Annotated in this window: 106 protein-coding genes, 4 tRNA genes and 1 pseudogene; 23 read left to right on the top strand and 88 right to left on the bottom strand. The window is 60.7% G+C overall.

Annotation, left to right across the window (positions count from 1 at the left end; translation table 11 throughout):
* Window positions 1–474 precede the first annotated feature (474 nt).
* On the top strand, window positions 475–756 hold the full coding sequence (locus DGA31_RS24740; RefSeq protein WP_109514298.1) for a hypothetical protein: 282 nt from the start codon (window positions 475–477) through the stop codon (window positions 754–756).
* 202 nt (window positions 757–958) lie between these two features.
* Here DGA31_RS24740 and DGA31_RS24735 read toward each other — a convergent pair whose 3' ends face one another.
* The 20 genes from DGA31_RS24735 to DGA31_RS24640 form a co-directional block, all read right to left on the bottom strand.
* Window positions 959–1,084, bottom strand: a complete 126-nt coding sequence (locus DGA31_RS24735; protein WP_152035079.1) for a WavE lipopolysaccharide synthesis family protein — start codon at window positions 1,082–1,084, stop codon at window positions 959–961.
* A gap of 94 nt (window positions 1,085–1,178) precedes the next feature.
* A complete protein-coding gene (locus DGA31_RS24730; protein WP_109514296.1) occupies window positions 1,179–1,499 on the bottom strand; it encodes a hypothetical protein in 321 nt (106 codons plus the stop codon).
* Between the two features lie 155 nt (window positions 1,500–1,654).
* Window positions 1,655–2,359, bottom strand: a complete 705-nt coding sequence (locus tag DGA31_RS24725) for an ABC transporter ATP-binding protein (RefSeq protein ID WP_109514295.1) — start codon at window positions 2,357–2,359, stop codon at window positions 1,655–1,657.
* On the bottom strand, window positions 2,356–3,132 hold the full coding sequence (locus tag DGA31_RS24720; RefSeq protein WP_109514294.1) for an ABC transporter permease: 777 nt from the start codon (window positions 3,130–3,132) through the stop codon (window positions 2,356–2,358). Before DGA31_RS24720 ends, DGA31_RS24725 begins: the two co-directional genes overlap by 4 nt.
* Window positions 3,133–3,647: 515 nt before the next feature.
* Window positions 3,648–5,138 carry an aldehyde dehydrogenase gene (locus tag DGA31_RS24715; RefSeq protein ID WP_109514300.1) on the bottom strand — a complete coding sequence of 497 codons (1,491 nt, stop codon included), beginning with the start codon at window positions 5,136–5,138 and terminating at the stop codon, window positions 3,648–3,650.
* A 2-nt stretch (window positions 5,139–5,140) separates the two neighbouring features.
* Entirely contained in the window at window positions 5,141–6,043 is a 903-nt protein-coding gene (locus DGA31_RS24710) for a dihydrodipicolinate synthase family protein (protein ID WP_109514293.1), read from the bottom strand.
* Window positions 6,044–6,113: 70 nt separating this feature from the next.
* Window positions 6,114–7,442 (bottom strand): MFS transporter, encoded by a 1,329-nt coding sequence (locus DGA31_RS24705; RefSeq protein ID WP_056836093.1) that lies wholly within the window; start codon window positions 7,440–7,442, stop codon window positions 6,114–6,116.
* Between the two features lie 104 nt (window positions 7,443–7,546).
* Complete coding sequence (locus tag DGA31_RS24700; RefSeq protein ID WP_109514292.1) at window positions 7,547–8,866, bottom strand: NAD(P)/FAD-dependent oxidoreductase; 1,320 nt, start codon at window positions 8,864–8,866, stop codon at window positions 7,547–7,549.
* 403 nt (window positions 8,867–9,269) lie between these two features.
* On the bottom strand, window positions 9,270–9,944 hold the full coding sequence (gene gspN, locus DGA31_RS24695) for a type II secretion system protein N (RefSeq protein WP_109514291.1): 675 nt from the start codon (window positions 9,942–9,944) through the stop codon (window positions 9,270–9,272).
* The gene (gene gspM / locus DGA31_RS24690) at window positions 9,941–10,378 is read right to left on the bottom strand and encodes a type II secretion system protein GspM (protein ID WP_056836100.1); all 438 of its coding nucleotides are present in this window, start codon (window positions 10,376–10,378) and stop codon (window positions 9,941–9,943) included. Before gspM ends, gspN begins: the two co-directional genes overlap by 4 nt.
* Window positions 10,375–11,496, bottom strand: coding sequence for a type II secretion system protein GspL (locus DGA31_RS30520; RefSeq protein ID WP_109514290.1), 1,122 nt, complete (start codon window positions 11,494–11,496; stop codon window positions 10,375–10,377). The genes gspM and DGA31_RS30520 overlap by 4 nt, the downstream gene beginning before the upstream one ends.
* Window positions 11,497–11,510: 14 nt before the next feature.
* Window positions 11,511–12,098, bottom strand: coding sequence for a PulJ/GspJ family protein (locus DGA31_RS24680; RefSeq protein ID WP_109514289.1), 588 nt, complete (start codon window positions 12,096–12,098; stop codon window positions 11,511–11,513).
* Complete coding sequence (locus DGA31_RS24675; protein WP_109514288.1) at window positions 12,095–12,466, bottom strand: type II secretion system protein; 372 nt, start codon at window positions 12,464–12,466, stop codon at window positions 12,095–12,097. The genes DGA31_RS24680 and DGA31_RS24675 overlap by 4 nt, the downstream gene beginning before the upstream one ends.
* Entirely contained in the window at window positions 12,463–12,900 is a 438-nt protein-coding gene (gene gspH, locus DGA31_RS24670; protein ID WP_109514287.1) for a type II secretion system minor pseudopilin GspH, read from the bottom strand. Before gspH ends, DGA31_RS24675 begins: the two co-directional genes overlap by 4 nt.
* A 1-nt stretch (window position 12,901) precedes the next feature.
* Window positions 12,902–13,333, bottom strand: a complete 432-nt coding sequence (gspG, locus tag DGA31_RS24665) for a type II secretion system major pseudopilin GspG (protein ID WP_056836109.1) — start codon at window positions 13,331–13,333, stop codon at window positions 12,902–12,904.
* A 16-nt stretch (window positions 13,334–13,349) separates the two neighbouring features.
* Window positions 13,350–14,552, bottom strand: coding sequence for a type II secretion system inner membrane protein GspF (gene gspF / locus DGA31_RS24660; protein WP_056836110.1), 1,203 nt, complete (start codon window positions 14,550–14,552; stop codon window positions 13,350–13,352).
* A 3-nt stretch (window positions 14,553–14,555) separates the two neighbouring features.
* Window positions 14,556–16,004 (bottom strand): GspE/PulE family protein, encoded by a 1,449-nt coding sequence (locus DGA31_RS24655; RefSeq protein ID WP_109514286.1) that lies wholly within the window; start codon window positions 16,002–16,004, stop codon window positions 14,556–14,558.
* Between the two features lie 5 nt (window positions 16,005–16,009).
* The gene (gene gspD, locus DGA31_RS24650) at window positions 16,010–17,980 is read right to left on the bottom strand and encodes a type II secretion system secretin GspD (protein WP_109514285.1); all 1,971 of its coding nucleotides are present in this window, start codon (window positions 17,978–17,980) and stop codon (window positions 16,010–16,012) included.
* A 2-nt stretch (window positions 17,981–17,982) separates the two neighbouring features.
* Window positions 17,983–18,402: a hypothetical protein gene (locus DGA31_RS24645; RefSeq protein ID WP_056836313.1), complete on the bottom strand. Its 420-nt coding sequence runs from the start codon at window positions 18,400–18,402 to the stop codon at window positions 17,983–17,985.
* Window positions 18,403–18,407: 5 nt separating this feature from the next.
* Window positions 18,408–20,054: a bifunctional UDP-sugar hydrolase/5'-nucleotidase gene (locus DGA31_RS24640; RefSeq protein ID WP_109514284.1), complete on the bottom strand. Its 1,647-nt coding sequence runs from the start codon at window positions 20,052–20,054 to the stop codon at window positions 18,408–18,410.
* A gap of 433 nt (window positions 20,055–20,487) precedes the next feature.
* Between DGA31_RS24640 and DGA31_RS24635 the strand changes: the two genes are divergently transcribed.
* Window positions 20,488–22,530 carry a PhoX family protein gene (locus DGA31_RS24635; RefSeq protein WP_109514283.1) on the top strand — a complete coding sequence of 681 codons (2,043 nt, stop codon included), beginning with the start codon at window positions 20,488–20,490 and terminating at the stop codon, window positions 22,528–22,530.
* 123 nt (window positions 22,531–22,653) lie between these two features.
* Here the strand turns inward: DGA31_RS24635 and DGA31_RS24630 are convergent, their stop codons facing one another.
* Together DGA31_RS24630 and gspK are read right to left on the bottom strand one after the other, a co-directional pair.
* On the bottom strand, window positions 22,654–23,115 hold the full coding sequence (locus DGA31_RS24630) for an REP-associated tyrosine transposase (protein WP_056836121.1): 462 nt from the start codon (window positions 23,113–23,115) through the stop codon (window positions 22,654–22,656).
* A 144-nt stretch (window positions 23,116–23,259) separates the two neighbouring features.
* Entirely contained in the window at window positions 23,260–24,204 is a 945-nt protein-coding gene (gspK, locus tag DGA31_RS24625) for a type II secretion system minor pseudopilin GspK (protein ID WP_056836123.1), read from the bottom strand.
* A gap of 162 nt (window positions 24,205–24,366) precedes the next feature.
* On the opposite strand from gspK, the pseudogene tatA reads away from it, so the two are divergent.
* The 4 genes and pseudogenes from tatA to metC all read left to right on the top strand — a co-directional run.
* Window positions 24,367–24,502, top strand: a pseudogene (tatA, locus tag DGA31_RS30920) (twin-arginine translocase TatA/TatE family subunit); the annotation flags it as partial.
* Window positions 24,503–24,593: 91 nt separating this feature from the next.
* Window positions 24,594–24,887 carry a Sec-independent protein translocase protein TatB gene (gene tatB, locus DGA31_RS24615; protein WP_056836127.1) on the top strand — a complete coding sequence of 98 codons (294 nt, stop codon included), beginning with the start codon at window positions 24,594–24,596 and terminating at the stop codon, window positions 24,885–24,887.
* Complete coding sequence (gene tatC, locus DGA31_RS24610; protein WP_109514282.1) at window positions 24,884–25,621, top strand: twin-arginine translocase subunit TatC; 738 nt, start codon at window positions 24,884–24,886, stop codon at window positions 25,619–25,621. The genes tatB and tatC overlap by 4 nt, the downstream gene beginning before the upstream one ends.
* A gap of 61 nt (window positions 25,622–25,682) precedes the next feature.
* Entirely contained in the window at window positions 25,683–26,846 is a 1,164-nt protein-coding gene (metC, locus tag DGA31_RS24605) for a cystathionine beta-lyase (protein WP_109514281.1), read from the top strand.
* 27 nt (window positions 26,847–26,873) lie between these two features.
* Here metC and DGA31_RS24600 read toward each other — a convergent pair whose 3' ends face one another.
* A complete protein-coding gene (locus tag DGA31_RS24600; protein WP_109514280.1) occupies window positions 26,874–27,722 on the bottom strand; it encodes a phospholipase C/P1 nuclease family protein in 849 nt (282 codons plus the stop codon).
* Between the two features lie 221 nt (window positions 27,723–27,943).
* On the opposite strand from DGA31_RS24600, the gene DGA31_RS24595 reads away from it, so the two are divergent.
* The 6 genes from DGA31_RS24595 (at window position 27,944) to DGA31_RS24570 (ending at window position 36,711) form a co-directional block, all read left to right on the top strand.
* Complete coding sequence (locus DGA31_RS24595) at window positions 27,944–28,186, top strand: exodeoxyribonuclease VII small subunit (RefSeq protein ID WP_056836180.1); 243 nt, start codon at window positions 27,944–27,946, stop codon at window positions 28,184–28,186.
* Window positions 28,183–29,070, top strand: a complete 888-nt coding sequence (locus DGA31_RS24590) for a polyprenyl synthetase family protein (RefSeq protein ID WP_109514279.1) — start codon at window positions 28,183–28,185, stop codon at window positions 29,068–29,070. Before DGA31_RS24595 ends, DGA31_RS24590 begins: the two co-directional genes overlap by 4 nt.
* 147 nt (window positions 29,071–29,217) lie before the next feature.
* Window positions 29,218–31,119, top strand: a complete 1,902-nt coding sequence (gene dxs, locus DGA31_RS24585; RefSeq protein ID WP_109514278.1) for a 1-deoxy-D-xylulose-5-phosphate synthase — start codon at window positions 29,218–29,220, stop codon at window positions 31,117–31,119.
* A gap of 372 nt (window positions 31,120–31,491) precedes the next feature.
* Window positions 31,492–34,878 carry a T6SS effector BTH_I2691 family protein gene (locus DGA31_RS24580; RefSeq protein ID WP_109514277.1) on the top strand — a complete coding sequence of 1,129 codons (3,387 nt, stop codon included), beginning with the start codon at window positions 31,492–31,494 and terminating at the stop codon, window positions 34,876–34,878.
* 6 nt (window positions 34,879–34,884) lie between these two features.
* Window positions 34,885–35,697: a hypothetical protein gene (locus DGA31_RS24575; RefSeq protein WP_109514276.1), complete on the top strand. Its 813-nt coding sequence runs from the start codon at window positions 34,885–34,887 to the stop codon at window positions 35,695–35,697.
* Window positions 35,698–35,877: 180 nt separating this feature from the next.
* Window positions 35,878–36,711 (top strand): hypothetical protein, encoded by an 834-nt coding sequence (locus DGA31_RS24570; RefSeq protein ID WP_152035078.1) that lies wholly within the window; start codon window positions 35,878–35,880, stop codon window positions 36,709–36,711.
* A gap of 4 nt (window positions 36,712–36,715) precedes the next feature.
* Here DGA31_RS24570 and DGA31_RS24565 read toward each other — a convergent pair whose 3' ends face one another.
* The 9 genes from DGA31_RS24565 to nrdR form a co-directional block, all read right to left on the bottom strand.
* Entirely contained in the window at window positions 36,716–37,144 is a 429-nt protein-coding gene (locus tag DGA31_RS24565; protein WP_109514274.1) for an MFS transporter, read from the bottom strand.
* Window positions 37,141–37,758, bottom strand: a complete 618-nt coding sequence (gene ribA / locus DGA31_RS24560) for a GTP cyclohydrolase II (RefSeq protein WP_109514273.1) — start codon at window positions 37,756–37,758, stop codon at window positions 37,141–37,143. The genes DGA31_RS24565 and ribA overlap by 4 nt, the downstream gene beginning before the upstream one ends.
* Before the next feature lie 191 nt (window positions 37,759–37,949).
* Window positions 37,950–38,912 (bottom strand): thiamine-phosphate kinase, encoded by a 963-nt coding sequence (gene thiL, locus DGA31_RS24555; RefSeq protein WP_109514272.1) that lies wholly within the window; start codon window positions 38,910–38,912, stop codon window positions 37,950–37,952.
* Between the two features lie 69 nt (window positions 38,913–38,981).
* Window positions 38,982–39,479: a transcription antitermination factor NusB gene (gene nusB / locus DGA31_RS24550; protein WP_109514271.1), complete on the bottom strand. Its 498-nt coding sequence runs from the start codon at window positions 39,477–39,479 to the stop codon at window positions 38,982–38,984.
* The gene (gene ribH, locus DGA31_RS24545; RefSeq protein ID WP_056836201.1) at window positions 39,476–39,952 is read right to left on the bottom strand and encodes a 6,7-dimethyl-8-ribityllumazine synthase; all 477 of its coding nucleotides are present in this window, start codon (window positions 39,950–39,952) and stop codon (window positions 39,476–39,478) included. The genes nusB and ribH overlap by 4 nt, the downstream gene beginning before the upstream one ends.
* Window positions 39,953–40,084: 132 nt before the next feature.
* The gene (gene ribBA / locus DGA31_RS24540) at window positions 40,085–41,176 is read right to left on the bottom strand and encodes a bifunctional 3,4-dihydroxy-2-butanone-4-phosphate synthase/GTP cyclohydrolase II (protein WP_056836203.1); all 1,092 of its coding nucleotides are present in this window, start codon (window positions 41,174–41,176) and stop codon (window positions 40,085–40,087) included.
* A 16-nt stretch (window positions 41,177–41,192) separates the two neighbouring features.
* Window positions 41,193–41,855, bottom strand: coding sequence for a riboflavin synthase (locus tag DGA31_RS24535; RefSeq protein WP_056836205.1), 663 nt, complete (start codon window positions 41,853–41,855; stop codon window positions 41,193–41,195).
* A gap of 56 nt (window positions 41,856–41,911) precedes the next feature.
* Complete coding sequence (gene ribD / locus DGA31_RS24530; RefSeq protein ID WP_109514270.1) at window positions 41,912–43,048, bottom strand: bifunctional diaminohydroxyphosphoribosylaminopyrimidine deaminase/5-amino-6-(5-phosphoribosylamino)uracil reductase RibD; 1,137 nt, start codon at window positions 43,046–43,048, stop codon at window positions 41,912–41,914.
* Complete coding sequence (gene nrdR, locus DGA31_RS24525) at window positions 43,045–43,509, bottom strand: transcriptional regulator NrdR (protein ID WP_056836321.1); 465 nt, start codon at window positions 43,507–43,509, stop codon at window positions 43,045–43,047. The genes ribD and nrdR overlap by 4 nt, the downstream gene beginning before the upstream one ends.
* 178 nt (window positions 43,510–43,687) lie before the next feature.
* Between nrdR and DGA31_RS24520 the strand changes: the two genes are divergently transcribed.
* The 3 genes from DGA31_RS24520 (at window position 43,688) to trxA (ending at window position 45,864) form a co-directional block, all read left to right on the top strand.
* Entirely contained in the window at window positions 43,688–44,140 is a 453-nt protein-coding gene (locus DGA31_RS24520; RefSeq protein ID WP_056836209.1) for a YbaY family lipoprotein, read from the top strand.
* A complete protein-coding gene (locus DGA31_RS24515) occupies window positions 44,137–44,793 on the top strand; it encodes a class I SAM-dependent methyltransferase (RefSeq protein ID WP_109514269.1) in 657 nt (218 codons plus the stop codon). The genes DGA31_RS24520 and DGA31_RS24515 overlap by 4 nt, the downstream gene beginning before the upstream one ends.
* A 195-nt stretch (window positions 44,794–44,988) precedes the next feature.
* Window positions 44,989–45,864: a thioredoxin gene (gene trxA, locus DGA31_RS24510; protein WP_056836212.1), complete on the top strand. Its 876-nt coding sequence runs from the start codon at window positions 44,989–44,991 to the stop codon at window positions 45,862–45,864.
* Here the strand turns inward: trxA and DGA31_RS24505 are convergent, their stop codons facing one another.
* Window positions 45,865–46,227, bottom strand: a complete 363-nt coding sequence (locus DGA31_RS24505) for a hypothetical protein (protein ID WP_109514268.1) — start codon at window positions 46,225–46,227, stop codon at window positions 45,865–45,867. It abuts the gene before it with no gap.
* 157 nt (window positions 46,228–46,384) lie between these two features.
* Between DGA31_RS24505 and DGA31_RS24500 the strand changes: the two genes are divergently transcribed.
* From DGA31_RS24500 to DGA31_RS24480, 5 genes are all read left to right on the top strand, one after another.
* Window positions 46,385–46,981: a DUF2796 domain-containing protein gene (locus DGA31_RS24500; RefSeq protein ID WP_056836216.1), complete on the top strand. Its 597-nt coding sequence runs from the start codon at window positions 46,385–46,387 to the stop codon at window positions 46,979–46,981.
* Window positions 46,982–47,054: 73 nt separating this feature from the next.
* Complete coding sequence (locus tag DGA31_RS24495; RefSeq protein WP_056836218.1) at window positions 47,055–47,765, top strand: ABC transporter ATP-binding protein; 711 nt, start codon at window positions 47,055–47,057, stop codon at window positions 47,763–47,765.
* A 1-nt stretch (window position 47,766) separates the two neighbouring features.
* The gene (locus DGA31_RS24490; RefSeq protein WP_056836220.1) at window positions 47,767–49,032 is read left to right on the top strand and encodes an ABC transporter permease; all 1,266 of its coding nucleotides are present in this window, start codon (window positions 47,767–47,769) and stop codon (window positions 49,030–49,032) included.
* Window positions 49,033–49,043: 11 nt separating this feature from the next.
* A complete protein-coding gene (locus DGA31_RS24485; RefSeq protein ID WP_109514267.1) occupies window positions 49,044–49,574 on the top strand; it encodes a DUF3299 domain-containing protein in 531 nt (176 codons plus the stop codon).
* 102 nt (window positions 49,575–49,676) lie between these two features.
* The gene (locus DGA31_RS24480; protein WP_109514266.1) at window positions 49,677–50,363 is read left to right on the top strand and encodes an OmpW/AlkL family protein; all 687 of its coding nucleotides are present in this window, start codon (window positions 49,677–49,679) and stop codon (window positions 50,361–50,363) included.
* Between the two features lie 128 nt (window positions 50,364–50,491).
* Here DGA31_RS24480 and DGA31_RS24475 read toward each other — a convergent pair whose 3' ends face one another.
* The 4 genes from DGA31_RS24475 to DGA31_RS24460 form a co-directional block, all read right to left on the bottom strand.
* Window positions 50,492–50,989 carry a hypothetical protein gene (locus DGA31_RS24475; protein ID WP_109514265.1) on the bottom strand — a complete coding sequence of 166 codons (498 nt, stop codon included), beginning with the start codon at window positions 50,987–50,989 and terminating at the stop codon, window positions 50,492–50,494.
* Between the two features lie 167 nt (window positions 50,990–51,156).
* Entirely contained in the window at window positions 51,157–52,086 is a 930-nt protein-coding gene (locus DGA31_RS24470) for an NAD-dependent epimerase/dehydratase family protein (protein ID WP_056836228.1), read from the bottom strand.
* The gene (locus DGA31_RS24465) at window positions 52,079–52,963 is read right to left on the bottom strand and encodes a sugar nucleotide-binding protein (protein WP_056836230.1); all 885 of its coding nucleotides are present in this window, start codon (window positions 52,961–52,963) and stop codon (window positions 52,079–52,081) included. The genes DGA31_RS24470 and DGA31_RS24465 overlap by 8 nt, the downstream gene beginning before the upstream one ends.
* A gap of 132 nt (window positions 52,964–53,095) precedes the next feature.
* Complete coding sequence (locus tag DGA31_RS24460; protein ID WP_109514264.1) at window positions 53,096–55,372, bottom strand: mechanosensitive ion channel domain-containing protein; 2,277 nt, start codon at window positions 55,370–55,372, stop codon at window positions 53,096–53,098.
* Between the two features lie 376 nt (window positions 55,373–55,748).
* Between DGA31_RS24460 and DGA31_RS24455 the strand changes: the two genes are divergently transcribed.
* Both DGA31_RS24455 and DGA31_RS24450 read left to right on the top strand, forming a co-directional pair.
* Window positions 55,749–56,375, top strand: coding sequence for a hypothetical protein (locus DGA31_RS24455; protein WP_109514263.1), 627 nt, complete (start codon window positions 55,749–55,751; stop codon window positions 56,373–56,375).
* Window positions 56,376–56,405: 30 nt separating this feature from the next.
* Window positions 56,406–56,840, top strand: a complete 435-nt coding sequence (locus DGA31_RS24450) for a DUF4952 domain-containing protein (protein WP_109514262.1) — start codon at window positions 56,406–56,408, stop codon at window positions 56,838–56,840.
* A gap of 100 nt (window positions 56,841–56,940) precedes the next feature.
* Here the strand turns inward: DGA31_RS24450 and DGA31_RS24445 are convergent, their stop codons facing one another.
* Window positions 56,941–57,495, bottom strand: coding sequence for a single-stranded DNA-binding protein (locus DGA31_RS24445; RefSeq protein ID WP_056836237.1), 555 nt, complete (start codon window positions 57,493–57,495; stop codon window positions 56,941–56,943).
* A 9-nt stretch (window positions 57,496–57,504) separates the two neighbouring features.
* Window positions 57,505–58,902, bottom strand: coding sequence for an MFS transporter (locus DGA31_RS24440; RefSeq protein WP_109514261.1), 1,398 nt, complete (start codon window positions 58,900–58,902; stop codon window positions 57,505–57,507).
* A 129-nt stretch (window positions 58,903–59,031) separates the two neighbouring features.
* On the opposite strand from DGA31_RS24440, the gene uvrA reads away from it, so the two are divergent.
* On the top strand, window positions 59,032–61,866 hold the full coding sequence (gene uvrA / locus DGA31_RS24435; protein WP_161959231.1) for an excinuclease ABC subunit UvrA: 2,835 nt from the start codon (window positions 59,032–59,034) through the stop codon (window positions 61,864–61,866).
* 63 nt (window positions 61,867–61,929) lie between these two features.
* Here the strand turns inward: uvrA and bfr are convergent, their stop codons facing one another.
* The 49 genes from bfr to birA all read right to left on the bottom strand — a co-directional run bounded on the left by bfr (window position 61,930) and on the right by birA (window position 97,275).
* Window positions 61,930–62,394, bottom strand: coding sequence for a bacterioferritin (gene bfr, locus DGA31_RS24430; protein WP_056836243.1), 465 nt, complete (start codon window positions 62,392–62,394; stop codon window positions 61,930–61,932).
* 154 nt (window positions 62,395–62,548) lie between these two features.
* Complete coding sequence (locus tag DGA31_RS24425; protein WP_056836245.1) at window positions 62,549–63,997, bottom strand: catalase; 1,449 nt, start codon at window positions 63,995–63,997, stop codon at window positions 62,549–62,551.
* 178 nt (window positions 63,998–64,175) lie between these two features.
* On the bottom strand, window positions 64,176–64,562 hold the full coding sequence (gene rplQ / locus DGA31_RS24420; protein ID WP_056836247.1) for a 50S ribosomal protein L17: 387 nt from the start codon (window positions 64,560–64,562) through the stop codon (window positions 64,176–64,178).
* Between the two features lie 41 nt (window positions 64,563–64,603).
* Complete coding sequence (locus DGA31_RS24415; RefSeq protein WP_056836250.1) at window positions 64,604–65,605, bottom strand: DNA-directed RNA polymerase subunit alpha; 1,002 nt, start codon at window positions 65,603–65,605, stop codon at window positions 64,604–64,606.
* A gap of 22 nt (window positions 65,606–65,627) precedes the next feature.
* Window positions 65,628–66,248 carry a 30S ribosomal protein S4 gene (gene rpsD / locus DGA31_RS24410; RefSeq protein ID WP_056836251.1) on the bottom strand — a complete coding sequence of 207 codons (621 nt, stop codon included), beginning with the start codon at window positions 66,246–66,248 and terminating at the stop codon, window positions 65,628–65,630.
* An 18-nt stretch (window positions 66,249–66,266) separates the two neighbouring features.
* Window positions 66,267–66,656 carry a 30S ribosomal protein S11 gene (rpsK, locus tag DGA31_RS24405; RefSeq protein ID WP_002555466.1) on the bottom strand — a complete coding sequence of 130 codons (390 nt, stop codon included), beginning with the start codon at window positions 66,654–66,656 and terminating at the stop codon, window positions 66,267–66,269.
* 30 nt (window positions 66,657–66,686) lie between these two features.
* A complete protein-coding gene (rpsM, locus tag DGA31_RS24400; protein WP_056836253.1) occupies window positions 66,687–67,043 on the bottom strand; it encodes a 30S ribosomal protein S13 in 357 nt (118 codons plus the stop codon).
* Window positions 67,044–67,173: 130 nt separating this feature from the next.
* Window positions 67,174–67,290, bottom strand: coding sequence for a 50S ribosomal protein L36 (gene rpmJ / locus DGA31_RS24395; RefSeq protein ID WP_002555468.1), 117 nt, complete (start codon window positions 67,288–67,290; stop codon window positions 67,174–67,176).
* Between the two features lie 28 nt (window positions 67,291–67,318).
* Window positions 67,319–68,650, bottom strand: a complete 1,332-nt coding sequence (gene secY, locus DGA31_RS24390) for a preprotein translocase subunit SecY (protein ID WP_056836255.1) — start codon at window positions 68,648–68,650, stop codon at window positions 67,319–67,321.
* A complete protein-coding gene (rplO, locus tag DGA31_RS24385) occupies window positions 68,651–69,085 on the bottom strand; it encodes a 50S ribosomal protein L15 (protein ID WP_056836258.1) in 435 nt (144 codons plus the stop codon).
* A 3-nt stretch (window positions 69,086–69,088) separates the two neighbouring features.
* Complete coding sequence (rpmD, locus tag DGA31_RS24380; protein ID WP_056836260.1) at window positions 69,089–69,265, bottom strand: 50S ribosomal protein L30; 177 nt, start codon at window positions 69,263–69,265, stop codon at window positions 69,089–69,091.
* A 2-nt stretch (window positions 69,266–69,267) separates the two neighbouring features.
* Window positions 69,268–69,768: a 30S ribosomal protein S5 gene (rpsE, locus tag DGA31_RS24375; protein ID WP_056836263.1), complete on the bottom strand. Its 501-nt coding sequence runs from the start codon at window positions 69,766–69,768 to the stop codon at window positions 69,268–69,270.
* A 3-nt stretch (window positions 69,769–69,771) separates the two neighbouring features.
* Complete coding sequence (rplR, locus tag DGA31_RS24370) at window positions 69,772–70,122, bottom strand: 50S ribosomal protein L18 (RefSeq protein WP_056836265.1); 351 nt, start codon at window positions 70,120–70,122, stop codon at window positions 69,772–69,774.
* 10 nt (window positions 70,123–70,132) lie between these two features.
* On the bottom strand, window positions 70,133–70,666 hold the full coding sequence (gene rplF / locus DGA31_RS24365) for a 50S ribosomal protein L6 (RefSeq protein WP_056836267.1): 534 nt from the start codon (window positions 70,664–70,666) through the stop codon (window positions 70,133–70,135).
* Between the two features lie 13 nt (window positions 70,667–70,679).
* Window positions 70,680–71,072, bottom strand: coding sequence for a 30S ribosomal protein S8 (gene rpsH / locus DGA31_RS24360; protein ID WP_056836269.1), 393 nt, complete (start codon window positions 71,070–71,072; stop codon window positions 70,680–70,682).
* A 212-nt stretch (window positions 71,073–71,284) separates the two neighbouring features.
* Complete coding sequence (rpsN, locus tag DGA31_RS24355; RefSeq protein WP_056836271.1) at window positions 71,285–71,590, bottom strand: 30S ribosomal protein S14; 306 nt, start codon at window positions 71,588–71,590, stop codon at window positions 71,285–71,287.
* 14 nt (window positions 71,591–71,604) lie between these two features.
* On the bottom strand, window positions 71,605–72,144 hold the full coding sequence (gene rplE / locus DGA31_RS24350) for a 50S ribosomal protein L5 (RefSeq protein ID WP_056836272.1): 540 nt from the start codon (window positions 72,142–72,144) through the stop codon (window positions 71,605–71,607).
* A gap of 20 nt (window positions 72,145–72,164) precedes the next feature.
* Window positions 72,165–72,479 (bottom strand): 50S ribosomal protein L24, encoded by a 315-nt coding sequence (rplX, locus tag DGA31_RS24345; RefSeq protein WP_056836274.1) that lies wholly within the window; start codon window positions 72,477–72,479, stop codon window positions 72,165–72,167.
* 11 nt (window positions 72,480–72,490) lie between these two features.
* Complete coding sequence (gene rplN / locus DGA31_RS24340; RefSeq protein ID WP_045484118.1) at window positions 72,491–72,859, bottom strand: 50S ribosomal protein L14; 369 nt, start codon at window positions 72,857–72,859, stop codon at window positions 72,491–72,493.
* A gap of 23 nt (window positions 72,860–72,882) precedes the next feature.
* Window positions 72,883–73,149, bottom strand: coding sequence for a 30S ribosomal protein S17 (rpsQ, locus tag DGA31_RS24335; protein WP_056836323.1), 267 nt, complete (start codon window positions 73,147–73,149; stop codon window positions 72,883–72,885).
* A 2-nt stretch (window positions 73,150–73,151) separates the two neighbouring features.
* On the bottom strand, window positions 73,152–73,343 hold the full coding sequence (gene rpmC, locus DGA31_RS24330; protein WP_002555481.1) for a 50S ribosomal protein L29: 192 nt from the start codon (window positions 73,341–73,343) through the stop codon (window positions 73,152–73,154).
* Window positions 73,343–73,756 carry a 50S ribosomal protein L16 gene (gene rplP / locus DGA31_RS24325; protein ID WP_009397508.1) on the bottom strand — a complete coding sequence of 138 codons (414 nt, stop codon included), beginning with the start codon at window positions 73,754–73,756 and terminating at the stop codon, window positions 73,343–73,345. The genes rpmC and rplP overlap by 1 nt, the downstream gene beginning before the upstream one ends.
* A gap of 12 nt (window positions 73,757–73,768) precedes the next feature.
* Window positions 73,769–74,455 (bottom strand): 30S ribosomal protein S3, encoded by a 687-nt coding sequence (rpsC, locus tag DGA31_RS24320; protein ID WP_056836276.1) that lies wholly within the window; start codon window positions 74,453–74,455, stop codon window positions 73,769–73,771.
* A 13-nt stretch (window positions 74,456–74,468) separates the two neighbouring features.
* On the bottom strand, window positions 74,469–74,801 hold the full coding sequence (gene rplV, locus DGA31_RS24315) for a 50S ribosomal protein L22 (protein WP_045484127.1): 333 nt from the start codon (window positions 74,799–74,801) through the stop codon (window positions 74,469–74,471).
* A gap of 13 nt (window positions 74,802–74,814) precedes the next feature.
* Entirely contained in the window at window positions 74,815–75,090 is a 276-nt protein-coding gene (gene rpsS, locus DGA31_RS24310; RefSeq protein ID WP_082481376.1) for a 30S ribosomal protein S19, read from the bottom strand.
* Window positions 75,091–75,106: 16 nt separating this feature from the next.
* Window positions 75,107–75,931 (bottom strand): 50S ribosomal protein L2, encoded by an 825-nt coding sequence (gene rplB / locus DGA31_RS24305; protein ID WP_082481378.1) that lies wholly within the window; start codon window positions 75,929–75,931, stop codon window positions 75,107–75,109.
* A 14-nt stretch (window positions 75,932–75,945) separates the two neighbouring features.
* Window positions 75,946–76,245, bottom strand: a complete 300-nt coding sequence (gene rplW / locus DGA31_RS24300) for a 50S ribosomal protein L23 (RefSeq protein ID WP_056836280.1) — start codon at window positions 76,243–76,245, stop codon at window positions 75,946–75,948.
* Window positions 76,242–76,844, bottom strand: a complete 603-nt coding sequence (gene rplD, locus DGA31_RS24295) for a 50S ribosomal protein L4 (RefSeq protein ID WP_056836282.1) — start codon at window positions 76,842–76,844, stop codon at window positions 76,242–76,244. Before rplD ends, rplW begins: the two co-directional genes overlap by 4 nt.
* 12 nt (window positions 76,845–76,856) lie before the next feature.
* On the bottom strand, window positions 76,857–77,492 hold the full coding sequence (rplC, locus tag DGA31_RS24290; RefSeq protein WP_045484141.1) for a 50S ribosomal protein L3: 636 nt from the start codon (window positions 77,490–77,492) through the stop codon (window positions 76,857–76,859).
* Window positions 77,493–77,573: 81 nt separating this feature from the next.
* Window positions 77,574–77,885, bottom strand: coding sequence for a 30S ribosomal protein S10 (gene rpsJ, locus DGA31_RS24285; protein WP_003186070.1), 312 nt, complete (start codon window positions 77,883–77,885; stop codon window positions 77,574–77,576).
* Between the two features lie 141 nt (window positions 77,886–78,026).
* Window positions 78,027–79,220, bottom strand: coding sequence for an elongation factor Tu (tuf, locus tag DGA31_RS24280; protein WP_109514259.1), 1,194 nt, complete (start codon window positions 79,218–79,220; stop codon window positions 78,027–78,029).
* Window positions 79,221–79,261: 41 nt separating this feature from the next.
* On the bottom strand, window positions 79,262–81,367 hold the full coding sequence (gene fusA, locus DGA31_RS24275; protein ID WP_056836286.1) for an elongation factor G: 2,106 nt from the start codon (window positions 81,365–81,367) through the stop codon (window positions 79,262–79,264).
* Window positions 81,368–81,397: 30 nt separating this feature from the next.
* Window positions 81,398–81,868, bottom strand: coding sequence for a 30S ribosomal protein S7 (rpsG, locus tag DGA31_RS24270; protein WP_010490886.1), 471 nt, complete (start codon window positions 81,866–81,868; stop codon window positions 81,398–81,400).
* 125 nt (window positions 81,869–81,993) lie between these two features.
* A complete protein-coding gene (gene rpsL, locus DGA31_RS24265) occupies window positions 81,994–82,368 on the bottom strand; it encodes a 30S ribosomal protein S12 (protein WP_056836288.1) in 375 nt (124 codons plus the stop codon).
* A gap of 199 nt (window positions 82,369–82,567) precedes the next feature.
* Window positions 82,568–86,767, bottom strand: a complete 4,200-nt coding sequence (rpoC, locus tag DGA31_RS24260; RefSeq protein ID WP_056836290.1) for a DNA-directed RNA polymerase subunit beta' — start codon at window positions 86,765–86,767, stop codon at window positions 82,568–82,570.
* A 63-nt stretch (window positions 86,768–86,830) separates the two neighbouring features.
* The gene (gene rpoB, locus DGA31_RS24255) at window positions 86,831–90,904 is read right to left on the bottom strand and encodes a DNA-directed RNA polymerase subunit beta (RefSeq protein ID WP_056836291.1); all 4,074 of its coding nucleotides are present in this window, start codon (window positions 90,902–90,904) and stop codon (window positions 86,831–86,833) included.
* Between the two features lie 219 nt (window positions 90,905–91,123).
* Window positions 91,124–91,492, bottom strand: a complete 369-nt coding sequence (gene rplL, locus DGA31_RS24250; RefSeq protein ID WP_056836293.1) for a 50S ribosomal protein L7/L12 — start codon at window positions 91,490–91,492, stop codon at window positions 91,124–91,126.
* Window positions 91,493–91,570: 78 nt separating this feature from the next.
* The gene (gene rplJ, locus DGA31_RS24245) at window positions 91,571–92,071 is read right to left on the bottom strand and encodes a 50S ribosomal protein L10 (RefSeq protein WP_056836295.1); all 501 of its coding nucleotides are present in this window, start codon (window positions 92,069–92,071) and stop codon (window positions 91,571–91,573) included.
* A 196-nt stretch (window positions 92,072–92,267) separates the two neighbouring features.
* On the bottom strand, window positions 92,268–92,963 hold the full coding sequence (rplA, locus tag DGA31_RS24240) for a 50S ribosomal protein L1 (RefSeq protein WP_056836297.1): 696 nt from the start codon (window positions 92,961–92,963) through the stop codon (window positions 92,268–92,270).
* Window positions 92,963–93,394 (bottom strand): 50S ribosomal protein L11, encoded by a 432-nt coding sequence (gene rplK, locus DGA31_RS24235; protein WP_056836299.1) that lies wholly within the window; start codon window positions 93,392–93,394, stop codon window positions 92,963–92,965. Before rplK ends, rplA begins: the two co-directional genes overlap by 1 nt.
* A 115-nt stretch (window positions 93,395–93,509) precedes the next feature.
* Window positions 93,510–94,043: a transcription termination/antitermination protein NusG gene (gene nusG / locus DGA31_RS24230; protein WP_056836301.1), complete on the bottom strand. Its 534-nt coding sequence runs from the start codon at window positions 94,041–94,043 to the stop codon at window positions 93,510–93,512.
* A gap of 9 nt (window positions 94,044–94,052) precedes the next feature.
* The gene (gene secE / locus DGA31_RS24225; RefSeq protein ID WP_109514258.1) at window positions 94,053–94,421 is read right to left on the bottom strand and encodes a preprotein translocase subunit SecE; all 369 of its coding nucleotides are present in this window, start codon (window positions 94,419–94,421) and stop codon (window positions 94,053–94,055) included.
* Window positions 94,422–94,464: 43 nt separating this feature from the next.
* A tRNA-Trp gene (locus tag DGA31_RS24220) sits at window positions 94,465–94,540 on the bottom strand.
* 176 nt (window positions 94,541–94,716) lie between these two features.
* Window positions 94,717–94,792: transfer RNA gene (locus DGA31_RS24215), tRNA-Thr, on the bottom strand.
* Window positions 94,793–94,818: 26 nt separating this feature from the next.
* Window positions 94,819–94,892 (bottom strand) — tRNA-Gly (locus DGA31_RS24210).
* A gap of 24 nt (window positions 94,893–94,916) precedes the next feature.
* Window positions 94,917–95,001 (bottom strand) — tRNA-Tyr (locus tag DGA31_RS24205).
* Window positions 95,002–95,143: 142 nt separating this feature from the next.
* On the bottom strand, window positions 95,144–95,569 hold the full coding sequence (locus tag DGA31_RS24200) for a hypothetical protein (RefSeq protein WP_056836306.1): 426 nt from the start codon (window positions 95,567–95,569) through the stop codon (window positions 95,144–95,146).
* Between the two features lie 7 nt (window positions 95,570–95,576).
* The gene (locus DGA31_RS24195; protein WP_109514257.1) at window positions 95,577–96,326 is read right to left on the bottom strand and encodes a pantothenate kinase; all 750 of its coding nucleotides are present in this window, start codon (window positions 96,324–96,326) and stop codon (window positions 95,577–95,579) included.
* Window positions 96,316–97,275, bottom strand: coding sequence for a bifunctional biotin--[acetyl-CoA-carboxylase] ligase/biotin operon repressor BirA (birA, locus tag DGA31_RS24190; RefSeq protein WP_109514299.1), 960 nt, complete (start codon window positions 97,273–97,275; stop codon window positions 96,316–96,318). Before birA ends, DGA31_RS24195 begins: the two co-directional genes overlap by 11 nt.
* Between the last annotated feature and the right edge of the window lie 190 nt (window positions 97,276–97,465).

The raw sequence follows: 97,465 nt of genomic DNA, 5'->3' as shown, positions 1-97,465 counted from the left end.
TAATCAGTTGACTCTCAGTCTGACACCGCAAGCACCCACACGAATTGCTTGATTCAATTGTTAAAGAGCGGTTGGTTGAGCTGTTCGCTTCAACCGAGGCGCGCATTCTACAGCGCCTGCGTAACATGTCAAGTGATTATTTTCGGAAGTTTTCAGATTTTCTCTTTCAACTTCAACCACTTGCGCTTCAGATCTCTCGTCAGCGGGAGGCGAATAATACAGTATTCAAAACCTCCGTCAACCCCCATCCCAAACTTTCTTCAGAAGCAGGCTGTTCTTTATATAGGATGCGCTCACGCAGCCTCTACCGATTACTTGTCACGTTGTAGGAAGCGTCTGATTCCGTAGCGCTTGCTTGTGGCGCCCCTCAAGCATGACTAAGGTTTTTCACCGGCGCAGCGCCTGATAAAACCAGACATCGCCCCCTCTGGCCGACGGTGCAAACGGCCTTGATCCCGACAAAGAGGACACAGCATGATCCTGCCGCCCCAAGACACGCCCCGCCTGAGTAACCTTTTTGATCCAGACGAGATCATGGTCAGCCCAGGCCTGAACTTCAGGGAGGCATTGATAAAGGCCTCCAGGCACCTTAACCGGGCAGCCATCAATGCCTATAAAGTGGCCAATCCTTACTCCACAACCGGACCACGTCCATCGGGTCGCCTGGTGGCGCATCAGTTGGATACGGCTCACGCGCTGATAGAGGCCTCCATCATCAGGCTGACCACACTGAAAAACTCGGCCAACGACGCTTGAGAACCCGCAGACATGCGCCTGTGCCTACGCCCGACAAGACCCTGTCGCAGAGTTTCAGATGGTTCATGATTACCTGAGAAGGATTGCCGAGGTGCACCTTTATGCCTTTCTTGTGCATGGCCCTCAGCAGAATGGCCTGCTCCAGCACCCGGCGCGCAGGTGAATAGACCGTAAAGCTGCCAAAGGAATTGCGACAGGGCCTTTAATTCAACAAGTCGCCAGATTCGATCAACGGCTGCTGCCAGAAATCACGCATGGCTTCACGGGCACCGAACTGCAGCAGGTCAGACAGGTGACCCGGCATGGGCACGCATTCGGGGGCACTCACGCATCAAGGACAGCTCAGGCGAAAGAGTGCGCAGCCTGTCCGGCGCTACATAACCAAGCCGCGGATGAGGCTGCAGAAGAATCGTTTTCATGAGTCAGATAACGTATTTATCATCGAGAACACCCGGCACTTTCACAACCACAATAACGGCATCGGACAGCGCCTTAAAGGCGGTGATGTCACCGGGTTCAAGGACGACGATATCGCCAGCACTCCAGATGTGGCCACGCATGCTGACGCTACCCGAGAGCAGTACCGTTATTTCAGTGGCGACTCTGTGATAGTAAGCGGCCTTTTCATCGCCTGCCTTGTAATGCTTGATCCCGACCTCGCAAGCCGGCGTATTGAATGCAGCAGGCTCAAAATCACCAATGAACCAACCTTTAACCATATCCTTGAGCTGTGCTTGTTTCATCGCATGTTCCCTGTGTCGAATGCTTGAGGCTGATTCTGGGCTTTCAGCGGGTGGTGCCGTGCAGGCTCGATGCGACATGTGCAGATTCGGCCCCTACGCAACACCCGTTCATTGAGAGTGGACGAGATGTTGACCATGCAGGTCGATGAACGCCTTTAAAAAGAGCCTTGATCGATGACCCGCCCCTGCTCGAGGGTCAGGTAGCGCTGGCAGAACTGCCGGCCTTCGTCGCTTGAATGAGTCACCAGGATCAGCGCCATTCCTTCGTCCTGCATGTCACGGATACGCTGGCGACATTTGTTCCTGAAAGCCTCATCACCCACGGCCAGGACTTCATCGGCCAACAGGATCTGTGGCTCGACATGAACGGCAACGGAAAACCCCAGACGCATGTACATGCCCGACGAGTAATGCTTGACCGGCTGATCGATAAAGCTCCCCAACCCGGAAAAGTCGGCGATGTCATTGAAGCGCGCGCGTGTCTGTCGATTGCTCAGGCCAAACAGGCTGGCGTTAAGGTAGATATTTTCTTCACCAGTCAAGTCGGGATGAAAACCCACACCCAGTTCGATCAAGGGTGCGACGCGGCCACAGGTCTTGAGCATGCCGCTGCTGGGCACGAGAATGCCGGACAGCAACTGCAGCAAGGTACTTTTGCCCGACCCGTTATGCCCGACCAGGGCCAGCGACTCACCCTTGCGCAAGGTCAGCGACACGTCGTTCAAGGCCGTGAATGTCTCGACCTGCTCGCGATGCCGAGACTGGAACAGTCCCAGGAACCGTTGTTTCAAACCGCCCCGGTTATGGCGCAGGGTGAAGTGCTTGGTAAGGTTTTGTGCCTCGATGACAATGCTGCTCATAAGTATTCGACCCGACTGTCAACGTTTCTGAATACCAGAAGCCCGATCACCAGCGACACCGCGCCCAGTGCCACGCACAGCAGCAGATCACTGGCGGGCGGGGCGACGCCCTCATGAAGGATGGCCTTGAAGCTGTTGAAATACGGCGCCACCGGATTGAGCGCGACCACCCGTGCAATCTCGGCTGGCAACGAAGAGGTGACCCAGACAATGGGCGTCATCCAGAACATCAACGGCACCAGTACGTCGATCAGGTGCTTGATGTCGCGCATCGTGACCTGCATGACGCTGATGGCCAGGCCGGCCCCCATTAGAAAGGCCATGAACGACACCAGCACCAGCGGATAGAACCACAGGGCCGGGGTCACGACACCGCCCAACAGCGAGAACAGCGCCACGTACACCACCATGACGCCACTCCAGAACACGAGGATGGTCAAGCCCCCCGAAAGCGGCAACAACAGACGCGGAAAGCGCAGCTTGCGGATCAGATTGCCGTTATGGATCAGCCATTCACCACTTTGCGAAAGCAATTGGGCCAGTAACATCCAGTGCACCAGGCCCGTCACCAGGTGCAGGGCAAAACGGTCCTGGGTACTGGGCAGAATATAAGTAAAGACCAGGTAATACGTCAGGGTCACGGCCAGCGGGTTGCCCAGTGACCAGATGAAACCCAGGGTGGCGCCCATGTAGCGGACCTTGATGTCCTTGGCGACAAGATTGATGACCAGGTCACGCCATCGGGCGATACCGGGGAAATTTGATAACAACATGATAAGGCCCAGCCAGTTGGGGGAATGAACGCCTGTAACGCCGGATATCCGCACGCCTGCCGCACTCGGCAAGCAAGACAGGAGGATGTTTATAGGAGCACGATCGAGGCGGACTGCAGGACTTGATGACCGGTTGTGAACAGCGCGTATGATCGATATTTTGTGCAGGAAAAGGCTATCAGCCGTTTCCTCATAACTTGTAGGAAAACACTACAGAGAAACGCAGGCATTCATGTCCCGAACCCAAGGGCCATTTTCCCCTGTCATGCCTTTGCCCTGTCCGGGTCAGGCATACCGCCTGAACAGCCAGCCACCTGACGCTTACGGGAGTGACGATCAAGCGGACGAAAACATGCCCCGGAACAAGGATCACTCCGGAGCATGGGTTGAGACACGGGGAGATGTTCGAATTTCAGAGGGGGCAACCGGTGATTACCGGTGCGAGGACACGGCCACGATCACCGACAGCGTGGTGCCGGTGATCGCTTTCAGGTCAACTGACCGCCGCGATTACATCAATTGGCATTGATCCAGATGGTCTTGATTTCCGTGTATTGATCATGCGCCCAGATGGACTTGTCACGACCGCCAAAACCCGACTCTCCATAGCCACCGAATGGCGTCGAGGCATCGCCTTCACCGAAGCAGTTCACGGTCACGATCCCGGCACGAATCTCGCGAGACAGACGCAGCGCATTGCGCAGGCTGCTGGTATAGGCCGAAGCCGCCAAACCGTAGACGGTGTCGTTGGCCAGGGCGATGGCCTCATCAAGCGTAGTGAAGGTGGTGACGCTCAGCACCGGGCCGAAGATCTCTTCGACGAACAGACGACTGCCCGGCGCCACGTTATCGACGATGGTCGGCTCGATGAACACGCCATCATGGGTCTTGCCACCCTCGACGACATTGAGCTGCTGCTCGACGGCATACTCCAGGTACGAACGAACCTTCTCGAAGTGAGACTTGCTGACCATCGCGCCCAAACGGTTGGCCGGGTCCAGCGGGTCGCCCAGTTGCCAATCGCGTACATGCACCTTGATGCGCGCCAGCAGTGCGTCCTTGACATCGGCGTGCACGATCAGGCGCGAAGACGCCGAGCAGTTCTCACCCATGTTCCAGAACGCACCAGCCACCAGGTACTGGGCCACTTCGTCGATGTCCTCGACGTCGTTCATGACCACGGCCGGGTTCTTGCCGCCCAGTTCCAGCACGATGCGCTTGAGGTTCGACTCGGCCGCGTACTTGAGAAACAGACGCCCCGTGTCGGTGGAGCCGGTGAAACTTACGCCGGCGATATCGGGGTGACGGCCGATCGGCTCACCCACCTCGCGGCCACCGCCGGTAACAATGTTGAACACCCCGGCCGGAACACCGGCCTGATGCGCCAGCTCGGCGACACGCAGGGCGGTCAGGGTGGTTTCCTTGGCCGGCTTGACCACGATCGAGCAACCGGCGGCCAGCGACGGGCCGATTTTCCAGGCCAGCATCAAGAGCGGGAAGTTCCACGGCAGCACCAGGCCGACCACACCGATGGCCTCGCGCACCACCATGCTCACGGCGGCCGAACCGGTCGGGGCCGTGGCGTCGTAGATCTTGTCGATCAACTCGGCGTGCCAGCGCAGGGTGTGGATGGTTTCCGGCACATCGACGTTCTGGCATTCCTGGATCGGCTTGCCGCTGTCCAGGCTTTCCAGCACCGCCAGCTCATGAGCGTTGTCTTCGAGCAACTGGGCGAACGCCAGCAGGATGTGCTTGCGCTGACCGGGCGACAGCTTGCTCCAGCGGCCATCGTCAAAGGCACGCTTGGCTGCAGCCACGGCCAGGTCGACGTCTTCACTGGCACCGGCGGCGATATTGGCCAGCAGTTCGCCGGTGGCCGGGTTGGTGGTCGGGAATGTCTTGCCCGACAACGCATCGCGGAACCCGCCATCGATGAACGACTGGGTCGGGAACGTCAGGCCAGCGGCAATCGCGGCGTACTGTTCTTTACTCAAGAGCTCGGCCATGTTCATGCACCTCCGGTGATTTGCGCGATATTGCGCTTGAGCACGGTAATGACCTCTCTGAAGGTCTGTTTCTCTTCGTCGGTCAGGCCCTGCAGCGGCGCACGCACGCCACCGGTGTACAGGCCGCTCAGCTCGCTGCCGTACTTGATGGTCTGGACAAACTTGCCGGTTTCCAGGAAGTCCATCAGCGGCATCATCTCGGCCATGATGCGGCGGCCCTTGGCGAAGTCTTTCTCGATCACGCAGGCTTCATACAGTGCCACGTGCTCGCGCGGGATGAAGTTGGAGCCGGCACACACCCAGCTCTGCGCGCCCCAGGCGAAAAACTCCAGCGCCTGGTCATCCCAGCCACACGACAGCGCGACGTTCGGGTACGTCACGGCCATGCGGTGCAGGCGGTTCATGTCGCCTGTGCTTTCCTTGATGGCCACGATGTTCTGCACGTCGGCCACGGCATCGAAGAACTCGTCGCCCATGGCCACGCCCATGCGGCCCGGGTAGTTGTAGAGCATGATCGGCAAGCCGGCCGCGCGGTCCACGGCTTTGACGTGAAGGGCGATTTCCTGCTGGGTCGGCAGCGCGTAGGGCGGCGTACCCACCAGCAGCGCGTCAGCCTTGATCGACTTGGCATGCTCGGCAAACGCCACCGCGTCTTCAGTGCGGATGGCGCCGGTGCCGATGATCAGCGGCAGGCGGCCGTTGATCACATCGCGGGCCTGGGCGGCCAGGTCGAAGCGCTCTTGAGCGGTGTGCGCGTAGTACTCGCCGGTCGAGCCGCCGATGATGATGCCGTGCACCTTCTGCTCGATCAGGTATTCAAGGACCTGGGTAAACGCCGGTGCGTCGATCGCGCCGTCTGCCTTGAGGGGGGTGATGGCCGGGGTATAGATGCCTTCGAATTTCACAGGGTGACCTCCAGTGGAGCAGCAGAACAATAAAATGGAAGCCACGCTCAAACGACGTGGCTGTTTTTCGTCACGTCAGGGATGCAGCCTGTTGCAGGTTCAGCGAGCGGGTTTCCGGGGCCAGCGCCACGGCAAACACCAGCCCGACCAGAGTCACGACGGCGGCGGCGTACAGGGTTGTGCCAATGCCGAAGCTGTCCAGCGACATCGGCACCAGCCAGGTGCCGATGGCCGCACCGATGCGCGACAACGAGGTGCCGACACCGACGGCGCACGCGCGAATGTCGGTCGGGAACAGCTCATTGGGGTAAACCAGCTGCAGCACTTGTGCGCCGCCAATGAACAGCGCGTAGGCACCGAACAGGGCCAGCACCAGGATTTCGGATCCATCGTGAAAGGTCGCCAGCCCCAGCAGCGCCAGGCCCGAAAACAGGAAGCTGTTGATCAGCATGCTGCGCCGGCCCATGGTATTGATCAGATTGGTGGCGACCACACAGCCCACCACGAACAGGAATGTGATCGCCACCGAGCCGAACGAAGCCCAGTCACCTTCAAGGTTCAGCGCCGCCAGCACCTTGGGCGCGAAGGCGTACACGGCAAACACCGGGATCACCGAGCAGCTCCAGAACATGGTGACGAACAACATGCGCTTGCCGTAGCCCGAGTGCAGCAGGCTGAGTACCGAAAGCTTTTTCTCCTCGGGCTGTTCGGGCAGGTTCTGCAACGAAAACCCAGGGCCGTAGACCGCCTTGATGACGCGCTCTGCTTCGCCGGCCCGGCCTTTGCCGAGCAACCAGCGCGGCGACTCCGGGGTCCCCAGGCGAATCAGGAACAGGGCCGCGCCAATGACCGCCGCGCTGGCCAGCACCAGGCGCCAGGCATCCTCGCCGCCATGACGCAGAATGAAATCACCCGCCAGGTAGGCGGTGGCCGCCCCGGCAAACCACAAGATGGTCAGGGTTGCCAGGCGTGGGCCACGGTATTTTTTCGGCAGGAACTCCACCAGCAGCGAGGTGGCCACCGGGTATTCAATGCCCACGGCAATGCCGATCATGAACCGCAGCAGGAACAGTACTTCGCCCGACTCGACCCAGAACTGAGCGACCGAACACAGCATGAACAGGAGCGGACCGACAAAGAAAATGCGCTGGCGCCCGAACCGGTCGGTCAGCCAGCCGCCCAGGAAGCCGCCAAAGAAAATCCCGATCAGGGCCGACGCCGCAATCATGCCTTGCCAGAAACTGCTCAGGCCCAGCGCCGCGGTCATTTGCACCATGCACACGCCAATGATGCTCAGCACATAGCCATCGACAAACGAGCCACCGCCGCTGCGCACGGTCAACAGCTTGTGAAAGCCATTGAGCGGTACATCTTCGATCGAGGTAGAGAGCGTTGTCATTATTATCTCCAGTCTTCAGAAAATCGGGCCGAGCACGCCCGCAGGGCCAAACTCATGTTCAATCCCGAAGCCTCTCAAACCTGTAACCAGTGCCTTGCGACCCCTCAGCTTTCCCGGCCGGCCCGGTGCTGTCCCCACATCAGGTTGATGTTCACGCCCATGGACAGGAACGGCTCGGGCGGGTTGCCGTTGGGGCCTGCAGAGCCCAGCAGGAAATCGGTCAATTCATTGCGCTGGCCGGCCAGCCAGTTGGCCAGCAGCGTGCCGGTCACGGTGCCGCGGGTAATGCCCAGCCCGTTGCAGCACAGCGCGCCATAGACATTCGGCGCCAGCTCGCCGAAATGCCCCGCGTGGTTGCGCGACAACGCCAGCGCACCGCCCCAGGTGTATTGAAAATCGACCTGCGGCAACATCGGAAAGCGGGCCGCAAACGATGCGCGATGGCGGCTCACGAAGCGCTCCAGGTACTTGGGGTTGCTGCGCCCGTCCGGATTGAAGCTGAAGCTGTTGCGAATCAGCAGGCGGTTGTCTGGCGTGCGGCGCACCGTGGTGCCGAACGTGTCGGCCGGAATCACGCCCCAGTACGGTTTGCCGCCCAGGCGCTGCTGCTCTTGGTCAGTGAGTGGCCGGGTAAGGCTGGCGTAGGTGAACACCGGCAGCATCTTGCCCTTGAGAAAGCCGAAGCTCATACCGAAGGCATTGTTGGTCAGCACCAGTTTGTCGGCGGTGATGGTGCCGTTGGCATGGCCCAGCACGACCTTGTCGCCATAGTCGACGCGGGTGATCGGCGTGTGCTCGTACAGCGTGACATTGGCCGGCAGCGTGTCGGCCAGGCCCTTGACCAGCGCCGAAGGCTGGACCAGCACCGTGCCCGGCGTGAACAGTGCCTTGCGGTAGAAATGCGTGCCGATGTGCTCGGGAATCTCGGCCGCTTCGATCACCTGATAAGGCTGGCCCAGCTTGTCCAGCCCGCGCCGGTAGGCGTCGAGAATCGCAATGCCGCGATCCTCGATGGCGGCTTGGTACTTGCCGCACGCCTTCATCTGGCAGTCGATGCCGTGACGCTCGACCACTTCGCGCAGCAGCGACTGGCCAGCGAGGTTGAGCTTCATGTTGATGTTGGCGGTGGCCAGGTCGCCGATGTAGTCCTCGGCGCCGATGTCGTGCGGCAGGTCGATGGCAAAGCCTGCGTTGCGCCCGGAGGTGCCGAACCCCACTTCCTGCGCCTCGACCAGCACGATCTCGTCATCAGGGAAATTGAGCGCCAGTTGCCGCGCCGCCGCCAGGCCGGTAAACCCGGCCCCGACCACCACCCAGCGGGCGGCACTCTTGCCGTAATGAGCAGGCTTTGGCTGCCGGGCTCGACTGAGGTGATACCAGCCACAGGAAGCATCGTCGGCGGGCAAATGGGTGATTTTCGTCATTTCAGGAACCTGAGTTTTATTGTTCGACTTGCCTGGCCAATGCACGATCGGACCCTGTCGCGGACACTTGCCTGCCCGAACCCCGAGGGCTGGCAGAGCATTTCCCGAATAACTCCGGATGACTCGACCCCGAGAACAACCAGCTATGTCTACAATCTGTATAACGACTATAAATTTACGTTAGACAATGTGTCTACAGGTTTTTTTAGCGTGTCGTTTTCAGACATGAGGAGGCTGTTTCAGGCATAAGCCCTGCCTTTTGTCAGACGGCAATGCGCAGGGTCAATGTCGGTCAGGCAAGAAGAAGCGGCCGATGCCTGCTGGAGGGGGCTCTTGTGGGCGGGGGCTTGCCGGCGATGGCTATGGGACAGGCGCAGCAGGTGTATGGGTCTTGCTGGCCGATTCAGCGCCTGACGGCGCCAAACACTTTTTCAAAGCGCTCATCGCCGGCCTTGAGCAGTCCGGCCTGCACCAGTAAAGGTGTCAGTGCCGCCTGCGGCGTGACCTGCCCGCTCACCCGAATACCGCCACCGTCGGTCTCGAGCCGGGCCTGCAGATGGTGTTCGCCTTCGCGCTGCACGTCAGCCAGCCCTTGCAGCCCTTGCTGACATTCCACATTCAAGCGCACCTCGCCCACGGCCAGGGTCCAGGGCGTCAGCAGGCCGACGTCATGCCCTTGCACCTGACCCGAGGCACCGACACAACGCGCACCGCGCCCGTCAATTTGTAACCGGCCTTGCCACTGCCCGCCGATCAGATAAGGGCTGTTCACCCCCGCCACTGCGGCGCCCGGTAGCAATTGCGCCTGCCAATGCCAAGGCCAGCCACTGACCGTCAGCGTCCAGTGCTGCTGCGCCAACCCCGTCTCCAGCCGTGCGCGCCACGGGCGCAGTTGCCAGGCCAGCGGCCCCAATGCACCGGCCTGCTGCGCGTGGCCGTTCCACACCGAGCCGCTGACCTGCGCGGGCTGCCAGCCGGGTGGCCAGTCGATCAGCCGCAAGGCCCAGGCCGCCGGCAAGTTGAGCAGCAAGGTCAGACCGAAGACCAGCCCCCCGGCCAGCCATAGCCGACGGCTCAAGGTTGCCCTCCGTGGCGGCTGACATCCAGATTGAACACCAGGCCTGCACCACGGCGCTCCAGGCTCCAGCGCAAGGGCCGGGCGCCCTGCTCTTCAATGCTGCGCATCAGGTGCGCCAGGCTGTCGGCCCGGGCCACTTCACCCTGCAATTGCCAGACATCGCCGCGTGGCTCGACGCCGGTCAGGGTCACACCATGGGCACCGGCCAGTGCCTGCCAGCGGGCGTTGTCGAACTCGCCGGCCGGCTTGAGCACCTGGGCCTGCGCGGCCAGACGCTGCCATTGGCGCAGGTCCTTGCCATAGTCGATCAACGGCCGGCCGATCAGCACCAGGATCAGGGTCAGGACCACCACCCAGCCGCCCAGCAACAGGTAACGACGCGACGCGGGCAAGGCCGCATAGCCATGGGAAAAACGCACGAACAATGCATTCATGGCACCGCCCCCAGGTCAAAACGTACGGTAAGTTGCGCGCCGTTCTCGCTCGGCTCGGCACTGGCCGTTGCGCCGGCGGTCTGCGCCAGATCCTGCCAGTTCGAAGCGGGTGGCGGCGCGACCTGGCTGCCCGCATGACCGCCCAGCACCAGGCGCCAGGTACGCCCATCGAAATGACTGCCCGCGACGCCCCAGTCCTGTTGCGCACCCAACCAGCGGTCCAGGCCCTGCTCCAGCACCACCAGTTGTTCCTGGCGCACGCGCCAGTCAGCCTGTTCAGCCTGCATCCGCGCCAGGCTGCGCGTGGCCTGCTGCACCGTCGACACCGGCCCCGCCAGCGCCTGGACCTGTGCCTTCCAGACCGGCACCTGATTGACGAACTGCACCAGTGCCAACGTGGCCCAGCACAGCCCCAACAGCGCAGCGCACCCCGTCAGCCGGCGCTGCAAGGGCGTGAGCCAGCCGCCAGGCCGTATCCGGGTGCGACGAGGTTCGAGCAGATTCGGCAAACGCTCCAGTGCCGCCCAACGCTGTGGCCACACACCGCTGAAGGCCTCGGCGTCGGTTCGCCAGTCCTCGGGCACATCGCCCAGTGCCGTCGGCCAGACCAGCCACTGCTGCCGGCCCTCGGCATCGCCACGCACCAGGCAGGTTTCTTCACCACAATGCCAGGCCAGCACCTCGCCGGCTTCGGCCGGTGGCATCAGTTGCATCTGCGCCCACACCACCTCGGGCTCGATACCCAGTGCCTGCGCATCGGCCAGCCAGCCCTGGACCCTGGCATGCTCGACCACCAGCAACTGCAAGTGCCCGGCCACGCGCGCCAAGGCAAACACCTGAACCTGCTCGCTGGGCTGTTGCAACTGATCGTCCAGCAACAGGGGCCATTCATGACGCTTGAGGCCCGGCGGTGCGGCCACCAGAAAGTGGCTGCACCGGGCGGCCGGCAGCACCAGTGCCACCCGATCGCGCTGCGCATGACCGGCCGGCGGCGGCCAGTCGCCCGCCTCCTCACCCGGCCAGCGTCGCCACTGCCAGGGCCGATCAGGCGCAAGGCCCGGGCGTACCAGCAGCCAGCCACGGGTGTCGCGCCGGCGCAGGGACCAACGCTCAGACATCGCGTGCCCCCGGCTCATGGTCGGGTGTCGGGCAGATTGAAGGTGCACACATAAGGGGCTCCGTGGTAGTTGAATTCCAGCCGCACCCCGCGGGTCGGCAGGCTGGCGACGGTGGAGGGAAACGCCAGCCAGCGATTGCCCTGATAGAAACCGAACTGCACCTGGCTGACTTCCTCCAGTTGTTCGCGGCGCTGCCAGTTCGGCGCGCCGACCGCATACACATCGGCGGACGTTTGCAGGCTCAGGCGTCGTTCACGGGCATCGAACGTCAAGCGCTGACGCTCCAGCCTGGATGTGCCGCCCGCCTGCGGCCAGGCGCTCAGGGCCACCCAGGCCAATTGCGGTGTCGCGGGTTGCCAGTCGAGCCAGCGCTGCGGCAACGGCAGGCGCTGCTCATACAACTGGCGCAGCACCAGGCTGTCGAACCGCCGCTCCAGCGCCAGGCAGAATTCCAGCACCCGGGGTTGATCGTCCTGCTCGTTCAGCTGTTCGCGTACCTTGACCCAGCCGTTGACCAAGGCCGCCAGCAACACCCCGAGCACCGCCGTCAGGGCCAGTGCCACCAGGAGCTCGATCAGGGTCAGGCCGCGTTGAGGCCTCACTGCGGACGCACCAGAAACACGGTGAAATGCCCCAGCGGCTCACGCTCGTCACGGGCGGCAAACAGCGCCAGCTCGCCACGGCGCAGATCCTTGACCCCACGGGTCATGGCCAGGTCCAGGCGCCAATGGCAAGTGTTCACCCCCTGGCGCAGTTCGCCCCGCACCTGCTTGGCCGCTGGCCAGTACTGCTCGACGCCGAAGCGCGCCTCCAGCTCGCGCGCGCACAAGCTGCCAAGCCGGTGCTGCTGCACCGCCTGGTGCACCGCGATACGCTGACGCAATAACTGGCTGATCATCACCGTCATCATCGCGGCGATGCCCAGCGCGACCATGACTTCCAGCAAGGTGAACCCACGCTGGCGCTTCATGGCCCATCAATCCGCACCAGACGATCATTGACCAACCATTGCCAGCGCTGGCGGCCTTCGGCCCATTGCCATTCCAGGCTTGCCGCACTCGCCACGCCATGGGCGGTAAAGACCACCTGTGGCATCTGGCTGGCCGGCCAACTGGCTGACAGCTGGGTCGGCCAGGATTCGGCGCGCCACGGCTGGGCCACCCAACGCTGCTGCTCGAAACGCACGAACTCCGGCTGCTTGCCGGTCCAGCGCAGCCCCATCGGTTGCCCGCTGTGCCGGGCCAGGGCGGCCTGGTGTTGCGCCTGCGCGGCCAGTTGTTCCAGCGCCTGCACGGCCGGCGCCGGCGCGCCGTTGAGCCAGGCCACGCTCAAGCCACTGAACAGGCCGATGATCAGCATCACCACCAGCAGTTCAAGCAGCGTAAAGCCGCGCGCGCGGTTCACCTCACAGGCTCCAGTTACCGATATCGCTGTCGGTGCCCTCGCCGCCGTCGATGCCATCGGCACCCAGCGAATAGATGTCGATGCGCCCGTGCTCACCCGGCGCGCGGTAGCGATAGGCGTTGCCCCACGGATCGTCCGGCAGCCGGCGAATGTAGCCATCGGCGCGCCAGGCCCGGGCCAGCGGCTCGGCCGTCGGTGCCTTGACCAGCGCGCCCAGGCCCTGCTCGGTGGTCGGGTAGCGCAGGTTGTCCAGGCGGTACATGTCCAGCGCCTGCTCCAGCGTCGACAGGTCGGCCAGCACCTTCTGGCGCATGGCCTTGTCCTGATTGCCGAGCACGCTGGGCGCGACCACCGCGATCAGCAGGCCGATGATGAAAATCACCACCATGATTTCCATCAGGGTAAAACCGCGCTGGTTGCGCAAACGAGGCATAGATCGCTTCTCCATATCAGAAAGACAGACCCTGGTTGAGCTGCATGATCGGCAGCAGCACCGCGAGCACGATGAACAACACCACCGCGCCCATCACCAGAATCATCAGGGGTTCGAACAGGGCCATGAGCGTGTCCACCTGACGGGTGAAGCCACGCTCCTGGTTATCAGCCACCCGCTCGAGCATGTCGGGCAAGGTGCCGCTGGCCTCGCCACTGGCCACCATGTTCAACAGCAACGGCGGAAAGTGCCCGGCACCGCTCAGGGCACGGTGCAGGCTGACGCCGCCCTCGACCTGCTCGCGCACGGTCTGCAGGGCGCGGTGCACCTCGCGGTTGCCGACCGTGGCGGTGGCCACCTGCAGGGCTTCGAGCAAGGGCACGCCGCTGCCGGCCAGGATCGCCAGGCTGCGCGCCAGCCGGGCGCTTTCCAGCACGCTCAGCAAGGCACCGACTTTCGGCCAGCCCAGCAAGGCGCGGTCGCGGCGCAGGCGCCAATGCGCCTTGCGCAGCAGCACGCCGGCGCCCATGCCACCCAGCACCACTAGCGCCAGTAACCAGGGCCCGACCAGCAATAGTCCGTCGCTGAGGCCGATCAACACCCGGGTGACCAGCGGCAGGGTTTGCCCGCTGTGGCTGAACTGCTCGGTCAGTTTTGGCACTACAAAGGTCATCAGGCCGATCACCACGACCAGCGACACCAGCATCAGCACTGCCGGGTAGATCATCGCGGTACGGGCTTTGTGCCGCTGACGCTGCACCTGTTCAAGGTGATCGGCAAGGCGCTCCAGCACCGGCGCCAGCTTGCCGGAACGCTCACCGGCCTCGACCAGCGCGCAATACAGATCATCGAACAGCCCGCCCTGGCGACGCAGACTCTGCGCCAGACTATGGCCCTCACCCAGCGTGCCACGCACTGCCACCAGCAGGTTGCGGATTGCCGGCTGCGCCAGTTGCCGCTCCAGCGTTGCCAGGGCGTCGACCAGAGGAATACCGGCGCTGGCCAGGGTCGCCAGTTGCCGGGTCAGTTCGCACAACTGACTATGGTTAAGGCGCTGGTTGCGCGGTAACCGCGTGGTGGTGTCCTGCACTTGCAGGCTGCGGGCAAACAAGCCCTGCTCGCGCAGCAGTTGCCGGGCATGGCGTTCGTTCTCGGCCTGCAGGCTGGCCTTGCGGCTGCGCCCGGCCTGGTCCAGGGCGTGATAAGCGTAGGTCGGCATCAATCAGCCCCGCACCGCACGCAGCACTTCGGCCAGGCTGGTCTCGCCGCGTCGCAGGCAATCGCAGGCCATGTCCGCCAGGCTCTGGCGTTTGTCCTTGAGGTAGTCATGCATCACCACTTCGCTGGCGCCGTCGTAGAGCAGGCGGATCAGCCCGTCGTCCAGCTCGATGAATTCATACAGGCCGATGCGCCCCTCGTAGCCACTGCCGTGGCAGCGTTCGCAGCCTTGCGGGTGAAAGCTTTCGCTCAGTTCGCCCAACTCCGGCCACAGCGCCCGCTCGGCAGCTTGCAAGGGTTGCGGCACTGCGCATGCACACAGGCGGCGCACCAGCCGCTGGGCCAGCACGCCCTTGAGGCTGGAGGCGATCAGAAACGGTTCAACCCCCATGTCGCGCAAGCGCGTGACGGCGCCCACGGCGCTGTTGGTGTGCAGGGTCGACAGCACCAGGTGCCCGGTCAGGCTGGCTTGCACCGCAATCTGCGCGGTCTCGCGGTCGCGGATCTCGCCGAGCATGATCACATCCGGGTCCTGGCGCAGGATGGCGCGCAGGCCACTGGCAAAGGTCAGGCCGGCCTTGGGATTGATCGCGGTCTGGCCGATGCCGGTGATCGCGTATTCCACCGGGTCTTCGACGGTCAGAATGTTGCACGAGCCATCGTTGAGGCTGTTGAGGCTGGCATACAAGGTAGTAGTCTTGCCCGAGCCGGTCGGCCCGGTGCTGAGCACGATGCCGTTAGGCCGCGCCAGGCAGGCACGCAGGCCGCGCTGCACCGCCTCGGGCATGCCGAGGTTGGCCAGGTTCAACAGGCTGGCTTGCTTGTCGAGCACACGCATCACCACCCGCTCGCCATGAATGCCGGGCAGGGTCGACACCCGGATGTCCACCTCACGGCCACCGGCACGCAAGGTGATCCGGCCGTCCTGGGGCTGGCGCTTCTCGGCAATGTCCAGGCGCGCCATGACCTTGATGCGCGACACCAGCATCGCCGACAGCGCCCGCGGCGGACGCAGCACTTCACGCAAATGACCGTCGACGCGCAGGCGGATCACCAGGCTGGCTTCGAAGGTCTCGACATGAATGTCCGAGGCCTGCACCCGCAGCGCCTCGCCGAACAGGCCGTTGATCAAGCGGATCACCGGGGCGTCGTTGTCGTTTTCCAGCAGGTCTTCGATCCGGGGCAGCTCGCTCATCAGGCTGTCGAGGTCAACCCGCTCGCCGATGCCTTCGATCAGCGCCGCGGTGGCCGACTCGCCGGCCTGGTACAGCGTGCCCAGGCGCTGGTCATAGTCCGCCACGCTCAGGTGCTCGACCGCTGTGGGCCGGCCATGCACGCGCAGCACTTCCTGAATGATGTCGGTGTCGGCCCCGGCGCGCAGCCACAACTGCCAGCCCGGCTCGGCCGGCACTCGTGCGACACCGGCCTGGCGTGCCAGGCGATAGGGCAGCAAGCCACTCACCAGGCCACCGCCCCCAGCCGCTCGCGGCTCGACGGAAACAGCTGCAACAAGGTGTCGCCGGCGGCCTGCTCGGGCAAAGCCAGGTTGGTGCTGGTCTTGAGGTTGCGGTACTTCTCGCTGCTCAACTGGGCCAGGGTCTGGTCGTCACGCACGATGCGCGGACGGATGAACACCATCAGGTTCTGCTTGACCCGCTGCGTGGCGCTGGAGCGAAACAGCCGGCCGACCCCGGGAATGTCACCGAGAAACGGCACGCGCTGATCGCTGTCGGTGCTCTCGTCGCCGATCAACCCGCCCAGCACCACCAGGCCGTTGTCGGCGACCATGACCTTGGTCTTGATCTCGCGCTTGTTGGTGATCACATCGCTGGCCGAGGCGCTGTCAGCAATCGATGAGACTTCCTGGACGATGTCCATGCGCACCGTGTTGTCGATGTTGATCTGCGGCTTGATGCGCAGCTTCACACCGACCTCCTTGCGCTCAATGGTCTGGTACGGGTTGGCGTTGTTCTGGGTCACGGAGCCGGTCACGAACGGCACTTCCTGGCCGACCAGGATCGAGGCCTCGGCGTTGTCCAGGGTCAGCAGGGTCGGGGTCGACAACAGGTTGAAGCCGCTCTGGCCCTTGAGCGCATTGATCAGCGCCAGGAAATTCAGGCCGCCGCCGCTGAGGTTGCCAATCCCGGCCGTGGCGCCCTGCACGCCGGCCAGCAATTCAGCCAGCGCGCCGTTGTCGCCGTTCTGCGCCAGGGCACCGACGGCGGCGACGCTGGCGGCATTGTTGCCGGGAAAGTTGAAGGCACCGCCGCCCAGGCTGTCGTGCTGGAACAGCCACTGCACGCCCAGCTCCTGCACGCGGGTGTCGGACACTTCGGCAATGATCGCCTCGACCACCACCTGGGCGCGGCGAATGTCCAGTTGCTCGACGATGCTGCGGTAGGCCGCCAGCTCGCTGTCGGGTCCGACCATCACCACCGCGTTGGTGCCCTCTTCATACTCCATGCGCACGCCACTGGTGCTGACCATTGGCGGCTTCTCGCCCTCGGGCGCGGTGCTTTCGGGCATGGCGGCCTGTTCCTGGCCCAGGCCACGCAGCACCTTGACCACCTCGGCGGCGTTGGCATGGCGCAGGTACATGACCACGGTGTTGCTGCTGTGCAAGGCATCGCGCGGTTTGTCGAGCTGGCTGAGCAAGGCGCGCACGCGCTGGCGACTGTCGGTGCTGCCACGCACCAGCAGGGCGTTGCTGCGCGGGTCGGCGACCACTTGCGCGCTGTCGGCGCCCTGTTCGCGGGCCAGCAGGCGGGTGACCAGCAGCGCGGTGTCGTTGGCGCTGGCGTTCTTGAGCGGCATGACTTCCAGCGGCTCCTGGCTGACTTGATCAAGTTGCCCGAGCAAGGTGTCGATGCGGTCCAGGTTGCTGCGCCAGTCAGTGATCACCAGCAGGTTGGCCGACGGGTACGGGGTAATGACGCCGACACGCGGATCAATCAACGGCTTGAGGATATTGAGCATCTGCTCGCTGGCCGCATTGCGCACGTTGAACACCCGGGTGGCCATGCCGTCATTGGCCTGGCCGGTCTTGTACTGACGGGTGCTGCGGCCCGATTCCACCGGCACCGGCTCCAGCCGCGCGGCTTCGTCGGGCACGATCTTCACGCTGCCGTTGGGCAGGTCCACGGCGGCAAAGCCCTGGGCGCGCAGTTGCGACAGGAAGATGGCGTAGATCTCGTCGCTGCCGAGCATCTCGATGCTGCGCACCGTCACCTTGCCCTTGACCCGCGGGTCGATGATGAAGGTGGTGTTGGTGATGCGCGAAACGCTGTCGATGAACTCGGACAATTCGGTGTCGACGAAGTTGACCTCGTACACCGGGTCCTCTTCGGCCTGCACGGTGCCCAGGCCCAGACCCAGGGCACAGAGCAAAAGGGCGAGACGCAATGGTGGCTTGCAGCGGTCGTAAATCATGCTTATCCCTGTTGCCGGATGCCGAAAGGTGGACGTTGTGCCGGCCACGGCAGGCGCTCGCGCTGGCCATGGTTATCGAAGATCAGGCCGCGCTCGTCGATGTCCTGCAGGACGATGCCGGGGGCCAGGCGCTGGCCGCGGCTCAGGGTGCGCTGGCGTTGTTCGTAGCGCAGCACCACCACCGTGGCCGCCAGGTCACGCGCCTTGAGGCTGCCGATGTATTCGATGGGCAGACGGGTCAGCGGCAGCTCGCCGGTATTCACCGCCTCGCGGTGCCAGTGCGCGCCGAGCAATTGCGGCGCAGGTGCCAGAAGCGCTGGTGCCACGGCCGTCGGCGCATGGCCATGCCAGAGTTGCACCACGCATTGCGCTGCCAGCCAGCCGCACAAGACGACCAGCAGCAGATGGCTCAGCGCGGTCAGCCGGCTCAACGGGACAGCTCGCGTGGGTGCCAGCCTGGATGGCCTTGCACATAGCGCATCTGCGGCAACGGCAGGCTCGCCAGCTGCCAGCCTTGGGGTTGCTCACGCAGCCACTGTTCCAGGTGCTGCCACAGCGGCTGGCCGGCCTGCGCCTCGAAGCCCAGGCCAAAGGTGCGGCATTGCCCGAGTGGCTCGCCGACACCGCTGATGCGCTTGCCGCTGGCGCTGTAGATCACTTGCCAGTCCTGACCGAACCAGCGTGGCAGATCCTGGCTGTTGTCCAGCAACAGCGGCTCACCGAACAGTTGCTCGGCAGCATTTTCCAGTACGTTGGGCACCTGTCTGGCAGCCACGTCAACCACCGGCGCCGGGTAGCTGCCGGTCAGGCTGAGCAGGTGTTCGCGGGTGATGGTCTGTCCGCGCTCCAGGGGATAGTCGTAGCGCAAGCCCGGCAACAGCACGGCACCGCCTGATGGCCCGGCCAGTGCCTGATGCAGCAGGCGGTCCCAACTGCCGCCGCGCACATCGCGGCGCCACAGGTTTTCCGGGGCCTGCGCCAAGGGCTGGTCGAGCCAGCCGGCATGCGCGGCGCGTTGCTGCTGCGCCAATTGACGAATACGTTGCGCAGGGACCTGATCGCTGACACTCAAGGCACTGTCCAGCGCCGGTTGAAACTGCGCCGCGAACTGCCAGTTGCCGGCCACCTGCTGGCAGCGAATGCGAAATGCACCGCTGGCCCGCACGCCACCGAGCACCACCGGCACGCGCTTGCCCGATGCCTGCAAGGCTTCGATCGGTTGCGGCCAGAAATCCTGGCCCCGGGCGCCGAGCATGATGTCGATCTGGCTGATGCGTTCGGCCAGCCACAGCGCGGGGCCGGTGCCGACATCAGCCAGGGCGATGACCAGATCGGCCTCGCTGCGGGCCTGCTCGAACACCGGTTGCAGGCTGTCCAGCCAGTGTTTGAGGGAAGCTTTCTGGTCACGGGCATACGGGTCGGTCACCCCGACCACGGCGATGCGCACGCCGCTGCGCTTGAACAGGGTCAGCGCTTGCGTGCCCAGGCGCTGGGCCGCTTCGCTGCCAAGCCCGGCGCCCAGCACCGGGTGCTGGTACTGGCGATAAAGACCGGCACAGGCGTGGGGCCAGAGCAGGCGTTCATCGCTGCTGACCCGCACTTCGGTGCCCAGCAGCGCACTGCCCTGCACGCCCGACACGCCCTGGGTCAGGTAGGCCAGGCCGCTGCCGTTCCAGCACTGGCCATTTTCCAGGGTCAGGCTGTTGCCTTCCCCGGCCTCAAGGCGCATGCGCTGCAACAGCGCCCCCAGCACCGGATAGCCCCCGGTCTGTAAGGGGCCGGTCAGGTGGGCGTCAAGCAGGCTGTCGAGGGTGCGATTGCCCGGGTTGGCGGCGCGGGCATTGGGACCGCTGATCCATGGCGCCTGGCCGATGCGCGTGGCCGGGCCCAGACGGGTGGCCGGGACCACAGGCTTGCCGGGCTGGCGGGCATCCAGGGTGTCGGCGACATACAACAGGTCGACCTGCCCGCCACTGCCCGACGGTCCGGCCAACGACGAGCAGGCCGACAGCCACGGTGCCACGGCACCGACCGTCATCCACCCCAATACATCGCGTCGCACCATCGAAACCATTTGTTTACGCACCCTGGGACTGTCTCAGTACAGGGGCGGCATATTGGCGATGGCAAATGACAGTTTGATGGCAGTTTTGCAACTACCTCGCCATCATTTGTGCCATCAGTGGTCACTGAAAGCCCCTGTTCACACCTGCAATAAGGCCAGTGCGCTTGCAAGTGCCCTCTGGACGTCGCACAGGCGCCTGCTCTGGCACGCCTATCGTCTGAATAAAGGGTAAAGCCCTTTTAATCAGCAGGTTGCGGGGCACACGAGCGCGCAGGAAGGGGCCCTGTAAAAAGCACAAAGAAGCCCCCGCCAAGAAACAAATTGAAACAAACACAGATGAACCTGTGTAACAACTTAACCAAACTGCCAATAAATCATCACACTTGGCTCCTAAAGTTCGCGGCTCCTTACTTATTCCTGCTTTCATAAAAGGACCTGATGAATGAGTCGTGACACCGGCGATAACCTGAACCGCAACCTGAGCGTCAATGAGCCGATGGAATCGGTGATCGACACCTTCCTGAGCCGGCGCAGCGTGGTGCGCGGTGGCCTGGGGGCTGCAATCGCCCTGATTGCCGGCACCGGCCTGACCGGCTGCTTCGACAGCGGTGGCGGTTCCGATGACGACGATGTCGCCGAGCCGGTGACCCCGACCCCGGAAGTGCCCAAGCTCAAGCTGGGCTTCAACTCGATTCCAGGTTCACGCACCGATGCCTGCACCGTGGCTGCCGGCTACGTCGCCCACGTCCTGGCCCCGTGGGGCACGCCGTTCAACAGCCGCGCCAATGCCTGGAAAAGCGACGGCACCAACACCTCCGCCGACCAGGCCAACGCCGCCGGCATGCACCACGACGGCATTCATTACTTCCCCATCAATGGCAGCTCGACCGAAGGCATCATTGCCATCAACTACGAGTACATCGATGAGAAAGCCCTGCACCCCAAAGGCCCGACCCTGGTCGCCGGCAAGCGCCCGGCCGAGGAAGTGCGCAAGGAAATCAACGCCCATGGCGCCGGCGTGTTCCGCGTTCGCAAGGTCGGCAGCCGCTGGCAGATCGTCGACAATGACCCGCTCAACCGTCGCCTGACCACCGATTCGGTGATGAACATCGCAGGCCCCCTCAAGGGCACCGCGCACGTCAAGACCAAGTTCTCGCCGGACGGCACCCGTACCCGCGGCACCAACAACAACTGTGGCAACGGCTACACGCCATGGGGCACTTACCTGACGTGCGAAGAAAACTGGCCAGGCATCTTCCTCAACAAGGGCACTGTCCCGGCCGACCAGAAGCGCATCGGCGTGGCCACCTCCAGCACCAACTATGACTGGGAAACCGCGGCCGGCGACAGCAGCGAAGTCAACGACGAATTCAGCCGCTTCAACATCACCCCGCGCGGTGCCAGTGCCACTGACGACTACCGCAACGAAGCCAGCACCTACGGCTACATTGTCGAGATCGACCCGTACAGCGCCACCAGCGTCGCCACCAAGCGCACGGCGCTGGGCCGCTTCCGTCACGAAGGCTGCTGGCCGGGCCTGCTGACCGAGGGCAAGCCGGTGGTGTTCTACATGGGCGACGACTCGCAGAACGAATACCTCTACAAGTTCGTCTCCACCGCCCTGTGGACCGCCGCCGACGCCAACCCGACCGACCGCCTGGCCACTGGCGCCAAGTACATGGACAGCGGCAAGCTGTACGTGGCCCGCTTCAACGCTGACGGCACCGGCACCTGGCTGCTGCTCGAAGCCACCACCGCCACCACCGACGGCAGCACCCTGGGCGCCAAGTTCACCGACCTGCCGGGCATCATCCTCAACACCCGCGGTGCCGCCGACGCCGTGGGCGCCACACCGATGGACCGCCCGGAATGGACGGCCGTGAACCCGGTCAACGGCGACGTGTACCTGACCCTGACCAACAACACCAGCCGCACCACCGCCAACGCCGCCAACCCGCGCGTCAACAACAAGCACGGCCACGTGATCCGCTGGCATGACGCCGACAACCAGACCTCGTTCACCTGGGACATCTTCGTCTTCGGCGCCAACGCTGCCGGCACCGCCGACCTCAACCGCTCGGGCCTGACCGAACTCAACCAGTTCGCCAGCCCCGACGGCATGACTTTCGACAGCCGTGGCATCCTGTGGATCCAGACCGACAACGGCGAGTCGACCCTGACCAGCTACACCAACGACCAGATGCTGGCCGTGATTCCGAGCAACATGGTCGACGCCGCCGGCAAGCAGGTTCCGGTCAATGCCAGCAACCAGGGCGACCTGCGCCGCTTCTTCGTCGGCCCCAATGGCTCGGAAGTGACCGGCGTGACCTTCACCCCGGACAACAAGACCATGTTCATCAACATCCAGCACCCGGGCAACTGGCCGTCCACCGACGTGGCCACCGACGTCACCGTTGGCACCGTACGTCCACGGGCCTCGACCGTGGTGATCCAGCGCGCCGACGGGGGTGAACTGGGCGTCTGATATCACCCGTTTCAACCCGCAAGACCGGCCGGGCGGCGATCCGCTTCAGCCCGTAGGACCGGCTTCAGCCGGGAAGCAGGCACCGCAGATCTGCGGTGCTACCCTTCGCTGCTGAAGCAGCTCCTACGGGATCCAGACCGCATCCCACAACGGATAGTCACCTACGCGCTGTACCAATCCGGCGCGTATCGGATTGGCGATCACATAGCGCGCCATTTTCAATACATCCTCATCACGCCTGGCGGCATGGTCGTGATAGCCCTTCTGCCCGCACAGCATCTTGTTACCGAAATGCTTGTTGATCACATACGCGCTGCGCCCTTTGAGCCGTTGCATCAACTGGCTCAAAGAACCGGACCTGACCTCAAACAGCCAGTGCACGTGATCAGGCATAACCACCCAAGCCAGCGACCGCACGTAGCCTGCCACATGCAGGCTACGCATCTCAGTCACCCGTCGACGACCTATCCATAAATTGGAAAACACAGCGTCGCGATTGCGTACAACACACGTCACCAGATAAATCTGTCCATGAATAGAATGGCGACCGAGACGCAGATAATGGGCGTGATGATGAACAGGCATTCCATTGCCCCCCAGAGAAAAGGAAGGCAAAGATAGGATCTGCCTCTCGAAGAAGCGGCAGTAACGTGGTGCAAAAGGTTTCAGACGTGCAGGCGTAAATCGGTGGTGACTGTGTTCCCGGCTAAAGCCGGCCCTACGCAGCCCCTAGAGTTCCCGTCCCCGCACCACCATCTGTTGCGCCGGCACCCGGCTGTGCCATTTCACCACCCCGCGGGCCTGGACCCGGTACTGGCTGCGAAACGCCTGGCCGTCCAGCGTGGTTTCGATCTGCAGCAAAAAGTGATCACCGTTGAGCAGCAAGCCTTCGCTCAATCGGGCAAAGGCTTCGTCGTCCATTGCGCCCATGGCGCTGCGCAGGTCACTGGCGTCCTTGTAGCCGCCAGGCGGGCGGCCGGTGATCAGGCGGGTCAGTTGCGCGCGCGGGATCTCGCCTTCATAGAGGGCCTCCAGCAACGGCAAATGCTCCAGATTCAGAGCATTGGCGTTGAGCTGCCAGCCTTCGCTGTCCGGCAGCACACACAGCGAGCCGGTGGCGCGGGCGCCGGGCACGGCCATCAGGTTCATCTCGCTGATGTCGGCCATTGGCTGATTGCCCGCCATGCGCGCCGGTGACTGGCGTGAATACTCCGGGTTTTCCGCCCCGTGCAGGCGCGCCTGATGGTTGGCGTCCAGCCAGTCGATCAGGCTGTCGGCCAGGCGCTCGGCCGCCATGTCATCACCCAGCAGGTACAACAACTGGTTGCGCGCCCGGTCCGCTTGCGGGCCGATCAGGCTGTTGACGTTGAAGCAGGTGTGCAGGTCGACAATGCGGATACTGGACTTCCCGCCCGCGAAGTCATAGCTCAACGGCTGGCCGCGCAAGGCCTGCCAGAACATCGGGCTGGCGCGCCACAGCGGGTCCTTGAGCGCCTGCTCGGTAAACGCCAGCGCGGCCTTTTCCACCGCCCGCGCCTGGATGCGCTGTTGCACCAGGCGTACACCGTCGACCTGCTGGCGCCCCTGCGCCACCAGCCAGGTCAGCCCGCCGGCCAGCATCGCCAGGGCCACCAGTACCATCAATAACGCCGCGCCCTGCTGTTGCCTGCGCATGACTCCTACCTGCTTTCAAACCTGCGGACCGACAGTCAACACCGGCAATGTTGCAACCGGGTAACAGGCTCATGAAAACCACGCAAAAATGTCACAGCCTCGTCACATGGCCTCGGCAAGATGCCTGTTCATTTTCATAATCAATGACTTGGAGTGCGTTTCATGGGTGGTATCGGAATCTGGCAACTGCTGATCGTTCTCGTGCTGGTCTTCATGCTGTTTGGCACCAAGCGTTTGCGCACCCTGGGCGCGGACCTGGGCGAAACCATCAAGGGCTTTCGCAGCTCCATGGGCCATGACGAAACCAAGGGCGACGACACCCTGGCAAGCAAAGGCAGCCTGAACGATGCCAGCCGCACCGCCGCGCACCAAGCCGACAGCAAGCACTGATGTTCGAGATCGGCTTTACCGAACTGCTGCTGGTCGGCACCGTCGCCCTGCTGGTGCTGGGGCCTGAGCGCCTGCCCAAGGCCGCCAGTACCGCCGGGCGCTGGATGGGCCAGACCAAGCGCGCGCTCAATGGCATCAAGCGGCAGATGGAACGCGAACTGGATGCCGAGCAACTGCGCCAGTCGCTCGACCAGGCACCCCTGATCGCGCTGGAACAGGAACTGCGTGAAGGCATCCGCCTCGACCCGCCGGCCGGCACGCCTCACGCCAGCAACGGACAATCGACCTCATGAATGCCCTGGAACATCACGCTCCCATCGCGGTAGTCAGTCACCTGCGTCAGTTGCGCAGCCGCCTGCTGCGTTGCCTGCTGGCGATTGTCTTGCTGTTCATCGGCCTGTTTCCTTTCGCCCAGACCCTGTACACCGCCATCTCGGCCCCGCTGCGTGCCTTTCTGCCCGCCGGCGCCAGCATGATCGCCACCAGCGTGACCTCGCCCTTGATGGCGCCGTTCAAGCTGACCCTGATGCTGGCGCTGTTCGTGGCCATGCCACTGATCCTGCACCAGGTCTGGGGCATGGTCGCGCCGGTGGTGTATCGCCGGGAGCGCCGCATCGCCATCGCCTTGCTGGTGGCCAGCGTGACCCTGTTCTACGCCGGCATGGCCTTCGCGTTCTTTTTGGTGTTCCCGATGATGTTCGGCTTTTTCGCCAGCGTCACGCCCGAGGGCGTGGAAATGATGACCGACATCGCGCTGTACCTGGACTTCATCCTGGCGCTGTTCCTGGCCTTCGGCCTGGCGTTCCAGATTCCGGTGGCGACCTTCCTGGTGGTATGGGCCGGCATGATCGATGTGCAGACCCTGAGCAAAAGCCGGGCCTATGTGATCGTCGGCTGCTTTGTGGTGGGCATGATCCTTACCCCGCCGGACGTGTTCTCGCAAACGATGCTGGCGGTGCCGATGTGGCTGCTGTTCGAGGTCGGCCTGGTGGCCAGCCGGATGGTGAGCCGGCCGCACGCTTTGTAGAAGCACCTGAGCGGTCCTGCGCTACCATGACGGCCTGTCCCTCTATGCTGCGGAGCCTGCCATGCCTTCATCCCGAGATCCCCGTGCGGCCACCGCACTGACCCAGCGCGGGCGCAGCGCGGCCAGCGGTCCGGGATTACCGGTCAACCCGCCGGTGGTGCGCATGAGCACCGTCTTGTTCGACAGCCTCGCCAGCCTGCGCGAGGCCGAGGCGCAGCGGGCGCACAGCGAGCGCTCGCTGACCTACGCCGCCAACGGCAACCCCACCGCCTTTGCCCTGGAAGACCTGATCAACACACTCGAAGGCGCCCACGGCACCTGCCTGTACCCCACAGGTTTGAATGCGGTGGCCCAGGTGTTCCAGGCCTTTCTGCGCCCCGGTCAGCATGTGCTGATCACCGACGCGGTATACGCCCCGGTGCGACGCCTGGCGCGTACGCTGCTGACGGCATTCGGTATCGAGTTCGATTATTACGCCGCCAACGGCAGTGATATCGAAGCGCTGATCAAGCCCAACACCCGGATGATCTACGCCGAAGTGCCCGGTTCACAGACTTTCGCCATGACCGACCTGCCGGCCCTGGCCGCGCTGTGCAAGGCCCGCGACCTGTTACTGGCGGTAGACAACTCCTGGGGCTCGGGTGTGCTGTGCAAGCCGCTGGCACTGGGCGCCGACATTTCGCTGATGGCCCTGACCAAATACGTGGCCGGGCACTCGGACGTGATGATGGGCAGCATCAGCACCACCGAGGCGCATTTCGGCACCTTGAAAACGATGCAGATTGCCACCGGCAGTACCGTCAGCCCCGACGATGCCTACCTGGTGCTACGCGGCGCTCGCAGCCTGGCCGCACGTCTGGCCCTGCATGAGCAGCACGCCCTGCGCATCGCTCAGTGGTTGCAGGCCCAGCCACAGGTGGCGCGCGTCATGCACCCGGCGCTGCCTGAACATCCGGGTCATGACCTCTGGAAACGTGACTTTCATGGCTGCAACGGCTTGCTCAGCTTTGAATTCAAAAGCGCTGCACCGGGCACCACTGACCGCTTCGTCAGTGCCTTGCAGTTGTTCGGCATTGGTTACTCATGGGGCGGCTACGAGAGCCTGGTGAGCGAAGTGGGCGTGTTTGCCGAAGGCCGCGCGCGGCAAGTGCTGCGCTTGCAGATCGGCCTGGAGAATCCCGAAGACCTGCTGGTCGATCTGCAAGCGGGCTTTGCAGCGCTGTAGTGCGGCCTGGGCCGTACAGACAGGCGCCTACGGGCCGACGCGCCTGGACAGGTAGGCCAGGACACGCACCGAGTTCCACAGCGTTTGCCGGTATTGCTGCTCGAAGAATGCCTGCAGCTCGGCTTCGCTTTTACACCCCGGGTTGACCGGGCCGAGGGCGAAGGTACAAGTCCCGTACTCGCCCCAGCCCTTGGCCGCTTCGTCAGGGTCGCGCGCAGGCCAGGCCCAGTAGCGCTGCCATGCGTTTTCAGCCATTTCAGGGCCGGACGGTCTTTGGCCGATCGCCCGCAAGGTCGACTCGGCAGCCTCATTGAGCAGTGTGTGCAAATAGGCCGGGGCCGTTGCCGTTTCTGCTTTTAATTGCTGACACTCATCCAGGCTCAGGCTGAAGGCCGGCAGGCTTTCGCGGCGTTTGAAGCTGTCGAAAGGGTCCGCGCTGCCAGCGACATGAAAGACCGGCACCACATGGGCCGGCACGCTCATGTCCTGGATATAGTGCAGAACCCGGCCGGCCTGCTCATACACCTCGGTAATCGGCGGCCGCTTCTGCTGGAGCAACTGCTCCAGTGCTTCGACACGAAGGGCGAAGATCCGGTCAATGTTACGGTCGATGAACCAGAACGGCAGCAGCTTGCCGTCACGGTTGTAGAAGTGCCAATGGGTAAGCCGCTGCCAGGCCGTCAGCACACCGGTATCCTCGGCATCGGTGCCGGCGGCCAATGCTGCGCCGACCTCAGGTAGCAGGCTGGCGCAACCGGCCCAGGCGGCAACAGCCTGCCGGGTATAGGCACGGTGCAGCTCAGGGTCGAAAGCCCATGCAGCCTGGGCGCCCATGAGCAACAGCACTGACAGGCCCGACACGGGTAACAGGGTCATGCACTCGATCTCTTGAAATGGCTTGCGGATCAAACCACAGGTGCAACCCGACCTGCCAGCGCAGGCCTTGGCACGTGCGGAACATCACCACGGCCCAAGGGCCGCGTAAATCTTTCGCTGAGCCGCCCTCTGGGCAACATTCAAAGCAGCCAGTCGCCATTTGCCCCGGTGGCGCTGCTCTGCTAGTGTCGCCCGGTTAAATCTCTACCGGAACCGCCCTCATGGCCCGCAAGAAAGCTGCACTGGATTTCGAACAGTCCCTCGCCGATCTGCAAACACTGGTAGAGCGCCTGGAAAACGGTGAACTGTCACTGGAAGACTCGCTGACCGCCTTCGAACAAGGCGTGCGCCTGACCCGCGACTGCCAGAGTGCCCTGGCCCAGGCCGAGCAAAAGGTCCAGGTGCTGCTCGAGCGCGACGGTGAACTGGCCGAAGTGCCTTTCGATGCGGATCAAGCCGAATGATTGCGACCTACCAGGCGCTGTGCCAGAAACGTGTCGACACGGCCCTTGAACCGCTGTTCCAGGCCCCGGCCGCTGAACTCGACCGCGTGTACGCCGCCATGCGCTACAGCGTGATGAACGGCGGCAAGCGGGTCCGCCCCTTGCTGGCCTATGCCGCGTGCGAGGCCCTGGGCGGCGTGGCCGAGGACGCCAATGGCGCGGCCTGCGCCGTGGAGTTGATCCATGCCTACTCGCTGGTGCATGACGACCTGCCGGCCATGGATGACGACGATCTGCGCCGTGGCCAGCCCACCACCCACAAGGCTTTCGATGAAGCCTGCGCGATCCTGGCCGGTGACGGCCTGCAGAGCCTGGCATTTACCGCACTTACTGACCCACGCCTGAACACCCGTGATGCCGAGACCCGCCTGCAGATGGTCCAGACCCTGGCGCAGGCCGCAGGGCCCGCCGGCATGGTCGGTGGCCAGGCCATCGACCTGGGCTCGGTGGGCCTGAAGCTGGATCAGGCGGCGCTGGAAAACATGCACCGGCACAAGACCGGCGCGCTGATCGAAGCCAGCGTGCGCCTCGGCGCCCTGGCCAGCGGTCATGGCGATGCCGCGCGCCTCGATGCCTTGCAGGTCTACGCCCGCGCCGTCGGCCTGGCATTTCAGGTGCAGGACGATATTCTCGACGTCGAAAGTGATACAGCGACGCTGGGCAAACGCCAGGGCGCCGACATCGCCCGTGACAAGCCGACTTACCCGGCATTGCTGGGCCTGGACGCGGCCAAGGCGTATGCCTTGCAACTGCGCGACCAGGCGCTTGAAGCGCTGCAGCCCTTCGATAACGCCGCCGAGCCCTTGCGGCTGCTGGCGCGCTATATCGTCGAGCGGCGCAACTGAATCGCACCGCACGTCGCGCTGTGGCGAATCAATACAGATTTGCCACGTCCAACGTTTCAGCCCTGATCATCCACCTCGACGCACTTCATGGGCAGCCTGCAACGCATAGGGTAAACTGCCGCGTCCTCTACTATAACGATCCGCCTGATGCCCAAGACGTTCAAAGACATTCCCCGCGAGCGCCCCGTCACGTCGTTGCTCGATCGAGTCGATACACCGGACGCACTGCGCCGCCTGGGTGAAGCCGAGCTGGAAACCCTGGCCGATGAACTGCGCCTTGAACTGCTTTACAGCGTAGGCCAGACCGGCGGCCACTTTGGCGCAGGCCTTGGCGTCATCGAGCTGACCATCGCCCTGCATTATGTATTCGACACCCCTGACGACCGCCTGGTCTGGGACGTCGGCCATCAGGCCTATCCGCACAAGATCCTGACCGGGCGCCGCCTGCGCATGTCGACCCTGCGCCAGAAGGACGGCATTGCCGCCTTCCCGCGGCGCAGCGAGAGCGAGTACGACACCTTTGGCGTCGGCCACTCCAGCACCTCGATCAGCGCCGCGCTGGGCATGGCGCTGGCCGCCCGCCAGCAGGGCGTCGAGCGCAAGTCCATCGCTGTCATCGGTGACGGCGCGCTGACCGCCGGCATGGCATTCGAGGCGCTGAACCACGCGCCGGAAGTCAACGCCGACATGCTGGTGATCCTCAACGACAACGACATGTCGATCTCGCGCAATGTCGGTGGCCTGTCCAACTACCTGGCCAAGATCCTGTCCAGCCGCACCTACACCAGCATGCGCGAAGGGAGCAAGAAAGTGCTGTCGCGCCTGCCCGGTGCCTGGGAAATTGCCCGGCGCACCGAAGAGTATGCCAAGGGCATGCTGGTGCCCGGCACGCTGTTCGAGGAACTGGGCTGGAACTACATCGGCCCGATCGACGGCCACGACCTGCCGACCCTGATCGCCACCCTGCGCAACATGCGTGACCTCAAGGGTCCGCAGTTCCTGCACGTGGTGACCAAGAAGGGCAAGGGCTTTGCCCCGGCCGAAGTCGACCCCATCGGCTACCATGCGATCACCAAGCTCGACCCGCTCGACGCCCCCGCCGTAGCGCCCAAAAAGGCCTCTGGCCCCAAGTATTCCGGCGTGTTCGGCCAGTGGATCTGCGACATGGCAGAGCACGACCCACGCCTGGTCGGCATCACTCCGGCGATGAAAGAAGGCTCGGACCTGGTGGCGTTCAGCGAGCGCTTCCCGTCGCGCTACTTCGACGTGGCCATCGCCGAGCAACATGCGGTGACCCTGGCCGCCGGCATGGCCTGTGAAGGCAGCAAGCCGGTGGTGGCGATCTACTCGACCTTCCTGCAACGCGGCTATGACCAACTGGTGCATGACGTGGCGGTGCAGAACCTCGACGTGTTGTTCGCCATCGACCGCGCCGGCCTGGTCGGCGAAGACGGTCCGACCCACGCCGGCAGCTTCGACCTGTCGTACCTGCGCTGCATCCCCGGCATGCTGATCATGACGCCCAGCGACGAAAACGAACTGCGCAAGCTGCTCAGCACCGGCTACCTGCACACCGGTCCCGCCGCCGTGCGCTACCCGCGTGGCACCGGCCCGAATACCCCGATAGAAGCCAGCCTCGAGCCGGTAGAGATCGGCAAGGGTGTGGTCCGTCGTCGGGGCCAGGGCGTTGCTATCCTGGCCTTCGGCGTGCAACTGACCGAAGCCCTGCAGGTGGCAGAAAAACTCGATGCCACGGTCATCGACATGCGCTTCGTCAAGCCGCTGGACGAAGCCCTGGTGCGCGAAGCCGCCGCCGGTCATGAGCTGCTGGTCACGCTTGAGGAAAACGCGATCATGGGCGGCGCCGGCTCGGCCGTCAGCGAATGCCTGGCCCGGGCCAATATCCTCAAGTCGGTCCTGCACCTGGGCCTGCCGGATGCCTATGTCGAACACGCCAAGCCGGCGCAGATGCTGGCCGAGTGCGGACTGGACGCCGCCGGTATCGAAACGGCCATCCGTGAGCGCCTGGCGCTGATCTGCAAGGCCTGAAGCAAGCCCTTACCGGTACGCTTGATGCACCAAAGCCCCGACTCGCAAGAGCCGGGGCTTTTTCGTCCGGGTGCGCAAACCATTGCTCACCGGGCGGTGGATAACGGTGTGGGCACCTTCCCCTGCCCCGCGCATCATGAAGCCTGCAGACGAATGCGCAACGGCTTGCACAGGCCTGGCAAGGTATTGCGCGCTTTCATCTTTAAAATCGATCAAGAAACGATCAATCACTTTGTATTGAATACTTAACCATTTGATTTAAAGAGAAAATTAAACAAGGGCACGGTTCTTGTTATATCCAGACTCAGTGTCTGGCGATGGCGTCTGCCTCCCGGGCTGTCGTGGCAGACATCATCACAAGGAGACCGCCCCATGGCCGATAAGCTCGGAACCCCTCGGCAGCACCGCGCCACTCTCTTCGACAAGACTCCCGCCACTGGCACCAGCCTGTGCCCGTTCAAAGGTCCGCACATCGCCATCGTCCCGGTGCGCTATGCCCTGGACCGCTCGCGCTACGACCCCAACCCCACGGTCTTCAAGCCGCTGCTCAAGGGCGGCAACTGGCCGCGCCTGCCGGCACTGAAAAGCCGCCGCTATACGTTGCGCCAGCTCTACGACGGTTATGTCTATGTATTCGACGAAACCGCCGGGACATTGCACGAATACACCTACTCGGCCACCGATGCCGGCCTGCGACGTATTGTCTGGCGCGAGGCCCAGTTGGGTCAGGACACCCGCGTGGGCAGCGACACTGACGAGGCGCAGCTCTACCTGCTCTACCCGCGCAAGCACGTCCTGCACATTGCCTATTCGCCCCTGCAATGGACCTGGCGGACCTGCGAACACCTGCGCTCCCACGATGGCAGCCGGGCGGCACGCATGAAACGCCTGGACCTGGCGAGCTACTGCGTCACCATGAACGAGCCCGGCACCTTGCCACTGCGCAACATCGCCGAAGCCGTGGCCGACATCGATTATTACCAGGTCAATGAAGACCTGCGCTTCTATGACTCGGCCATTCCCAGCACCCAACCGCCTTTCAATCCGTCGTCGGGCAAGGCCGCCTGGGTCCCGCTGGGGGCTGATGTCTGCTGGCTGGGCAGCGTGCCGGACAAGGACAGCGCCCTGCTGATCGCCCTGGATGACCCGCTGGCCGTTCTCAATGACCTGGGCCTGCAACTGGCAGCCGATCAGGTGGCTTATCAGGACTGGCAGGGCACGCATGAACATCGCTCACAGATGGCGACCCTTGTGACCCATCTGTGCGGCATGCCCGACCAGCCAGCCACCGGCCTGCCGGACGCGGTACGCGGCGATCCGGTGAGGACGCACACGTACCTGCTGGAGCTGGAAGCGTATCTGGAGCAATACGAGCTTGAAGAACGCATCCTCGAAGAAAACGCCACCGCCGCGCCGGAAATCCACTTTGTGTCACGCGCCAGGAGCGACGCCCTGCGTGAGGCGCTTTTCAAGCGCTATGGCGTCACCCCGCCGGCCCGGGACATCGAGTCATGGCTGCAGCGCAGCAAGTGGCGCCGTGAAGTGAACCTTGAAGGCGCACGCACCCACCTGAGGCAACAGCAACCCGCCCAACAGCGCCTGCTGCAACAGATCAAGGACACGCTGGCCGACTTCGAACGCTGGGCCGTGCACATCGGCAATGACCCTGAAGCGCTGTTTGTCGACATCGCCAATACCGACTCCCTGCACTACCTGATGACGACGCTGGAAAACCTGCTGGCCCTCTACCCTCAGGACCTGCATGGCAGCGACTGGCTGCAAGAACAGGAAGACACCAACAGCAGCTTGTTCGGCACCGCGCGCTACGGTTTTTCGCCAGGCCTGAAAGAAGCCCTGCACACCCAGGCCAACAAGCTGCTCAACGGTCTCAATGACATGACCAACCTGGCCACGCGCGCGGGCGAACTGAACGCCGTGCTCAACCATCCCGGCTTTGCCGATGCACCGTGGATGAAAGCGCTGAAGCAACCGGTGCAGGACGGCTTCAAGGCCCTGCGAGCCTTGGTCAGCGGGGCTGGCAAGCAGGCCGCCGAAGGTCTGGTCATGGCGTTTGCTGCGGCGGACAGCCGCCTGGCCACCGGCAAGCAACAGAGCCTGGTGGCGCTGATACGTAATCTCCTGATTAACCTGGTCATCACTAACTCGCCGGGAAAACCCGAAATCGACGCGAATATCGGCCACAAGGTCCAGCAATGGAAAAGTACATTGGCCTCCCTGGAGCGACAGCTTACGCAACTGAAACGTCAATGGGCCTATCCGGAGCGTCCCTACGTCCGGCGCAGCCGCATGCAGGCCCTGCGCACCATGAACGCGCGCCTGCGCGCCCATGAAGCCAGCCGGCCCGCGCTGCTGGACTACCAGAACAATCAATATGCCCGCCTGCTGCAGGAAGACATTCGTGCCTTCATACAATCGGGCAAGCACACGCTCAAGGACTGGCAAAAACACATGCAGGCCTGGAGCAAACACCTGGGCGTTCATGGCGCCAGCATCAGCTGGGGGGTGATCATCCTCAACTTCATCAACACCGCCTTCATATGGCGGGACCTGAGCCGCGATGGAACCCTGACGCAAAAGGACCTGGCCAAGGTGGCGTACAGCCTGGCGTGGAGCCTCAACCTGTTGACGGCGTTGTATCTGGAATCGCCGTGGTCGGTGGTGAGGGGCGCGAAGCCGGTGGTTATACGCGGAAAGGATATCTCTATACTGGATCATTCAGCGGCTTATTGGAGAGCTCGGGGAAATCCGGTGTGGGCTGACGCGGTTCGTAACTTCAGGACACGGTTACTAGGGACGGGACTGTTCGCAATAGCAGCTGCCGCATTGGAAATCTGGGATCTGCGAGATGATCGAGAAAACGCCAAAACGGACGAGGAAAAAGTATTTACGACTGTAAAGATTTATTCCGTACTTGCTATGGGAAGTAGTGGAGCTTTACAAATAGCAGCACTTTTTAACGCAAGGCTGGCCACTTTTGTCATGGGTCCCTGGTTCGCCTTCGGCCTGATGATCGTAGGAGGCATTTATCTTTTTATGACAACGCTCATCAACTATCTGAAACAAGACAGCATCGGCTCATGGCTGAGAAAGTGCTGCTGGTCCCACACGCCTAAGTACCGCTACCCCGACACACTGGAGGGCCAGATTGAAGAAAAGCGCGCCTTCATGGAAATAGAGCTGAGCCCTGAGGTGCTGGTCAAGAGTACCGAGCACTATTACGACATGAACATTGGCAAAGGCGATTCCATCCCCGTCGCTGAAAAGAACGGTGCCTGGGTACAAATCCGTTTCCCTAATGCCCTGCGTGATCAAGTCATAGGCTTCGATGCCATCATCAGCAAGAGAGCCTATGGCCTGCTGGGGGCGGAAAAGATGGCGTTCCCGATCAAGGAAAGTTTTCTTGACAAAGGCACTTATAGAAACCCGGCAAAATGGGGAGACATCAATAATCAAAGGCCTCCGTCGGAATACATCATCCCCTTCGGAGCAACCCTGGACAAGGATGACGGTGTCATCTGGCAAACCTGGATACCCGTCGAGCCGGATGCCGACTTTCTGGAACTGCAGATCTGGTACCCCGATAACATCCTGAAAGCCGCACCGCAGGACATTGGTTACCTTTATCAAATTGCGCTGAATCGTAAGGGCAGTCGTGCAATCAATGGTGCCGAGAACACTGAACTGCAAGTCAGGAACGAGACCCGCGAGGGCGCGTGGGAAATCTACCTGATTTCATGATTGACAATGAAGTCTTTCAAGACAGCCTCTCAGCCCGACCGGGCTGGGAGCAAATCGTCAACCGCCTTGCCGATTTCCTTGTATGGCACTCTCAAAATCAAAACGGACAAGATGATGAGCCCTGACAACTCAACGGCAGAACAGATTACCGATAAAGAAGCTTCAACACTGATGACATGGTCAATCAAGGCAATCGATCAATCGCCTAGCGACAGAAGATTTCTCGCACTGTTTTCTTTTGGTGCACCTGGCGCTTTCCTGGCCTACATACTCTGGCTGACTGATCTCAGCACCGTCGAGAGCTATGGATTCCCGATTTCAATCACCGTCAGTATGCTTTTAGCCTCCTTCGGAATTCTGGCCATGGTCCGCCAGAAAACCCTCTTCAACTACCGGGTTTACCCTGACCACATAGAAAGTGACGACTGCCTCTATTACCCCGACTACACCGAAGACCTGTTCAAGGGCATCGTCATTGTGTTTGTTCTGGCGGTCATGTTCCTGGGTATCTTTACCGGCTCGGCATTACTGACCGTTTTCGGCCCGGTGTTCATTCTGGTGGGCACCGGAGGGGCCTTGATGTCGTGGCAACGTCCCGAGCCCAGGCATCATCCAGGCCTGCCTTGGGACGAGTTTCACTTTGTCACGGTGGACCGCAAATACCGCATCATCGTCCATCACTGCACGGATGTACCGCAGGGCTTTGATGTCCGCTTTCCTGATGATGATCTGCTGGAGCAGTATCTGGCTTTTTTACATACCGTTCTGCGGCCTACCGTGAAGTACACCGAGAGGGTCTGGCAGGGCAATTATGAATAACCTTACCCGCCGACGGCACCCGCTAAAACACACAAAACTGCAAACGAATACAGACCCGCAAGCCGCGCCTCGGGACATTGGTCATCTCTATAAAGTCGCACTGAATCATGAGGGCAGTCACGCAATCAATGGCGCAGAGAACACTGAACTGCAAGTCAGAAACGAGACCCGTGAGGGCGCGTGGAAGATCTACCTGATTTCATGATTGACAACGAAGTCTTCAAGACAGCCTCTCAGCCCGAGCGGGCCGTGAGAGCGTCTTGGCAACAGCATTGCCGACACCATCAAAAATTTCAAATGGATGAGATGATGAGCCCTGACAACTCAACGGCAGAACAGATTACCGATAAAGAAGCTTCAACACTGATGACGTGGTCAATCAAGACAATCGATCAATCGCCTCGCGACAGAAAGTTTCTCGCACTGGTGTCTTTTGGCGCGCCCGGAATATTCCTGATCTACACACTTTGGCTTATCAACCCTAGCGCTGCCGAGGGCTATGGCACTCCAATCTTCTTCATCGTCAGCTCGCTTCTAATGTCCCTCGCAATCCTGGCCATGGTCCGCCAGAAAACCCTCTTCAACTACCGGGTTTACCCTGACCACATAGAAAGCGACGACTGCCTCTATTACCCCGACTACACCGAAGACCTGTTCAAGGGCATCGTCATTGTGTTTGTTCTGGCGGTCATGTTCCTGGGTATCTTTACCGGCTCGGCATTACTGACCGTTTTCGGCCCGGTGTTCATTCTGGTGGGCACCGGCGGGGCCTTGATGTCGTGGCAACGCCCCGAGCCCAGGCATCATCCAGGCCTACCCTGGGACGAATTCCACTTCGTCACGGTGGACCGCAAGTACCGCATCATCGTCCATCACTGCACGGATGTACCGCAGGGCTTTGATGTCCGCTTTCCTGATGATGATCTGCTGGAGCAGTATCTGGCTTTTTTGCATACCGTTTTGCGGCCTACCGTGAAATACACCGAAAAGGTCTGGCAGGGCAATTATGAATAACCCTTCAAGCCACCGGCGGCACCGGCACCAATGGCGGGATACGGTACAGCAGCAACAGTCCCAGGCTGGCCAGCGCCAGCAGCACCACCGGCACGGCGTGCAGGCTGAACAGCACGCCGACGGCGGCGAACCAGGCCGGCAGGCTGGCGGCCAGGAAGGCGGTGCGGCGTACGGCGGCGAGCCTGAGCCAGGCGGCGGGTTCGGCGGAGGTGTCGAGGGCAGCGCGGGTCAGGTCGAGTGCCCGCTTGTAGGCGCCGTACAGCTTGAAGCTGATCAACAACGAGCCGACACCGGCTATAAAGAGCAACAGCGCCAGGATGCCGGGCTCCGAGACGGTGAAGAACACGCAGGCCAGCAGCAACGGCGCCAGGGTCAGGCCCAGTTGCCGCCACCAGGCCAGCTCCAGGCGCTGGTAGACCTGGCCGCGCGTCACGCCGGGTCGACCTCGCTCTGGTGTTCGTTGCCCATCATGTGCCCCAGCTTGCCGGCCTTGGTGGCCAGGTACAGCTTGTTGTGCGGGTTATGGCCAGTGTGCAGCGGCACACGCTCGGCCACCTTGATGCCCATGTCGGTCAGGGCCTTGACCTTGCGCGGGTTGTTGGTCATCAGGCGCAGCGACTCGACGCCCAGGTGCTGGAGCATCGGCAGGCAGATGGCGTATTCGCGCTGGTCGGCGGCAAAGCCCAAGCGCTCGTTGGCTTCGACCGTGTCGGCCCCGCCATCTTGCAGTTCATAGGCGCGGATCTTGTTCATCAGGCCGATGCCGCGCCCTTCCTGGCGCAGGTACAGCAGCACGCCACGGCCTTCGCTGGCGATGGCCCGCAGGGCCGCTTCCAGTTGGGAGCCACAGTCGCAACGCTGGCTGAACAAGGCGTCGCCGGTCAGGCATTCGGAATGCACGCGCCCCAGCACCGGCGCACCGTCGGCGATGTCGCCCAGGCTCAGGACAACGTGCTCGCGCCCGGTGGCCGACTCAAGAAAGCCATGCATGGTGAATTGCGCGAAAGGCGTGGGCAGCTTGGAAGCGGCGACAAAAACGACGGGCACCGTGTGCTCCTAAATGTGAGAACTGGCAAGGGCCGCATTGTAACAGCAGGTACTAAGCGACGCTTATGCCGAATATTCGTACGTTAAGATCGAAACGCTAGATCAGATCGACGATCCACACCAGCCCTTGCCGTGACAACCAGGCCTGCACAGGCCCGGCGACCCGGTTGATGGGCCGGGGTTGTCATTAACTAAGACGCTCGAAAATGTTGGTAGCCGCGCACCGCCGGGGTGATGTCCCGGCCATCGGCATCGATCAGGGCCACACCCTCGCCTGCCACGACCCGGCCAATGATCTGCACCGCCCCACCTTCGGCCTGCAAAGCCTGCAGGTGTTCAGCCGGCAGGGTGAAGGCCAGCACGTAGTCGTCGCCGCCGCTGAGGGCCGCCTCGTACGCGGCATCCGCGCCCAGCAAGCCAAGCACGGCGGTCGACAGCGGCACCTGCTCGCGCTCGACCAGCAGGCGCACACCGGAAGCCTTGGCGATATGCCCACAGTCGGCCAGCAGGCCGTCGGAGATGTCCAGCGCCGCCGTGGCCTTGCCGCGCAGCGCCTGGCCCAGGGCCAGTTGCGGCTGCGGCGACCAGTAGCGCGCCAGCAGCGGCAAGGCCAGCGCCGGCTCCGCCGTACGCTCGCCCACTACCAGCGGCAAGGCGCCGGCGGCGTCGCCCAGCGCGCCCCCCACACACAACAGATCGCCCACTTGGGCACCGCTGCGGGTCAGGGCCAGGCCTGTCGGCACGCCACCGAATACGGTCAGGGTCAGGCTCAGGGGGCCGCGGGTGGTGTCGCCGCCAATCAACCGCAGGTCACAGCCTTCAGCCATGCGGTTCAGGCCCTGGGCAAAGGCTTGCAGCCAGTCGGCATTGAAATCGGCAACGGTCAGGGCCAGGGTGAAACCGATCGGGCGGGCGCCCATCGCGGCCAGGTCGCTGGCCGATACGCCCAGGGCGCGCTGGCCGAGCAGGAAAGGATCGCAGACCGCCGGAAAATGCACGCCGGCCACCAGCGTGTCGGTGGACACCGCCAGCTGCTCGCCCGGCGCCAGGCTCAGCAGCGCGCAGTCATCACCAATGCCCAACACCACTGAATCGCCGGCCCGCGCACAGGGCGCGGCGGCGAAGTAATGACGGATCAGTTCGAACTCACCCATGGGCACCTTTAAAAACTACCTGCGTTGCCATCGCTGCGTTAAAGCCCCCCATAGCGCTACAGGCGCTGATCAGCGCTTGTAAGCCTGCACTTCAGCCGCGCGCAGGCTCGGCGCCAGCTTGTCCAGCACACCGTTGACGAACTTGTGGCCATCGGTGGAGCCGTAGACCTTGGCCAGTTCGATGCCTTCGTTGATCACCACGCGATAGGGCACGTCGATGCGCTTGAGCAGCTCGAAGGTCGACAGGCGCAGCACGGCCAGTTCGACCGGGTCGAGTTCATCGATGGTCAGGTCCAGGCAAGGCTTGAGCACGGCGTCGATTTCGGTCTTGTTGGTCGCCACGCCGTGCAACAGCTCACGGAAATAGCCACCGTCGACGTTGCTGAAATCGTTGTCGACGCGAAATTGCGCTTCGATTTCGTTCAGCGAATGACCCGCCATCTGCCACTGGTACAGGGCCTGGGTTGCCATCTGCCGGGCTTCGCGACGCTTGGCGCTCTTGCTTTTGGCGGCATCGGGCGACTTGGGTTCGCGCGGGTTGAACTGATCGGTGTCGTCGGAAATCACTTGGCCTCCAACTGCGACAGCAGGCTGACCATTTCCAGCGCCGAGAGGGCCGCTTCAGCGCCCTTGTTGCCGGCCTTGGTGCCGGAGCGCTCGATGGCCTGTTCGATGGTGTCGACGGTCAGCACGCCGAAGGCGACAGGCAGGCCGAATTCCATCGAGACCTGGGACAGGCCCTTGACGCATTCGCCAGCCACGTATTCGAAATGCGGTGTACCGCCACGGATAACGGCGCCCAGGGCCACGATGGCCGCGAACTCACCGCGCTGGGCAACTTTCTGCACCACCAGCGGGATTTCGAAGGCACCCGGGGCACGGATGATGGTGATGTCGCTTTCGCTGACGCCGTGGCGAACCAGCGCATCGACGGCACCGCTCACCAGGCTTTCCACGACAAAGCTGTTGAAGCGGCCCACAACCAAGGCGTAGCGGCCTTTCGGGGCGATGAAGGTACCTTCGATGGTCTTCAGGGTCATTCGGCTGGGTCTCGTATTAAAGAGCAAGCCCGCCCAGATGGCGGACTTTGAAAAAGGTGACGTCAGAAATGGCCAATGACCGACGCAAACCCTGCAAAAACCGAAGCTTTTACCGGGTCCGCGCGGCGGTTGTCATTCAGAAGGGACGTATTCTACAACTTCCAGATCGAAACCGGATATTGCATTGAACTTCATTGGCGAACTCATCAGGCGCATCTTGCGCACGCCCAGGTCACGCAGGATCTGGGAGCCGGCGCCCACGGTGCTGTAGGTGCTCGGCATTTTGATCGTCTGCTGGCCGGTGGCTTCACGAATGTGCGCCAGCAGCACGTCGCCATCGAGCGGGTGACCGAGCAGCAACACCACGCCGCTGCCGGCCTCGGCCACCGCCGTCATGGCGGCGCGCAGGCTCCAGCGGCCGGGCTGTTTGACCAGCATCAGGTCACGCAGCGGGTCCATGTTGTGCACCCGCACCAGGGTCGCTTCTTCGGCGCAGATCTTGCCCAGGGTCAGCGCCAGGTGGACGTCGCCTTCGACCGAGTCACGGTAGGTGACCAGGTTGAAATGACCCAGCTCGCTGTCCAGCGGCTGCTCGGAAATCCGCTGAACGGTACGTTCGTGGGTCATCCGGTAATGGATCAGGTCGGCGATGGTGCCGATCTTGATGTTGTGTTCCAGCGCGAAGGTTTCAAGCTCGGCGCGACGCGACATGGTGCCGTCGTCGTTCATCACCTCGCAGATCACCCCACTGGGCTCGAAACCGGCCATGCGCGCCAGGTCACAGGCCGCTTCGGTGTGCCCGGCACGCGCCAGGGTGCCGCCGGCCTGGGCCATCAGCGGGAAGATATGGCCAGGGCTGACGATGTCTTCGGCCTTGGCGTCCCGGGCAGCGGCGGCCTGTACGGTGCGGGCACGGTCGGCAGCGGAGATGCCGGTGGTCACGCCCTCGGCAGCCTCGATCGACACCGTGAACTTGGTGCCGAAGCCGGAGCCGTTGCGCGGCGCCATCAGCGGCAGCTTGAGCAGTTCGCAGCGCTCGCGGGTCATGGGCATGCAGATCAGGCCGCGCGCGTAGCGGGCCATGAAGTTGATGTGCTCGGCCTTGACGCATTCGGCGGCCATGATCAGGTCGCCTTCGTTCTCGCGGTCTTCGTCATCCATGAGGATGACCATCTTGCCCTGACGAATGTCTTCGATCAGTTCTTCAATCGTGTTGAGCGCCACGCGGCACCCCCTTAATTCAGGACTTCAGGTAGCCGTTGGCGGCCAGAAAGCTTTCAGTGATGCCGCCATGGCCAGGCTCTGCGGCCTTGTCGCCCAGCAGCAGGCGTTCCAGGTAGCGGGCCAGCAGGTCGACTTCCAGATTGACCTTACGGCCCGGGCGGTAGTCGGCCATGATGGTTTCGGTCAGCGTGTGCGGCACGATGGTCAGTTCGAACTCGGCGCCGTGCACGGCGTTGACCGTCAGGCTGGTGCCGTCGACGGTAATCGAGCCCTTGTGGGCAATGTACTTGGCCAGCTCTTTGGGCGCACGTACACGGAACTGGATGGCGCGGGCATTTTCTTCGCGCGAGACGATTTCGCCCACGCCGTCGACATGGCCGCTGACCAGGTGCCCGCCCAGGCGCGAACTTGGCGTCAGGGCTTTTTCCAGGTTGACCCGGCTACCGGTCTTGAGATCGACGAACGCGGTGACGGTCAGGGTCTCGCGGCTGACATCGGCCCAGAAGCCGTCGCCGGGCAACTCGACGGCGGTCAGGCACACGCCATTGACAGCGATGCTGTCGCCCAGCTTGACGTCGCCCAGGTCGAGCTTGCCGGTTTCGACGTAGACGCGAACGTCACCGCCCTTGGGGGTCAGGGCACGGATGCTGCCGATGGATTCAATGATGCCGGTAAACATGGAGGTCCTCCGCAAAACGGGCTGCACGCCGAGGGGCGTCCGGGCAAGGCCGGAAATTATACGCTGCGTCTCGGCGCCGGGTAAGCGATGACGCGCCAGTCATTGCCGACGGCGCGTATGTCAGTGATGTTCAGTTCCAGCGCTTCGCTCATCTGCACCAGCGGCAGGTCGAGCAGGGGCCGGGCCGAGGAGCCGAGGAACTTGCCGGCGATGAAGATCTGGAACTCGTCGACCAGCCCGAGGCGGGCAAAGGCACCGGCCAGTCGCGAGCCGGCCTCGACCAGCACCTCGTTGGCACCGCGCGCGCCCAGCTCGACCAGCAGGCCTTGCAGGTCGACATGCCCGCCGCTGCCCGGCAGGTTCAACAATTCATGGCCTTGCTCGCGGTACTCGGGTACGGACGCTTCGGTCGCGCAGGCCGCGACCAGCGCCGGGCCGGCCGCAAAGAAGCTGGCGGTCAGGGGCACGCGCAGGCGGCCATCGATCAACACTCGCAGGGGCGGACGGGCCACAGCCAGGGCCGTGACGTCGGGCCCCAGGCCCAGTTCATCGGGACGCACGGTCAGGCGGGCATTATCGATCAATACCGTGTCGGCGCCGGTCAGCACCACGCTCGACTGCGCGCGCAGGCGCTGCACGGCGGCGCGCGCGTCGGGGCCGGTGATCCACTGGCTTTCGCCGCTGGCCATGGCAGTACGCCCGTCCAGGCTCATCGCCAGTTTGACCCGCACGTACGGCAGACCGGTTTCCATGCGTTTGATGAAACCCAGGTTGAGCGTCCGCGCTTCGTTTTCCAGCACACCGCTGTGCACGGCGATGCCTGCACCTTGCAGCCGTTGCAGGCCACGGCCGGCCACTTGCGGATTGGGGTCCTGCATCGCCGCGACCACACGGCCGACGGCGGCATTGACCAGTGCATCGGCGCACGGCGGGGTACGGCCATGGTGGCTGCACGGTTCAAGCGTCACATAGGCGGTGGCACCACGGGCCCGTTCGCCGGCTCCACGCAAGGCATGCACTTCGGCATGCGGCTCGCCGGCACGCACGTGCCAGCCCTCGCCGACCACCTGGCCATCGCGAACGATGACGCAGCCGACCCGCGGGTTGGGATGAGTCGAATACAGCCCTCGGCGCGCCAGCTCCAGCGCGCGCGCCATGTAATGGGCGTCGAGAACGGCCTGTTCGGGGGTCATTCCTTGCTCGGCTCACGAGCCAGCCGCTCGATTTCTTCGCGAAATTCGTTGAGGTCCTGGAAGCGCCGGTACACCGAGGCGAAACGAATGTAGGCGACCTCATCGAGCTTTTGCAGCTCGGCCATGACCAGCTCACCGACCACCAGCGACTTGACCTCGCGCTCACCGGTCGCGCGCAGCTTGTGCTTGATGTGCGCCAGCGCCGCTTCCAGGCGCTCGACGCTCACCGGGCGCTTTTCCAAGGCACGCTGCATGCCGGCGCGCAGTTTGTCTTCGTCGAAGGGCTGGCGCCGGCCGTCCTGCTTGATCAGGCGGGGCAGGACCAGTTCGGCGGTCTCGAAGGTGGTGAAACGCTCGCCGCAGGCCAGGCATTCGCGGCGGCGGCGGACCTGCTCGCCTTCGGCAACCAGGCGCGAATCGATGACCTTGGTGTCATTGGCGGCGCAGAACGGACAATGCATGGTGGCAAGCCACTGGATAAAGAGGAGCGACATGGTAGCGCATCCCGCTGGCAAGACAAGCCATCGACAGATGCATCAAGGGATGGACACGCAGGCACGGCAATATGAAACTGCCGCTATTGATCCCACTGCCTGCCAGAGCGGTTGCCCGTTCCCTTATCGTTTCGCCGGAGCCTTCATGACCCCCACACGTATTTTGCTGCTCGGTTTTGCCGTCCTGCTGGCGGCCTGCAGCAGCAACGATGCCCCACAACAAACGGCGGCACGCCCGGCAACCGTGCCGGTTATAAAGACCCCGGAAGGCCCAGGCCCCTTGCAGGCCTACCAGCGTGAGCTCAGCGGCCAACTGCTCGGCGTACCGGCGGGTGCCGAGGTCGAGCTGGCCATGCTGGTCATCGACGAGCGTGGCCGTCCGCAAAAACTGCTGACCAACACCCAGCTCAAGGGCAACGGCCAGTCCCTGCCCTTCCAGTTACGCTTCAACCCCGAGGCCTTTCCGGCCGGCGCCCGCGTCGAACTGCGCGGGCGCGCCAGCCAGTCGGGGCAGTTGATCCTGCATCTGCCGTCGCTGCGCATCGACCAGCCGGCCACCCAGGCGTTGGGGCCGTTGCAGTTCGTCAAGGCGCCGTGAAGCCGCTGCAGGCGGCGCTGAGTGCGTTGCTCGGCGACGCGCAACTGGTGGCCACACCGTTGCCGGGCACCGACCTGCGCCTGTGGCTGATTGATGCCGATAACATGAACCGTGCGTTCAGCCCTGAAGAAACCCGGCGCATCCTCGACGAGCCGCCCTACTGGAGCTTCTGCTGGGCCAGCGGCCTGGCCCTGGCGCGCTTTCTGGCGGCACATCCCGAATGGGTAGCCGGCAAGCGGGTGCTGGATTTTGGCGCGGGCTCCGGGGTGGCGGCGATTGCAGCGGCCAGGGCCGGGGCTCTGGAAGTGGTCGCCTGCGACCTGGATCCGCTGGCGCTGGCGGCCTGCCGCGCCAATGCCGCGCTTAACGGTGTGGAACTGGGCTATTCGGCGGACTTTTTTGCCGAGGCCAATCGCTTCGACCTGATCCTGGTGGCGGACGTGCTGTACGACCGCGCCAACCTGCCACTGCTCGATCAGTTCTTGAGCCGTGGCCGCGAAGCACTGGTGGCCGACTCGCGGGTGCGCGACTTTCAGCATCCGGCCTATCAACGGCTGGCCAGCCTGCAGGCCCTGACCTTGCCGGACCTGGCCGAGCCACACGAGTTTCGGCAGGTGAGCCTGTATCACGCGCGTCGTACTACAAGAGCCTGATATCAATCAGCCAAGCCAGTTTTTGCAAGCATTCAGGCCGGCGCTGAATGCTTGATCTGCAGCCCTGACTGATCGGCTTCAGCCGGGAACACAGATCGCCGCCCGGCCGGCTTTGCCCGCCAGGGCGGCGTGCCGCTTCCGGCAAGGCCTTGTGACCTTTATAGTTGGCGGCATTACGATTTCGCGAGGCGCGCAATGAACCAGGACACTTCCTACATCTACGACGTCACCGTCGCCACCTTCGATCAGCAGGTGATCGAGAAGTCTTTCGAGCAACCGGTGCTGGTCGATTTCTGGGCCGAGTGGTGTGCGCCGTGCAAGGTGCTGATGCCGTTGCTGGCGCAGATCGCCGAGAGCTACCAGGGCAATCTGATTCTGGCCAAGGTCAACTGCGACACCGAGCAGGATATTGTCGGCCGCTTCGGCATCCGCAGCCTGCCGACCGTGGTGCTGTTCAAGGATGGCCAGCCGGTGGACGGTTTTGCCGGTGCGCAGCCGGAGTCGGAAATCCGCAAGTTGCTGGAGCCGCACGTGGCCCTGCCGGCGCCGGTCAGCGCCGACCCGTTCAAGCAGGCCCAGGCCCTGTTTGCCGAAAGCCGCTTCGCCGAGGCCGAGGCGCAGCTCAAGGCGCTGCTGGCTGAAGACAATACCCATGCGCTGGCTTTGATCCTGTATGCACGTTGCCTGGCTGAACGCGGCGAACTGGACGAAGCGCGCACCGTGCTCGACGCCGTCAAGAGCGAAGACGCTCACAAGGCCGAACTGGCCGGCGCCAAGGCTCAGTTGACCTTTCTCGCCCAAGCCAGGCAACTGCCCGAAAGCGCCGAGCTCAAGAGCCGCCTGGCGCAGAACCCGCAGGATGATGAAGCCGCCTATCAACTGGCGATCCAGCAACTGTCCCGCCAACAGTACGAAGCGGCACTGGAGGGCCTGCTCAAGCTGTTCATGCGTAACCGCAGCTACAGCGAAGGCCTGCCGCACAAGACGCTGTTGCAGGTGTTCGAGCTGCTGGGCAACGACCACCCGCTGGTCACCACCTACCGGCGTAAGCTGTTTGCCGCGTTGTATTGATTACGGACAATCACCGACCCAGCGGTACAGCGGCGCATCTGCGCCGCTTTCGACCTTGACATGAGCGCTGTGACGCAGGCGCACCAACAGACGCTTGCCGGCGACCGCGCTGCCGGTCAAGGCTTCCAGTTGCGCCAGCAGGTCGGGGCCGTTCAGAGCGCCAGCGTGTTGCAGCCGTTGCTGCGCGTCCTGCCAGAGTCGATCATCCTGGGTCGCCGGGCTGCGCGGCGCTTCAGGTGCTGCGGGCGTGCTCGCCTTGAGTCCGCCCCCCAGCTGCGCAGCCAACTGCGCCCAGTCGCTGTCATCCAGTTCAAGGGTCAGATCAACCGGCCACTGACCAATGCTTCCACGAATCCGTACCATACCCTGCCCCTTTGACAATCAGACGCCTATGCTCCCACATCTTTCCCAGGCGTGCTGATGGCTGGCGTTTGGCAAGCGTTCAGAAAAAAGCCGGCACCCCGCCAAACTATTGTTATAAGATCACATTACATCCAAGTCGCCCCACCCGGAGTCCCTTATGCGCCGTCTGTTGCTCGCCCTGCCGTTTGCCCTGCTGCCCCTGACCTTTGCTCAGGCCGCGCCTGAGCACGATCACGACCATGATCACGAGCACGGCAGCCTGGGTGCGCATGAGCACGGCATCGGGCGCCTGGACGTGGTGCTGGAAGGCAAGACCCTGGAATTGCAATTCGACAGCCCGGCCATGAACATCGTCGGCTTCGAACACGCCCCGGCCAGCGACGCAGACAAGGCCGCCGTGGCCAAGGCCCGTGAGCTGTTGCTCAAGCCCAATGCCCTGTTCAGCATTGCCGAGGCGGCTCAATGCTCGGCACAGTCGGTCAAGCTGGAAAGCCCGCTGTTCGGCGACAAGGACGATGATCATGACCATGACGAACCCGCCAAGGCCGGCGAGCCTGCACACGAGCACGAACACAGCGAGATCCACGGCAAATACATTTTTACCTGCGATGCGCCGGCCATTCTGAAAAAGCTCGACCTGAGCCAGGTGTTCAAGACCTTCCCGGCCACCAAGAAACTGCAAGTACAGCTGATTTCGCCGGGCGGCCAGTCCGGCGCCGAAGTAATTGCCGCCAACCCGAGCGTCAAGTTCTGACGCGGTTGATGGGTCCTGCGACCGGGCCTGCCCGGTCGTTTCGTTTTATCTTCATCCGAGTACGAGTCGGGCCATGAGCCAAGCATTGATCGAGCTGTCGGACCTGAGCTTCAACTGGCCGGGCCAGCCACCCCTGCTGGAGATTCCGGCCTTTCGCCTGGAGGCGGGTGAAACACTGTTTCTCAAAGGCCCCAGCGGCAGTGGCAAGACCACCCTGTTGGGCCTGCTGGGCGGCGTGCAGACCGCTGGCAGCGGCAGCATCCGCCTGCTGGGCCAGGAATTGAAAGGCTTGTCGGCCAGCGCCCGGGATCGCTTCCGCGTCGATCACACCGGCTATATCTTCCAGCAGTTCAACCTGCTGCCCTTCCTGTCGGTGCGTGAGAACGTCGAGCTGCCGTGTCATTTTTCCAGGGTCCGTGCCGCGCGTGCCCGGGATCGCCATGGCTCGGTGGACAACGCCGCCGTCGCCCTGCTTGATCACCTGGGCCTGAAAGATCCGGCCCTGCTGGCGCGTCGCGCCGATTCGCTGTCCATCGGCCAGCAGCAGCGGGTCGCGGCCGCCCGGGCCCTGATCGGCCAGCCGGAACTGGTGATTGCCGACGAGCCGACCTCGGCACTGGACGCTGATGCACGCGAAGCGTTCCTGCACTTGCTGTTCAGCGAATGCCGCGACGCCGGGGCGAGCCTGCTGTTCGTCAGCCATGACCAGAGCCTGGCGCCGTTGTTCGACCGCAACCTGTCGCTGGCCGAGCTCAATCGCGCCACCGTCGTCGTGGAGAATTGAGATGTATCTGTTTCGTCTGGCGCTTGCCAGCCTGGCCAACCGCCGCTTCACCGCGTTCCTGACCGCCTTTGCCATCGCCTTGTCGGTGTGCCTGCTGTTGGCGGTGGAGCGGGTGCGCACCGAGGCGCGCACCAGTTTCGCCAGCACGGTCAGCGGCACCGACCTGATCGTCGGCGCACGCTCAGGCTCGGTCAATCTGCTGCTGTATTCGGTGTTTCGCATCGGCAATGCCACCAACAATATTCGCTGGGAGAGCTTCGAGCACTTCGCCCAGCATCGCCAGGTGAAGTGGGCCATTCCCATTTCACTGGGGGATTCGCATCGTGGCTACCGGGTGATGGGCACCAACGAGAGCTACTTCGAGCACTACCGTTATGGGCGCCAGCAGCCGCTGGAACTGGCCCAGGGCCGACCGTTCCAGAGCGACCCGTTCGAGGTCGTGCTCGGTGCCGAAGTGGCCGAGGCACTGCATTACAAGCTCGGTGACAAGCTGGTGCTGGCCCATGGCGTGGCGGCGATCAGCCTGGTCAAGCATGACGACAAGCCGTTCACGGTGGTGGGTATCTTCAAGCGCACCGGCACCCCGGTGGACCGCACGCTGCACATCAGCCTGGGCGGCATGGAGGCGATCCACATCGACTGGCACAACGGGGCACCCGCCCGTGGCAACGAGCGCGTCTCTGCCGATCAGGCCCGCAACATGGACCTGACACCCACGGCCATCACTGCCGTCATGCTGGGCCTGAACAGCAAGATCTCGACCTTTGCCCTGCAGCGCGAGATCAACGAGTACCGGGGCGAGCCGCTGCTGGCGATTCTGCCGGGGGTGGCACTGCAGGAGCTGTGGAGCCTGATGGGTACTGCCGAGAAAGCGTTGTTCGTGATCTCGCTGTTCGTGGTGCTGACCGGCCTGATCGGTATGTTGACCGCGATCCTCACCAGCCTGAATGAACGACGCCGGGAAATGGCCATTCTACGTTCGGTGGGGGCCCGCCCCTGGCATGTCGCCAGCCTGTTGATCCTGGAGGCTTTCGCCCTGGCCCTGATCGGCGTACTGGCCGGGGTGGCGCTGCTGTACCTGGGCATCGCCCTGGCGCAAGGCTACGTACAGTCGGAATACGGCCTGTACCTGCCGCTTTCCTGGCCGAGCCAATATGAATGGACGCTGCTTGCTGGCATTCTTGGCGCTGCGCTGGTGATGGGGGTGATCCCTGCCTGGCGTGCCTATCGGCAGTCCCTGGCCGATGGGCTGTCGATTCGCTTATGAGGACGTTGACCATGCGGCGCCTGCTTTCCCTGCTGCCTGCCCTGCTGCTGTGCCTGCCCTTGTCGTCCTGGGCCGCCGAGCCGCGCGTGCTGACCTGGGCCGAAATGATTCCGCCGGATGCACCGGTGGTGGCGCCGGTGACCCAGCCGCTGCATGACATGTCCAAGCTGTCCGATGCCCTGGCCATGGAGGCCGCGCCCGCCGCCAGCCAGGTGGCGCCCGATGCGCCGGTGGTCAAGGCGCTGGACGGCAAGCAGGTGCGCCTGCCGGGATACATCGTGCCGCTGGAGGTCAGCGAGGAAGGCCGGGTGACCGAGTTCCTCCTGGTGCCATACTTCGGCGCCTGCATCCATGTTCCGCCACCGCCGGCCAACCAGATCGTGCATGTCACCAGCGAGTTGGGGGTCAAGGTCGAAGAGCTGTACCAGCCGTACTGGATCGAGGGGCCGATGCAGGCCAGGCACTCGACCAGCGAGCTGGCCGAAGCCGGTTACCAGATGGTCGCCGACAAGATCTTTGTTTATGAGTTGTCGGATTCCTGACCGGTTGCAGGCTTCATTACGATTTCATTGAGCTGCGTCAAAGCCGCGTCCCAGACGCGTGCTTACCATGACACCAGACTTTTTAAACGCTATGGAGCCTCAATGAACACCTCCTTGCTGCGCGCCTCGCTGTGCGCACTCGCCCTCGCCATCCCTGCCGCCGCACAGGCCTACCAACCGGGTGATTTCATCGTCCGCGCCGGCGTCGCTCACGTTGATCCGCATGAAGACAGCAGCGAACTGAGCCTGGATGGCAGCAAGGTTTCGGGCACCAAGGCCTCGCTTGACGGTGAAAACCAGTTGGGCCTGACCTTCGCCTACATGCTGACCGACCATGTGGGCCTTGAGCTGCTGGCCGCCACGCCGTTCAGCCACACTGTTTCGGTCAGCGGCCTGGGTGCCGGCCTGGATGGCAAGCTGGCGGACATCAAGCAATTGCCACCGACCCTGTCGTTGCAGTATTACCCGATGGCGCCCTCCTCGGCCTTGCAGCCGTATGTCGGCGTGGGCATCAACTACACGAAATTCTTCGACACCGACCTGACCGGCAACCGCAAGGACCAGGGCTTCAGCAACCTCAAGCTCAAGGACTCGGTGGGCCTGGCCGGGCAGATCGGCGTGGATTACCTGCTGACCGATAACTTTTTGCTCAACGCCTCGGTCTGGTACGTGGACATCGACACCAAGGCCACGGTTGACGGGCCTTCGGCGCTGAGCATCGGCAAGACCAAGGTCGATGTGGATATCGACCCGTGGGTGTACATGGTAGGCGTGGGTTACAAGTTCTGAGTCAATACAGGGCACTTCTAAAAACTACCTGCGTGTCATTGCCGCGTTTTTAGAAGCGCCCGACAGGCCGTTGCAAATGCCCTGCACACGCTTTTGGGTCGTGCGGGGCATCTGGTTTCAGCCCGCACTCAAGCCGATGCGGTGTCACCGGCCGTCTCACTGGCAAGCGCAAAACCAAACGTATCGGGCGCTGTTGCAGTGACCACCAAGGGCTCCTCACAATAATGGCCACAGGACATTTTGATGCGCCAGGCCTTTAGCAGGTACTCCTCGGCACCCAGGGCAGGATCGGCCCCTTTCTGGCCGATCCAGGCGCCAATGGTGATCAGGAAGAACCCCAGGGTCATGAGCGGGCCAGGGAAGAGCTGGATCAGTTGAATGAAGGTCAGACCGCCTGGCCCGACCTGAATCGTCGAGGGTCCGCCAAGACCTACAAGCCCCACCAACGCCAGCAGAACGCCAATGATTTGCAGAAGGGTGCCCAGGTTCTTGCTGGACTGTTCATCTTCCCTGGCCGTTTCCAGATAGGCCGTGTAATGCTCGGTAAAACATGCAACTTCATGTTCACACGGCAATGCGGCAAGCACCACATCGCCATGATAGCCGCGTATATATTTATCTGACATGAGCGTATCCCTTTTGATAAGGGGCGGAAATATCAGAGTATTTAAATGCACTTTCAAGCCGCTATCAGCTTTAAAGAAAAGTCCTACATAAAATTCTCAAAAAGAGCACAACACTGCTTTCTTGCGGATTACGCCCATAAAGAAATTGCAGTATTCAAGCCCTGCACTCAACGACCCAGCAGTCTGGCCAGGCCTTCGCCCAGAGGCGTCGGCGTGTCCACTGCGAAGCGCTCCAGCAGGCGCTGGTTATTGGCTCGGGAGTGGCGAATATCGCCCTGGCGTGGCGCCTGGTAGGACACTGGCGGCAGCTTGCCGACTACGCCTTCAAGCGCGGCCAGCAACTGGTTGAGCGAAGTGGTGCGGTTCAGGCCGACATTGATCGCGCCTTGTTGTGGGGCCGGTTGCTCCAGGGCCTGGAGCAGCAGCTTGACCAGATCGGCGATGTAGAAAAAGTCGCGGGTCTGCTCGCCATCGCCAAACACCGTGATCGGCAGCCCTTGGCTGGCGTATTGCGCAAAGATGCTGATGACGCCGGAATACGGCGAGGACGGGTCCTGGCGCGGGCCGAAGATATTGAAGAACCGGAACACCACCGGCTCCAGGCCGTGCTCGCGCCGATAAAAGTCCAGGTACTGCTCACTGGCCAGCTTGTCGACGGCATACGGGGTCAGCGGTGCCTTGGTCGTGTCTTCGCTGATCGGTTCACCTTCGCCGTTGTTGCCATACACCGCCGCACTGGACGCGAACAGCACGCGCTTGATGCCAGCTTGGCGCATGGCCTCGCAGACATTCAGGGTGCCGACGAAGTTGCTCTGGTGAGTGGACACCGGATCGTCCACCGACGCCTGCACCGAGGCCACTGCGGCAAGGTGCACCACGGCCTGACAGCCTTGGGCGACACGCGCCAGCAAGGCGGCATCGGCCACATTGCCTTCGATCAGTTCCAGGCGCGGATTGTCCAGCGCCAGGTTACTGCGCTTGCCGGTGGACAGGTCGTCGACAATGCGCACCGCATGCCCCTTGTCCAGCAACGCATCGGCCAGGTGCGAGCCGATGAAGCCGGCACCGCCTGTGATGAGAATGGGTGCATCAGACATGTCGATAATACCGGTCGAGCAGAACAGGCAACCCGGCGCGCCAGGCACGGGGCTTGATGCCAAAGGTGTGAAGGATTTTCTTGCAGGCCAGCACGGCGTGCTGGGGCTCTTCGTTGGCGTCGGCTTGCGCGGCATGGGCCTGCGGGGTCGGCGACTCGATGGCCAGCGCGTGCAGCAGTCGCGCTTCGGTCAGTACGGCCTGGCCCAGCGCCAGCGGCGTGGTGGCCTCGTGACCGGCATAGTGATAAGTACCCCACAGTGGCGCTTCACAGTCCAGTTGCTTGAGCACCGAGAGCAGCACCCGCGCGGCATCGTCGACCGGTGTCGGGTTACCGCGCCGGTCATCGGCCAGCAACAGTTCCTGCGGCGTTTCGGCGCGCTTGAGGAAACGCCCCAGCACCCCGTCGCTGCTGTCGTCGAGCAGCCAGCCGAAGCGCACCAGCACATGCTGCGGGCAGGCCGCACGCACGCTCTGTTCGATGCGCCACAACGCCTGGCCACGCAGGCCCAGCGGCACCGGTTCGTCCTTTTCGCTGTAGGCCGTGGCCCGCGAGCCGTCAAAGACCCGGTAGCTGGACGGCTGCAGCAGCATGATGTTGTGGTGCTGGCACAGTTCGGCCAGGCGCTCGACCGAGCGTTCCTGGGCGTTCAGGCGTGTTTCGCTCACGGTCCCGGCCTGGAACCAGTCGAAGTAATAGGCCAGGTTGATCAAGGCATCGGGGCGGGTGTCGTCGAGCAGTTGCGTGAGGCTGGCAGCGTCCCAGCCCTCTTGCGGCGGACGCGGTGCAAGGAAGCCAATGTCTTCCTCGGCACCCAGACGTATCAGCGCCTGCCCGAGGGCATTCCCGCCGCCCAACAGCATAAGGCGCATTCGCATAAAGTCAGCAGGCTCGGTATCGAATTCATCAGGTCATTGGAATAGAAACGTCTGCAAACATATCACGTTGCCCGGCCAGGCCCAACAGTTGCAAGGTGCCTGCGCCCGACAAGCCGGGCACAGGCGTGCAGGTCAAGTGGCGGCTGGCGCCGGCGGACCTTCCAGTGCAGGCGGCGTCGGGCTGGCATGGGCCGCCCCAGGACTCATGACCACCTGTGGATAGGTTTGCGCGAAGCTGACCTTCGGATGCTGGTCGACCCGCTTCTTGAGGCGCTCGTTGAAGGCCCGGCCGACGCTGTACTGGCCACCGGACGAAGTGCGGAACTGCGCGGTGAGCACGACGCCATTGAGGTCCATGCGGTCCACGCCGAACACTTCCAGCGGGCCTTGCAGGTTGTGCTTGAGCAGAATGTCTTCGCTGATCGAGTGACCGGTTTCGCGGATCAGCGCCAGCGCTTCGTCGATGTCGGTGTCGTAGGTGAACTGCACCGAGAAGAACGCATAGGCGAACTGCCTTGACTGGTTGGTCACCGCCTTGATCTGCCCGAACGGCACCGAATGTACAAAACCCTTGCCGTCGCGCAGGCGCACGGTACGGATCGTCAGGCTTTCGACGGTGCCGGAGTGGCCGGTGCTGAGCACCACCCAATCGCCAATCGAAAAGGTGTCCTCGATGATGATGAACAGGCCGGTGATCACGTCTTGCACCAGTTGCTGGGAACCGAAACCGATCGCCAGGCCCACGACACCGGCACCGGCCAGCAGCGGCGCCACGTTGATGCCCAGGTTGGCCATGGTGGTGATGGCGCAGATCACCACCAGGATGATTTTGATCGCGTTGCGCAGCAGCGGCAGGATGGTCTTGGTGCGGGTGCTGGGCTGGCGGCCCGAGCGCTGGTTGACCGGCGGCTTGAGCGCTTCCTGGATGGCGGTGTCGAGCACCACCCAGAGCAGCCAGGTCACCAGAAAGATCAGGCCGATGCTGCTCAGCGAGTCGCTGATCGCCCGGCCCAGTGTGTTGCGCTGGGCGAATTCGAACAGCGAGAACCCCCAGATCCGGCCAAGGATTTCAATGAAGGTGATTGCCAGGCCGATGCGCAGGCAGGCATGCAGCAGGCTGAGCAGACGGGCCTTGTAGGCATGGGTGTTGCGCCCACCCGTGTCGGCGGGCGCCCTGAAGAAATGCTGGAAGACGGTACTGAGAAACACTGTGGCAATCAGCAGCAGCGTGGTGAACAGCGCACACCGCAGGGTTTCCTGGCTGTCTTCGCCCGCGCCAATCAGGTTGATGGCCGACACCAGGATCATCAGCAGGATCGGCAAGTGCCACAGGCTGGAAAAGACCTTGAGCGATTGCTGCAGGGCTGGTTGCTGGATACGGCTGGTCAACGAGCGGTTGCGGATCAGGTGCGCGACCGGACGGCGCATGCGGATTACCAGCAGGCAGAACACGGCCGAGGCAACCAGGCCGGTGAACACCGCCACGCTGGTGGTGACGTTACTGCCGAACTGCCGGGCAATCTGCGGACTGGTCAGGGCATCGCTCAGCGCGGCCAGAAAACCGATGATGAACAATGGTCGCGGGCTGTACTGGCGGATGATGTGCACCGCCGTGCGCTTGTGACCGCCATTGAACATCACGATCACGCACAACAGCACGGAGGTGGAAAAGATACCGCTGCTGGTGGCGTAGGCAAAGCACAGCGCCAGCGCCCGCCCGACCGAGGACGGCAGCATCTGGCTGATGTACAGGGTCAGCGGCAGGCAGATGACCGCCGGCAACGTAAACGGCAGGATGTAACGCAACAGCGCCTGGATGCGCACGCGCGTGCTCATGAATGCGCGTCGATTGAGACGACGGGCCAGAAAGCGTCCTACCACGAACAGAATCGCAAAGGCGCCCATCCACACCAGCGACAGCAGCAGGAAATCACCGACCATTTCCCAGGCGCTGCGCTCGGACGGCTTCTTGACCAGGCGTCCCAGTTCGTTGGCGGCACGGTCGGCCCTGACACGCCAGGTATCGTAGAGGTTTTCATCGAGGTTCAGGGCCTGCTGCACATCCTCGATGCTGCTGCTCAGGGCCCCGAGCAAGCCACCCTGAAGCAGGATTTCCGGTTGCGCCGGCTCCCCCTCGGCGGGTTTTTCCGCTGCCGCCTTTTTTTCCTGTTGCTCCTGCCGTTCCTGAGCGGCTTCTTTCTTTTCTTGCGCTGCCTCTTTCTTTTCCTGTGCAGCTTCTCTTTTTTCCTGCGCCGCGTCTTTCTCGGCAGGCCCCGAGGCGGCCTTGTCGTCAGGCTGGTCGGCCGCAGCGCCCATCGGCAGGGACGGCACCTCGGCCGCCTGTAACGGCAGACTGCCGGCAAACGACAACACCAACAGCAGAATCAAGGTCTTCAACTGAGCCGCCACGCCACTCCTCCTGCACCGACATTCAAGGGATGGGCCTTCGCCCACCAGAAACTGATTACCATTCGTCCCGCAAAGTTCGCAGACCCGGGAAGATTTCATGCGGCATAGATGCCTTGCGATGGCTTGAATATCGTCGATCAAGGTTACATTCCAGCAGTCTGGCGACACCTGTAACAACCGTGCAGGACCTTGCAGAGCGTGGCTTGTAGCCATGACCCGCCCTTGAACAGGATCCTGCTCAAGGGCACGACAACCGCTCGCATTCAGGGTGCATTCGGCAACAGCACGTAATACAAAAGCGCCATCGGCGCCGCTTTCAATGGACGGGTTCAAACAATGGCGCTATGAGTGACAGGTCTTTCCAAGAGCCTGACGCATGAACAGCACACCTCCGTCGAGTCTGGTCGAGCCACCCGCCATGACCGACACGACAGCCTCAGCGCTGCGGCATCCGCCGATCTGGGAGGACCGCGACGACACGGTCAGATTGAGCTCGCTCGGCACCATGCTGTACATCGTGGCGTTGTTACTGGCCTTTCCGCTGTACGTGGCCGTGGTGATCTCCATTCACTTGCTCTATCCCGGACAAGGCCTGGTGACCGCGCATATCGACCTGATCGATTCGGCTGTGACCTGCATGGTGGTACCGCTGGCTGTCATGCTGGCCGGCTGGATGCTGTACTGGCTGAACGGTGAGCCCGAAGGGTTGGGCTTCTGTTTCGATGCGCCGCAACAGCGCTTCACCTTCACCCAGCAGCGACCTGCCCGGGCGCCGACGGCGGGCAGTGTGCCCTACAGCAACATCCTCGGTGTCGCCCCCTACAAGATGACCGCCTTTAGCGCCATCTCTCATATCGTGGTGTGCTTTGACGATGCCGATGGCAAACGGGTCTGGCTGCGGTTCTGGGTGCATATCCAGGACAAGGACATGGCGTTTCATACCGCCTGGCTGCGCGAATCACTTGGCGACAAGGTGGATGACGTCTGTGATCTGGATAAGTGAAGGCTTCAGAGACCCTGCGCGAACGTGGCCATGAATATGTCAGTGAAAAGCCTGTGCCACGACCTTTTCTTCCTGCTGCTGTTGATTTCGGCGGGTGGCGCGAAGGCGCAACCGCACTGCGGGGATTTCCTCGCGCAACTGAGCAACAAGCCTGAATTTGTCGTGTTGCTGGAATGCACCCAGCACAACGATATCCAGGAAAAACCCTTCGTGGCGCGTTACCGCGTGAAAGGCTCGGATGCGCATGAGGCTGAACGGTACATGCGCCAGGCCTTCGGCTTGCCTGCGCTCCGGTTCATGTGCTGCGACTGGGACTCGACCCTTCATTTTTACCGTGATGAACAAACACGCCGGCCTTACATGATCGGCATGGGGTCCGAGGAAACGCTGGTGAACACGCGGGATGGGTGGCCTGTGATCGCGTTCTTCTATATCAGCGTCTCTTTGTTTACTGAAGACCCTTGAACGCGCTTGCGCCCATGTCAATGTCATACGTGCGGACAGCAAAAAGCGAAGCCGGATCAATGGCTTCGCTTCTTGTTGTTACAGCCCTGAAATGCGGCGCTTAGAACGGAATATCGTCATCGAAGCTGTCGAAATCCGCAGCCGGCTGCGGTGCCTGCTGGGGCGCAGGACGCGACTCGCGCTGCGGTGGCTGGCCGTACGACTGTGGCTGCTGCTGAGGCGCAGGCGCCGGGCGCGACTGCTGTGGGCGCGGTGCGGACTGGGCGTAGTTGTTACCGCCGCCGCCCTGGCCTTGCTGGGCATCACCCTGTGGACGGCCGCCCAACAGCTGCATGGTGCCCTGCATGTCGACGATGATCTCGGTGGTGTAGCGCTTGATACCGTCTTTTTCCCACTCGCGGGTCTGCAGCTTGCCCTCGATGTAGACCTGCGAACCCTTGCGCAGGTATTCGCCAGCGATCTCGGCGACCTTGCCGAACATCGACACGCGGTGCCATTCGGTCTTTTCGACCTTCTGGCCGCTCTGCTTGTCGGTCCACTGCTCGCTGGTCGCCAGACTCAGGTTGGTCACGGCGTTGCCGTTAGGCAGGTAACGGACTTCGGGATCCTGGCCGCATGTACCGACCAATATGACTTTGTTAACCCCACGGGCCATAACGTTCTCCTAGGCTTCGCACGTTTGAGCGGCTGGATTGTTGACCAGCCTTTCGAGCGACGCACGATCCAATAGTTTTGCATCAAGTTTGATATAGATAGCTGCTTCTTCGGTCACGACCACTGCATCGGTCACGCCGGGTACGGACATCAGGCGTTGTGCCAGGCCCGCTTCGCGTTGCGCCTGGTCCGACAGCGGCAGGCGCAGGCTGGTCACGTAGGGCGGCTCGCGCATGGTCATGGCGACGATCAGCCAGACGCCGGCCATGGCGGCACACCCGAGGAATACCACGTCCAGGCCACCTTGCTGGTACAGCCAGCCGCCCAGGATGCCACCGAGCGCCGAGCCGAGGAACTGACTGGTGGAATACACCCCCATGGCCGTGCCCTTGCCGCCTGCTGGCGCCACTTTGCTGATCAGTGAAGGCAGCGTGGCTTCGAGCAGGTTGAACGCGGTGAAGAATACCACGCTGCCGATCACCAGAGTCCGCAGCGTGTCGCCAAAAGCCCAGAAGTATATTTCAGAGAGCATCAGAACCGCGACCGCGCCCAGCAGCACGCGCTTCATTCGGCGCTTCTTCTCGCCGTAGATGATGAACGGAATCATCGCGAAGAACGACACCAGCAGCGCGGTCAGGTACACCCACCAGTGCTGCTCCTTGGGCAGGCCGGCCCGTTCGACCAGCGCCAGCGGCAAGGCGACGAAGCTGGACATGAGCATGGCATGCAGCACGAAGATGCCCACGTCCAGGCGCAGCAGGTCCGGATGGCGCAGGGTCGCCCCCAGGGCCTGCTTGTCGACGCCCGACTCACGGTGCATCAAGGGGCCACCGGCCTTGGGCACGACGAAGGCAACGATCAGGATGCCCAGCAAGGCCATCCCGCCAGTGGCCAGGAACAGCCCCGACAGGCCGAAGGCGCTGGTGAGCAACGGACCGATGACCATGGCGATGGCGAACGACAGACCGATGGTCATGCCGATCATGGCCATGGCCTTGGTGCGGTGCTGCTCGCGGGTCAGGTCCGACAGCAGCGCCATCACGGCCGCCGAAATGGCGCCCGCCCCTTGCAGCACACGGCCCAGGATCACACCCTCGATCGAATGTGCGTTGGCGGCCACCACGCTGCCGATGGCAAAGATCAGCAAGCCCAGGTAGATCACCGGGCGCCGGCCAATGCGGTCGGAGATGAAGCCCAGCGGGATCTGCAGGATGGCCTGGGTCAAGCCATAGGCGCCGATGGCCAGGCCGATCAGCGCAGGCGTGGCGCCGGCCAGGTCCATGCCGTAGGTCGACAGGACCGGCAGGACCATGAACATGCCAAGCATACGGAACGCAAACACCAGCGCCAGCCCACCGGCGGCGCGGGTCTCGACGCCACTCATGCGTTCGCTATGGGGATCTTGCATGGAAAAACCTCGTGTGAACCGGCGGCGATTCTACCAGTCCCATCGTCATACAGCACATACGCGGCGCTTTGCCGCGCATTGCAGTGGAGCCGTATACTCCGTCGTTTATGCCCGCCAAGCGAGGCCGCAGTGGACAAAATCCTGATTCGTGGGGCTCGAACCCACAACCTGAAAAATATCGACCTGACCCTTCCTCGCGACAAGCTGATCGTCATTACCGGACTTTCAGGCTCGGGCAAGTCGTCGCTGGCATTCGACACGCTCTATGCCGAGGGGCAACGCCGCTACGTCGAGTCGCTGTCGGCTTATGCCCGACAGTTTCTGTCGATGATGGAAAAGCCTGACGTTGACACCATCGAAGGCCTGTCGCCGGCGATTTCCATCGAACAGAAATCGACCTCGCACAACCCGCGCTCTACCGTTGGCACCATCACCGAAATCTACGACTACCTGCGCCTGCTGTATGCGCGGGTCGGTCAGCCGCGCTGTCCGGATCACGATATTGCGCTGGAAGCCCAGACCGTCAGCCAGATGGTCGACCTGGTGCTGGCGCAACCCGAAGGCCGCCGGCTGATGCTGCTGGCCCCCGTGGTCCGCGAGCGCAAGGGCGAGCACCTGTCGGTGTTCGAGGAGCTGCGCGCCCAGGGCTTCGTGCGGGCCCGGATCAACGGCAAGCTGTACGAACTCGATGAAGTGCCGAAGCTGGATAAACAGAAGAAGCACTCCATTGATGTGGTGGTCGACCGCTTCAAGGTACGCAACGACCTGCAGCAGCGCCTGGCCGAGTCCTTCGAGACCGCCTTGCAACTGGCCGATGGCATTGCCTGGGTTGCGCCGATGGACGACGAGCCTGGCGAAGAAATGATTTTCTCTGCACGCTTCGCCTGCCCGATCTGCGGTCATGCGATCAGCGAGCTGGAGCCCAAGCTGTTTTCGTTCAACAACCCGGCCGGCGCCTGTCCGACCTGTGACGGTCTGGGCGTGAAGCAGTTCTTCGACGTCAAGCGGCTGGTCAATGCCGAGCTGACCCTGGCCGAGGGGGCGATACGCGGCTGGGACCGGCGCAACGTGTATTACTTCCAGATGCTTGGCTCACTGGCGCAACACTACAGCTTCAGCCTGGACGAGCCGTTCAAGCTGCTGCCCGCCGAGATCCAGAAGGTCCTGCTGCACGGCAGCGGCAGCCACAGCGTGGAATTTCGCTACCTCAACGACCGCGGCGACATCGTCAAGCGTGCGCATGCATTCGAAGGCATCGTGCCGAACCTGGAGCGCCGCTATCGTGAGACCGAGTCGGCCAGCGTGCGTGAAGAGCTGGCCAAGTTGCTCAGCACCCAGGCCTGCCCGGATTGCCGCGGCACTCGCCTGCGCCGTGAGGCGCGGCATGTATGGGTGGGCGAAAAGACCCTGCCGGCCGTTACCGGCATGCCGATCGGTGATGCCACCGAGTATTTTGCCGGCCTGACCCTGACCGGACGCCGCGGCGAGATTGCCGCCAAGATTCTCAAGGAGATCTGCGAGCGCCTGCAGTTTCTGGTCAACGTCGGGCTTGATTACCTGACCCTGGACCGCAGCGCCGACACCCTGTCGGGGGGCGAAGCCCAGCGGATTCGCCTGGCCAGCCAGATTGGCGCGGGCCTGGTGGGCGTCATGTACATCCTCGACGAGCCGTCCATCGGCCTGCACCAGCGCGACAACGATCGCCTGCTGGGCACGCTCAAGCACCTGCGTGACATCGGCAACACGGTGATCGTGGTCGAGCACGACGAAGACGCCATTCGCCTGGCCGACTACGTCGTGGACATCGGCCCTGGCGCCGGTGTGCATGGCGGGCAGATCGTGGCTGAGGGTACGCCTGATGAAGTCATGAATCATCCTGACTCGCTGACCGGCAAGTACTTGTCGGGCCGGGTGAAGATTGCCGTGCCGGCCAAGCGCACACCGCGCAACAAGAAGCTGTCGCTGACCCTCAAGGGCGCGCGCGGCAACAACCTGCGCAATGTGAACCTGGAAATCCCCATCGGCCTGCTGACCTGCGTGACCGGCGTATCCGGGTCGGGCAAGTCGACGCTGATCAACAACACATTGTTTCCGCTCAGCGCCACGGCCCTGAATGGTGCCACCACGCTGGAAGCCTCGGCGCATGACAGCATCAATGGCCTGCAGCACCTGGACAAGGTGGTGGACATCGATCAAAGCCCGATCGGCCGTACGCCCCGCTCCAATCCGGCGACTTATACCGGGCTGTTCACGCCGATCCGTGAGCTGTTTTCCGGAGTGCCGGAATCACGTTCACGCGGCTACGGGCCTGGGCGTTTTTCCTTCAACGTCAAGGGTGGGCGCTGCGAGGCGTGCCAGGGCGACGGTCTGATCAAGGTCGAAATGCACTTTCTGCCCGACATCTACGTGCCGTGCGATGTGTGCAAGAGCAAGCGCTACAACCGCGAGACGCTGGAGATCAAGTACAAGGGCAAGAACATCCACGAGGTGCTGGAAATGACCATCGAGGACGCCCGCGATTTCTTCGAGGCCGTACCGGCCCTGGCGCGCAAGCTGCAGACGCTGATGGATGTGGGGCTGTCGTACATCAAGCTGGGCCAGTCGGCGACCACGCTGTCGGGCGGTGAAGCGCAGCGGGTCAAGCTGTCACGCGAGCTGTCCAAGCGTGACACCGGCAAGACCCTGTACATCCTCGACGAGCCGACCACAGGTCTGCACTTTGCCGATATCCAGCAATTGCTCGACGTCTTGCATCGCCTGCGCGACCACGGCAATACGGTGGTGGTGATCGAGCACAACCTGGATGTGATCAAGACCGCCGACTGGCTCGTGGACCTGGGTCCTGAAGGCGGCTCACGCGGCGGGCAGATCATTGCCGTCGGCACGCCCGAACAGGTCGCCGGGATGGAGCAGTCCTATACCGGGCACTACCTCAAGCCGCTGCTGGAACGTGATCGCGCCTGATTCCGCGCCATGAAAAAAGCCCCTGACACAGAGCGTGCAGGGGCTTTTTCATGGGCGCTTGAATCAGAACTGCGATTGCAGGTAGTTCTGCAGGCCGATGGCCTTGATCAGGCCCATCTGCTGCTCCAGCCAGTAGGTGTGGTCTTCTTCGGTGTCGGCCAGCTGGGCGCGCAGGATGTCACGGCTGATGTAGTCGCCATGCTGCTCGCACAACGCGATGCCTTTGCACAGGGCGGCGCGCACCTTGTATTCCAGGCGCAAGTCGCTGGCGAGCATCTCCGGCACGGTGGTGCCGACGTCCAGGTCGTCCGGGCGCATGCGCGGCGTGCCTTCGAGCATCAGGATCCGACGGATCAGCGCGTCGGCGTGCTGGCCCTCTTCTTCCATCTCATGGTTGATGCGCTCGTAGAGCTTGGCGAAACCCCAATCTTCGTACATGCGCGAGTGGATGAAATATTGGTCGCGGGCAGCGAGCTCGCCGGTGAGCAACGTGTTGAGATAATCGATTACGTCTGGGTGGCCTTGCATCGCCGTCCATCTCCTACTGAAAGGCTGTATTTTGAACCAAGGCTTCTCCAAGGTCACGACCGTTGACGCAATAACTCGATAAAAAGCTGCGAAAATCGGACATCCAGATGCGAAAAACCGCCCAAATGCGGGCGGTTCTGTTTATCACTACGACTTAGCTCAAGGTTACGCCCAATGCGTTGGCAACACCTTGACCATAAGCGGCATCGGCCTTGAAGAAATGCTGCAACTGACGCTGCACCACATCGTCGCTGACGCCGGCCATGGCCCCGGCAATGTTGCTGATCAGCAGGGCTTTCTGCTCATCGTTCATCAGGTTGAACAGTTTGCCAGCGTGACTGTAGTAGTCGGTGTCTTCGCGATGATCATGACGATCAGCCGTGCCGCTGAGCGACAGGGCAGGTTCCGCGTAGCGAGGCGCCTGCTTGGGCGCATCGGCGTAGCTGTTGGGCTCGTAGTTCGGTGCGGCACCACCGTTGTCACCCAGGGCCATGGCACCGTCACGCTGATAGGTGTGCACAGGGCTCAGCGCAGCGTTGATTGGCAGGTGCTGGTGATTGGTACCGACACGGTAGCGATGCGCATCGGCATAGGCGAACACGCGACCTTGCAGCATACGGTCCGGCGACAGACCGACGCCAGGCACCATGTTGCTCGGACCGAAGGCGGCCTGCTCGACTTCGGCAAAGTAATTGAGCGGGTTACGGTTGAGTTCCAGCTCGCCCACTTCGATCAGCGGGAATTCCTTTTGCGACCAGGTCTTGGTCACATCGAACGGATTCTCGTAGTGATTGGCGGCCTGCTCTTCGGTCATGAGCTGGATGCACACCTGCCATTTCGGGAAGTCGCCGCGCTCGATGGCGCCAAACAGGTCACGCTGGGCGTAATCGGGGTCGGTACCGGCCAGACGTGCGGCTTCAGCCGGCGGCAGGTTCTTGATGCCCTGGCGGGTCTTGTAGTGCCACTTGACCCAATGACGCTCACCGGCGGCATTGATCAGGCTGTAGGTGTGGCTGCCGAAGCCGTGCATATGGCGGTAGCCGTCGGGGATGCCACGGTCCGAGAACAGGATGGTGACCTGGTGCAGCGCCTCGGGCGAATGCGACCAGAAATCCCACATCATCTGCGCACTTTTCAGGTTGCTTTGCGGCAGGCGCTTCTGGGTGTGGATAAAGTCGGGGAATTTCATCGGATCACGGATGAAAAACACCGGGGTGTTATTGCCGACGATGTCCCAATTGCCTTCTTCGGTATAGAACTTGAGCGCAAAGCCGCGCGGGTCGCGCTCGGTGTCTGCCGAGCCACGCTCGCCACCGACCGTGGAAAAGCGCAGGAAGATCGGCGTCTGTTTGCCGACCGCCTCAAACAGCCGGGCATGGCTGTATTGGGTGATGTCGCGCGTAACGGTAAAGGTGCCATGGGCACCCGAGCCTTTGGCGTGCACACGGCGCTCAGGGATATTTTCGCGATTGAAGTGGGCCAGCTTTTCGATCAGGTGAAAATCTTCAAGCAACAGAGGGCCACGCGGGCCTGCGGAACGAGAGTTCTGGTTATCCGCAACGGGTGCGCCGCTGGCGGTGGTAAGGGTTCTATTCTGGCTCATTATTTATATTCCTCAGGCTCGATGCAGCCGGCTAATCGGCATGAGGCAGAGTATCGTCCAGAATCGTTACAAGGGTAAATTGATTGATTGTTAAATGTTGATAGGCATAAGCAATAGCTATTCACAGGCCACAAAAAACCGGGCACAGGGCCCGGTTTCTTGTGATCAGACTGACGTCTTATTCAGCAGCTTCTACAGCGCCGCCAACAGGACGATCAACCAGCTCGACGTACGCCATAGGCGCGTTGTCGCCAGCGCGGAAACCGCACTTCAGGATACGCAGGTAGCCGCCCTGACGGGTGGCGTAGCGCTTACCCAGATCGTTGAACAGCTTGCCGACCATTTCTTTCGAACGGGTACGGTCAAAAGCCAGACGGCGATTGGCAACGCTGTCTACCTTGGCCAGAGTGATCAGCGGCTCGGCAACGCGGCGCAGTTCCTTGGCTTTCGGCAGGGTAGTCTTGATCAGCTCGTGCTCGAACAGCGACACCGCCATGTTCTGGAACATGGCTTTGCGGTGGGAGCTGGTACGGCTCAGGTGACGTCCACTTTTACGATGACGCATGGTTCATTCCTTACCAAACTCTCGTTCGGTGATTACGACGATCAGGCCGTGGCCTTGTCGTCCTTCTTAAGACTTGCCGGCGGCCAGTTGTCGAGGCGCATGCCGAGTGACAGACCACGGGAGGCCAATACGTCCTTGATCTCGGTCAGGGACTTCTTGCCCAGGTTCGGAGTTTTCAACAACTCTACTTCGGTGCGCTGAATCAGGTCGCCGATGTAGTAGATGTTCTCCGCCTTCAGGCAGTTGGCCGAACGTACAGTCAGTTCCAAATCGTCAACCGGACGAAGCAGGATCGGATCGATCTCGTCTTCCTGTTCGACTACCACTGGCTCACTGTCACCCTTGAGGTCGACGAACGCAGCCAACTGCTGTTGCAGGATGGTTGCAGCGCGGCGGATAGCCTCTTCAGGATCCAGGGTACCGTTGGTTTCCAGATCAATAACCAGCTTGTCCAGGTTGGTACGCTGCTCGACACGGGCGTTTTCCACCACGTAAGCGATACGACGTACCGGACTGAACGAAGAGTCAAGCTGCAAGCGACCAATGCTGCGGCTTTCGTCTTCATCGCTCTGACGCGAGTCTGCCGGCTCATAACCACGACCACGAGCTACGGTGAGCTTCATGTTCAGGACGCCGTTGGACGCCAGGTTAGCGATTACGTGATCGGGGTTGACGATCTCGACATCGTGATCCAGCTGAATATCGGCAGCGGTAACCACCCCCGAACCCTTTTTAGACAAGGTCAGCGTAACTTCGTCTCGACCGTGCAGCTTGATAGCCAGGCCCTTGAGGTTCAACAGGATTTCAATGACATCTTCCTGTACACCTTCGATCGCGCTGTACTCATGGAGTACACCGTCGATCTCGGCCTCGACTACTGCACAGCCGGGCATGGAGGACAACAGAATGCGACGCAGCGCGTTGCCCAGGGTGTGGCCAAAGCCACGCTCGAGAGGCTCGAGCGTGATCTTGGCGCGGGTTGGACTGACAACCTGCACATCAATATGGCGGGGTGTCAGGAACTCATTTACCGAACTCTGCATGGATGCACCTATTTTCTAGCCCTTACTTGGAGTAGAGCTCGACAATCAGGCTTTCGTTGATGTCGGCGGATAGATCACTGCGAGCAGGAACGCTTTTGAAAACGCCCGATTTCTTCTCAGTGTCTACGTCTACCCATTCTACGCGGCCACGTTGGGCACACAGATCCAGAGCCTGGACAATACGCAGTTGGTTCTTAGCTTTTTCACGTACAGCAACAACGTCACCAGCACGCACCTGATACGAAGGCACGTTGACGGTCTGACCGTTTACGCTGATGGACTTGTGCGAAACCAGCTGACGGGATTCGGCACGCGTCGAGCCGAAGCCCATACGGTATACGACGTTGTCCAGACGGCATTCGAGCAGTTGCAGCAGGTTTTCACCGGTTGCACCTTTCTTGCTCGCGGCTTGCTTGTAGTAGCCGCTGAACTGACGCTCGAGAACACCGTAGATACGACGTACTTTTTGCTTTTCACGCAGCTGGGTGCCGTAATCGGACTGACGACCGCGGCGCTGACCGTGGATGCCTGGAGCTGCTTCGATGTTGCACTTGGACTCGAGTGCGCGAACACCGCTCTTCAGAAAGAGGTCGGTGCCTTCACGGCGAGCAAGTTTGCATTTTGGACCAATGTAACGAGCCATTTCTTACAGTCTCCTGGATTACACGCGGCGCTTCTTCGGCGGACGGCACCCGTTGTGCGGGATTGGCGTCACGTCGGTGATGCTGGCGATCTTATAGCCACAGCCGTTCAATGCACGGACAGCGGACTCACGACCTGGGCCTGGACCCTTGACGTTAACGTCGAGGTTCTTCAGACCGTACTCCAGCGCGGCTTGACCAGCACGCTCGGCGGCTACTTGAGCTGCGAACGGGGTGGACTTACGCGAACCACGGAAACCCGAACCGCCGGAGGTAGCCCAAGACAGCGCGTTACCTTGACGATCGGTGATGGTGACGATGGTGTTGTTAAAAGACGCGTGGATGTGGGCGATGCCATCAACCACTGTCTTTTTGACTTTCTTACGAGGACGAGCAGCAGGTTTTGCCATGACTATATTCCTGTCGAAACGCTAAAACGATTACTTGCGGATCGGCTTACGCGGACCTTTGCGAGTACGTGCGTTGGTCTTGGTACGCTGACCGCGTACTGGCAGACCACGACGATGACGAAGACCGCGGTAGCAGCCCAGGTCCATCAAGCGTTTGATCTTCATGTTGATTTCGCGACGCAGGTCACCTTCAGTGGTGAGCTTCGCTACTTCGCCACGCAGTTGTTCGATCTGCTCGTCGCTCAGATCCTTGATCTTTGCGGCCGGGTTGACCCCGGAAACTGCACAGATTTTCTGCGCAGTGGTGCGACCAACACCGTAGATGTAGGTCAGCGAGATAACAGTATGCTTGTTATCCGGAATGTTAACGCCTGCAATACGGGCCATTCAGTGGAACTCCAGTTGACAGCTACCTACGCCCCGGAAGCCAAGAAATAGGGCGCGAGATAATATCGCTGTAGTAACAAATAATCAACCCAGCAGCGCACTAGCTGCTGGGCTTAAACACAGCTCACAATCAGCCTTGGCGCTGCTTATGACGTGGTTCCGCGCTGCAAATTACTCGAACGACACCTTCGCGGCGAATAATCTTGCAGTTGCGGCACAGCTTTTTCACCGATGCACGAACTTTCATCACCAACTCCTCGAACCTTATGGGTCTCTCAGCGCAGCATATTGCCGCCACCGTAGCCCTTCAGGTTGGCTTTCTTCATCAGGGATTCATACTGGTGCGAAACGAGGTGCGATTGTACTTGCGACATGAAGTCCATCACAACCACGACCACGATCAGCAACGAGGTCCCGCCAAGGTAGAACGGAACGTTGGCCGCGACCACCAGGAACTGGGGAAGCAGGCACACCGCCGTCATATAGAGAGCACCGAACAGGGTCAAACGGGTCAGCACGCCATCAATGTAGCGGGCCGACTGCTCACCTGGACGGATGCCCGGAATAAAGGCACCGGACTTTTTCAGGTTTTCCGCTACGTCTTTCGGATTGAACATCAACGCCGTATAGAAGAAGCAGAAGAAAATGATCCCTGCACTAAACAGCAGAATGTTCAACGGCTGACCAGGAGCGATCGACTGCGAGATGTCCTGCAACCAGCCCAGACCTTCGGACTGACCAAACCAGGACCCCAGCGAAGCCGGGAACAGCAGAATGCTGCTGGCGAAAATGGCCGGAATGACGCCTGCCATGTTCACCTTCAACGGCAAGTGGCTGGTCTGCGCAGCGAAGACCTTGCGGCCCTGCTGACGCTTGGCGTAATGCACAGCGATGCGACGCTGGCCACGCTCAATGAACACCACGAAACCGATGATCGCTACAGCCAGCAACCCGATGGCGACCAACGCGAAAATGTTGATATCGCCCTGACGTGCAGACTCGAAAGACTGCCCGATCGCCCTCGGAAGACCGGCAACAATACCTGCGAAAATTAACATCGAGATACCGTTGCCAACACCGCGCTCTGTAATCTGCTCGCCCAGCCACATCATGAACATCGCCCCCGCCACAAAGGTGGTGACGGCCACGAAGTGGAAACCGAAGTCTGCAGAGAACGCAACGCCCTGACCGGCCAAGCCGACGGACATGCCGACAGCTTGAACCAGGGCCAGGATGACGGTGAGATAGCGGGTGTATTGGCTGATCTTGCGACGACCAGCCTCACCTTCCTTCTTCAACTGCTCCAGTTGCGGACTGACGGCGGTCATCAGCTGCATGATGATCGATGCCGAGATGTACGGCATGATCCCCAGTGCAAAGATGCTCATCCGTTCCAGTGCACCACCGGAAAACATGTTGAACAAGCTAAGAATGGTCCCCTCATTCTGTCGAAACAGTTCGGCCAGCCGGTCCGGGTTGATACCTGGCACTGGGATATGCGCACCGATCCGATAGACGATAATCGCCATGAACAGGAAACGCAGTCGAGCCCAGAGTTCGGACAACCCGCCTTTGCTGAGCGCTGAGAGAGCACCTTGCTTAGCCATTTATTCCTCGAACTTGCCGCCAGCTGCTTCGATAGCCGCACGTGCACCTTTGGTGACGGCGATACCCTTGATGGTGACAGCGCGAGTCACTTCGCCCGACAGCATGATTTTCACACGCTGTACGTTCTGGTTGATCACGTTGGCATCTTTCAGGGACTGCACGGAAACGATGTCGCCTTCCACTTTGGCCAGCTCGGACAGACGCACTTCTGCGCGGTCCATGGCTTTCAGGGAAACGAAACCGAACTTCGGCAGACGACGATGCAGAGGCTGTTGGCCACCCTCGAAGCCCGGAGCGATGGTGCCACCGGAACGGGAGGTCTGACCTTTGTGGCCACGGCCACCGGTCTTGCCCAAACCGCTACCGATACCACGGCCCGGACGATGCTTCTCAGGACGGGATCCTGGAGCAGGACTCAGATCATTGAGTTTCATCGATTAACCCTCGACGCGCAGCAGGTAGTAGGCCTTGTTGATCATCCCGCGATTCTCGGGAGTATCAAGGACTTCTACGGTGTGACCGATGCGACGCAGACCCAGACCCTTAACGCACAGCTTGTGGTTAGGGAGACGGCCGGCGACGCTTTTGATCAACGTTACTTTAACGGTAGCCATGATCAGACGATCTCCTCAACACGCTTGCCACGTTTGGCAGCGATGGACTCAGGAGACTGCATGCTCTTCAGACCCTTGAAAGTGGCGTGAACCACGTTTACAGGGTTAGTCGAGCCGTAGCACTTGGCCAGAACGTTCTGGACACCAGCCACTTCCAGTACGGCACGCATGGCGCCGCCGGCGATGATACCGGTACCTTCGGAAGCAGGCTGCATGTACACCTTCGAGGCGCCGTGGGCGGACTTGATAGCGTACTGCAGGGTGGTGCCGTCCAGATCAACCTGGATCATGTTGCGACGAGCAGCTTCCATAGCTTTCTGGATAGCAGCAGGTACTTCGCGCGATTTACCGCGACCGAAGCCAACACGGCCTTTGCCATCACCTACCACGGTCAACGCGGTGAAGGTGAAAATACGACCGCCTTTGACGGTCTTGGCAACGCGGTTAACCTGGACGAGTTTCTCGATGTAACCTTCGTCGCGTTTTTGGTCGTTATTTGCCATAACTTAGAACTCCAGCCCGCCTTCACGAGCAGCATCAGCCAGCGCTTTGACACGGCCGTGGTACTTGAAGCCAGAACGGTCGAAAGCAACTTGCGATACGCCAGCGGCCTTAGCACGCTCAGCAACCAACTTGCCAACCTTAGTGGCCGCCTCGATGTTGCCGGTGGCAGCATCACGCAGTTCTTTGTCCAAGGTCGAGGCGCTTGCCAGGACCTTGCTGCCGTCGGCCGAGATGACCTGGGCATAAATGTGCTGCGAAGAGCGGTGCACGCAGAGGCGCACGACTTCGAGTTCGTGCATTTTCAGGCGTGCTTTGCGAGCGCGACGCAGTCGGGTAACTTTTTTGACGGTCATTTGCTATGCCCTACTTCTTCTTGGCTTCTTTACGACGGACGACTTCGTCCGCGTAGCGCACACCTTTGCCTTTGTAAGGCTCTGGACGGCGGAAGTCGCGGATCTCAGCGGCCACTTGACCAACCAACTGCTTGTCGATACCGCGAATCAGGATATCGGTCTGGCTGGGGGTCTCAGCGGTGATGCCATTTGGCAGTTCGTAATCCACCGGGTGCGAGAAGCCAAGTGCCAGGTTCAGGACCGAGCCTTTAACTTGCGCCTTGTAACCAACACCGACCAGCTGGAGCTTGCGCTCGAAGCCTTGGCTTACGCCTTGGACCATGTTGTTGACCAGGGCACGGGTGGTACCGGCCATTGCGCGAGTCTGTTGATCGCCGTTGCGAGCAGCGAAACGCAGCTCACCGGACTCTTCAACAACTTCAACGGACGAATGGACGTTCAGTTCAAGAGTACCCTTGGTACCCTTCACCGAAAGCTGCTGACCGACGAGTTTGACTTCGACGCCCGATGGCAGCTTGACGGGGTTCTTAGCTACGCGTGACATACCTATCCCCCCCTTAGAACACTGTGCAAAGCACTTCGCCACCGACACCGGCAGCGCGTGCAGCACGATCCGTCATCACACCTTTGTTGGTGGAGACGATAGACACACCGAGACCGCCACGAACTTTTGGCAGATCGTCGGAGGACTTGTACTGACGCAGGCCTGGACGGCTGACGCGTTTGACTTCCTCGATGACCGGACGGCCCTCGAAGTACTTCAGCTCGATAGACAGCGAAGGCTTGACTTCGCCGCTGACCTGGTAATCCGCAATGTAACCTTCGTCCTTCAGGACTTTGGCTACAGCCACCTTCAACGTGGAGGATGGCATGCTTACAACGGGCTTTTCGGCCATCTGGGCATTACGGATACGAGTTAGCATGTCCGCTAACGGGTCCTGCATACTCATGGGCTAGACGCTCCTGATACAAAAAATATTAGCCTTGCGGCTACAACGTATCGCCGAGCAACACCGGTTTATTGAAAAACACGGGCTCAGGCGAGCCGGCAATTCTAGACCTAGGCCAGAAATGAATCAAGCCCCAAAAGGGGCTTGATTCATTATCAGGCTTCGCACTGACCGACGGTTTGACCCGTCGGCCTGGCGACGCTAGACAGTTGTTACCAGCTGGCTTTGACCAGACCTGGTACGTCACCACGCATAGCAGCTTGACGCAGCATGTTACGGCCAAGGCCGAACTTGCGGTAAACACCGTGCGGACGACCCGTCAGGCGGCAACGGTTACGCAGGCGCGCAGCGCTTGCATCACGTGGTTGCTTCTGCAGAGCTACGGTCGCTTCCCAACGCGCTTCTGGACTTGCGTTCAGATCGACGATGATTGCTTTCAGCTCGGCACGCTTCTTGGCGTACTTGGCAACGGTGAGCTGACGCTTCAGCTCACGGTTCTTCATGCTCTTCTTGGCCATTAGTCCTACTCCAATCAGTTGCGGAACGGGAATTTGAAAGCACGCAGCAGCGCACGGCCTTCTTCATCGTTCTTGGCAGTGGTGGTCAGGGTAATGTCCAGACCGCGCAGAGCATCGATCTTGTCGTAATCGATTTCCGGGAAGATGATCTGCTCTTTCACGCCCATGCTGTAGTTGCCACGACCATCGAAGGACTTGGCATTCAGGCCGCGGAAGTCGCGGACCCGAGGCAGGGAGATCGACAGCAGACGATCCAGGAATTCGTACATACGATCACGGCGCAGAGTGACCTTGACGCCAATCGGCCAGCCCTCACGAACTTTGAAGCCCGCGATGGATTTACGAGCGTAAGTCACAATGGCTTTCTGACCGGTGATCTTTTCCAGATCAGCCACAGCGTGTTCGATGACTTTCTTGTCGCCGATCGCTTCGCCCAGACCCATGTTCAGGGTGATTTTGGTAACGCGCGGAACTTCCATCACGTTCGCCAGCTTAAGTTCATCCTTAAGCTTGGGAGCGATTTCCTTCCGATAAATCTCTTTCAGTCGTGCCATGGTCTTCTACCTAGCAGTGTTCAAGCATCAACCGCTTTTTGGGTCGACTTGAAGACACGAATTTTTTTGCCTTCTTCAACTTTGAAGCCTACGCGATCAGCCTTGCTGGTTTCGCTGTTGAAAATGGCTACGTTAGAAGCGTGCAATGGCGCTTCTTTCTCGACGATACCGCCCTGTACGCCCGACATCGGGTTAGGCTTGGTATGGCGCTTGACCAGGTTGATCCCACCCACGACCAGACGGTCGTCAGCGAGCACCTTCAGCACCTTACCGCGCTTACCTTTGTCTTTGCCGGCGATCACGATGATCTCGTCGTCACGACGAATCTTTTGCATGTCGGATCTCCTTACAGCACTTCAGGGGCGAGCGAGACGATCTTCATGAACTTCTCACCGCGAAGTTCACGTGTCACTGGCCCAAAGATACGGGTACCGATCGGCTCTTGCTTGTTGTTCAGCAGAACAGCAGCGTTACCATCGAAGCGAATGATCGAACCGTCGGCACGGCGAACGCCGTGACGGGTGCGGACTACAACAGCAGTCATCACCTGGCCTTTCTTCACTTTACCGCGAGGAATGGCTTCCTTGACGGTCACTTTGATGATGTCACCGATACCGGCGTAACGACGATGAGAACCGCCCAACACCTTGATGCACATCACACGGCGAGCGCCACTGTTGTCGGCCACATCGAGCATGGATTGAGTCTGAATCATAAAATTTCTCCGACCCCTAGCCCTTAGACTTCCACAGCACGTTCGAGGATCTCAACCAGGGCCCAAGACTTGGTCTTGGCTACCGGACGAGTTTCACGAATCGTGACCTTGTCGCCGATGTGGCACTGATTGGTTTCGTCGTGCGCGTGCAGCTTAGTCGAACGCTTAACGTATTTACCGTAGATCGGGTGCTTGACGCGACGCTCGATCAAAACGGTGATGGTCTTGTCCATTTTGTCGCTGACGACACGGCCGGTCAGCGTGCGGACGGTTTTTTCAGCTTCAGCCATGATCACTTACCTGCCTGCTGGTTGAGCACAGTTTTCACGCGAGCGATGTCACGCTTAACTTGCGAGAGCAGGTGCGACTGCCCCAACTGACCAGTTGCTTTCTGCATACGCAGATTGAACTGGTCGCGCAGCAGGCCGAGCAGTTGCTCGTTCAGCTGCTGTGCTGATTTCTCACGAAGTTCATTCGCTTTCATCACATCACCGTCCGCTTAACAAAGGAGGTGGCGAGTGGCAGCTTTGCAGCCGCCAAGGCAAATGCCTCACGCGCCAACTCTTCAGAAACACCTTCGATCTCGTACAGGACTTTGCCTGGCTGGATCTGGGCAACCCAGTATTCTACCGAACCCTTACCTTTACCCATCCGCACTTCGAGAGGCTTCTTGGTAACCGGCTTGTCCGGGAATACACGGATCCAGATCTTGCCGCCACGTTTTACGTGACGGGTCAGGGCACGACGTGCCGACTCGATCTGACGGGCGGTGAGACGACCGCGGGCAACAGCTTTCAGCGCGAATTCGCCGAAGCTGACCTTGCTACCGCGCAGTGCCAGACCACGGTTGTGGCCGGTCATCTGCTTGCGGAACTTCGTACGCTTTGGTTGCAACATTTGGCGTACCCCTTACTTGGCAGCTTTTTTACGAGGCGCTGGTGCTTGAGGTTTCAGCTCTTCCTGGCGACCACCAATTACTTCGCCTTTGAAGATCCAAACCTTTACACCGATCACACCGTAAGTGGTGTGAGCTTCGTAAGTGGCATAGTCGATGTCGGCACGCAGGGTGTGCAGTGGCACACGCCCTTCGCGATACCATTCAGTACGTGCGATTTCAGCACCGCCGAGACGACCGCTCACCTGGATCTTGATGCCTTTGGCACCAATGCGGATGGCGTTCTGTACGGCGCGCTTCATGGCGCGACGGAACATCACACGACGCTCCAGCTGCTGAGCAACGCTCTGGGCAACCAGCATACCGTCGAGTTCCGGCTTGCGGATCTCTTCGATATTGATGTGCACGGGCACACCCATTTGCTTGGTCAGGTCCTGACGCAGTTTTTCAACATCCTCACCCTTCTTGCCGATCACGATGCCGGGACGAGCGGTGTGGATGGTGATGCGTGCTGTCTGAGCCGGACGATGGATATCGATACGGCTTACGGACGCGCTTTTTAATTTGTCCTGGAGGTACTCACGCACTTTCAGATCTGCCAACAGGTAGTCTGCATAAGTGCGGCCGTCTGCGTACCAGACGGAGGTGTGCTCCTTGACGATTCCCAGGCGAATGCCAATGGGATGTACTTTCTGACCCATCTCTTCGACTCCGTTACTTGTCAGCAACCTTGACAGTGATATGGCAAGACCGCTTGACGATGCGATCAGCACGGCCTTTGGCACGTGGCATGATGCGCTTCAGCGAACGCCCTTCGTTGACGAAAACGGTGGAGACCTTCAGGTCATCAACGTCTGCGCCTTCGTTATGCTCGGCGTTGGCTACGGCCGACTCCAGCAATTTTTTCAGGATCTCAGCGGCTTTTTTGCTGCTGAAAGCCAACAGGTTGAGCGCCTCGCCCACCTTCTTCCCGCGAATCTGGTCGGCGACCAAGCGGGCTTTCTGGGCGGAGATTCGAGCGCCCGACAACTTAGCGGCTACTTCCATCGTTCCTTACCCCTTAACGCTTGGCTTTCTTGTCTGCCACGTGCCCGCGATAAGTACGGGTACCGGCAAACTCGCCCAGTTTATGGCCAACCATGTCTTCACTTACCAGAACTGGTACGTGTTGGCGGCCGTTGTGTACTGCGATGGTCAGACCGACCATTTGTGGCAGGATGATCGAACGACGAGACCAGGTCTTAACTGGTTTGCGATCGTTCTTCTCCGCCGCCACTTCGATCTTCTTCAGTAGGTGAAGATCAATAAAAGGACCTTTTTTCAGAGAACGTGGCACTGTCGTATCCCTCTATTTACTTGCGACGACGGACGATCATTTTGTCGGTACGCTTATTACCACGAGTCTTCGCACCCTTGGTTGGGAAGCCCCATGGCGATACCGGATGACGACCACCGGAGGTACGACCTTCACCACCACCATGTGGGTGGTCAACCGGGTTCATGGCAACACCACGAACGGTTGGGCGAACGCCACGCCAGCGTTTGGCACCAGCTTTACCCAGCGAACGCAGGCTGTGCTCGGAGTTCGAGACTTCACCCAGCGTTGCACGGCACTCAGCCAGTACTTTACGCATTTCGCCGGAGCGAAGACGCAGAGTCACGTAGACACCTTCACGAGCGATCAGCTGAGCGGATGCGCCAGCGGAACGTGCGATCTGAGCACCTTTACCAGGCTTGAGCTCGATAGCGTGAATGGTGCTACCGACCGGGATGCTGCGAAGCTGCAGAGTGTTACCAGGCTTGATTGGAGCCAGGGCACCGGAGATCAGCTGGTCGCCTGCACTCACGCCTTTAGGGGCGATGATGTAGCGACGCTCGCCGTCTGCATAACGCAGCAGGGCAATGTGAGCAGTACGGTTTGGATCGTATTCGATACGCTCAACGATGGCAGCGATGCCATCCTTGTCGTTGCGACGGAAGTCGACCAGACGGTAATGCTGCTTGTGACCACCACCAATGTGACGAGTAGTGATACGACCATTGTTGTTACGACCACCAGACTTCGATTTTTTCTCGAGCAGCGGTGCGTGAGGAGCGCCTTTATGCAGCTCCTTGTTGACCACCTTGACCACAAAACGGCGGCCAGGGGAAGTCGGTTTGCATTTAACGATTGCCATGATGCACCCCTTCCTTACTCAGCACTGCTGCTGAAATCGAGATCTTGGCCTGGCTGAAGGGAGATAACTGCCTTCTTCCAGTCATTACGCTTGCCCAGACCGCGAGCAGTACGCTTTGTCTTACCCAGAACATTCAGGGTCGTGACGCGCTCTACCTTCACGCTGAACAGCGCTTCGACAGCCTTCTTGATTTCAAGCTTGGTTGCATCGGTCGCAACCTTGAATACGAACTGACCTTTCTTGTCAGCCAGAACTGTGGCCTTCTCGGAAACATGCGGGCCAAGCAGAACTTTAAATACGCGTTCCTGGTTCATCCCAGCAGCTCCTCGAATTTCTTCACGGCCGACACGGTAATCAGAACCTTGTCGTATGCGATCAGACTGACCGGATCGGAACCTTGTACGTCACGTACGTCGACGTGCGGCAGGTTGCGAGCAGCCAGGTACAGATTCTGGTCAACGGCGTCAGAAACGATCAGGACGTCGGTGAGACCCATGTCGTTCAGCTTGCCCAGCAGGTCTTTGGTTTTCGGCGCTTCTACGGAGAAGTCCTGAACCACGACCAGGCGATCAGTACGTACCAGCTCAGCGAGGATGGAGCGCAGTGCTGCGCGATACATCTTCTTGTTGAGCTTCTGCGAGTGATCCTGAGGACGCGCTGCGAAAGTGGTGCCGCCGCCGCGCCAGATTGGGCTGCGGATAGTACCGGCACGAGCACGGCCAGTACCTTTCTGACGCCAAGGGCGCTTACCGCCACCGGATACGTCGGAACGGGTCTTTTGCTGCTTGCTGCCCTGACGACCGCCAGCCATGTAGGCCACGACTGCCTGGTGCACCAGCGTCTCGTTGAATTCGCCGCCAAATGTCAGTTCGGAAACTTCGATTGCCTGAGCGTCATTTACGTTTAATTGCATGTCAGCTTCCCCTTAACCGCGAGCCTTGGCTGCTGGACGTACAACCAGATTGCCGCCAGTAGCGCCAGGAACGGCACCCTTGACCAGCAGCAGGTTGCGTTCAGCGTCCACGCGCACTACTTCAAGGGACTGCACGGTCACGCGCTCAGCGCCCATATGACCGGACATTTTCTTGCCCTTGAATACACGACCAGGAGTCTGGCACTGGCCGATAGAGCCCGGGACGCGGTGGGAGACCGAGTTGCCGTGGGTGTTATCTTGGCCGCGGAAGTTCCAGCGCTTGATAGTACCCGCGAAGCCCTTACCCTTGGACTGACCGGTAACATCTACCAGTTGGCCTGCGGCAAAGATTTCGGCATTGATCAGATCGCCAGCCTTGTATTCGCCTTCTTCAAGACGGAATTCCAGGACGGTACGACCTGCAGCAACGTTGGCCTTGGCGAAGTGACCCGCCTGAGCTGCGGTCACACGCGAAGCACGACGCTCGCCGACAGTGACTTGCACTGCACGATAGCCATCGGTTTCTTCGGTTTTGAACTGAGTGACGCGATTCGGCTCGATCTCAATGACCGTGACCGGAATGGAGACACCTTCTTCGGTGAAAATGCGGGTCATCCCACACTTACGCCCGACTACACCAATAGTCATGTTATAAACCTCATGAGTGTACGGGGCTTTCACCCGCTATGGCCGCCCATTTCAGAGCGTTACACGACTAAGACCCAAGTCTTAGCCGAGGCTGATCTGTACTTCCACACCGGCCGCAAGATCCAGCTTCATAAGAGCGTCAACGGTTTTATCCGTTGGCTGGACGATATCCAGGACGCGCTTGTGAGTGCGGATTTCGTACTGGTCGCGCGCGTCTTTGTTGACGTGCGGGGAAACCAGAACGGTGAACCGCTCCTTACGGGTAGGCAGTGGAATAGGACCACGCACCTGTGCACCAGTACGTTTCGCGGTTTCCACGATTTCCTGGGTCGATTGGTCGATCAGGCGATGGTCGAAAGCCTTCAACCTGATACGGATTTGTTGATTTTGCATTGGATTCCAGACTCCGATTGCTATTCCCACCGAGCGCAATAGGCCCGATTAAAGGAGGCGCAATTCTATAGACGCCCTTGGACAGTGTCAACCAAATAAAAAAGCCCCCGCAAGGCGGGGGCTTTTTCTTCAAATCAACGCTTAGGCGATGATTTTGGCCACGACGCCGGCGCCGACGGTACGACCGCCTTCACGAATGGCGAAACGCAGACCGTCTTCCATAGCGATTGGCTTGATCAGGGTAACGGCAACTTTGACGTTATCACCTGGCATGACCATCTCTACGCCTTCCGGCAGTTCGCAGCTACCGGTTACGTCGGTAGTACGGAAGTAGAACTGTGGACGGTAGCCTTTGAAGAATGGCGTGTGACGGCCACCTTCTTCTTTGCTCAGAACATAGATTTCAGCTTCGAACTGAGTGTGCGGCTTGACGGTGCCTGGCTTGACCAGAACCTGGCCACGCTCAACGTCGTCACGCTTGGTGCCACGCAGCAGAACGCCGCAGTTCTCACCAGCACGACCTTCGTCCAGCAGCTTGCGGAACATCTCGACGCCAGTGCAAGTAGTCTTGGTGGTGTCACGCAGACCCACGATTTCCACTTCTTCCTGGATCTTGATGATGCCACGCTCAACACGACCGGTTACAACAGTACCGCGACCCGAGATCGAGAACACGTCTTCGATTGGCATCAGGAACGGCTTGTCGATCGCACGAACTGGCTCTGGGATGTAGCTGTCCAGAGTCTCGACCAGCTTCTTGACGGCCGAGGTACCCATTTCGTTGTCGTCCTGGCCGTTCAGAGCCATCAGAGCCGAACCGATGATGATTGGAGTGTCATCACCTGGGAAGTCGTAGGTGCTCAGCAGATCGCGAACTTCCATCTCGACCAGTTCCAGCAGCTCTGCGTCGTCAACCATGTCAGCCTTGTTCAGGAAGACAACGATGTACGGAACGCCAACCTGACGGGACAGCAGGATGTGCTCACGGGTTTGTGGCATCGGGCCATCGGCAGCCGAGCAAACCAGGATCGCGCCGTCCATCTGGGCAGCACCGGTGATCATGTTTTTTACGTAGTCGGCGTGACCTGGGCAGTCAACGTGCGCGTAGTGACGCACGGCCGAATCGTATTCCACGTGAGCGGTGTTGATGGTGATACCACGAGCTTTTTCTTCTGGCGCGCTGTCGATCTTGTCGAAGTCAACTTTTGCCGAACCGAAAACTTCGGAGCAAACGCGAGTCAGAGCAGCAGTCAGAGTGGTTTTACCGTGGTCGACGTGACCGATGGTGCCTACGTTGACGTGCGGTTTGTTACGTTGAAATTTTTCTTTAGCCACGACAGTGAACTCCTAGCCTAAAGGGGGATTAACTCAGCTAATCAGCCTTGTTTTTTGGTTACAGTTTCGACGATGTGCGACGGAGCTGTATTGTATTTTTTGAATTCCATAGAGTAGCTTGCGCGACCCTGAGACATGGAACGAACGTCGGTCGCATAACCGAACATTTCGCCCAACGGAACCTCGGCACGAATCACCTTGCCGGACACCGTATCTTCCATACCCAGAATCATGCCGCGACGACGGTTAAGGTCGCCCATGACATCACCCATATAGTCTTCAGGCGTAACAACCTCTACCGCCATGATCGGCTCAAGCAACTCACCACCGCCCTTCTGGGCCAGTTGCTTGGTCGCCATGGAGGCAGCCACCTTAAACGCCATCTCGTTCGAGTCGACGTCGTGGTAAGAACCATCAAACACAGTAGCCTTCAGGCCGATCAGCGGATAGCCGGCAACGACGCCGTTCTTCATCTGCTCTTCAATGCCCTTCTGGATAGCCGGGATGTATTCCTTAGGAACCACGCCACCCACGACCTCGTTCACGAATTGCAGACCTTCCTGACCTTCGTCAGCAGGTGCAAAACGGATCCAGCAGTGACCAAACTGGCCGCGACCACCGGACTGACGAACGAACTTGCCTTCGATTTCACAGTTCTTCGTGATGCGCTCACGATAGGAAACCTGAGGCTTACCGATGTTGGCTTCAACGTTGAACTCGCGGCGCATACGGTCGACCAGGATGTCCAGGTGCAACTCGCCCATGCCGGAGATGATCGTCTGACCAGTCTCTTCATCAGTCTTGACACGGAAAGAAGGGTCTTCCTGAGCAAGCTTGCCCAGTGCGATACCCATTTTTTCCTGGTCATCCTTGGTCTTTGGCTCAACGGCAACCGAAATAACCGGCTCCGGGAAGTCCATGCGAACCAGGATGATTGGCTTGTCAGCGTTGCACAAGGTTTCACCGGTGGTGACGTCCTTCATGCCGATCAGGGCCGCGATGTCGCCAGCGCGCACTTCCTTGATCTCTTCGCGGGCGTTTGCGTGCATTTGCACCATACGACCCACGCGCTCTTTCTTGCCTTTTACCGAGTTGATCACGCCGTCGCCGGAGGCCAACACGCCTGAGTAGACGCGGACGAAGGTCAGGGTACCCACGAATGGGTCGGTAGCGATCTTGAACGCCAAGGCCGAGAACGGCTCGTTGTCGTCTGCATGACGCTCCAGGTCCTTGGTCTCGTCATCCGGGTCAGTACCCTTGATGGCGGGAATGTCGACCGGGGCCGGCAGGTAGTCGATCACGGCGTCGAGAACCAGGGGAACACCCTTGTTCTTGAACGAAGAACCGCAGACAGCCAGAACGATCTCACCAGCGATGGTGCGCTGACGCAGAGCGAGCTTGATTTCTTCGTTGGTGAGCTCTTCACCTTCGAGGTACTTGTTCATCAGCTCTTCGTTGGCTTCGGCAGCGGCCTCGACCATGTTGCTGCGCCACTCTTCAGCCAGTTCCTGCAGTTCGGCCGGGATCGGCTCGCGACGTGGGACCATGCCCTTGTCGGAATCGTTCCAGTAGACCGCTTCCATGGACATCAGATCGATCTGACCCTGGAAGTTGTCTTCAGAACCGATAGCCAGCTGGATCGGCACCGGGGTGTGACCCAGGCGCTGCTTGATCTGACCGACTACGCGCAGGAAGTCAGCACCGGCACGGTCCATCTTGTTGACGTAAACAAGACGTGGAACACCGTACTTGTTGGCCTGACGCCATACGGTTTCGGACTGAGGCTCGACACCCGAAGTACCACAGAACACAACGACCGCGCCGTCGAGTACACGCAGGGAACGCTCAACTTCAATGGTGAAGTCTACGTGGCCCGGGGTGTCAATGACGTTGAAGCGGTATTGGTCCTTGTGTTGCTTCTCGGAACCCTGCCAGAAGGCGGTAATAGCAGCAGAAGTAATGGTAATACCACGCTCCTGCTCCTGCACCATCCAGTCTGTGGTCGCGGCGCCGTCATGCACCTCGCCCATTTTGTGGCTTTTGCCGGTGTAAAAAAGGACGCGCTCGGTGGTGGTGGTTTTACCAGCATCCACGTGAGCGACGATACCAATGTTACGGTAGCGGTTGATCGGTGTAGTACGAGCCATAAAGCCCTCGCAAAAATATTGATGCGGCGATTAGAAGCGGTAGTGCGAGAAAGCCTTGTTGGCTTCGGCCATACGGTGAACGTCTTCACGCTTCTTCACTGCAGCACCCTTGCCTTCGGCAGCGTCCAGCAGTTCGCCAGCCAGGCGCAGAGCCATAGACTTCTCGCCACGCTTACGGGCGAAGTCTACCAGCCAGCGCATTGCCAGCGCGTTACGGCGAGACGGACGAACTTCGACAGGAACCTGGTAGGTCGCACCGCCAACACGGCGCGACTTCACTTCGACCAGCGGAGCGATGGCGTCGAGAGCTTTCTCGAAGATTTCCAGGGGGTCGCTGTTCTTGCGCTCTTTAACCTTGTCCAGGGCGCCATAAACGATACGCTCGGCAACGGCTTTCTTGCCGCTTTCCATCACGTGGTTCATGAACTTGGCCAGGATCTGGCTTCCGTATTTTGGATCGTCAAGCACTTCGCGCTTGGCTGCTACGCGTCTTCTCGGCATGGATAAGCCCTCAAACGGTCTTCAGGTTAGCTCGGAACAGGCATTGGTTGATGAATGCGTCCGACCTTACTCTTATCGACTCAAAAAAATGAAATTCTGCAAAATCAATCAAAAACCCGAAGCACTTAGGCCTTAGGCTTTTTGGTACCGTATTTCGAACGGCCTTGGTTACGACCTTTGACGCCGGAAGTATCCAGGGAACCGCGAACGGTGTGGTAACGAACACCTGGCAAGTCTTTTACACGACCGCCACGGATCAGGACCACGCTGTGCTCTTGCAGGTTGTGACCTTCACCACCGATGTACGAGGAAACCTCGAAACCGTTGGTCAGGCGCACACGGCAGACTTTACGCAGTGCCGAGTTAGGTTTTTTCGGCGTAGTGGTGTACACGCGAGTGCACACGCCACGACGTTGCGGGCAGTTCTGCAGCGCAGGAACGTCGGATTTCTCGACGATACGCTTGCGCGGCTGACGTACCAGCTGGTTGATAGTTGCCATCTACTAGCTCCACTGTTGTCTTGCGACGCTATTGTCGACAAGAAAGCAAATGGCAGAGCTTCAAGCCCTGCCAAATTTAGGGGTACAAGAGTCTAAAGAGGATCGAGCCCCCAGTCAAGGCAAAGCCCCGACCTCTTCCTGCAATTCCCGACGACCATCAAGCGGTCGGAAATCACAGGAAACGATCGGGGCCTTATCTTCAGTTACCGCTGGAGTTCAACGCTTCGGTCAGGGCGGCTTCGACTTCGCTCGCGCTTACACGCTGAGGTTTGTCCATTTCACGACGACGCTTGCGCTCGCTGTGATAAGCCAGACCGGTACCGGCCGGGATCAGACGACCCACGACAACGTTTTCCTTCAGGCCGCGCAGGTAGTCGCGCTTGCCGGTGACGGCCGCTTCGGTCAGTACGCGGGTGGTCTCCTGGAAGGAGGCCGCGGAAATGAACGACTCGGTCGACAGCGACGCCTTGGTAATACCCAGCAATACACGGGCGTACTTGGCGACGAATTTATCTTCGCTCGACAGGCGCTCGTTCTCGACCAGTACGTGCGTGAGCTCGACCTGGTCGCCTTTGATGAAGCTGGAATCGCCGACTTCGCTCAGCTCAACCTTACGCAGCATCTGACGCAGAATCGTCTCGATGTGCTTGTCGTTGATCTTCACGCCCTGCAGACGGTAAACGTCCTGGATCTCGTTGACGATGTACTTGGCCAGCGCGCTCACACCCAGCAGACGCAGGATATCGTGCGGATCGCTCGGGCCGTCGGAGATGACTTCGCCGCGGTTGACCTGTTCGCCTTCGAACACGTTCAGGTGGCGCCACTTCGGAATCAGCTCTTCGTACGGCTCGCTGCCATCGACAGGGGTAATGACCAGACGGCGCTTGCCTTTGGTTTCCTTGCCGAACGCAATGGTACCGCTGACCTCAGCCAGGATCGACGCTTCTTTCGGGCGACGGGCTTCGAACAGGTCGGCAACACGCGGCAGACCACCGGTGATGTCACGGGTCTTCGACGTCTCTTGCGGGATACGCGCGATAACGTCACCGATCGCGATCTGGGCACCGTCAGCGACGTTGACCAGGGCGTTCGCCGGCAGGAAGTACTGGGCCGGTACATCAGTACCTGGCAGCAGCAGATCCTTGCCATCGAGGCCGACCATCTTGACCGCAGGACGGATGTCCTTGCCGGCTGCCGGACGGTCCTTGGCATCGAGTACTTCGATGTTGGTCATACCCGTCAATTCGTCGGTCTGACGCTTGATGGTGATGCCTTCTTCCATGCCCACGTAGGTCACGGTACCTTTCATTTCGGTAACGATCGGGTGGGTGTGCGGGTCCCACTTGGCCACGATGGAACCAGCGTCGACCTTGTCGCCTTCCTTCACGGAAATCACGGCACCGTATGGCAGCTTGTAGCGCTCGCGCTCACGACCGAAGTCATCAGCGATTGCCAGCTCACCGGAACGGGAAACCGCAACCAGGTGACCATCCACACGCTCTACGTGCTTGAGGTTGTGCAGACGAACGGTACCGCCGTTCTTGACCTGAACGCTGTCGGCAGCGGAAGTACGGCTGGCCGCACCACCGATGTGGAACGTACGCATGGTCAGCTGGGTACCCGGCTCACCGATGGACTGGGCAGCGATAACGCCGACCGCTTCACCGATGTTCACCTGGTGACCGCGAGCCAGGTCGCGACCGTAGCAGCTCGAGCAGATACCGAAACGGGTTTCACAGCTGATCGGCGAGCGAACGATCACTTCGTCGATGCTGTTGAGTTCGATGAACTCGACCCACTTCTCGTCGACCAGCGTACCGGCCGGAACGATGACTTCTTCAGTGCCAGGCTTGAACACGTCACGGGCAATGACACGACCCAGTACACGCTCACCCAACGGCTCGACCACGTCGCCGCCTTCAATGTGCGGCGTCATCAGCAGGCCGTGTTCGGTACCGCAATCGACTTCGGTCACGACCAGGTCTTGTGCCACGTCGACCAGACGACGGGTCAGGTAACCGGAGTTCGCCGTTTTCAGGGCGGTATCCGCAAGACCCTTACGAGCACCGTGCGTCGAGATGAAGTACTGCAGTACGCTCAGACCTTCGCGGAAGTTCGCGGTGATCGGCGTCTCGATGATCGAGCCGTCCGGCTTGGCCATCAGACCACGCATACCGGCCAGCTGACGAATCTGGGCCGCGGAACCCCGGGCGCCGGAGTCGGCCATCATGTACATCGAGTTGAACGATTCCTGGTCCACTTCAACGCCGTGACGGTCGATGACCTTCTCTTTCGAGAGGTTCGACATCATGGCCTTGGAGACCTCGTCGTTGGCCTTGGACCAGAGGTCGATCACCTTGTTGTACTTCTCGCCCTGGGTCACCAGACCCGAAGCGTACTGGCTTTCGATCTCTTTCACTTCATCGGTGGCGGCATCGATGATGCGCGCTTTTTCATCAGGGATAACGAAGTCGTTAACACCGATGGAAACACCCGAAATGGTCGAGTAGGCGAAACCGGTATACATCAGCTGGTCAGCGAAGATCACGGTCTCTTTCAAACCAACCACGCGGTAGCACTGGTTGATCAGCTTGGAGATCGCCTTCTTCTTCATCGGCTGGTTGACGACGTCATAGGACAGGCCCGGCGGCACGACCTGGAACAGCAGCGCACGGCCGACAGTGGTGTCGACGATACGGGTGTTCTTGACGCTGCCACCATCACGATCGTTCACGGTTTCGTTGATACGAACCTTGACCTTGGCGTGCAGCGCAGCTTCGCCGGCGCGGAATACGCGGTCGACTTCCTGCAGGTCGGCAAACACACGGCCTTCGCCCTTGACGTTGATCGCCTCACGGGTCATGTAGTACAGACCCAGTACAACGTCCTGGGAAGGAACGATGATCGGCTCACCGCTCGCAGGCGACAGGATGTTGTTGGTCGACATCATCAGCGCACGCGCTTCGAGCTGGGCTTCCAGCGTCAGCGGTACGTGAACGGCCATCTGGTCGCCGTCGAAGTCGGCGTTGTACGCCGCACAGACCAGCGGGTGCAGCTGGATCGCCTTGCCTTCGATGAGAACCGGCTCGAACGCCTGGATACCCAGACGGTGAAGCGTCGGCGCACGGTTGAGCAGTACGGGGTGTTCGCGAATCACTTCGGCGAGAACGTCCCACACTTCCGGCAGCTCGCGCTCGACCATCTTCTTGGCAGCCTTGATCGTCGTGGCCAGGCCACGCATTTCCAGCTTGCCGAAGATGAACGGCTTGAACAGCTCCAGGGCCATCTTCTTGGGAAGACCGCACTGGTGCAGGCGCAGGGTCGGGCCTACGGTAATAACCGAACGACCCGAGTAGTCAACACGCTTGCCGAGCAGGTTCTGACGGAAACGACCCTGCTTACCCTTGATCATGTCAGCCAGGGATTTCAGAGGACGCTTGTTGGAACCGGTGATGGCGCGACCGCGACGACCGTTATCGAGCAGCGCATCGACAGCTTCCTGCAGCATGCGCTTTTCGTTGCGCACGATGATGTCAGGGGCCGACAGATCCAGCAGGCGCTTCAGACGGTTGTTACGGTTGATGACGCGACGGTACAGATCGTTCAGATCGGAGGTCGCGAAACGGCCGCCGTCGAGCGGGACCAGTGGACGCAGGTCTGGCGGCAGAACCGGCAGAACGGTCAACACCATCCACTCAGGCAGGTTGCCGGAGCCCTGGAAGGCTTCCATCAACTTCAGGCGCTTGGACAGCTTCTTGATCTTGGTTTCGGAGTTGGTTTGCGGAATTTCTTCGCGCAGGCGGCCAATCTCGTGCTCCAGGTCAATAGCGTGCAGCAGCTCGCGAACAGCTTCGGCACCCATGCGGGCGTCGAAGTCGTCACCGAACTCTTCGAGGGCTTCGAAGTACTGCTCGTCGTTCAGCAGCTGGCCTTTTTCCAGGGTGGTCATGCCCGGGTCGATAACGACGTAGCTCTCGAAGTAGAGAACGCGCTCGATATCACGCAGGGTCATGTCCATCAGCAAACCGATACGGGACGGCAGCGATTTCAGGAACCAGATATGGGCAACCGGCGAAGCCAGCTCGATGTGCGCCATGCGCTCACGACGAACCTTGGCCAGGGCGACTTCAACGCCGCACTTCTCGCAGATCACACCACGGTGCTTCAGGCGCTTGTACTTGCCGCACAGGCACTCGTAATCCTTGACCGGGCCAAAGATCTTGGCGCAGAACAAGCCGTCACGCTCAGGCTTGAACGTACGGTAGTTGATGGTTTCCGGCTTTTTAACTTCGCCGAACGACCATGAGCGGATCATCTCAGGCGAGGCCAATCCGATACGGATGGCGTCGAACTCTTCGACTTGACCCTGGTTTTTCAGCAAATTCAGTAGGTCTTTCAAGGCCTTTCCTCCTGGCGGAGCAAGGAGCAGGCATTACCGCCCTGCCCCCATTCGCGTCACGTGTTATTCGGTTTCCAGATCGATATCGATACCGAGGGAACGAATCTCTTTGATCAACACGTTGAAAGACTCGGGCATGCCCGGCTCCATACGGTGATCGCCGTCCACGATGTTCTTGTACATCTTGGTCCGACCGTTCACATCGTCCGACTTGACTGTGAGCATTTCTTGCAGAGTGTACGCAGCGCCGTATGCTTCCAGCGCCCACACTTCCATCTCCCCGAAACGCTGACCACCGAACTGCGCCTTACCACCCAGCGGCTGCTGGGTAACCAGGCTGTAGGAACCAGTGGAACGCGCGTGCATCTTGTCGTCCACCAAGTGGTTCAGCTTCAGCATGTACATGTAGCCAACGGTCACATGGCGCTCGAACTTGTTGCCGGTGCGACCATCGAACAGTTGCATCTGGCCGCTTTCCGGCATGTCTGCCAGTTTGAGCATGGCCTTGATTTCGCTTTCCTTGGCACCGTCGAACACCGGGGTGGCCATTGGAACGCCGTTGCGCAGGTTCTTCGCCAGATCCAGGATTTCCTGGTCGGTGAATTCGTCCAGGCTTTCCTGACGACCGCCGATCTCGTTGTAGATCTCGGTCAGGAACTTGCGCAGCTCGATGACCTTGCGCTGCTCTTCGAGCATGCGGTTGATCTTCTCGCCCAGGCCCTTGGCCGCGAGGCCCAGGTGGGTTTCAAGGATCTGGCCGACGTTCATACGCGAAGGTACGCCCAACGGGTTCAGAACGATGTCGACCGGCGTACCGTTGGCATCGTGCGGCATGTCTTCGACCGGCATGATCACCGAGACGACACCCTTGTTACCGTGACGACCAGCCATCTTGTCGCCTGGCTGGATGCGACGACGGATGGCCAGGTAGACCTTGACGATCTTCAGCACGCCTGGAGCCAGGTCATCACCTTGCTGCAGCTTGCGCTTCTTGTCTTCGAACTTGTCATCGAGCAGACGGCGACGATCAACGATGTAGGCCTGGGCCTTTTCCAGCTGTTCGTTCAGCGCGTCTTCGGTCATGCGCAGTTTGAACCACTGACCATGCTCCAGACCGTTGAGGATCTCGTCGGTGATGTCCTGGCCTTTGCGCAGACCGGCACCGCCTTCGACAGTACGACCGACCAGCGCGGAACGCAGACGCTCGAAGGTTGCACCTTCGACGATGCGGAACTCTTCGTTGAGGTCCTTGCGGATCTCGTCGAGCTGGGACTTCTCGATCGACAGGGCGCGCGCGTCACGCTCGACGCCATCACGGGTGAAGACCTGTACGTCGATGACCGTACCCTTGGTGCCGGTTGGCACACGCAGGGAGGTGTCTTTGACGTCGCTGGCCTTCTCGCCGAAGATCGCACGCAGCAGTTTTTCTTCCGGTGTCAGCTGGGTCTCGCCTTTCGGAGTGACCTTGCCGACCAGGATGTCGCCGGCGCCGACTTCGGCACCTACGTAAACGATACCGGCTTCGTCCAGCTTGTTCAGTGCCGCTTCACCCACGTTCGGGATGTCGGCAGTGATTTCCTCTGGCCCAAGCTTGGTGTCACGCGCCACACAGGTCAGTTCCTGAATGTGGATCGTGGTGAAGCGGTCTTCCTGGACCACACGCTCGGACAGGCAGATGGAGTCTTCGAAGTTGAAGCCGTTCCACGCCATGAACGCGATGCGCATGTTCTGGCCCAGAGCCAGTTCACCCATGTCGGTGGACGGACCATCGGCCATGATGTCGTGACGCTTGACCACATCGCCGCGGCTCACCAGCGGACGCTGGTTGATGCAGGTGTTCTGGTTCGAACGGGTGTATTTGGTCAGGTTGTAGATATCTACACCTGCCTCACCGGTTTCGACTTCGTCATCGGCAACGCGTACCACGATACGGCTGGCATCGACGGAGTCGATCACACCGCCACGGCGTGCCACGACGCAAACGCCGGAGTCGCGCGCCACGTTGCGCTCCATGCCGGTACCGACCAGCGGCTTGTCAGCACGCAGTGTCGGAACAGCCTGACGCTGCATGTTCGAACCCATCAACGCACGGTTGGCGTCGTCGTGCTCGAGGAACGGAATCAGCGAGGCCGCCACCGAGACAACCTGCTTGGGCGATACGTCCATCAGGGTGACGTCGGCAGGTGCCTTGACGGTGAATTCGTTCAAGTGACGAACAGCCACCAGCTCGTCGATCAGGATCTTCTCGTCGTTCATTGCGGCAGAGGCCTGCGCAATGACGTGGTCAGCCTCTTCGATCGCCGACAGGAAGACGATCTCGTCGGTCACCAGCGCGTCCTTGACCACACGGTACGGGCTTTCCAGGAAGCCGTACTGGTTGGTGCGGGCGTAAGCGGCCAGCGAGTTGATCAGACCGATGTTCGGACCTTCAGGGGTCTCGATCGGGCAGACACGACCGTAGTGGGTCGGGTGCACGTCACGCACTTCGAAGCCGGCGCGCTCACGGGTCAGACCGCCAGGGCCGAGAGCCGAAACGCGACGCTTGTGCGTGATCTCGGACAGCGGGTTGTTCTGGTCCATGAACTGGGAAAGCTGGCTGGAGCCGAAGAACTCTTTCACCGCCGCCGCAACCGGCTTGGCGTTGATCAGGTCCTGTGGCATCAGGCCTTCGCTTTCGGCCATCGACAGACGTTCCTTGACCGCACGCTCGACACGCACCAGGCCTACACGGAACTGGTTCTCGGCCATCTCGCCAACGCAACGAACGCGGCGGTTACCCAAGTGGTCGATGTCGTCGACGATGCCTTTGCCGTTACGGATATCGACCAGCGTCTTGAGGACGGCAACGATATCTTCCTTGCACAGCACGCCCGAACCTTCGATTTCGGTACGACCGATACGACGGTTGAACTTCATGCGGCCCACGGCCGACAGGTCGTAGCGCTCGGCACTGAAGAACAGGTTGTTGAACAGCGTCTCGGCGGCATCCTTGGTTGGCGGCTCGCCAGGACGCATCATGCGATAGATCTCGACCAGCGCTTCGAGCTGGTTGCTCGTGGAGTCGATCTTCAATGTGTCGGAGACGAACGGACCGCAATCGATGTCGTTGGTGTACAACGTTTCGATGCGCACAACCTGGGCCTTGGCGATTTTCACCAGCAGGTCGGTGGTCAGCTCGGTGTTGCACTCGGCGATGATTTCGCCGGTAGCCGGATGCACGATGACCTTGGCGGTGGTGCGTCCCAGGACGTAGTCCAGAGGCACTTCCAGCTCTTTGATACCGGCTTTTTCCAGCTGGTTGATGTGACGGGCAGTGATACGGCGACCCTGCTCGACAATCACCTTGCCGTTTTCGTCCAGGATGTCCAGGGCAGCGACTTCACCGCGCAGGCGCTGAGGCACCAGCTCGAGGCTCAGGCCTTGGTCACGGACGTGGAAAACGTTGGTGGTGTAGAACGTATCGAGAACCTGCTCGGTGGTATAACCGAGCGCGCGCAGCAATACGGACGCCGGCAACTTGCGACGACGGTCGATACGGACGAATACGCAGTCCTTTGGATCGAACTCGAAGTCCAGCCAGGAGCCACGGTACGGAATGATGCGCGCGGAGTAGAGCAGCTTGCCGGAGCTGTGAGTCTTGCCACGGTCGTGGTCGAAGAACACACCAGGCGAACGGTGCAGCTGGGACACGATGACGCGCTCAGTACCGTTGATGACGAAGGTACCGTTTTCAGTCATCAGGGGAATTTCACCCATGTAGACTTCTTGCTCTTTGATGTCCTTGATCGCTTTGTTCGACGATTCTTTGTCGAAAATGATCAGACGGACCTTGACCCGCAGAGGTACAGCGTAAGTCACACCACGCAACACGCACTCTTTGACATCAAATGCCGGTTCGCCCAAGCGATAACCTACATACTCCAGCGCAGCATTGCCGGAGTAGCTGATGATCGGGAAAACGGATTTGAAGGCTGCGTGAAGACCGACGTCGCGGAACTGATCTTTGGTCGCTCCTGCTTGCAGGAATTCACGATAAGAATCCAGCTGGATGGCCAGGAGATACGGCACATCCATTACGTCCGGCAACTTGCTAAAGTCCTTGCGGATACGTTTTTTCTCAGTGTATGAGTAAGCCATCAGCGTTCCCCAGCTTGGTCACCTGCTTGTTTGGCTCCCTCCGACGGAAGCAGCCAGAAAATCGTGCAAACCCCTTGGTCTGCGCCACCCTTTTGGTGGTACCTGCACGCTATAGCGATGGCCTGGCCAGTCGTCTATAACGGAAAAAAGGCCGGTGGCAAGAGCCACCAGCCATCAGCCGTCTGCTTAACGCTTGGGCTGGACGTTCAAGGTCGATGCTTATTTCAGCTCGACTTTGGCGCCTGCTTCTTCCAGAGCAGCTTTGGCTTTGTCAGCTGCGTCTTTGGCAACAGCTTCCAGTACCATGGCTGGAGCGCCGTCAACGACTGCCTTGGCTTCTTTCAGGCCCAGACCGGTCAGTTCACGTACTGCCTTGATGACGTTAACTTTCTTCTCGCCAGCTTCCAGCAGCATGACGTTGAATTCGGTTTGCTCTTCAACAACGGCAGCAGCGGCAGCCGGGCCAGCAGCGGAAGCGGCAGCAGCGGTAACGCCGAACTTCTCTTCGAACGCCTTGATCAGTTCAACAACCTGCAGAACCGACATTTCAGCAACGGCGTTAAGGATATCTTCTTGAGAGATGGACATGACTCAATTTCCTGAATTGGGGGACGGCCTACGCGACCATCAAAATAAACACAAATACGCGAAAAGAATTGCTCAGCCTCAGGCTGCGGCAGCTTCTTTCTGGTCGCGAACAGCCGCCAGAGTACGAGCCAGCTTGCTGGTAGCGCCTTGGATCACGCTCATCAGCTGCGAAATGGCTTCGTCGCGGGTCGGCAAGGTTGCCAGTACATCGATCTGATTAGCTGCGAGGAACTTGCCCTCGAACGCAGCTGCCTTGATCTCGAACTTGTCCTGACCTTTGGCGAACTCTTTGAACAGGCGGGCAGCAGCGCCCGGATGTTCGTTGGAGAACGCGATCAAGGTCGGGCCGGTGAACGCATCGCTGAGGACACTGTAGTCAGTGTCAGCAACAGCGCGCTTGAGCAGGGTGTTACGTACGACACGCACGTATACGCCAGCTTCACGAGCCTCTTTACGGAGTCCGGTCATCGCGCCTACTGTTACACCACGGGCATCAGCCACGACAGCGGACAGAGCGACTTTGGCAGCCTCGTTGACTTCAGCGACGATGGCCTTCTTGTCTTCGAGTTTAATTGCCACGGGTTTAACTCCTGCTTGTTACCGTTTCATCCAACCGAGGCCGGATGTCGTTTTGGTGTCTGATTCGGTAAGGAACCGGGAGCACCATCTGCGTAGGCTTGAGGTTTAAGGCTTGCGCCGCCTACGGTCTTGGACAGCCCCCGCCAGGCAGGGACCCCAATATGTCGATGGCACGGCATGCCGCGCCATCTTTGTCTTACGCGTCGAGCGAGCTCTGATCGATGACCAGACCTGGGCCCATAGTGGTGCTCAGGGTAATGCGCTTGACGTAGATACCTTTCGAGGAAGCAGGCTTGATGCGCTTGAGGTCAGCGATCAGGGCTTCAACGTTTTCCTTCAGCTTGACAGCGTCGAAACCGACCTTGCCAACGGAAGTGTGGATGATGCCGTTCTTGTCGGTGCGGTAGCGAACCTGACCGGCCTTGGCATTACGCACAGCGTTGGCAACGTCAGGGCTGACAGTGCCGACCTTCGGGTTAGGCATCAGGCCACGAGGACCGAGGATCTGACCCAACTGACCTACAACGCGCATGGCATCCGGGGATGCGATGACCACGTCGTAGTTCAGGTCGCCGGCTTTCATTTCGGCAGCCAGGTCGTCCATGCCAACGCGATCGGCGCCGGCAGCCAGAGCGGCTTCAGCAGCCGGGCCCTGGGTGAACACGGCAACGCGAACGGTCTTGCCAGTGCCATGCGGCAGCACGGTAGCGCTACGTACGACCTGGTCGGACTTACGAGGATCGACGCCCAGGTTAACGGCAACGTCGAAAGACTCGTTGAATTTTACAGTCGACAGCTCGACCAGCAGGCCGGCAGCATCAACGAAATTGTAGACTTTGCCAGCTTCGAGCTTGCTGGCGATTGCCTTTTGACGCTTGGTCAACTTAGCCATTACACACCCTCCACGTTAAGGCCCATGCTACGAGCAGAACCGGCGATGGTACGCACGGCTGCATCGAGGTCAGCTGCAGTCAGATCGGCACTTTTGGTCTTGGCGATCTCTTCGAGCTGAGCACGGGTAACGGTGCCGACCTTGACGGTGTTCGGACGAGCCGAACCGCTGGTCAGGCCTGCAGCTTTCTTCAGCAGAACCGAAGCAGGGGTGCTTTTGGTTTCGAAAGTGAAGCTACGGTCGCTATAGACAGTGATGATCACTGGCGTCGGCAGGCCTGGCTCAAGACCCTGGGTACGGGCGTTGAAGGCTTTGCAGAATTCCATGATGTTCACGCCGTGCTGACCCAGAGCCGGACCAACAGGTGGGCTTGGGTTAGCCTGAGCGGCTTTCACTTGCAGCTTGATGTATGCAGTTATCTTCTTGGCCATGAGGCACTCCAGTTACGGGTACAAGCGCCAGTGAAGGCTCCCCGGTGTGTTACGTATATCCTAGTGACGAAAAAACCCCACAGCCTTGGGCTGCGGGGTATAGGACGCGGTTTGGTCAGACCTTTTCGACCTGACTAAACTCAAGCTCTACAGGCGTAGAGCGACCGAAAATGAGCACAGCCACTTGAATACGGCTCTTTTCGTAGTTAACTTCTTCGACAGTGCCGTTGAAGTCAGCGAACGGACCGTCCGTAACACGAACGACCTCGCCCGGCTCAAACAGGGTCTTGGGCTTCGGCTTGTCGCTACCGTCAGCAACACGACGCAGGATGGCTTCCGCTTCCTTGTCGGTAATGGGGGCAGGCTTGTCAGCCGTACCGCCAATGAAACCCATGACACGAGGGGTATCCTTGACCAAGTGCCAAGTGCCTTCGTTCATTTCCATCTGGACCAGCACATAGCCAGGGAAGAATTTACGCTCACTCTTGCGCTTCTGGCCATTGCGCATCTCGACCACTTCTTCAGTGGGGACCAGAATTTCGCCGAAGCCTTCTTCCATGCCTGCCAGCTTCACACGCTCGACCAACGAGCGCATGACATGCTTCTCGTAACCCGAGTAAGCATGCACTACGTACCAACGCTTAGCCACGGGACACCCTTAGCCAACTATCAAGGAAACAAGCCAACCGAGCAGGGAATCGAGCCCCCACAACAGCAGCGCCATAACCAGAACCACCGCCACAACAATGAGTGTGGTCTGGCCGGTTTCCTGGCGCGTAGGCCATACGACTTTACGGATCTCTGTACGAGCTTCTTTCGCGAGCGTAAAGAAAGCCTTGCCCTTGCTCGTCTGCAATGCGACAAACGCAGCAGCGGCAGCAATAACCAGGAGAACAAGAACGCGATACAGGATAGGCTGCGCCGAGTAATACTGATTACCGACGACACCCACGACCACCAGAAGGACTACCAGGAGCCACTTCAGCAAGTCAAAGCGAGAGTCTGATGCTTCAGCCTTGGGATTCATCTACGGAGACCCTGTGAAAAGAAAGCCAGATATCGAAGGAATCTGGCAGGTCAGGAGGGAATCGAACCCCCAACCTACGGTTTTGGAGACCGTCGCTCTGCCAATTGAGCTACTGACCTAAAAGCAAAATCAGGCCGACCATTATGCTGACCCGACGAGATTTTTACAACACCTTATTCGCAGCAATAATGCGCAAACCTCACGCACACCCCCGAATCAAGGCTTAAGCAACGACTCACAGGGGAGATCGATCGCTTAAAACAAAGGCAGATATTTGCATATCTGCCTCTGATATTGGAGCTCTTGAGCGGATTTGAACCGCTGACCTCACCCTTACCAAGGGTGTGCTCTACCAACTGAGCTACAAGAGCGAAACACGTTGCATTCACTGCAATTCTGGAGCGGGTGGCGGGAATCGAACCCGCATCATCAGCTTGGAAGGCTGAGGTTCTACCACTAAACTACACCCGCAGAACTTGCAATTTCAGCTAAATCTGGTGGAGGGAGAAGGATTCGAACCTTCGAAGTCGTAGACGTCAGATTTACAGTCTGATCCCTTTGGCCGCTCGGGAACCCCTCCTTGTGTGGCCGGCATTTTCAACTCTTGCCAACCTCTTGTCAACCATTTTCTCAATAAAATCTTGAGGTTACATGCATTGACCAGTTTTGCTTCACATTTCAGACTTGCGTCTCACTGTGGAGCGGGCGCCATTCTATGCAAACTACTCAGCGCCTGCAACCCCCTCGCACGACATTATTCTGTTTTTTAACTGCGGAAAGTCCTGGGTCAGTTGTGCCAGCAACCCTTCGCCGACCAGACGACGACTCTCCGGGGCCACACCCAACCAGTAAACGGTGCCGGCAGCCGATTGACGCGCATGAAAGCGCGAATGGATATCCAGGCTGTTCAAGCGTTGCTCGACCGCCCGGGCGTCCTCTACCCGTACAAGGCCGCCAAGGTACAGGCACTCGGCCCGCTCCTCTCGACCCGCCATCGCCTCCGACTCACTGAGCAGACGAATATCCTGCTGAGCAGGACGCGCCAATGACAGCGGCAAGATCTCCTTGGCCCGCAACGGAGCCTCTTGCTGATGCCACACGAAATAAAACACATTGAGCATCAACAGCAAAAGAAATAACCAACGCATACATACCTCAACGCAGGGGACAGGCCAACGCCAGGCCGATAAACACCAGATCAGGCACGACCCGAGCCCCGGGAATGACGCCCTCTACCAGGGCAGCATCACCACCGGTCACAAACACGACAAAATCATCATCCCAGCGCTCTTTGGCAATCTCCAGCTGGGCCTGGACAAATCCGCGCAACATCAATGAGCAGCCGCGCTCGACAGCCTCTGCAGTCGCGCGGCCAGGCTCGAAGCTGGTCAGCGCCCGAACCGCTGCATCAGCGTCATAGCGTATACGTCGCGTGTGGGTACGCAGCTGATTGCGCATGAGGGGCATACCAGGACATATAAAGCCGCCCAGGTGCTCACCTCCGGCATTGACGAAATCCGACGTCACCGCAGTGCCCAGATCGATGACCAGGCACGCCTTGCCCGCCAGATGATAGCCCGCGACCAAAGCCAACCAGCGGTCAAGCCCGAGACGCTCATGGTCTTCGTAGCCATTTGTCACGCCGGCCAACTGGTGGGCCGGCACTGCGCACACAGGGGACAATGAAAAAGCCTTTCGCAGGCCGGCAATGAGCTTTTCAGTCTCTTCAGCAGTACGCACACTGACCAGGCGGCAGTGATTCAACTCCAGCGCAGGCAGGCCAGCCAATTGTTCCAGCAATGCCTCATCCGACCCTACTACACCGCCCGCCCTGATCGAGTCTTCGCCTTTCTCTGTTACACGCCACTTGATGAAGCTATTGCCACAGTCGAGTTCAAGTATCATCACGCAACCTCAGGCTGAGCTCGCCACCACTAAAGCTTTTTTCCACGCCGTCGACCTCCATGCGTAAGGCGCCAAGCGCATCAATTCCCAGGACCCTGCCCTGCACGCTGTCCGAACCACTCAACAGCGACACCTCACGACCCTGCCACAAATGGTTTCGCTCCCAGGCTGACTGAAAGACTGAAAAGCCTTGTTGCTGGTGACGAAGCAAATAGGCTTCCAGTGTCCGCGCAAGTCTTGCCGCCATTTCATTGCGGTCACAGATCCGTCCCGTTTCCAGGCGCAGGGATGTCCAGGACTGATCAACTTCAGCGGCCACCTGCATATTGATATTGATCCCGACACCAATGACAACATGACAGACATCTGCCGGGTCGCCCATCAACTCAAGCAGGATGCCTGCAAGCTTGCGACGCCCTACAAGGACGTCATTGGGCCACTTGAGCCCCGCCCCCTTGATGCCCATCTCATGAAGAACATCGACGACAGCAAGGCCCACAAGCAAGCTCAGGCCCTCAAGTTGACGCATGCCGCCGTCGATACGCAGCAACAGACTGAAATACAGATTCTCACCGAAAGGGCTGACCCATTTTCTGCCACGTCGGCCTCTCCCTACTGTCTGGCGTTCGGCCACGACCAGAGCAGGAAGCGCAGTATCAGTCGAGATCAATCGCGCCGCTTCGGCATTGGTGGAGTCGACGCTTTCCAGCACGGTCACAGACCAGCCTGGCGGAAGTCCGCTGTCAATGATCGATTGGCGATCATGAAGGGAGACAGGGCTTGCAAGCCTGTAGCCGCGACCACGCACTTTGTGCACCTCAAGCCCCAGCTCAGATTCCAGTTGCTGGAGTTGCTTCCAGACAGCACTGCGACTGACACCCAGCACATCACCCAGGACCTGTCCGGAGTGGAAGCCACCATCAGCGAGAAGTCTTAGCAGCGTCAGCATGAACGTATCACCAGGCAAAGAGGCACGCATGATAGCCATGCGAACCCAGAGTGCATAGAAAACGAAAGGGTTTTTATTCCGCGCAAAGCAAAACCCCCGATCGCAAGGCGATCAGGGGTTCTGGGTTTGAATCTTGACGATGACCTACTCTCACATGGAGAAGCTCCACACTACCATCGGCGATGCATCG

Origin of the sequence: Pseudomonas ovata (genome assembly GCF_003131185.1) — a bacterium.
In the GTDB taxonomy this organism is placed as follows: Bacteria; Pseudomonadota; Gammaproteobacteria; order Pseudomonadales; family Pseudomonadaceae; genus Aquipseudomonas; species Aquipseudomonas ovata.
The sequence above is the reverse complement of the archived record's forward strand: the minus strand, read 5'-3'. Positions and strand labels throughout refer to the sequence as shown.

What these genes read in the sequence shown, in the direction of transcription:
- DGA31_RS24740 (WP_109514298.1), top strand. Translation starts at nt 475, where the DNA reads ATGATCCTGCCGCCCCAAGACACGCCCCGCCTGAGTAACCTTTTTGAT.
- DGA31_RS24730 (WP_109514296.1), bottom strand. Translation starts at nt 1,499, where the DNA reads ATGAAACAAGCACAGCTCAAGGATATGGTTAAAGGTTGGTTCATTGGT.
- DGA31_RS24725 (WP_109514295.1), bottom strand. Translation starts at nt 2,359, where the DNA reads ATGAGCAGCATTGTCATCGAGGCACAAAACCTTACCAAGCACTTCACC.
- DGA31_RS24720 (WP_109514294.1), bottom strand. Translation starts at nt 3,132, where the DNA reads ATGTTGTTATCAAATTTCCCCGGTATCGCCCGATGGCGTGACCTGGTC.
- DGA31_RS24715 (WP_109514300.1), bottom strand. Translation starts at nt 5,138, where the DNA reads ATGGCCGAGCTCTTGAGTAAAGAACAGTACGCCGCGATTGCCGCTGGC.
- DGA31_RS24705 (WP_056836093.1), bottom strand. Translation starts at nt 7,442, where the DNA reads ATGACAACGCTCTCTACCTCGATCGAAGATGTACCGCTCAATGGCTTT.
- DGA31_RS24700 (WP_109514292.1), bottom strand. Translation starts at nt 8,866, where the DNA reads ATGACGAAAATCACCCATTTGCCCGCCGACGATGCTTCCTGTGGCTGG.
- gspM (WP_056836100.1), bottom strand. Translation starts at nt 10,378, where the DNA reads ATGAATGCATTGTTCGTGCGTTTTTCCCATGGCTATGCGGCCTTGCCC.
- DGA31_RS30520 (WP_109514290.1), bottom strand. Translation starts at nt 11,496, where the DNA reads ATGTCTGAGCGTTGGTCCCTGCGCCGGCGCGACACCCGTGGCTGGCTG.
- DGA31_RS24675 (WP_109514288.1), bottom strand. Translation starts at nt 12,466, where the DNA reads ATGAAGCGCCAGCGTGGGTTCACCTTGCTGGAAGTCATGGTCGCGCTG.
- gspG (WP_056836109.1), bottom strand. Translation starts at nt 13,333, where the DNA reads ATGCCTCGTTTGCGCAACCAGCGCGGTTTTACCCTGATGGAAATCATG.
- gspF (WP_056836110.1), bottom strand. Translation starts at nt 14,552, where the DNA reads ATGCCGACCTACGCTTATCACGCCCTGGACCAGGCCGGGCGCAGCCGC.
- gspD (WP_109514285.1), bottom strand. Translation starts at nt 17,980, where the DNA reads ATGATTTACGACCGCTGCAAGCCACCATTGCGTCTCGCCCTTTTGCTC.
- DGA31_RS24640 (WP_109514284.1), bottom strand. Translation starts at nt 20,054, where the DNA reads ATGGTTTCGATGGTGCGACGCGATGTATTGGGGTGGATGACGGTCGGT.
- DGA31_RS24635 (WP_109514283.1), top strand. Translation starts at nt 20,488, where the DNA reads ATGAGTCGTGACACCGGCGATAACCTGAACCGCAACCTGAGCGTCAAT.
- DGA31_RS24630 (WP_056836121.1), bottom strand. Translation starts at nt 23,115, where the DNA reads ATGCCTGTTCATCATCACGCCCATTATCTGCGTCTCGGTCGCCATTCT.
- gspK (WP_056836123.1), bottom strand. Translation starts at nt 24,204, where the DNA reads ATGCGCAGGCAACAGCAGGGCGCGGCGTTATTGATGGTACTGGTGGCC.
- tatB (WP_056836127.1), top strand. Translation starts at nt 24,594, where the DNA reads ATGTTCGAGATCGGCTTTACCGAACTGCTGCTGGTCGGCACCGTCGCC.
- tatC (WP_109514282.1), top strand. Translation starts at nt 24,884, where the DNA reads ATGAATGCCCTGGAACATCACGCTCCCATCGCGGTAGTCAGTCACCTG.
- metC (WP_109514281.1), top strand. Translation starts at nt 25,683, where the DNA reads ATGCCTTCATCCCGAGATCCCCGTGCGGCCACCGCACTGACCCAGCGC.
- DGA31_RS24600 (WP_109514280.1), bottom strand. Translation starts at nt 27,722, where the DNA reads ATGACCCTGTTACCCGTGTCGGGCCTGTCAGTGCTGTTGCTCATGGGC.
- DGA31_RS24595 (WP_056836180.1), top strand. Translation starts at nt 27,944, where the DNA reads ATGGCCCGCAAGAAAGCTGCACTGGATTTCGAACAGTCCCTCGCCGAT.
- DGA31_RS24590 (WP_109514279.1), top strand. Translation starts at nt 28,183, where the DNA reads ATGATTGCGACCTACCAGGCGCTGTGCCAGAAACGTGTCGACACGGCC.
- dxs (WP_109514278.1), top strand. Translation starts at nt 29,218, where the DNA reads ATGCCCAAGACGTTCAAAGACATTCCCCGCGAGCGCCCCGTCACGTCG.
- DGA31_RS24580 (WP_109514277.1), top strand. Translation starts at nt 31,492, where the DNA reads ATGGCCGATAAGCTCGGAACCCCTCGGCAGCACCGCGCCACTCTCTTC.
- DGA31_RS24575 (WP_109514276.1), top strand. Translation starts at nt 34,885, where the DNA reads ATGAAGTCTTTCAAGACAGCCTCTCAGCCCGACCGGGCTGGGAGCAAA.
- thiL (WP_109514272.1), bottom strand. Translation starts at nt 38,912, where the DNA reads ATGGGTGAGTTCGAACTGATCCGTCATTACTTCGCCGCCGCGCCCTGT.
- ribH (WP_056836201.1), bottom strand. Translation starts at nt 39,952, where the DNA reads ATGACCCTGAAGACCATCGAAGGTACCTTCATCGCCCCGAAAGGCCGC.
- DGA31_RS24535 (WP_056836205.1), bottom strand. Translation starts at nt 41,855, where the DNA reads ATGTTTACCGGCATCATTGAATCCATCGGCAGCATCCGTGCCCTGACC.
- ribD (WP_109514270.1), bottom strand. Translation starts at nt 43,048, where the DNA reads ATGACCCCCGAACAGGCCGTTCTCGACGCCCATTACATGGCGCGCGCG.
- nrdR (WP_056836321.1), bottom strand. Translation starts at nt 43,509, where the DNA reads ATGCATTGTCCGTTCTGCGCCGCCAATGACACCAAGGTCATCGATTCG.
- DGA31_RS24520 (WP_056836209.1), top strand. Translation starts at nt 43,688, where the DNA reads ATGACCCCCACACGTATTTTGCTGCTCGGTTTTGCCGTCCTGCTGGCG.
- trxA (WP_056836212.1), top strand. Translation starts at nt 44,989, where the DNA reads ATGAACCAGGACACTTCCTACATCTACGACGTCACCGTCGCCACCTTC.
- DGA31_RS24505 (WP_109514268.1), bottom strand. Translation starts at nt 46,227, where the DNA reads ATGGTACGGATTCGTGGAAGCATTGGTCAGTGGCCGGTTGATCTGACC.
- DGA31_RS24500 (WP_056836216.1), top strand. Translation starts at nt 46,385, where the DNA reads ATGCGCCGTCTGTTGCTCGCCCTGCCGTTTGCCCTGCTGCCCCTGACC.
- DGA31_RS24495 (WP_056836218.1), top strand. Translation starts at nt 47,055, where the DNA reads ATGAGCCAAGCATTGATCGAGCTGTCGGACCTGAGCTTCAACTGGCCG.
- DGA31_RS24490 (WP_056836220.1), top strand. Translation starts at nt 47,767, where the DNA reads ATGTATCTGTTTCGTCTGGCGCTTGCCAGCCTGGCCAACCGCCGCTTC.
- DGA31_RS24485 (WP_109514267.1), top strand. Translation starts at nt 49,044, where the DNA reads ATGCGGCGCCTGCTTTCCCTGCTGCCTGCCCTGCTGCTGTGCCTGCCC.
- DGA31_RS24480 (WP_109514266.1), top strand. Translation starts at nt 49,677, where the DNA reads ATGAACACCTCCTTGCTGCGCGCCTCGCTGTGCGCACTCGCCCTCGCC.
- DGA31_RS24475 (WP_109514265.1), bottom strand. Translation starts at nt 50,989, where the DNA reads ATGTCAGATAAATATATACGCGGCTATCATGGCGATGTGGTGCTTGCC.
- DGA31_RS24470 (WP_056836228.1), bottom strand. Translation starts at nt 52,086, where the DNA reads ATGTCTGATGCACCCATTCTCATCACAGGCGGTGCCGGCTTCATCGGC.
- DGA31_RS24465 (WP_056836230.1), bottom strand. Translation starts at nt 52,963, where the DNA reads ATGCGAATGCGCCTTATGCTGTTGGGCGGCGGGAATGCCCTCGGGCAG.
- DGA31_RS24455 (WP_109514263.1), top strand. Translation starts at nt 55,749, where the DNA reads ATGAACAGCACACCTCCGTCGAGTCTGGTCGAGCCACCCGCCATGACC.
- DGA31_RS24450 (WP_109514262.1), top strand. Translation starts at nt 56,406, where the DNA reads ATGAATATGTCAGTGAAAAGCCTGTGCCACGACCTTTTCTTCCTGCTG.
- DGA31_RS24445 (WP_056836237.1), bottom strand. Translation starts at nt 57,495, where the DNA reads ATGGCCCGTGGGGTTAACAAAGTCATATTGGTCGGTACATGCGGCCAG.
- DGA31_RS24440 (WP_109514261.1), bottom strand. Translation starts at nt 58,902, where the DNA reads ATGCAAGATCCCCATAGCGAACGCATGAGTGGCGTCGAGACCCGCGCC.
- bfr (WP_056836243.1), bottom strand. Translation starts at nt 62,394, where the DNA reads ATGCAAGGCCACCCAGACGTAATCGATTATCTCAACACGTTGCTCACC.
- DGA31_RS24425 (WP_056836245.1), bottom strand. Translation starts at nt 63,997, where the DNA reads ATGAGCCAGAATAGAACCCTTACCACCGCCAGCGGCGCACCCGTTGCG.
- rplQ (WP_056836247.1), bottom strand. Translation starts at nt 64,562, where the DNA reads ATGCGTCATCGTAAAAGTGGACGTCACCTGAGCCGTACCAGCTCCCAC.
- DGA31_RS24415 (WP_056836250.1), bottom strand. Translation starts at nt 65,605, where the DNA reads ATGCAGAGTTCGGTAAATGAGTTCCTGACACCCCGCCATATTGATGTG.
- rpsD (WP_056836251.1), bottom strand. Translation starts at nt 66,248, where the DNA reads ATGGCTCGTTACATTGGTCCAAAATGCAAACTTGCTCGCCGTGAAGGC.
- rpsK (WP_002555466.1), bottom strand. Translation starts at nt 66,656, where the DNA reads ATGGCAAAACCTGCTGCTCGTCCTCGTAAGAAAGTCAAAAAGACAGTG.
- rpsM (WP_056836253.1), bottom strand. Translation starts at nt 67,043, where the DNA reads ATGGCCCGTATTGCAGGCGTTAACATTCCGGATAACAAGCATACTGTT.
- rpmJ (WP_002555468.1), bottom strand. Translation starts at nt 67,290, where the DNA reads ATGAAAGTTCGTGCATCGGTGAAAAAGCTGTGCCGCAACTGCAAGATT.
- secY (WP_056836255.1), bottom strand. Translation starts at nt 68,650, where the DNA reads ATGGCTAAGCAAGGTGCTCTCTCAGCGCTCAGCAAAGGCGGGTTGTCC.
- rplO (WP_056836258.1), bottom strand. Translation starts at nt 69,085, where the DNA reads ATGAAACTCAATGATCTGAGTCCTGCTCCAGGATCCCGTCCTGAGAAG.
- rpmD (WP_056836260.1), bottom strand. Translation starts at nt 69,265, where the DNA reads ATGGCTACCGTTAAAGTAACGTTGATCAAAAGCGTCGCCGGCCGTCTC.
- rpsE (WP_056836263.1), bottom strand. Translation starts at nt 69,768, where the DNA reads ATGGCAAATAACGACCAAAAACGCGACGAAGGTTACATCGAGAAACTC.
- rplR (WP_056836265.1), bottom strand. Translation starts at nt 70,122, where the DNA reads ATGACCGTCAAAAAAGTTACCCGACTGCGTCGCGCTCGCAAAGCACGC.
- rplF (WP_056836267.1), bottom strand. Translation starts at nt 70,666, where the DNA reads ATGTCACGCGTAGCTAAGAACCCCGTCAAGCTGCCATCGGGCGTCGAA.
- rpsH (WP_056836269.1), bottom strand. Translation starts at nt 71,072, where the DNA reads ATGAGTATGCAGGACCCGTTAGCGGACATGCTAACTCGTATCCGTAAT.
- rpsN (WP_056836271.1), bottom strand. Translation starts at nt 71,590, where the DNA reads ATGGCCAAGAAGAGCATGAAGAACCGTGAGCTGAAGCGTCAGCTCACC.
- rplE (WP_056836272.1), bottom strand. Translation starts at nt 72,144, where the DNA reads ATGGCACGACTGAAAGAGATTTATCGGAAGGAAATCGCTCCCAAGCTT.
- rplX (WP_056836274.1), bottom strand. Translation starts at nt 72,479, where the DNA reads ATGCAAAAGATTCGTCGTGACGACGAGATCATCGTGATCGCCGGCAAA.
- rplN (WP_045484118.1), bottom strand. Translation starts at nt 72,859, where the DNA reads ATGATTCAGACTCAATCCATGCTCGATGTGGCCGACAACAGTGGCGCT.
- rpsQ (WP_056836323.1), bottom strand. Translation starts at nt 73,149, where the DNA reads ATGGCTGAAGCTGAAAAAACCGTCCGCACGCTGACCGGCCGTGTCGTC.
- rpmC (WP_002555481.1), bottom strand. Translation starts at nt 73,343, where the DNA reads ATGAAAGCGAATGAACTTCGTGAGAAATCAGCACAGCAGCTGAACGAG.
- rplP (WP_009397508.1), bottom strand. Translation starts at nt 73,756, where the DNA reads ATGTTGCAACCAAAGCGTACGAAGTTCCGCAAGCAGATGACCGGCCAC.
- rpsC (WP_056836276.1), bottom strand. Translation starts at nt 74,455, where the DNA reads ATGGGTCAGAAAGTACATCCCATTGGCATTCGCCTGGGAATCGTCAAG.
- rplV (WP_045484127.1), bottom strand. Translation starts at nt 74,801, where the DNA reads ATGGAAGTAGCCGCTAAGTTGTCGGGCGCTCGAATCTCCGCCCAGAAA.
- rplB (WP_082481378.1), bottom strand. Translation starts at nt 75,931, where the DNA reads ATGGCAATCGTTAAATGCAAACCGACTTCCCCTGGCCGCCGTTTTGTG.
- rplW (WP_056836280.1), bottom strand. Translation starts at nt 76,245, where the DNA reads ATGAACCAGGAACGCGTATTTAAAGTTCTGCTTGGCCCGCATGTTTCC.
- rplD (WP_056836282.1), bottom strand. Translation starts at nt 76,844, where the DNA reads ATGCAATTAAACGTAAATGACGCTCAGGCAATCGAAGTTTCCGAACTG.
- rplC (WP_045484141.1), bottom strand. Translation starts at nt 77,492, where the DNA reads ATGACTATTGGTGTAGTCGGGCGTAAGTGTGGGATGACCCGCATTTTC.
- rpsJ (WP_003186070.1), bottom strand. Translation starts at nt 77,885, where the DNA reads ATGCAAAATCAACAAATCCGTATCAGGTTGAAGGCTTTCGACCATCGC.
- fusA (WP_056836286.1), bottom strand. Translation starts at nt 81,367, where the DNA reads ATGGCTCGTACTACACCGATCAACCGCTACCGTAACATTGGTATCGTC.
- rpsG (WP_010490886.1), bottom strand. Translation starts at nt 81,868, where the DNA reads ATGCCGAGAAGACGCGTAGCAGCCAAGCGCGAAGTGCTTGACGATCCA.
- rpsL (WP_056836288.1), bottom strand. Translation starts at nt 82,368, where the DNA reads ATGGCAACTATCAACCAGCTGGTACGTCAGCCGCGCAAGCGTATCGTC.
- rpoB (WP_056836291.1), bottom strand. Translation starts at nt 90,904, where the DNA reads ATGGCTTACTCATACACTGAGAAAAAACGTATCCGCAAGGACTTTAGC.
- rplL (WP_056836293.1), bottom strand. Translation starts at nt 91,492, where the DNA reads ATGTCCATCTCTCAAGAAGATATCCTTAACGCCGTTGCTGAAATGTCG.
- rplA (WP_056836297.1), bottom strand. Translation starts at nt 92,963, where the DNA reads ATGGCTAAGTTGACCAAGCGTCAAAAGGCAATCGCCAGCAAGCTCGAA.
- rplK (WP_056836299.1), bottom strand. Translation starts at nt 93,394, where the DNA reads ATGGCCAAGAAGATAACTGCATACATCAAGCTGCAAGTGAAAGCCGCT.
- secE (WP_109514258.1), bottom strand. Translation starts at nt 94,421, where the DNA reads ATGAATCCCAAGGCTGAAGCATCAGACTCTCGCTTTGACTTGCTGAAG.
- DGA31_RS24200 (WP_056836306.1), bottom strand. Translation starts at nt 95,569, where the DNA reads ATGCGTTGGTTATTTCTTTTGCTGTTGATGCTCAATGTGTTTTATTTC.
- DGA31_RS24195 (WP_109514257.1), bottom strand. Translation starts at nt 96,326, where the DNA reads ATGATACTTGAACTCGACTGTGGCAATAGCTTCATCAAGTGGCGTGTA.
- birA (WP_109514299.1), bottom strand. Translation starts at nt 97,275, where the DNA reads ATGCTGACGCTGCTAAGACTTCTCGCTGATGGTGGCTTCCACTCCGGA.